The 115,343-nt window shown below is 31.8% G+C and carries 116 protein-coding genes, 3 tRNA genes and 2 pseudogenes (1 of these 121 running past the window's edge); 60 read left to right on the plus strand and 61 right to left on the minus strand.

Features of this window, described 5'->3' with window-relative positions; genetic code table 11:
• A partial coding sequence (locus B4H69_RS00195; protein WP_291092287.1) for an ABC transporter permease occupies nucleotides 1-1,054 on the minus strand: 1,054 nt, incomplete at its 3' end.
• 74 nt (nucleotides 1,055-1,128) lie between these two features.
• Here B4H69_RS00195 and B4H69_RS00200 point away from each other — a divergent pair.
• Together B4H69_RS00200 and B4H69_RS00205 are read left to right on the plus strand one after the other, a co-directional pair.
• Nucleotides 1,129-2,355 (plus strand): exo-beta-N-acetylmuramidase NamZ family protein, encoded by a 1,227-nt coding sequence (locus B4H69_RS00200; protein ID WP_244957957.1) that lies wholly within the window; start codon nucleotides 1,129-1,131, stop codon nucleotides 2,353-2,355.
• A 4-nt stretch (nucleotides 2,356-2,359) separates the two neighbouring features.
• Nucleotides 2,360-2,962 carry a hypothetical protein gene (locus B4H69_RS00205; RefSeq protein WP_180904946.1) on the plus strand — a complete coding sequence of 201 codons (603 nt, stop codon included), beginning with the start codon at nucleotides 2,360-2,362 and terminating at the stop codon, nucleotides 2,960-2,962.
• A gap of 49 nt (nucleotides 2,963-3,011) precedes the next feature.
• Here B4H69_RS00205 and B4H69_RS00210 read toward each other — a convergent pair whose 3' ends face one another.
• The 5 genes from B4H69_RS00210 to B4H69_RS00230 all read right to left on the minus strand — a co-directional run bounded on the left by B4H69_RS00210 (nucleotide 3,012) and on the right by B4H69_RS00230 (nucleotide 5,576).
• On the minus strand, nucleotides 3,012-3,395 hold the full coding sequence (locus B4H69_RS00210) for a hypothetical protein (protein ID WP_115001364.1): 384 nt from the start codon (nucleotides 3,393-3,395) through the stop codon (nucleotides 3,012-3,014).
• 107 nt (nucleotides 3,396-3,502) lie between these two features.
• On the minus strand, nucleotides 3,503-3,844 hold the full coding sequence (locus B4H69_RS00215) for a hypothetical protein (RefSeq protein WP_115001366.1): 342 nt from the start codon (nucleotides 3,842-3,844) through the stop codon (nucleotides 3,503-3,505).
• A gap of 53 nt (nucleotides 3,845-3,897) precedes the next feature.
• A complete protein-coding gene (locus B4H69_RS00220; RefSeq protein ID WP_038334512.1) occupies nucleotides 3,898-4,326 on the minus strand; it encodes a hypothetical protein in 429 nt (142 codons plus the stop codon).
• A 75-nt stretch (nucleotides 4,327-4,401) separates the two neighbouring features.
• Complete coding sequence (locus tag B4H69_RS00225) at nucleotides 4,402-4,968, minus strand: DUF4920 domain-containing protein (protein WP_115001368.1); 567 nt, start codon at nucleotides 4,966-4,968, stop codon at nucleotides 4,402-4,404.
• An 11-nt stretch (nucleotides 4,969-4,979) separates the two neighbouring features.
• A complete protein-coding gene (locus B4H69_RS00230) occupies nucleotides 4,980-5,576 on the minus strand; it encodes an NUDIX hydrolase (protein ID WP_115001370.1) in 597 nt (198 codons plus the stop codon).
• A 41-nt stretch (nucleotides 5,577-5,617) separates the two neighbouring features.
• On the opposite strand from B4H69_RS00230, the gene B4H69_RS00235 reads away from it, so the two are divergent.
• From B4H69_RS00235 to B4H69_RS00245, 3 genes are all read left to right on the plus strand, one after another.
• A complete protein-coding gene (locus B4H69_RS00235; RefSeq protein ID WP_038334509.1) occupies nucleotides 5,618-6,016 on the plus strand; it encodes a hypothetical protein in 399 nt (132 codons plus the stop codon).
• Between the two features lie 92 nt (nucleotides 6,017-6,108).
• Nucleotides 6,109-8,403, plus strand: a complete 2,295-nt coding sequence (locus B4H69_RS00240) for a choice-of-anchor L domain-containing protein (protein WP_291092291.1) — start codon at nucleotides 6,109-6,111, stop codon at nucleotides 8,401-8,403.
• Nucleotides 8,403-8,723 carry a hypothetical protein gene (locus B4H69_RS00245; protein ID WP_180904948.1) on the plus strand — a complete coding sequence of 107 codons (321 nt, stop codon included), beginning with the start codon at nucleotides 8,403-8,405 and terminating at the stop codon, nucleotides 8,721-8,723. Before B4H69_RS00240 ends, B4H69_RS00245 begins: the two co-directional genes overlap by 1 nt.
• 56 nt (nucleotides 8,724-8,779) lie before the next feature.
• On the opposite strand, the gene typA is transcribed toward B4H69_RS00245, so the two are convergent.
• The 3 genes from typA to B4H69_RS00260 form a co-directional block, all read right to left on the minus strand.
• Nucleotides 8,780-10,582: a translational GTPase TypA gene (gene typA / locus B4H69_RS00250; protein WP_180904949.1), complete on the minus strand. Its 1,803-nt coding sequence runs from the start codon at nucleotides 10,580-10,582 to the stop codon at nucleotides 8,780-8,782.
• A 93-nt stretch (nucleotides 10,583-10,675) separates the two neighbouring features.
• A complete protein-coding gene (locus B4H69_RS00255) occupies nucleotides 10,676-11,647 on the minus strand; it encodes a hypothetical protein (protein WP_038334506.1) in 972 nt (323 codons plus the stop codon).
• A gap of 6 nt (nucleotides 11,648-11,653) precedes the next feature.
• Entirely contained in the window at nucleotides 11,654-12,058 is a 405-nt protein-coding gene (locus B4H69_RS00260) for a hypothetical protein (RefSeq protein WP_038334505.1), read from the minus strand.
• A gap of 199 nt (nucleotides 12,059-12,257) precedes the next feature.
• Between B4H69_RS00260 and B4H69_RS00265 the strand changes: the two genes are divergently transcribed.
• Together B4H69_RS00265 and B4H69_RS00270 are read left to right on the plus strand one after the other, a co-directional pair.
• Nucleotides 12,258-13,337, plus strand: a complete 1,080-nt coding sequence (locus B4H69_RS00265; RefSeq protein ID WP_180904950.1) for a sensor histidine kinase — start codon at nucleotides 12,258-12,260, stop codon at nucleotides 13,335-13,337.
• Nucleotides 13,334-14,047, plus strand: coding sequence for a LytR/AlgR family response regulator transcription factor (locus B4H69_RS00270; protein WP_180904951.1), 714 nt, complete (start codon nucleotides 13,334-13,336; stop codon nucleotides 14,045-14,047). The genes B4H69_RS00265 and B4H69_RS00270 overlap by 4 nt, the downstream gene beginning before the upstream one ends.
• 53 nt (nucleotides 14,048-14,100) lie before the next feature.
• On the opposite strand, the gene B4H69_RS00275 is transcribed toward B4H69_RS00270, so the two are convergent.
• The 3 genes from B4H69_RS00275 to B4H69_RS00285 form a co-directional block, all read right to left on the minus strand.
• A tRNA-Lys gene (locus tag B4H69_RS00275) sits at nucleotides 14,101-14,173 on the minus strand.
• 51 nt (nucleotides 14,174-14,224) lie between these two features.
• A tRNA-Lys gene (locus tag B4H69_RS00280) sits at nucleotides 14,225-14,297 on the minus strand.
• Between the two features lie 51 nt (nucleotides 14,298-14,348).
• Nucleotides 14,349-14,421: transfer RNA gene (locus B4H69_RS00285), tRNA-Lys, on the minus strand.
• Between the two features lie 298 nt (nucleotides 14,422-14,719).
• Between B4H69_RS00285 and B4H69_RS00290 the strand changes: the two genes are divergently transcribed.
• Both B4H69_RS00290 and B4H69_RS00295 read left to right on the plus strand, forming a co-directional pair.
• Nucleotides 14,720-15,325, plus strand: coding sequence for a hypothetical protein (locus B4H69_RS00290; RefSeq protein ID WP_180904952.1), 606 nt, complete (start codon nucleotides 14,720-14,722; stop codon nucleotides 15,323-15,325).
• A 2-nt stretch (nucleotides 15,326-15,327) separates the two neighbouring features.
• Nucleotides 15,328-15,855: a shikimate kinase gene (locus tag B4H69_RS00295; RefSeq protein WP_180904953.1), complete on the plus strand. Its 528-nt coding sequence runs from the start codon at nucleotides 15,328-15,330 to the stop codon at nucleotides 15,853-15,855.
• Here the strand turns inward: B4H69_RS00295 and B4H69_RS00300 are convergent.
• Nucleotides 15,852-16,265 (minus strand): RNA-binding S4 domain-containing protein, encoded by a 414-nt coding sequence (locus B4H69_RS00300; RefSeq protein ID WP_115001391.1) that lies wholly within the window; start codon nucleotides 16,263-16,265, stop codon nucleotides 15,852-15,854. The two genes, B4H69_RS00295 and B4H69_RS00300, sit on opposite strands and share 4 nt — an antisense overlap.
• A gap of 67 nt (nucleotides 16,266-16,332) precedes the next feature.
• Between B4H69_RS00300 and B4H69_RS00305 the strand changes: the two genes are divergently transcribed.
• The 3 genes from B4H69_RS00305 to B4H69_RS00315 all read left to right on the plus strand — a co-directional run bounded on the left by B4H69_RS00305 (nucleotide 16,333) and on the right by B4H69_RS00315 (nucleotide 19,168).
• On the plus strand, nucleotides 16,333-17,088 hold the full coding sequence (locus B4H69_RS00305) for a hypothetical protein (protein WP_291092294.1): 756 nt from the start codon (nucleotides 16,333-16,335) through the stop codon (nucleotides 17,086-17,088).
• Between the two features lie 96 nt (nucleotides 17,089-17,184).
• On the plus strand, nucleotides 17,185-18,387 hold the full coding sequence (gene pncB, locus B4H69_RS00310; RefSeq protein ID WP_291092296.1) for a nicotinate phosphoribosyltransferase: 1,203 nt from the start codon (nucleotides 17,185-17,187) through the stop codon (nucleotides 18,385-18,387).
• A 103-nt stretch (nucleotides 18,388-18,490) separates the two neighbouring features.
• Nucleotides 18,491-19,168, plus strand: a complete 678-nt coding sequence (locus B4H69_RS00315; RefSeq protein WP_125348780.1) for a hypothetical protein — start codon at nucleotides 18,491-18,493, stop codon at nucleotides 19,166-19,168.
• A gap of 56 nt (nucleotides 19,169-19,224) precedes the next feature.
• On the opposite strand, the gene B4H69_RS00320 is transcribed toward B4H69_RS00315, so the two are convergent.
• Nucleotides 19,225-20,529 carry an aminopeptidase P family protein gene (locus B4H69_RS00320; RefSeq protein ID WP_180904959.1) on the minus strand — a complete coding sequence of 435 codons (1,305 nt, stop codon included), beginning with the start codon at nucleotides 20,527-20,529 and terminating at the stop codon, nucleotides 19,225-19,227.
• A gap of 338 nt (nucleotides 20,530-20,867) precedes the next feature.
• Here B4H69_RS00320 and rpsF point away from each other — a divergent pair, with 338 nt between their 5' ends.
• The 3 genes and pseudogenes from rpsF to rplI form a co-directional block, all read left to right on the plus strand.
• Entirely contained in the window at nucleotides 20,868-21,215 is a 348-nt protein-coding gene (gene rpsF, locus B4H69_RS00325) for a 30S ribosomal protein S6 (protein ID WP_038334492.1), read from the plus strand.
• Between the two features lie 8 nt (nucleotides 21,216-21,223).
• Nucleotides 21,224-21,526: a 30S ribosomal protein S18 gene (gene rpsR, locus B4H69_RS00330; RefSeq protein WP_019976570.1), complete on the plus strand. Its 303-nt coding sequence runs from the start codon at nucleotides 21,224-21,226 to the stop codon at nucleotides 21,524-21,526.
• Nucleotides 21,527-21,547: 21 nt separating this feature from the next.
• Nucleotides 21,548-22,045 (plus strand): annotated as a pseudogene (gene rplI / locus B4H69_RS00335) (50S ribosomal protein L9); the annotation flags it as partial.
• Between the two features lie 209 nt (nucleotides 22,046-22,254).
• Here the strand turns inward: rplI and B4H69_RS00340 are convergent.
• Nucleotides 22,255-23,079, minus strand: a complete 825-nt coding sequence (locus B4H69_RS00340; RefSeq protein WP_291092298.1) for a DUF5694 domain-containing protein — start codon at nucleotides 23,077-23,079, stop codon at nucleotides 22,255-22,257.
• Between the two features lie 142 nt (nucleotides 23,080-23,221).
• Here B4H69_RS00340 and B4H69_RS00345 point away from each other — a divergent pair, with 142 nt between their 5' ends.
• The gene (locus B4H69_RS00345) at nucleotides 23,222-24,289 is read left to right on the plus strand and encodes a sensor histidine kinase (RefSeq protein WP_286474036.1); all 1,068 of its coding nucleotides are present in this window, start codon (nucleotides 23,222-23,224) and stop codon (nucleotides 24,287-24,289) included.
• Complete coding sequence (locus B4H69_RS00350) at nucleotides 24,276-24,956, plus strand: LytR/AlgR family response regulator transcription factor (protein ID WP_280062560.1); 681 nt, start codon at nucleotides 24,276-24,278, stop codon at nucleotides 24,954-24,956. Before B4H69_RS00345 ends, B4H69_RS00350 begins: the two co-directional genes overlap by 14 nt.
• Before the next feature lie 83 nt (nucleotides 24,957-25,039).
• On the opposite strand, the gene aroC is transcribed toward B4H69_RS00350, so the two are convergent.
• Both aroC and B4H69_RS00360 read right to left on the minus strand, forming a co-directional pair.
• Nucleotides 25,040-26,098, minus strand: coding sequence for a chorismate synthase (aroC, locus tag B4H69_RS00355; protein ID WP_291092301.1), 1,059 nt, complete (start codon nucleotides 26,096-26,098; stop codon nucleotides 25,040-25,042).
• Nucleotides 26,099-26,121: 23 nt separating this feature from the next.
• Nucleotides 26,122-27,195, minus strand: coding sequence for a 3-oxoacyl-ACP synthase III family protein (locus tag B4H69_RS00360; RefSeq protein ID WP_038334667.1), 1,074 nt, complete (start codon nucleotides 27,193-27,195; stop codon nucleotides 26,122-26,124).
• 123 nt (nucleotides 27,196-27,318) lie between these two features.
• On the opposite strand from B4H69_RS00360, the gene B4H69_RS00365 reads away from it, so the two are divergent.
• From B4H69_RS00365 to B4H69_RS00410, 10 genes are all read left to right on the plus strand, one after another.
• Nucleotides 27,319-27,882 (plus strand): hypothetical protein, encoded by a 564-nt coding sequence (locus tag B4H69_RS00365; protein WP_291062602.1) that lies wholly within the window; start codon nucleotides 27,319-27,321, stop codon nucleotides 27,880-27,882.
• A 25-nt stretch (nucleotides 27,883-27,907) separates the two neighbouring features.
• Complete coding sequence (ubiE, locus tag B4H69_RS00370; protein ID WP_038334486.1) at nucleotides 27,908-28,648, plus strand: bifunctional demethylmenaquinone methyltransferase/2-methoxy-6-polyprenyl-1,4-benzoquinol methylase UbiE; 741 nt, start codon at nucleotides 27,908-27,910, stop codon at nucleotides 28,646-28,648.
• A gap of 26 nt (nucleotides 28,649-28,674) precedes the next feature.
• Nucleotides 28,675-29,463 (plus strand): porin family protein, encoded by a 789-nt coding sequence (locus tag B4H69_RS00375; RefSeq protein WP_291092303.1) that lies wholly within the window; start codon nucleotides 28,675-28,677, stop codon nucleotides 29,461-29,463.
• A 52-nt stretch (nucleotides 29,464-29,515) separates the two neighbouring features.
• A complete protein-coding gene (locus tag B4H69_RS00380; RefSeq protein ID WP_291092306.1) occupies nucleotides 29,516-30,655 on the plus strand; it encodes an acyl-CoA dehydrogenase family protein in 1,140 nt (379 codons plus the stop codon).
• 123 nt (nucleotides 30,656-30,778) lie between these two features.
• Complete coding sequence (locus B4H69_RS00385; protein WP_180904968.1) at nucleotides 30,779-31,639, plus strand: fumarylacetoacetate hydrolase family protein; 861 nt, start codon at nucleotides 30,779-30,781, stop codon at nucleotides 31,637-31,639.
• A gap of 357 nt (nucleotides 31,640-31,996) precedes the next feature.
• Nucleotides 31,997-32,452 carry a 50S ribosomal protein L13 gene (rplM, locus tag B4H69_RS00390; RefSeq protein ID WP_038334665.1) on the plus strand — a complete coding sequence of 152 codons (456 nt, stop codon included), beginning with the start codon at nucleotides 31,997-31,999 and terminating at the stop codon, nucleotides 32,450-32,452.
• Nucleotides 32,453-32,461: 9 nt separating this feature from the next.
• Nucleotides 32,462-32,848 (plus strand): 30S ribosomal protein S9, encoded by a 387-nt coding sequence (gene rpsI / locus B4H69_RS00395; RefSeq protein ID WP_038334481.1) that lies wholly within the window; start codon nucleotides 32,462-32,464, stop codon nucleotides 32,846-32,848.
• Between the two features lie 124 nt (nucleotides 32,849-32,972).
• The gene (gene rpsB / locus B4H69_RS00400; RefSeq protein WP_038334479.1) at nucleotides 32,973-33,719 is read left to right on the plus strand and encodes a 30S ribosomal protein S2; all 747 of its coding nucleotides are present in this window, start codon (nucleotides 32,973-32,975) and stop codon (nucleotides 33,717-33,719) included.
• Between the two features lie 114 nt (nucleotides 33,720-33,833).
• Entirely contained in the window at nucleotides 33,834-34,658 is an 825-nt protein-coding gene (gene tsf / locus B4H69_RS00405; protein ID WP_038334478.1) for a translation elongation factor Ts, read from the plus strand.
• A gap of 129 nt (nucleotides 34,659-34,787) precedes the next feature.
• Nucleotides 34,788-35,111, plus strand: a complete 324-nt coding sequence (locus tag B4H69_RS00410) for a T9SS type A sorting domain-containing protein (protein ID WP_115001418.1) — start codon at nucleotides 34,788-34,790, stop codon at nucleotides 35,109-35,111.
• Nucleotides 35,112-35,181: 70 nt separating this feature from the next.
• On the opposite strand, the gene B4H69_RS00415 is transcribed toward B4H69_RS00410, so the two are convergent.
• The gene (locus tag B4H69_RS00415; protein ID WP_244957958.1) at nucleotides 35,182-35,961 is read right to left on the minus strand and encodes a superoxide dismutase; all 780 of its coding nucleotides are present in this window, start codon (nucleotides 35,959-35,961) and stop codon (nucleotides 35,182-35,184) included.
• A gap of 386 nt (nucleotides 35,962-36,347) precedes the next feature.
• Here B4H69_RS00415 and B4H69_RS00420 point away from each other — a divergent pair, with 386 nt between their 5' ends.
• Both B4H69_RS00420 and B4H69_RS00425 read left to right on the plus strand, forming a co-directional pair.
• Nucleotides 36,348-36,632, plus strand: coding sequence for a hypothetical protein (locus tag B4H69_RS00420; protein ID WP_147280018.1), 285 nt, complete (start codon nucleotides 36,348-36,350; stop codon nucleotides 36,630-36,632).
• Nucleotides 36,633-36,692: 60 nt separating this feature from the next.
• Nucleotides 36,693-37,361 (plus strand): hypothetical protein, encoded by a 669-nt coding sequence (locus B4H69_RS00425; protein ID WP_115001420.1) that lies wholly within the window; start codon nucleotides 36,693-36,695, stop codon nucleotides 37,359-37,361.
• Nucleotides 37,362-37,404: 43 nt separating this feature from the next.
• Here B4H69_RS00425 and hemE read toward each other — a convergent pair whose 3' ends face one another.
• Genes hemE through hemA form a run of 4 tightly spaced genes read right to left on the minus strand, consistent with a single transcriptional unit; the run spans nucleotide 37,405 to nucleotide 41,257 of the window.
• A complete protein-coding gene (hemE, locus tag B4H69_RS00430; RefSeq protein ID WP_291092310.1) occupies nucleotides 37,405-38,433 on the minus strand; it encodes a uroporphyrinogen decarboxylase in 1,029 nt (342 codons plus the stop codon).
• The gene (locus B4H69_RS00435; RefSeq protein WP_180904969.1) at nucleotides 38,420-39,097 is read right to left on the minus strand and encodes a uroporphyrinogen-III synthase; all 678 of its coding nucleotides are present in this window, start codon (nucleotides 39,095-39,097) and stop codon (nucleotides 38,420-38,422) included. Before B4H69_RS00435 ends, hemE begins: the two co-directional genes overlap by 14 nt.
• The gene (gene hemC, locus B4H69_RS00440) at nucleotides 39,097-40,023 is read right to left on the minus strand and encodes a hydroxymethylbilane synthase (RefSeq protein WP_280045312.1); all 927 of its coding nucleotides are present in this window, start codon (nucleotides 40,021-40,023) and stop codon (nucleotides 39,097-39,099) included. The genes B4H69_RS00435 and hemC overlap by 1 nt, the downstream gene beginning before the upstream one ends.
• A 7-nt stretch (nucleotides 40,024-40,030) precedes the next feature.
• Nucleotides 40,031-41,257 carry a glutamyl-tRNA reductase gene (hemA, locus tag B4H69_RS00445; protein WP_236901641.1) on the minus strand — a complete coding sequence of 409 codons (1,227 nt, stop codon included), beginning with the start codon at nucleotides 41,255-41,257 and terminating at the stop codon, nucleotides 40,031-40,033.
• A gap of 217 nt (nucleotides 41,258-41,474) precedes the next feature.
• Between hemA and B4H69_RS00450 the strand changes: the two genes are divergently transcribed.
• Nucleotides 41,475-42,356, plus strand: coding sequence for a helix-turn-helix domain-containing protein (locus B4H69_RS00450; protein WP_291092314.1), 882 nt, complete (start codon nucleotides 41,475-41,477; stop codon nucleotides 42,354-42,356).
• Nucleotides 42,357-42,434: 78 nt separating this feature from the next.
• Nucleotides 42,435-43,484 (plus strand): endonuclease, encoded by a 1,050-nt coding sequence (locus B4H69_RS00455; protein WP_291092316.1) that lies wholly within the window; start codon nucleotides 42,435-42,437, stop codon nucleotides 43,482-43,484.
• Between the two features lie 52 nt (nucleotides 43,485-43,536).
• Here B4H69_RS00455 and B4H69_RS00460 read toward each other — a convergent pair whose 3' ends face one another.
• From B4H69_RS00460 to ruvB, 7 genes are all read right to left on the minus strand, one after another.
• Nucleotides 43,537-44,052 carry a hypothetical protein gene (locus B4H69_RS00460; RefSeq protein WP_286484768.1) on the minus strand — a complete coding sequence of 172 codons (516 nt, stop codon included), beginning with the start codon at nucleotides 44,050-44,052 and terminating at the stop codon, nucleotides 43,537-43,539.
• Between the two features lie 29 nt (nucleotides 44,053-44,081).
• The gene (locus tag B4H69_RS00465; protein ID WP_291092318.1) at nucleotides 44,082-44,576 is read right to left on the minus strand and encodes a hypothetical protein; all 495 of its coding nucleotides are present in this window, start codon (nucleotides 44,574-44,576) and stop codon (nucleotides 44,082-44,084) included.
• A complete protein-coding gene (locus B4H69_RS00470) occupies nucleotides 44,566-45,096 on the minus strand; it encodes a hypothetical protein (protein WP_291092319.1) in 531 nt (176 codons plus the stop codon). The genes B4H69_RS00465 and B4H69_RS00470 overlap by 11 nt, the downstream gene beginning before the upstream one ends.
• Nucleotides 45,089-45,769, minus strand: a complete 681-nt coding sequence (locus B4H69_RS00475) for an SH3 domain-containing protein (protein ID WP_291092321.1) — start codon at nucleotides 45,767-45,769, stop codon at nucleotides 45,089-45,091. Before B4H69_RS00475 ends, B4H69_RS00470 begins: the two co-directional genes overlap by 8 nt.
• Before the next feature lie 60 nt (nucleotides 45,770-45,829).
• Complete coding sequence (queG, locus tag B4H69_RS00480) at nucleotides 45,830-46,777, minus strand: tRNA epoxyqueuosine(34) reductase QueG (protein WP_291092323.1); 948 nt, start codon at nucleotides 46,775-46,777, stop codon at nucleotides 45,830-45,832.
• 175 nt (nucleotides 46,778-46,952) lie between these two features.
• Nucleotides 46,953-47,243 carry a DUF1272 domain-containing protein gene (locus tag B4H69_RS00485; RefSeq protein WP_291092325.1) on the minus strand — a complete coding sequence of 97 codons (291 nt, stop codon included), beginning with the start codon at nucleotides 47,241-47,243 and terminating at the stop codon, nucleotides 46,953-46,955.
• Nucleotides 47,244-47,409: 166 nt separating this feature from the next.
• Nucleotides 47,410-48,447, minus strand: coding sequence for a Holliday junction branch migration DNA helicase RuvB (gene ruvB, locus B4H69_RS00490; protein ID WP_038332085.1), 1,038 nt, complete (start codon nucleotides 48,445-48,447; stop codon nucleotides 47,410-47,412).
• A 108-nt stretch (nucleotides 48,448-48,555) separates the two neighbouring features.
• On the opposite strand from ruvB, the gene hemH reads away from it, so the two are divergent.
• From hemH to hutI, 5 genes are all read left to right on the plus strand, one after another.
• Entirely contained in the window at nucleotides 48,556-49,539 is a 984-nt protein-coding gene (gene hemH / locus B4H69_RS00495; RefSeq protein WP_291092327.1) for a ferrochelatase, read from the plus strand.
• Nucleotides 49,540-49,619: 80 nt separating this feature from the next.
• Nucleotides 49,620-50,720, plus strand: a complete 1,101-nt coding sequence (locus B4H69_RS00500) for a DUF3078 domain-containing protein (RefSeq protein WP_038332080.1) — start codon at nucleotides 49,620-49,622, stop codon at nucleotides 50,718-50,720.
• Nucleotides 50,721-50,746: 26 nt separating this feature from the next.
• A complete protein-coding gene (locus B4H69_RS00505) occupies nucleotides 50,747-51,796 on the plus strand; it encodes a DUF3078 domain-containing protein (protein WP_291092329.1) in 1,050 nt (349 codons plus the stop codon).
• Between the two features lie 70 nt (nucleotides 51,797-51,866).
• Nucleotides 51,867-52,076 (plus strand): hypothetical protein, encoded by a 210-nt coding sequence (locus B4H69_RS00510; RefSeq protein ID WP_286478764.1) that lies wholly within the window; start codon nucleotides 51,867-51,869, stop codon nucleotides 52,074-52,076.
• A gap of 85 nt (nucleotides 52,077-52,161) precedes the next feature.
• Complete coding sequence (hutI, locus tag B4H69_RS00515) at nucleotides 52,162-53,391, plus strand: imidazolonepropionase (RefSeq protein WP_180904981.1); 1,230 nt, start codon at nucleotides 52,162-52,164, stop codon at nucleotides 53,389-53,391.
• Here hutI and B4H69_RS00520 read toward each other — a convergent pair.
• Nucleotides 53,381-54,691: a DUF4026 domain-containing protein gene (locus B4H69_RS00520; RefSeq protein WP_180904982.1), complete on the minus strand. Its 1,311-nt coding sequence runs from the start codon at nucleotides 54,689-54,691 to the stop codon at nucleotides 53,381-53,383. The two genes, hutI and B4H69_RS00520, sit on opposite strands and share 11 nt — an antisense overlap.
• A gap of 149 nt (nucleotides 54,692-54,840) precedes the next feature.
• Between B4H69_RS00520 and B4H69_RS00525 the strand changes: the two genes are divergently transcribed.
• From B4H69_RS00525 to B4H69_RS00535, 3 genes are all read left to right on the plus strand, one after another.
• A complete protein-coding gene (locus tag B4H69_RS00525) occupies nucleotides 54,841-55,701 on the plus strand; it encodes a YicC/YloC family endoribonuclease (RefSeq protein WP_244957959.1) in 861 nt (286 codons plus the stop codon).
• On the plus strand, nucleotides 55,701-56,267 hold the full coding sequence (gene gmk, locus B4H69_RS00530) for a guanylate kinase (RefSeq protein WP_135834340.1): 567 nt from the start codon (nucleotides 55,701-55,703) through the stop codon (nucleotides 56,265-56,267). The genes B4H69_RS00525 and gmk overlap by 1 nt, the downstream gene beginning before the upstream one ends.
• 90 nt (nucleotides 56,268-56,357) lie before the next feature.
• Nucleotides 56,358-57,128 carry an alpha/beta fold hydrolase gene (locus tag B4H69_RS00535; RefSeq protein ID WP_280045299.1) on the plus strand — a complete coding sequence of 257 codons (771 nt, stop codon included), beginning with the start codon at nucleotides 56,358-56,360 and terminating at the stop codon, nucleotides 57,126-57,128.
• Between the two features lie 27 nt (nucleotides 57,129-57,155).
• On the opposite strand, the gene B4H69_RS00540 is transcribed toward B4H69_RS00535, so the two are convergent.
• The 6 genes from B4H69_RS00540 to mutS form a co-directional block, all read right to left on the minus strand.
• The gene (locus B4H69_RS00540; RefSeq protein WP_180904984.1) at nucleotides 57,156-59,654 is read right to left on the minus strand and encodes a cation-translocating P-type ATPase; all 2,499 of its coding nucleotides are present in this window, start codon (nucleotides 59,652-59,654) and stop codon (nucleotides 57,156-57,158) included.
• 140 nt (nucleotides 59,655-59,794) lie between these two features.
• Nucleotides 59,795-60,559 (minus strand): C40 family peptidase, encoded by a 765-nt coding sequence (locus B4H69_RS00545; RefSeq protein WP_180904985.1) that lies wholly within the window; start codon nucleotides 60,557-60,559, stop codon nucleotides 59,795-59,797.
• On the minus strand, nucleotides 60,559-61,206 hold the full coding sequence (locus B4H69_RS00550; RefSeq protein WP_291092337.1) for an O-methyltransferase: 648 nt from the start codon (nucleotides 61,204-61,206) through the stop codon (nucleotides 60,559-60,561). Before B4H69_RS00550 ends, B4H69_RS00545 begins: the two co-directional genes overlap by 1 nt.
• A 180-nt stretch (nucleotides 61,207-61,386) precedes the next feature.
• Nucleotides 61,387-63,291 carry an acetate--CoA ligase gene (acs, locus tag B4H69_RS00555; RefSeq protein ID WP_180904987.1) on the minus strand — a complete coding sequence of 635 codons (1,905 nt, stop codon included), beginning with the start codon at nucleotides 63,289-63,291 and terminating at the stop codon, nucleotides 61,387-61,389.
• A 97-nt stretch (nucleotides 63,292-63,388) separates the two neighbouring features.
• Complete coding sequence (locus tag B4H69_RS00560) at nucleotides 63,389-64,192, minus strand: M48 family metallopeptidase (RefSeq protein WP_180904988.1); 804 nt, start codon at nucleotides 64,190-64,192, stop codon at nucleotides 63,389-63,391.
• Between the two features lie 10 nt (nucleotides 64,193-64,202).
• Nucleotides 64,203-66,758 (minus strand): DNA mismatch repair protein MutS, encoded by a 2,556-nt coding sequence (gene mutS / locus B4H69_RS00565; protein ID WP_180904989.1) that lies wholly within the window; start codon nucleotides 66,756-66,758, stop codon nucleotides 64,203-64,205.
• Nucleotides 66,759-66,838: 80 nt separating this feature from the next.
• On the opposite strand from mutS, the gene B4H69_RS00570 reads away from it, so the two are divergent.
• The gene (locus tag B4H69_RS00570; RefSeq protein ID WP_180904990.1) at nucleotides 66,839-67,369 is read left to right on the plus strand and encodes an RNA methyltransferase; all 531 of its coding nucleotides are present in this window, start codon (nucleotides 66,839-66,841) and stop codon (nucleotides 67,367-67,369) included.
• Nucleotides 67,370-67,423: 54 nt separating this feature from the next.
• Here B4H69_RS00570 and B4H69_RS00575 read toward each other — a convergent pair whose 3' ends face one another.
• The 12 genes from B4H69_RS00575 to B4H69_RS00630 all read right to left on the minus strand — a co-directional run bounded on the left by B4H69_RS00575 (nucleotide 67,424) and on the right by B4H69_RS00630 (nucleotide 77,559).
• Nucleotides 67,424-67,876 carry a GNAT family N-acetyltransferase gene (locus B4H69_RS00575; protein ID WP_180904991.1) on the minus strand — a complete coding sequence of 151 codons (453 nt, stop codon included), beginning with the start codon at nucleotides 67,874-67,876 and terminating at the stop codon, nucleotides 67,424-67,426.
• A gap of 117 nt (nucleotides 67,877-67,993) precedes the next feature.
• The gene (locus B4H69_RS00580) at nucleotides 67,994-69,361 is read right to left on the minus strand and encodes a deoxyguanosinetriphosphate triphosphohydrolase (protein ID WP_180904992.1); all 1,368 of its coding nucleotides are present in this window, start codon (nucleotides 69,359-69,361) and stop codon (nucleotides 67,994-67,996) included.
• 587 nt (nucleotides 69,362-69,948) lie between these two features.
• Nucleotides 69,949-70,761: a TPM domain-containing protein gene (locus B4H69_RS00585; protein ID WP_180904993.1), complete on the minus strand. Its 813-nt coding sequence runs from the start codon at nucleotides 70,759-70,761 to the stop codon at nucleotides 69,949-69,951.
• Complete coding sequence (locus B4H69_RS00590; protein WP_180904994.1) at nucleotides 70,742-71,182, minus strand: TPM domain-containing protein; 441 nt, start codon at nucleotides 71,180-71,182, stop codon at nucleotides 70,742-70,744. The genes B4H69_RS00585 and B4H69_RS00590 overlap by 20 nt, the downstream gene beginning before the upstream one ends.
• Before the next feature lie 5 nt (nucleotides 71,183-71,187).
• Nucleotides 71,188-71,790 (minus strand): LemA family protein, encoded by a 603-nt coding sequence (locus B4H69_RS00595; protein WP_286478792.1) that lies wholly within the window; start codon nucleotides 71,788-71,790, stop codon nucleotides 71,188-71,190.
• Nucleotides 71,791-71,904: 114 nt separating this feature from the next.
• Nucleotides 71,905-72,372: an ABC transporter ATPase gene (locus tag B4H69_RS00600; protein ID WP_291058915.1), complete on the minus strand. Its 468-nt coding sequence runs from the start codon at nucleotides 72,370-72,372 to the stop codon at nucleotides 71,905-71,907.
• A 134-nt stretch (nucleotides 72,373-72,506) separates the two neighbouring features.
• Nucleotides 72,507-73,298 (minus strand): (Fe-S)-binding protein, encoded by a 792-nt coding sequence (locus B4H69_RS00605; protein WP_038332021.1) that lies wholly within the window; start codon nucleotides 73,296-73,298, stop codon nucleotides 72,507-72,509.
• 39 nt (nucleotides 73,299-73,337) lie between these two features.
• Nucleotides 73,338-73,766, minus strand: coding sequence for an LNS2 domain-containing protein (locus B4H69_RS00610; protein WP_038332019.1), 429 nt, complete (start codon nucleotides 73,764-73,766; stop codon nucleotides 73,338-73,340).
• A gap of 71 nt (nucleotides 73,767-73,837) precedes the next feature.
• Nucleotides 73,838-75,163, minus strand: a complete 1,326-nt coding sequence (locus tag B4H69_RS00615) for a (Fe-S)-binding protein (RefSeq protein ID WP_291092468.1) — start codon at nucleotides 75,161-75,163, stop codon at nucleotides 73,838-73,840.
• Between the two features lie 53 nt (nucleotides 75,164-75,216).
• Entirely contained in the window at nucleotides 75,217-76,191 is a 975-nt protein-coding gene (locus tag B4H69_RS00620) for an MlaD family protein (RefSeq protein ID WP_038332017.1), read from the minus strand.
• A 59-nt stretch (nucleotides 76,192-76,250) separates the two neighbouring features.
• Entirely contained in the window at nucleotides 76,251-77,156 is a 906-nt protein-coding gene (locus B4H69_RS00625) for an N-acetylmuramoyl-L-alanine amidase family protein (protein ID WP_291092344.1), read from the minus strand.
• Nucleotides 77,086-77,559 (minus strand): N-acetylmuramoyl-L-alanine amidase family protein, encoded by a 474-nt coding sequence (locus B4H69_RS00630; RefSeq protein ID WP_422653361.1) that lies wholly within the window; start codon nucleotides 77,557-77,559, stop codon nucleotides 77,086-77,088. The genes B4H69_RS00625 and B4H69_RS00630 overlap by 71 nt, the downstream gene beginning before the upstream one ends.
• Nucleotides 77,560-77,619: 60 nt before the next feature.
• Here B4H69_RS00630 and B4H69_RS00635 point away from each other — a divergent pair, with 60 nt between their 5' ends.
• The 14 genes and pseudogenes from B4H69_RS00635 to B4H69_RS00700 all read left to right on the plus strand — a co-directional run bounded on the left by B4H69_RS00635 (nucleotide 77,620) and on the right by B4H69_RS00700 (nucleotide 92,549).
• Nucleotides 77,620-80,232, plus strand: coding sequence for a putative LPS assembly protein LptD (locus B4H69_RS00635; RefSeq protein WP_180906859.1), 2,613 nt, complete (start codon nucleotides 77,620-77,622; stop codon nucleotides 80,230-80,232).
• A gap of 12 nt (nucleotides 80,233-80,244) precedes the next feature.
• Complete coding sequence (locus B4H69_RS00640; RefSeq protein ID WP_125348731.1) at nucleotides 80,245-80,631, plus strand: RidA family protein; 387 nt, start codon at nucleotides 80,245-80,247, stop codon at nucleotides 80,629-80,631.
• Between the two features lie 9 nt (nucleotides 80,632-80,640).
• Nucleotides 80,641-81,117 carry a hypothetical protein gene (locus B4H69_RS00645; RefSeq protein WP_180904996.1) on the plus strand — a complete coding sequence of 159 codons (477 nt, stop codon included), beginning with the start codon at nucleotides 80,641-80,643 and terminating at the stop codon, nucleotides 81,115-81,117.
• A 9-nt stretch (nucleotides 81,118-81,126) separates the two neighbouring features.
• Nucleotides 81,127-82,200 (plus strand): 4-hydroxythreonine-4-phosphate dehydrogenase PdxA, encoded by a 1,074-nt coding sequence (gene pdxA / locus B4H69_RS00650; protein ID WP_180904997.1) that lies wholly within the window; start codon nucleotides 81,127-81,129, stop codon nucleotides 82,198-82,200.
• A 72-nt stretch (nucleotides 82,201-82,272) separates the two neighbouring features.
• The gene (locus B4H69_RS00655) at nucleotides 82,273-82,854 is read left to right on the plus strand and encodes a YceD family protein (protein WP_291092350.1); all 582 of its coding nucleotides are present in this window, start codon (nucleotides 82,273-82,275) and stop codon (nucleotides 82,852-82,854) included.
• Nucleotides 82,855-82,909: 55 nt separating this feature from the next.
• Entirely contained in the window at nucleotides 82,910-83,107 is a 198-nt protein-coding gene (gene rpmF / locus B4H69_RS00660; RefSeq protein ID WP_019975824.1) for a 50S ribosomal protein L32, read from the plus strand.
• 125 nt (nucleotides 83,108-83,232) lie between these two features.
• Nucleotides 83,233-83,715: an acetyl-CoA carboxylase biotin carboxyl carrier protein gene (gene accB / locus B4H69_RS00665; protein ID WP_038332002.1), complete on the plus strand. Its 483-nt coding sequence runs from the start codon at nucleotides 83,233-83,235 to the stop codon at nucleotides 83,713-83,715.
• A gap of 20 nt (nucleotides 83,716-83,735) precedes the next feature.
• Nucleotides 83,736-85,100, plus strand: coding sequence for an acetyl-CoA carboxylase biotin carboxylase subunit (accC, locus tag B4H69_RS00670; RefSeq protein WP_291092353.1), 1,365 nt, complete (start codon nucleotides 83,736-83,738; stop codon nucleotides 85,098-85,100).
• Between the two features lie 279 nt (nucleotides 85,101-85,379).
• Complete coding sequence (locus tag B4H69_RS00675) at nucleotides 85,380-86,699, plus strand: trigger factor (protein ID WP_038331998.1); 1,320 nt, start codon at nucleotides 85,380-85,382, stop codon at nucleotides 86,697-86,699.
• Between the two features lie 50 nt (nucleotides 86,700-86,749).
• Nucleotides 86,750-87,415: an ATP-dependent Clp endopeptidase proteolytic subunit ClpP gene (clpP, locus tag B4H69_RS00680; RefSeq protein ID WP_115001487.1), complete on the plus strand. Its 666-nt coding sequence runs from the start codon at nucleotides 86,750-86,752 to the stop codon at nucleotides 87,413-87,415.
• 238 nt (nucleotides 87,416-87,653) lie between these two features.
• A pseudogene (gene clpX, locus B4H69_RS00685) lies at nucleotides 87,654-88,804 on the plus strand (ATP-dependent Clp protease ATP-binding subunit ClpX).
• Between the two features lie 63 nt (nucleotides 88,805-88,867).
• Nucleotides 88,868-90,940 carry a T9SS type A sorting domain-containing protein gene (locus B4H69_RS00690; RefSeq protein ID WP_115001491.1) on the plus strand — a complete coding sequence of 691 codons (2,073 nt, stop codon included), beginning with the start codon at nucleotides 88,868-88,870 and terminating at the stop codon, nucleotides 90,938-90,940.
• 31 nt (nucleotides 90,941-90,971) lie between these two features.
• A complete protein-coding gene (locus B4H69_RS00695; protein WP_219033630.1) occupies nucleotides 90,972-91,193 on the plus strand; it encodes a hypothetical protein in 222 nt (73 codons plus the stop codon).
• A gap of 60 nt (nucleotides 91,194-91,253) precedes the next feature.
• Nucleotides 91,254-92,549 carry a TlpA family protein disulfide reductase gene (locus B4H69_RS00700; RefSeq protein ID WP_291092356.1) on the plus strand — a complete coding sequence of 432 codons (1,296 nt, stop codon included), beginning with the start codon at nucleotides 91,254-91,256 and terminating at the stop codon, nucleotides 92,547-92,549.
• 58 nt (nucleotides 92,550-92,607) lie between these two features.
• On the opposite strand, the gene rodA is transcribed toward B4H69_RS00700, so the two are convergent.
• From rodA to sppA, 6 genes are all read right to left on the minus strand, one after another.
• Nucleotides 92,608-94,152 carry a rod shape-determining protein RodA gene (rodA, locus tag B4H69_RS00705; RefSeq protein WP_291092358.1) on the minus strand — a complete coding sequence of 515 codons (1,545 nt, stop codon included), beginning with the start codon at nucleotides 94,150-94,152 and terminating at the stop codon, nucleotides 92,608-92,610.
• Nucleotides 94,121-96,106, minus strand: a complete 1,986-nt coding sequence (locus B4H69_RS00710; RefSeq protein ID WP_291092371.1) for a peptidoglycan D,D-transpeptidase FtsI family protein — start codon at nucleotides 96,104-96,106, stop codon at nucleotides 94,121-94,123. The genes rodA and B4H69_RS00710 overlap by 32 nt, the downstream gene beginning before the upstream one ends.
• Entirely contained in the window at nucleotides 96,103-96,618 is a 516-nt protein-coding gene (gene mreD / locus B4H69_RS00715; protein WP_115001501.1) for a rod shape-determining protein MreD, read from the minus strand. Before mreD ends, B4H69_RS00710 begins: the two co-directional genes overlap by 4 nt.
• The gene (gene mreC, locus B4H69_RS00720) at nucleotides 96,608-97,459 is read right to left on the minus strand and encodes a rod shape-determining protein MreC (protein WP_115001503.1); all 852 of its coding nucleotides are present in this window, start codon (nucleotides 97,457-97,459) and stop codon (nucleotides 96,608-96,610) included. The genes mreD and mreC overlap by 11 nt, the downstream gene beginning before the upstream one ends.
• 14 nt (nucleotides 97,460-97,473) lie before the next feature.
• Complete coding sequence (locus tag B4H69_RS00725) at nucleotides 97,474-98,499, minus strand: rod shape-determining protein (RefSeq protein ID WP_019975837.1); 1,026 nt, start codon at nucleotides 98,497-98,499, stop codon at nucleotides 97,474-97,476.
• Nucleotides 98,500-98,667: 168 nt separating this feature from the next.
• Nucleotides 98,668-100,437: a signal peptide peptidase SppA gene (gene sppA, locus B4H69_RS00730; protein ID WP_291092373.1), complete on the minus strand. Its 1,770-nt coding sequence runs from the start codon at nucleotides 100,435-100,437 to the stop codon at nucleotides 98,668-98,670.
• Nucleotides 100,438-100,465: 28 nt separating this feature from the next.
• On the opposite strand from sppA, the gene folK reads away from it, so the two are divergent.
• Both folK and B4H69_RS00740 read left to right on the plus strand, forming a co-directional pair.
• Nucleotides 100,466-100,876, plus strand: coding sequence for a 2-amino-4-hydroxy-6-hydroxymethyldihydropteridine diphosphokinase (gene folK, locus B4H69_RS00735; RefSeq protein ID WP_180905010.1), 411 nt, complete (start codon nucleotides 100,466-100,468; stop codon nucleotides 100,874-100,876).
• Nucleotides 100,877-100,956: 80 nt separating this feature from the next.
• Nucleotides 100,957-102,354 carry an OmpA family protein gene (locus tag B4H69_RS00740; RefSeq protein ID WP_180905011.1) on the plus strand — a complete coding sequence of 466 codons (1,398 nt, stop codon included), beginning with the start codon at nucleotides 100,957-100,959 and terminating at the stop codon, nucleotides 102,352-102,354.
• Between the two features lie 103 nt (nucleotides 102,355-102,457).
• Here B4H69_RS00740 and B4H69_RS00745 read toward each other — a convergent pair whose 3' ends face one another.
• The 7 genes from B4H69_RS00745 to putP all read right to left on the minus strand — a co-directional run bounded on the left by B4H69_RS00745 (nucleotide 102,458) and on the right by putP (nucleotide 111,568).
• The gene (locus B4H69_RS00745; protein ID WP_180905012.1) at nucleotides 102,458-103,825 is read right to left on the minus strand and encodes an exonuclease domain-containing protein; all 1,368 of its coding nucleotides are present in this window, start codon (nucleotides 103,823-103,825) and stop codon (nucleotides 102,458-102,460) included.
• A 4-nt stretch (nucleotides 103,826-103,829) separates the two neighbouring features.
• Complete coding sequence (locus B4H69_RS00750) at nucleotides 103,830-105,359, minus strand: helicase HerA-like domain-containing protein (RefSeq protein WP_291092378.1); 1,530 nt, start codon at nucleotides 105,357-105,359, stop codon at nucleotides 103,830-103,832.
• A 33-nt stretch (nucleotides 105,360-105,392) separates the two neighbouring features.
• Nucleotides 105,393-106,433, minus strand: a complete 1,041-nt coding sequence (locus B4H69_RS00755) for an endonuclease/exonuclease/phosphatase family protein (protein ID WP_260391925.1) — start codon at nucleotides 106,431-106,433, stop codon at nucleotides 105,393-105,395.
• 1 nt (nucleotide 106,434) lies between these two features.
• Complete coding sequence (locus B4H69_RS00760) at nucleotides 106,435-107,322, minus strand: rhomboid family intramembrane serine protease (protein ID WP_291092381.1); 888 nt, start codon at nucleotides 107,320-107,322, stop codon at nucleotides 106,435-106,437.
• A gap of 3 nt (nucleotides 107,323-107,325) precedes the next feature.
• Nucleotides 107,326-108,066, minus strand: coding sequence for a rhomboid family intramembrane serine protease (locus tag B4H69_RS00765; RefSeq protein WP_291092383.1), 741 nt, complete (start codon nucleotides 108,064-108,066; stop codon nucleotides 107,326-107,328).
• Nucleotides 108,067-108,070: 4 nt separating this feature from the next.
• A complete protein-coding gene (gene mutL / locus B4H69_RS00770) occupies nucleotides 108,071-109,855 on the minus strand; it encodes a DNA mismatch repair endonuclease MutL (protein ID WP_180905017.1) in 1,785 nt (594 codons plus the stop codon).
• A gap of 213 nt (nucleotides 109,856-110,068) precedes the next feature.
• A complete protein-coding gene (gene putP / locus B4H69_RS00775; RefSeq protein ID WP_180905018.1) occupies nucleotides 110,069-111,568 on the minus strand; it encodes a sodium/proline symporter PutP in 1,500 nt (499 codons plus the stop codon).
• A gap of 76 nt (nucleotides 111,569-111,644) precedes the next feature.
• Between putP and B4H69_RS00780 the strand changes: the two genes are divergently transcribed.
• The 4 genes from B4H69_RS00780 to B4H69_RS00795 form a co-directional block, all read left to right on the plus strand.
• Nucleotides 111,645-113,648: a thioredoxin domain-containing protein gene (locus tag B4H69_RS00780; RefSeq protein WP_180905019.1), complete on the plus strand. Its 2,004-nt coding sequence runs from the start codon at nucleotides 111,645-111,647 to the stop codon at nucleotides 113,646-113,648.
• An 18-nt stretch (nucleotides 113,649-113,666) separates the two neighbouring features.
• Nucleotides 113,667-114,221 (plus strand): DNA-3-methyladenine glycosylase I, encoded by a 555-nt coding sequence (locus B4H69_RS00785; protein WP_180905020.1) that lies wholly within the window; start codon nucleotides 113,667-113,669, stop codon nucleotides 114,219-114,221.
• A gap of 50 nt (nucleotides 114,222-114,271) precedes the next feature.
• On the plus strand, nucleotides 114,272-115,159 hold the full coding sequence (locus B4H69_RS00790) for a DMT family transporter (protein ID WP_180905021.1): 888 nt from the start codon (nucleotides 114,272-114,274) through the stop codon (nucleotides 115,157-115,159).
• A gap of 81 nt (nucleotides 115,160-115,240) precedes the next feature.
• Nucleotides 115,241-115,343 carry the beginning of a family 20 glycosylhydrolase gene (locus B4H69_RS00795; RefSeq protein WP_180905022.1) on the plus strand. The gene runs 2,294 nt beyond the window's last position, so the window shows 103 of its 2,397 coding nt (coding positions 1-103); the start codon lies at nucleotides 115,241-115,243; its stop codon lies off the right edge, out of view.

Below are 115,343 nucleotides of genomic sequence, written 5' to 3' on the forward strand. Positions count from 1 at the left end.
CGAAATATTTCTGAATGAATAATAATCCAAGTCCAATTACATTTCCAGCAATTAATCCTGGTAACATGATAAATAATGCGTAATTGATGAATAATTTTCGGATTCGCCAATTTGTCGCACCAAATGCTTTTAAAATTCCGATTGAATGTGTTCGTTCTAAAATTAATATCAATAAAACCATCACCATATTAATCACCACCACAAAAAGCATGATAAAAAGAATAATGACAATATTTTTGTCGAAAATCGAAATCCAATCATTAATCTGAGCAAAAGATGCTGTTGCTGATTCTGCATACAAATTATATGGAATATTTTCTTGCACACGCTTTGCAACTGGATCAATATTTTCGACATCATTTACAAATAGTTCGAAACCACCAACAGTTGTCGAATCCCAACGATTAAGGCGTTGCACATGCTTGATATCACCAAACATAATTTGATCGTCAAAGTTTTTGATATCTGTTTTGAATAATCCAGAAATGGTAAATCGACGATAAATAGGCTTTGTATCTTCTTGAATAAAATACATCACAAACGAACTGTCAACATCCAATTTCATTTCATCCGCAATCTTTTTCGATAATAAAACCTCATCCATTATCGAATCTTTATTGATTCGCGGAAAATGTCCTTTTACCAAAAATTTATCGAAACGAACCGAATCATAATCTGTTCCAACTCCTTTGAACACAACCCCACTAAAGTTTTCATCCGTTCGGATAACACCACTTTTATTGGCAATTGCTTGTACATGTTCTATTTCTGGAATCGATTTAAACTTTGGATAAAAAGCTTGATGAAGTGATAATGAATCAGAATTTAATGACGTATTACTATTGTAGTTTCTAATCGTAATATGACCATTAAAATCGGCCAACTTTTCTTTGATTGCCTTTCTTGCACCAACACCAGTCGAAATCGTTACCAAAGAAACAATCAACCCTAATGCTACCGCAATTTGACCTACTCGAATAATAATACTCGATAAGTTATTTTTAGTATTTTTACCAAGCGCAATTTTTTTTGAAAACCACCAAGAAAAACTCAAATTATATATTTTTTATAAGATTAAAACTAACTTTAGGCTTTAAATTCGCCTAAATTCAAATGATTCAAAACGAAATGAAAAACTTTGTCAAATATACATCAATTGGTTTACTTAGTTCAGTTATTTTTTTCGGCTTTTCTACTCCAATTTTAGCTCAAAATAATACATCAAAAACAATAGATAATCATTCAACTATTCTTGTTGGAGCAGAAAATACAGCTAACTATCTTTCGAAATTAAAAGGTAAAAAAGTTGGATTAATCTCGAATCAAACAGGAATTGCAACCATTAATGGAACAACGATGCATACAGTTGATTTGTTACTAAAACATAAAATCAATGTGGTTAAACTTTATTCGCCAGAACACGGTTTTCGAGGAGATGCTGATGCTGGTACAAAAGTAAAATCTGGTGTTGATACAAAAACTAACTTACCAATTATTTCGCTTTATGGTGATAATAAAAAACCAAAAGCAAATCAGATTTCTGATGTAGATGTTTTGATTTTTGATATGCAAGATGTTGGCGCACGTTTTTACACATACATTTCTACTTTGCATTATGTTTTGGAAGCTGCGGCTGAAAATGGCAAGAAAGTAATTGTGTTGGACAGACCAAATCCTAACGGACATTATGTGGACGGACCTGTGATGAAAAACGAGTATAAATCATTTGTTGGAATGCACAATGTTCCGATTGTTTATGGAATGACGATTGGCGAATATGCGCAAATGATCAACGGTGAAGGTTGGTTAGCAAATAGTATAAAAGCAGACTTGGAAATTATTCCGCTTATCAATTATACCCATCAGTCCAAGTACAATTTACCTGTGAAACCATCGCCTAATTTACCAAATGCTCACGCGATTAATTTATATCCAAGTACATGTTTGTTTGAAGGGACAAACGTTAACGAAGGTCGTGGAACAGATATTCAGTTTCAGGTTTATGGTTCACCATTCCTAAAAAATATGTCTTTTCAATATACGCCAACTTCAAAACCTGGTGCAACAAGTCCAAAATTCAAAGATGAAGTTTGTTACGGAGAGGATTTATCGGATGTTCCGTATCAATCTGCCATCAATTTGAAATGGTTAATCAATGCATATAAAAATAATACGAAGCAACCTTTTTGGGCGATGAATGGTAAAAAATTGTGGATTGATCAACTTTCTGGAACTGATGAATTGCGCAAACAAATAGAAGCTGGTTTATCAGAAGCAGAAATAAAAGCAACTTGGCAAAAAGATTTGGAAGCTTTCAAGAAAATAAGAACAAAATATTTGATTTATAAGGATTAAATTAATGCAAGTTAAAAGAAGCGTTCTTCAGAAGCTGTCTACAAATGAATTAAATTCTTATATCAAAGATGATTCTAGATTTGTTCCTGAAGCAATAAAAATAGCTTTCGAAATTTTAAAAAATGAACGAAATGTTCAGTTTTCTGAAATTGAAACAACTCGAATTAAAAATTTAATTTCATCTAAAATTATTTATCATGAAAAAGAAAAAAAGAAAAATTCTTTCGAACCAAATTTAGTTGAAGACATTGAGGAGAATAATGAAGTTCCAAAACTTCATACTAAAACTGAAATTGTTTTTCATTCAAGCGTATTTTTTTCTTTTATTGGAGCTGTATTATTCTATAAAAATCTAAAAAAAATTAAAGACATTATGCTCTTTCATTATGTCATTTTAGTTCTTTTTAGCCTTTTAATGTTAGTTTTTGATTATTATTTGTACGAATATATAGTTAATCATCAAGAAGAATTATCACATATTAAATACAAACGTTTTGGTAATTTCGGGATATTTATAACAATTCGTGGAATAGCAAATTTCATTCTTATTAGTTTAATATGGAATTACTTTTTTGGAAAAGATTTTAAGTATAGGGAATTAAAATAATTAAAAACGGAAGCCAAATTTGACTTCCGTTTTATATGTTTTAGAATGATTATTTTTCTCCTACAACAGCAGAAATAGATTCGCCTAATTCTTTTACTTTTTCATATAATTTTGTTGAACCTTTTTCAAATTCAATTGTAATTTTTCCTTCTCTTGCTTTTATTTCTAAGGAATCTCCTTCTCTCCAAACGTAATTTTTTCCTTCAGTCACTGGTTTTCCAAATACTTTTCCGATTTCTTTGATTGCATTTGCCGACTTTGGTTTATCAAAAATTGCTGAGTATGAATATACTTCGTTGCTATCACTCACACTAACTGAAACATTAGAATGAGTTGTTGAACTTGAATTTTTGCTAACTGATTGTGATTTAGCTGTTTGTCCGTTACAAGCAAAAGCTATTAAAGTTATTGCGATAAATAATGTCTTTTTCATATTTTTATTTTTTTATAAAATTCTGAAAAAGATTAATTTGCATTGGTTAATGAACGGTTAACGAAGCGTTAACACAAAACGAGCTACAAAATAATTGTAGCTCGTTTTTAAGTATTAAATTTATTTATATTTTTTGTCGCAAGAATTTTATCTCCAAGATTTTTAATTTTATCTACAATTTCTTGATTATCTGTACTTTTTTGAATCTCCATTTTAAGTGAATTATCATTCAAAATAATTTCAAAACTTCCTCGTCCAGTCCAGATATAACCAGATTCTTCCAAAATTCCTTCACCAAATTCTTTCTCGATTGTTTTCTTTATAATCTCTTTTTTATCCGAATTAAAAGTTCCTTTCATCGAGTAATAAGACTCCGTATTATTCGCTCTCAATTGTGCAAAAACTGCAAACGTTAATAACATTAAGAACAAGCTTAAATATTTTTTCATTTAAGGTCTATTATTTAAGATAAATATATGAAATTTTTCAGCAGAAAAACATCTTATAATTTGTTTAATATTTCAATCGTTAAGAATTCTCCTGTCATCGAATCAAAAGAGAATAAACAATTTAAACGACTATAATCATTTGCTAAACGATTTGGATCATTATTAATAATTCTTTGATAATCATTACTTTTACGAACTTGAGTTTCATCAATATTTCGATTCAAATCAAAAATATTTTGACCTTCATAAACCTTACAAATTGGATTTGGAGAAAGATAAAACTTAATCGAAACAATCATTTCATCAACAATTTTCACCGAAATACCTTTTTCTTTGTACAATACAATTTTTCCTTGAGGAATATTTTGCTCTGAAATATCAGATTCAAATTCAGTTTGAAATGATTGAAATAATTCGTCATTCACCGATTTTCCTATCAAAGAAAAATACTGATTTGGATTGGCTTGAAATAAGTTTGTCATATTTTATAGAATTGATTTCATAAAAAAACCTTTCCAAAAATAGAAAGGTTTTGATTAATTATTGAGTTAAAAATCTTAGTTTTCTTTTAAATAAACTCCATCAGCCTCAAAATTATATTGCAACTGAGGTTTTGTAATTTTCGCAATTTCTTCTTTCGATTGTCCTGCATCTTCTGCATAATGGCGCAATTTCTCAACAGAAATTTCACTAACAAAAGCTTTTCCGTGCACGACAACATTCGCTTTTTCACCATCTAAAGGCATAAAAAAACCATAATCTTTGAAACGCACAAACGACTGTTCTTCGCCTTTTCCAAGATCAACTTTTATCCAACAACCTTTCTTTTTGCAAACAGATTCTATCGTCGAAACAAACTGAACATTTTCCAAAGAATCACCACTTTTCATGTTATCGTATAACTTTCCAAGTTCGTTTTTTGTTAATGTATTTTTGATATCAAACGATTCTCCATACACTTGATACGCATATAAATCGTCTATTTTTGCCGTTCCGTTATCTAAAATTTTTGATTGAGATTTAGAAGCTTTTTCAGTTTTAACCTTGGTATCTTTTTTCGTTTGAGCATTAGTTGTCAAAGCAAAAGATGTTAAGGCACAAAAAGTTAATATATATTTTTTCATATTAATTTTATTTAGTTCAAATTTAAATAATTATCCATCAATAATTTAATATTTGGATAAGAATTTTCTAATAACTCAGGAATTTCATTCTCTTTTTTCCATTCAACCGATTCAATTCCTTCCTCAGTTTGTGGCAAAGGCAATTCAACACCGTCATAAAAAACTTCGAACCAAAATGTTTCTTTGATAATATATTCTCTCAAAAAATAAATGTGAAAAGTAGGCATCAAAAATCGTTTCAACTCTAAATTTGTCAAACTACATTCTTCTTCAATTTCGCGAATTGCAGATTCTTCTCTCGATTCCCCTTTCTCCATTTTACCTTTTGGCAAATCCCATTTCCCAAGTCTGAAAATGAACAAATAATCGTCTTGCGGATTACGAACAATTCCACCCGCTGCTTGTATATGCTTGTAATATTTTAAGAATTTCGTCCAAACATCATCAATATCTTCACTAAAAATATTGACTAAAGTTGCCGTTTTTGATGATAATAAATGAAAAGATTCATCAAATTGAGCTTCATTTTGAAACAAAATATTTTTTGCTTCTGGATTAGGTTGGTTGCTGAAAGTTAACAAACTTTCATTAAAAAAAACTTTGTACATTTGAACGATTTGTTACAAATTTATAAAAAACTCACAAGGATATGAAGGTAAATACAAATAAAGTCCGTTTTGCAAAAAATCAACAAGAAGCATACACTTTTTTGTTGGATATGAAGAATTATGAGCAATTGATGCCAGAGGACACAAAATCGTTTGAAATTCACGAATCTGGAAAAGGTTTTACAGTTGGTGTTGGCGCTTTACCAAAGGTTGGAATGCGTTTGAAAGAGACAGTTGAGCCATCGAAAATTGTTTTCGAATCTCCTGCACCTGCTTTTGAATATACTTTGACAATTTCTATTGATGCAGTTGATGAAAATTCGTCTGATGTTACATTAGATTTTGATGGAAATTTCAATATGATGATCGAAATGATGGCAAAAAAACCATTGACATCTTTCATTGAAACTATTGCAGAAAATTTAGGAAAAATAGGCTAAGACTATTTTTCGATAAATAAAATTCCTAAAACTGTTAAATAAACTTTATATTTTAAAGTTATTTAGCAGTTTTTTTATCTAAATTATTTTTTATGAAACACTTTTATTCAAAAATAATTCTCCTACTCTTTTTTACTTTTACACTAAATAGTTTTTTATTTGGTCAATATATTCTGGTAGATACATCTTTATCGAAAGAAGAATTAATTGATAAATTTATTGGAACAAACACAGGTTGTATTACTATTTCTAATATTAATATTTCTGGATACAATAGATCTTATGATGAAATAAGCTATGGTTATTTTACAAAAGGAACTAGTAATTTTGATCTTTCCGAAGGAATTATTTTATCTACTGGAAAAGCAAAAGCTGCTGAAGGTCCAAATGCTACTTTACAAAGTTTTTATGGAATTAATTGGGGAGGAGATCAAGACTTAATTGATATTTTGATACAATCTAATTTACCTCATGACAAAATTTTAAATGCTACATCTCTCGAATTTGATTTTGTATCAAACCTTACAACAGATCAAATTAGTTTCGAGTACATGTTTCTTTCAGAAGAATATCGAATTGATAATTGTGATTATTCTGATGCTTTTGCCTTCTTAATCAAAAAAGCAGATAATTCTGAACCTTATCAAAACATTGCATTAATTCCAAATACAACTATTCCTGTAACAACTAAAACAATTAATGGAGCAGATAGATGTAAAAGTTTCCAAGAATATTTTGGAGGGTTTAATTCTAGGAATAGTCCAACAAATTTCAATGGACAAACAAAAGTTTTGAAAGCAAATGCACAAATTGTAGCAGGCGTAAAATACCACATAAAATTGGTAATTGCTGACCATGGAGATAGTTATGGCCTTTATGATTCTGCTGTTTTCTTGAAAGCTGGAAGTTTTATAGGATCAAAAAGTTTAGGTTCTGATGTTGTATTATGTCCTGGAAAATCTGAAACAATAGATGCGACAACTACAAATGCTACAGCTTATAAATGGTACAAAGATGGTGTGGAAATTAGTGGTGAAACAAATGCAACATTAGTGGTAAATGAAACAGGTTATTACGAAGTAGAAATCACATTGAATACTGGTTGTTCTTTGAAAGGTCATATTAATGTTTCTGTACAAGAAGAACCGCAAATTTATCAAGATCGTTTTTCTATTTGTGATGATGATTTAGATGGAAAAACACAAATAAATTTAGACGAATATACTGATCGAATTGTAGAAGATTATTATTCTGCTCATCAAGTGAAATATTTTGATACCGAACAAGATGCTAAAGATAATATTTCTGCAGGAATAACGAATTTTGAACTAAATGGAATTCAGACATCTAAAGAAGTTTGGATTCGTGTTCAAATCGGGACTTGTGATCCAGTTATAAAAAAAATTACTTTTACATTAAATAATCTAAGTATTGCAAACATAATTCCTCCAATAGAAATTTGTGACGAGGATTTAAGTAACGATGAAGAAATTGTTTTATCCTATTATATTGATGACTTGATTACGAATATATACGGATCTCCAACTTATTATTTAAGCGAAGCTGATGCAAAAAATAGTCGAAATGCAATCAGCGCGACACAAATAATAAATTCAGATCAAACATTTTGGGTAAGATTTAAACAAAATGGTTTATGCGAAAATGTTGCTCCAATTCATTTTATTTTCAAACAATCTGGAAAATCATCAACCTTAAAAGATGTTACAATTTGCAAAGGAACAACGACTACTTTGGATGCAAGTACAGGATTTGACACTTACGAATGGTTGCATAATGGTAATAAAAATCAATCTATTACAAATGTTTCTGTTGGAACTTATTATGTAAAATTAGGATTAAATGGTTGTTTTTATACCCAAGAAGTAAAAGTTATTGAAGCCGAAGATCCAACTATTCAATCTATCGAAATTCAAGGTTCTACGGTGACCATAAAAGTCACTGGATCTACGCTTCCATATCTGTATTCATTGGATAACGGCACTTTTCAATCTTCCAATATCTTCACAAACGTAACTTTAGGAACTCATACAATTTCTGTGAAATCTGCAGCTAATTGTTCGCCTATTTCGAAAGAATTTTCGCTGATTAAACTAATCAATTTTATTTCTCCAAATGGTGATGGTAAAAATGATGTGTTGGATTATTCGCAATTAAAAAGTAAAATCAATCCGAAATTTATCATTTATAATCGAAAAGGAAAATTATTATTTACTGGTTCGGAAGCAAACAATTATACATGGGATGGAAAACTGAATGGAAAAGCGCTACCTTCCGATAGTTATTGGTATATTATCGAATGGACTGAACCAAATTCAACTCAAACTCAAAAATTTGAAGATTGGATTTTATTAAAAAGTACTTATTAATGAATAATTGGATAAATTTTCCTAAAAAGGATTTGATGCTCGAAATTTATTTTTCTGAACAAAATATGGAGGACAAAACTTTATTATTTTGGAATCAAATTAAAATTTCTCCTGAAATATGGAAATGTGATGATGTTATTGAGGATAATTTTTGGGTAGTTGCTGTATACGAAAATTATTTGATTTGGTACAATGATATTGAAGAAGGTTTTAATGTTTCAAGATTCAAAATTAAAGGTGAAATAGTAGAATATAACGCTTCTAAAGATGAATTAAATTTCGCAATTGAAGCGCTTAAAAATAAAATCGAATCTATTTAAAACAAAAAACCAGAAGATTAACTTCTGGTTTTATTGTGATATATAATTTCAAATGATTAGCTCATTGATTTTTCGAAGCGTTTACGATCTACTTCTTTTAAGTGAATTTTACGTAAACGGATGAAATTTGGAGTTACCTCGATACATTCATCACCTTGGATGTATTCCATACATTCTTCTAAAGTCATTTCTATTTTTGGAGCAATAGAAGATGAATCATCTTTACCAGCTGCACGGATATTGTTTAATTTTTTAGCCTCAACTACGTTTACAACTAAATCATTATTACGAGAGTGCTCTCCAATAATCATTCCTTCGTAAACTTCTTCTCCTGGAGCAACAAAGAATTTTCCACGATCTTGTAATTTATCAATAGAGTAAGGAGTAGATGTACCTTGATCTTTAGAGATAATTACACCAGCAGAACGTCCAGCAATAGCACCTTTAAAAGGTTTGTACTCTAAGAAGTTGTGTGCCATTACAGCCTCACCTGCAGTAGAAGTTAACATTAAAGAACGTAAACCAATTAATCCACGAGATGGAATTTCAAACTCTAAGTGTTGCATACCTTCCTTAGCTTCCATAACTAATAAATCTCCTTTACGTTGTGTAACTAAGTCAATAGCTTTAGAAGAGTAATCATCAGGAACATCAATTACTAATGTTTCGTATGGCTCACATTTTACACCGTCAATTTCTTTGAAAATAACTTGTGGTTGCCCAACAGTTAACTCATATCCTTCACGACGCATTGTTTCAATTAATACAGATAAGTGCATGATACCACGTCCGTAAACTAATTGTGTATTAGAATCTTCAGTTGGTTCAACACGTAAAGCTAAGTTACGCTCTAACTCGTCTGTTAAACGATCTACTAAGTGACGAGAAGTAACAAATTTACCATCTTTACCAAAGAATGGAGAGTTGTTAATTCCGAAAGACATGTTCATAGTAGGTTCGTCGATATGCATTACAGGTAAAGCTTCTGGATTTTCAGGATCTGCGATAGTATCTCCAATTTGGAAACCGTCAATACCAACAACAGCACAAATATCACCAGCTTTTACTTCTGTAGCTCTTACTTTTCCTAAACCTGTAAAAGTATATAATTCTTTTACTTTGTGTTTTTTGAAAGAACCGTCTGGCTTTGTTAAAGCAATCCAGTCACCTTCTTTTACTTCTCCACGAGTTACTTTACCAACAGCAATACGTCCTAAGAATTTAGAATAATCTAAAGATGTAATTTGCATTTGTAAGTCACCTTCTTTAGCTTCTGGAGCAGGAACGTGCTCTAAAATACCATCCATTAAAGGTAAGATATCTTCTGTACGAACGTTCTCTGTATTAAACCATCCTTGTTTAGATGATCCGTAGAATGCAGGGAAGTCTAATTGATCTTCAGTAGCATCTAAGTTGAAGAATAATTCGAATACTTTATCGTAAACTTCGTCAGGACGACAGTTTTCTTTATCAACTTTGTTAATTACTACTAAAGGTTTTAAACCTAATTCTAATGCTTTTCCTAATACGAAACGAGTTTGAGGCATTGGTCCCTCAAAAGCATCTACTAATAAGATAACACCATCAGCCATTTTCAACACACGCTCAACTTCACCACCAAAATCGGCGTGGCCAGGAGTGTCGATAACATTGATTTTTACACCTTTATACTCTACCGAAGCATTTTTAGAGAAGATCGTAATCCCTCTTTCGCGTTCGATATCATTGTTATCCATGATTAATTCACCTGAATCTTGGTTTTCTCTGAAAACGTTTGTTGAGTGAAGAATTTTATCAACCAAAGTAGTTTTACCGTGGTCAACGTGTGCGATAATCGCAATATTTCTAATGTTTTGCATCCTTGAAATTTATGGGTGCGAATTTACGATAAATTATTTTTAATTACTATAGATTTTATTTAATTTAATGAAATCGCAACAAACGTATGTTATTTATCGTTTTTTATTACCAAATGGGTTGTATGATATACCAAAGTTGAAATAGAAAGATGATTTTGGTTTATACTCGTATATATAGTCATTAAAAGATTCATTTTTTTCAAAGATTCTTCCAGTAGGAATGCTACGTAGTCCTGTTTTTACAGTACCAATAAAATCACCAATTCTATGTTCATACATTACACCACTATTAATTTCTGTTTGTCTAAATTCAAATGTTTTATTCGATTGGTTAAAATAGAATGATGTAACATCCATTTCACTACCAAGAGAAAATCGACCATTATTAAATACATTTTTTTTCATCATTACTCTTTTTGGAAGTATGATATCGGCTATCCAACCATTTTTAAATTTATGCTCATAAGAAATAATGGGGAATGTAGGTACTTGCGAACTAGGGTCTATAATTACAGCTAAACCTAAAAGTAATTTGGTTCTTTCGTTTGCTGTAATCATTATACTACCTGTTAGTAAACCACGGAATCTTTCAAAACTATTTTCGTTACCATCAACTGATAGAGTAGCTGAATAAATTGCTGTTTTTTTCCATAGTTTAGAAATATGACTTGCAGTTACAGCTTCCGAATGATAATGAAAGTTTTGTTTCGTTTCATTCATAGTAGAACTAAGGTTATCTATATTTGCTGTCGTGTACTTATAATTAAGTGCTGTAGATATCGTCCATTTTTCTTTTTTGAAAAAATATAAATTCGCATTTGCCTTTATTTGTTGAAAGTTTTTCACTTTACTTTCGGGTAAATTAAAGTTGCTATCTTCTAACTTTTGAGAAAATTTATAAGGTGTAAGATTTGTATATTCTACATTAAGAACACGGGTAGAGGGGAATTTATCTGCAACAAAAACGACAGCTCTTTTTTGAATACTATCTTTTTTTTGAGCGAATGACAAAGTTGAAAGTAAAAGCAATAAGCTTGTAATTGCTTTTTGTTGTATTGAATGCATTAATTTTTATTTGATTTCGTGAATACTCGATTGGAAAAAATTGAAGACAAATACCTTATCATAAATCTTACTGATATTGTGTTCTTCTATTGTTTTTAAAATTGATTTTAAGGTTGTGTCTAATTTGTCATTTACAAGAACAAACCAAGATTCTTTGTTTCTATTTATAGAAATTGTTTCGTTATTTTTAAGATTAGAAATATCCATTAACTTTACTTCTTTAATATGTTCATTCTTCTCAATAATACAAAAATCATGATGTATACAATCTACAATTTCTAATGTCGGATCGTAGCATTGTATAAAACGATTTAAATCTGTTATTTGAATAATTTTATCTTCTTTTTCTGTTGCAGAAAAATTTAGAAGATTTAACTTATTTACCCAAAAATTAAAATTTTTCACACTCATAGTATTTCATGTTTTGTAAATTGAATAGCTAAGAAAAGTATAAAAAAATAGTTTTGATCGTTTTTTATACCAACACTAGATTTTTTTATACCAACCAGAAAAAAAAAGAAGAAGTATAATAAAAACGTTGGTTCGTATAAACTTTAATAATGGAATAGATTAATCAATTACCTTTGTTATAGATAAGATTTTTATAAAAATGAATTCATTGTTACCTCAATCAAAAAATCAAAAAATCATAAATTTTCTAGTAGATAAAAAGTTTAGATTTTCTCGTCATTTACTTTTTATAGTTGGATTTTTATTAGTGATATATAGTTCTACGTTTGCATCTAATTATTATGGTGTATATAGATATTATGTTATTCTTTTACTATTTGTAGTATTTGTATTAAAAACATACATCAATATTTATATATTGGTTCCAAAGTTTTTTTTTAAAGGTTACTATATTTTATATCTATTGTTATTAACAATTTTAGTTTATGTGGGGATAAATATTATTGGTCAATCATTAGATGTGTTTTTTGAAAAATATAGAATAGCTAATCCTAGACATTTTGGTGAAAACATAAGGAGAAGTTATGAAGGGCTTATAGTTGTTGTGCCAATTATTATGATGACAACTACCTTAAAACTTTTTCAGAAATGGATTGAAGATAATAGACAAATATCTGAACTGAAAAATTTGACATTTTCAATGGAGATAAATGAATTAAAAAATCAAATCAACCCACATTTTTTATTCAATATGTTGAATAATGTAAAAGCATTAATTAGAAAAGATCCTGAAGTAGCGACAGACGTTATTATGAAACTTTCAGATTTTTTAAGATATCAATTATATGAAAATAATGAAGAAAAAACACCTGTTTCTTCGGAGTTGAAATTTTTAGCTAATTTTTTAGATTTAGAGAAAATTCGTCAAGAAAATTTAAATGTAGTTATAGAGACAGAAGCGAATAAAAGTGAATTGAATTCTACATACATCCCGCCCAATTTATTTACAACATTTGTAGAAAATGCTATAAAGCATAGTGTTAATTTAAATGGAGAAGCAATTTATATAAAGGTAAAAGTTTCGATTATTGATAATCATTTACACTTTGTTTGTTTAAATTCTTTAGATCCTAATTACATCATTCCTAATAATAAATTTAAAGGTTTAGGGCTTCCAAATATTACAAGAAGATTAGAACTTTTGTACGGAAAAATGTATACTTTAAATATAGAATCTACAAAAGATGAATATGTTGTTAACTTAATAATTCCAATATGAATTGTATTATAATTGATGATGAGCCTTTGGCAAGAGAAGAAATGGAGTTATTAATAAACGAAGTTTCTGAATTAGAAATTCTAGGTAAGTTTCCGAATGCAGCTTTAGCTTTAAAGTTTTTAAGTACAATACAACCAGATGTTATATTTCTTGACATAGAAATGCCATTAATTAATGGGATAGAGTTTGCGCAAAGTGTACCTAAAAATACTTTAATAATTTTTACAACTGCTTATTCAAGATACGCAATAGATAGTTATGAATTAGATGCTATCGATTATTTGTTAAAGCCAATTGATAAAAAGCGTTTAGAAAAAGCGATAAATAAGGCAACGTTTTTTTATAATTTCCTTTCTAATAAAAAGGTTGAAGAAAATACTGTTGAAGAGAATGATGATAATTTTTTATTTATAAAAGCCGATAGAAAACAATATAAAATAAGTTTTTCTGAAATCTTGTTCATAGAAGGTTTGAAAGATTATGTAGTGCTTTATACAACGACACAGAAGTTAATTACAGCAATGAATTTAAAAACGATTCACCAGAAAATAGATTCAGAATTTTTTATACGCGTTAGTAAATCATATATCATAAATTCAAAACATATTAATTCATTTGATAATCATACCATTTATATGAACGAGTTTGAAATTCCAATAGGAGAGACCTATCGATCAGAATTCATGCTGAAATACTCAAAAGGAAATTAGATTAAAAGAAAGTAGTGTAAATAAAAAAAGCCAAACATTTCTGTTTGGCTTTGTGACCTGGCTGGGGCTCGAACCCAGGACCCCAACATTAAAAGTGTTGTGCTCTACCAACTGAGCTACCAGGTCTCCGTATTTGGAGTGTTATAGTTTTTATACTTCTTAATAACATGAAGTTTGTGACCTGGCTGGGGCTCGAACCCAGGACCCCAACATTAAAAGTGTTGTGCTCTACCAACTGAGCTACCAGGTCTCCGTTTTGGAGTTGTTACTGTTTTTAGACTTCTCAATAACTAGAAGTTAGTGACCTGGCTGGGGCTCGAACCCAGGACCCCAACATTAAAAGTGTTGTGCTCTACCAACTGAGCTACCAGGTCGGTTTCTTAAATCGAGTGCAAATATAGGGCGTTTAATACTAATTTAACAAACGTTTTGTGAAGTTTTTTACAATTTATTAATTAATCATTTCGGTTTTAAGAACTTAAATTTAGATAAATTTTTAGTTTTTTTTTGAAAGATAGAATTTCGGATAAGAAAACTGAAAAAATAAGCCATAGAAACATCATTTTATATATTTGATAAATGATTTATATACTATATTTGTCATCCAGCAAATCTAAATCTATGTGAACCGAAATTATTTTCGGAACGCTATTTAAAGATTGAAATTTTAGAATGAAGAAGAATATACTATATATTATTATTGCTTTGTTTTCGATAGTGTCGTGTAAAAAATCTGACAACCCAGAGGCAGACGTACCCGATTCTGAATATGCAAACAATTGTAATCAGGAAACAAAAGATGCACATTTGTCTAATTTTGCATTGAAAGAATTAAAGGAATTAATAAAAGATCAACCACAGATTATTCATCAAAAATTGAATGATCGTTGTTTCAAGGTTTCTAAACTTGGAAAAAATTTATACATTCAAAATTCAGATCGTTTAGATTCTTTGAAGATTAAAAACAATAATCAAGGAACGATGTTTTTGAATAAAATAACAGCAATACAGGTTTCGCAAGTGATTGTTTATAAATTAACATATTCTTTTCCTATTAAATTCTTGAATCAATATAGAGCAGAAATCAAAAAAGATGCGCCAAAATCTAAATACCATCATTCAAATTCAATCGTTACTAACGAAGATTATCAAGTAACTTATAATGTTGAACGTTATGATGCAAGACGTTTGGAGAATACGTATTCATATCAAATTGATACGTTTGATGGATATGCGAGATTAACTATTTTTTATTCAGAAGACTTACCAGTAGACTAATCATGATTATTTCTTTAGTAGGATATATGGGTAGCGGAAAATCGACTACCGGAAAAGATTTAGCCAAAGCATTGGGTTTCGAATTTATCGATCTTGATGATTTTATCGAAAATAAATATCAAACAAAAATTAGTGAGATTTTTGAAAAAGAAGGCGAATTAGGTTTTCGTAAAAAAGAAAGAGAAGCCTTAAAAGAAGTTCTGACTTCAACAAACATTGTGCTTTCTTTAGGCGGTGGAACTCCTGTTTATTACGATAATATGAATGAGATTGCCAACAATTCAATTTCATTTTTCATGCGTGTACAATTACCGCAATTGGTGAAACGATTGGAAAATAAAAAAGAAACTCGACCTTTAATTGCTCATCTTTCTAATGAAGAAATGATGGAGTTTATTGCGAAACATTTATTTGAACGCAATCAATATTATGAAAAGGCAAAATATACAATCAGCATCTCGAACCAAAGCACATTAGAGATTTTGGACGAAATTATGAAACATCTTAAAAAGGAGAAGATTTGGAATTAATCCAAATCTTCTCCTTTTATAATGATACCTTCTGCATCTTCTCCACCTTCTTCTAAATAATCATCCAAATCTCGGCGATCTTTTTTCGTTGGTCGACCTTCTCCTCTTTCACGATAATAATCTTGCGAAAGTTTACGAAGCTCTAACACCTCATATTCTTCTTTTGGCGTTGTATCCACAATATGCAAGGTTAACAATTTAGCTCCAATTCTATTATTTGGCACTTGTAATACTTTAAAAGATAAATTAATTTGATCTTTTCTAACCTCAATCGCATCACCTGGAATTATATCTCGCGACGCTTTTGCTACATCTCCATTCACTTTTACACGATTCTTTTTTACCGCATCAGCCGCTAAAGATCTCGTTTTATAATATCTAACACTCCAAAGAAATTTATCTAATCTCATTTAAAACTGAATATTTGTTAGGTTAAACTAATATTTTTTCTAAATTCGCAATATAAATCGAAATAACATGATAAAGAAATTCTTCGTTACTTTAATTGCATGTTCTGCTGTTTTAGTAGGATGTAATAATGATGATGATAACGGTGTAAGCAAAGAAACTAAAATTCCAGTTGAAGAACGTAATGCATTAGATGATGAAGCGATTCAACAATATATGGAAGATTTCTATTTCAATCCAAAGAATGGAAGACTTACAAAATTTGATACTATAAAAGGAAACGACGATGATGCTTATCCAACATTAAAATCTTTAGCAAAACAAGATAACTTAGGTATATGGTATGCCGAAAACCCAAATCATAAAGGAACAGGAGAAACTATTCTTTCTAATGACAGTACATCTATTTATATTTCTTATAATATTGGAACTTTTTTAGCGACTAATAGTACAGATTATAAAAGAAAATATGGATCTATATCTACAGGAGGAACGCCAAATTCTGGTGATGGATCGGCTGTGAAAGATCCTAGTTTTTATTATTTTATCCCAACTGAAACAGAAGCTAAAAATGGAGTAAAAAGAGAACATTTAGAATTAAAGAATTTTATAGAAGGATTAAAACATTTCAAAACAACAAACCGTTCTACAAATGATTTATACAACTTTCAAGGTGTAATTATATTACCTTCTCGTTTAGCTTACGGTAGAAACAAAGTATATTCTTCGGGCATAGGAATTTCTGACCAATTAAGCGCATATAGAGACATAAGTTATATTTTCAATTTCGAATTACCTAAAATCGAGAAAAGAACAACAAAATAATTATCTTCAAAACAAGATAATCTTACAAAAACCATCTACATTGATGGTTTTTTTTTATCTTTAAATTTCAAAATGTATTAGAATTAAACCTAAAAAATGAGTATTATAAAATCTATCGTAGATAACGATTTCTATAAATTCACCATGCAATTTGGCGTTACAAAATTGTATCCAGATGTAATGGCTCGCTATAAATTCATCAACCGTGGTGAACACCAATTTCCTGAAGGTTTTGCAGATGAATTGCAAAAAGAAATCAACGCAATGGCTTCTCTTGCTTTAACCAAAGACGAAAAAAACTTTTTCACAACGAATTGCCCTTATTTAAGTCCTGCTTATTTAGACTTTTTGCAAGGTTATCGCTATGATCCAAATGAAGTAAAAATCACCCAAAACGGAACTGATGTAGAAGTTCACGTAGAAGGATATTGGTATCGTACAATTCTGTGGGAAGTTCCAATCTTGTGTTTGATTAGTGAAATTTTCTATAAATTGACAAATGCACAACGCATTTCGAACGAAGAAATCACAAAACGTACAAGCGATAAAGTTGATTTATACAATCGTCTTGGCGTTACAGTTGCGGAATTTGGTACTCGTCGTCGTCACAGTTACGAAGTTCATGATGTAGTGATGAAAGAATTAACAAACCATAAAGGAAAAAGTTTTGTCGGAACTTCTAATGTTCACTTTGCACATAAATATGGCGTAAAACCAATTGGAACGCATGCTCACGAATGGTTTATGTTTCATGGTGCACGCTACGGATTCAAAATCGCGAATTCAATCAGCTTAGATCGTTGGGTAAAAGTTTATTATGGTGATTTAGGAATTGCTTTGACAGATACGTATACGTCGGATGTTTTCTTTGGACAATTTGATAAAAAATTATCTAAATTATTTGATGGCGTTCGTCACGATTCTGGAGATCCAATTGAATTTGGAGAAAAAACAATTGCACATTACGAAAAAATGGGCATCAATCCATTATTCAAAACGATTATTTTCTCGGATGGATTAAATTCAGAAAAAGTGGAAATGATTACAAAAGCTTTCAAAGGAAGAATTGGATTATCATTTGGAATTGGAACCAACTTAACAAACGACACTGATTTAAAACCTATGAATATCGTGATGAAATTGACCGAAATTTCTTCGATAGATATAAAATGGACAGGTGTTGTAAAACTTTCGGACGAAAAAAATAAACATACCGGAACGCCACGTATGATTGCTCTTGCAAAAGAAATGTTAGATTTAGATGACATTCCATCACATGATGCGCCAGAAAATGATTAAAATCTTACGATAATCCATATAAAAAATGTTCTGAAATGATTCTCAGAACATTTTTTTACAACAATAGCTATTTAATTTATTAACTTTAAAAAATTAAATAGCTATGAAAATAATTTTTTACTTTTTTTTATTAATTGGGTTGATATCTTGTAAACGCGAATTAACAAGAGAAAAACATGAAAAATTACACCAAGATTCTATCAATCAAATAATATTAGCGATGGGTATAAATCCAGATTCATCGTTTTCATATAATAAGTACAATAAAAAATTAAAGAACAGAAATAATACAGACTCTTTAATCCGCATAGTATCACCTTCTTTTGCAGAACATCAATTTATATTTTATAATGACACTTTAACCTATTACTATTTTAATGAATTTCCTTACGATAAAATGTGTGGAACTGGTGCAATAAATGATTTTGAAGACAAGAAAATTACCGAATTATATAAAGTTAAAAAGAAAGATCTGATTAATATTAAATCTGATACTATTGAACATTTTATTCAAAAGTTAGAAACTAAAAATTCTAATGAGGGATTTTATCCTTTTGCTTTAATTCTGGCAATTAATAAAGATTCAATAAAAAGTAAGTCGCTTAATCAACTTAGAAAATATCTAATCAATAAAAATTATAGATACAATTTTCGTCCACTTTCTACTCGAGAACGTTTAGTTGCTAATGCAAAATTCAATAATACTTCGGATGATTTTTCTAAAATAAATTGGGATAGTGTGTATTATGTAGATTTTAAGAAGTTTTATCCAAACAATTAATCATAAAAAATCCACTTCGTTTGAAGTGGATTTTTTATGATTTAAAATTTAATAAATTACTTATTCATTAAATCTTCGATTTCTTCTGCTTCTAACGGAATATTTTGCATCAAGTTGAAAGGTTTTCCTTCTTTCTGAATTACATAATCATCTTCCAAACGAATTCCAAAACCTTCTGCTGGAATATAGAATCCTGGCTCGTTTGTGAAAACCATTCCAGCCACAAAATCATCAGTCAATAAACCATAATCATGTGTATCTAATCCCATATGATGAGACGTTCCATGCATCATGTATTTTTTGTAAGCTGGCCAAGCTGGATCTTCGTTTTGTACATCTGCTTTATCCAACAAACCTAAACCTAACAATTCAGAAGTATAAACTTTTCCTAATTCTTCGTGGTATTTGTACCAATTATTCCCAGGAACTAACATCGTTTCCGCTTCTTTTTTACAACGTAAAACTGCATCATAAACTTCGCGTTGGCGTTTTGTATATTTTCCATTAACTGGAATTGTACGTGACATATCTGATGAATAATTTGCATATTCAGCTGCAACATCAAACAAAATCAAATCACCGTCTTTACATTCTTGATTATTTTGAATATAATGCAACACATTTGCATTATTTCCAGACGCAATAATTGGCGTGTATGCAAAACCTTTTGAACGATTACGAAGAAATTCGTGAACAAACTCAGCTTCGATTTCGAATTCCCAAACTCCAGGTTTTACGAAATTTAAAATACGACGAAAACCTTTTTCTGTGATATCACACGCTTGTTGAATCAATTGAATTTCTTCTGGTTCTTTTACAGAACGTAAACGTTGCAAAATAGGATTTGAACGTAAATAAGTATGTCCAGGATAATCTACTTTCAATTGTTTTACAAAACGATCTTCGCGCGTTTCTACTTGAGGTGCTTCTGTTACGCGATAATGCTCATTTTTATTTACATAAACATTATCTGCTTCTACCATCAATTTGCGCAAAACATTTGGTAAATCTTGTAACCAAAGTACAGTTTTGATTCCAGAAACTTCTGTTGCTTGAGCTTTTGATAATTTTTCTCCTTCCCAAACTGCAATATGATCGTTTGTTTCACGAACAAATAATACTTCCTTATATTTAGGATCGTAAGCGTCAGGAAAAATTAATAAGATAGATTCTTCTTGATCAACTCCAGATAAATAAAAAATATCACGATGTTGTGCAAACGGTAACGTAGAATCTGAAGAAATTGGATAAATATCGTTAGAATTGAAAATAGCAAGAGAACGAGGTTTCATTGCTTTTACAAATTTCGCTCTGTTCTTTACGAATAACTCGCTTGGAATAGGATTGTATTTTGTTGTCATAAAATTTTACATTAATTATTATGACCAAATTTAAGAAGATGTTTTTAGAAAAAAAAGGAAAACCCTCGCAGAAACGAGGGTTTTAACCTTAACCAACCTAAACCTATGAAAAAGCCATTAGCCTTTTATGTTGACAAATGTAAGCTACTTTTTTTAAACTGCAAATTTTTTTTTAAAAAAGTCAATATTTTTTTAACGTCAATATGATAAAACGATAATATTCAACAAATAAGCTATCTATAAAAATTCAATAATTATTCATTTGCGATATTCAAATAATTATTCTTATATTTGCACCTCGAATTTTAGTATAAATAATAACTTAAAAGAAGTTAAAAATGACACATTACGAAACTGTTTTCATTTTGACTCCCGTTCTATCTGATTCTCAGGTAGAGGAAGCAGTTAATAAATTCAATGACTTTGTTACTGCTAACGGTGGTGAAATCGTAGCAAAAGAGAACTGGGGCTTAAAAAAATTAGCTTACCCAATTCAAAACAAAAGAAATGGATTCTACCACTTAGTAGAATTTAAATCAGACAATAACGAGTTAGTTTCTCAATTAGAAGTTGCTTACAAACGTGATGAGCGTGTAATCCGTTTCTTAACTGTGAAATTAGACAAACACGGTATGGACTGGGCAGAAAAACGTAGAACAAAATTAAAGTCTAACTCTAACAAATAAGCAAAGCTATGGCAATTGACGATTTAGCAAAAAAAGCAGCTGGAGGTAGCGAATCAGAAATCCGTTATTTATCTCCTTTAGATATCGAAACACAATCAAACTCAAAATATTGTCGTTTCAAAAAATTTGGAATCAAATACGTTGACTATAAAGACGCTGATTTCTTAATTCAATTCGTGAATGAGCAAGGTAAAATTTTACCTCGTCGTTACACAGGAACATCTTTAAAATACCAAAGAAAAGTTTCTAAAGCGATCAAAAGAGCTCGTCACTTAGCATTAATGCCATTTATTGGTGATCAATTAAAATAATAACCTAAATATTAAAATATCATGAACGTAATTTTAAGACAAGATGTAGAAGGTTTAGGTTTTGAATTTGAAGTTGTTTCAGTAAAACCTGGATACGCACGTAACTTCTTAATCCCTCGTGGATTAGCATCAGTTGCAACTCCAAAAAATGTACAAGAATTAAATGAAGTTTTAGACGCTCGTAAAGCAGAAGAAGCTACATTAATCTCTGCAGCGAAAGAAAAAGCGGCTAAATTAGATGGTTTAGTTGTTAAAATCGACGCTAAAGTTGGTTCTGGAGACAAATTATTTGGATCTATCAACAATGCAGATTTAGCAGAGGCTTTAGTAAAAGCTGGTGTTGAAATCGAGAAGAAAAACATTAGAATCCCTGGAAATACTATTAAACGTTTAGGAAAATACGAAGCTAAAGTTCGTTTCCACAGAGATGTTGAAGTAGATTTCGGATTTGAAATTGTACCAGATGCTGCATCTATCAAAGCTGCTGAAGAAGCTGCTAAAACTAGAGCAGAATTAGCTAAATTAGATGCTCAAAAAGCAGCTAATGCTACTAAAGAAGAAGGTTCTTTCTTCAACTATGATAACCCAATTTACGCTAACGACAAGAAAGCGAAAAAAGAGGAAGTATCTGAAGAAGTTGCTACAGAAGAAACTCCATCTACAGAAGAATAATTATTATTCAACATATATAAAAAAACCTCGCAGTTTGCGAGGTTTTTTTTATGTTTTTATTTTAGATAATCTAACGTATTTACTTCTTTAAACTTTGGCGAACGTCGTAAGAAATCTTTAAAGAAAGCCGTATGTGTAGCTCCCATTAATACAAAAATACGATCGTCTTTTGTTATTGGCACATTATTCATATTTGAGAACATGGCTAAATTTCTATGATAATATTTCGCCGCTTGTTCTGCTCCTACTGGATATTTTTTGTATGAAACCGTCGTTAACATATCCGCATTAACTGCAACCGAAAAATCTAAAAATTCTGGTTGATTATAGTATTGCAATAACTCTTTTAATTTTACATCTTTTTTTGTTACTCCATTTTTTGATTCATTATTTCGGAACATTTCGATGTATTTTTTGAATGTAATCGAATCATCTTGCTCTTTCAACAAATCACCAAGCATATAAAGATAATCTTCTTGATAATTAATTCCATAAATTTTCTTCGATCCGCTTAATCGTCCAACTTCATAAGCTAATAACTCAATCTCGGTAGGTTTTTCAAATTTCATTTTTGGATTCTTTAAATAATCTGAATAAGCCGTGGCAATTTTCTTATTCTTATACGGCTCTTGTTCAACCAAAATAATTGTTGGTTTAAAAGCTGCAATTTTATTTGCTAATTCATGTACTTGTCGAATATTCTCTTTATTATGTTCGTCAAACTCTGTCGAATTAGCATCTGTCGTATAGCCCATGTGAAAAGTCCCAACATTAAGAACTGGAATCGCATCATCAAATTTTGTTTGAAAATTATATTTTGCCTGAGCAGATAAATTAACAGAACCTAAAACGGTAATGATTGTGATAAATAAGTTTTTCATTTGAATTAATTTTTAATTATGATTCAAATTTCTGTGATTCTGAAAAAATTGACTTCTATTTATCGACTAACCCATTTGATTTATCGACGAATCACTTCACTTTTATCTAGAAAAGAATCTAATTTTACAAAAAACAAAAACAATGGAGAGTGATAAAAAAAATTTAAGTTTCTCGAAACAAAAAAGTGTACTTATACTTTTAGGGTTCTGGCTTATTTACATTCTGTTTGACTACATAACAATTGGATTAGTTAATCTAACTAACGGAAATTCATTTTTTGAAGCAATTAACTTATTTGCATCAACAATGTATATTGTTCAGTTAATTACAATTTTTATTATCTATTTTTTTATTGCTCCTTATTTTCTAAAAAATATCAATTGGAAATCGATATTATTCTCTATAATATGTTCCTTTACAACATTTATTATTGTTCGTTATTTTATTGAGCAAATTATTACAGATTTTTTGTTTCACAAAGTCAATTATTTTGAAGGAACAACGATTAGTTTTTACATTTACGACAATTTACATTATGGTTCTTTCATCGTTTTTTCGTCACTTTTTTTATGGATGACATTCCATTCAATTCATACTCTAAAACAAAATAACATTATAGAAAAAGAGAAAAAAGAAGCTGAAATTAATTTTCTTAAATCTCAAATTAATCCTCATTTTTTGTTTAATACCCTTAATAATATTTATAGTTTGGTGAGTGTAAATTCTCCTCATTCGCTGAAAGCAATCGAAAATTTGAGTGCAATTATGCGTTTTACAACCTACGAAACCAATAAAGATAAAATAGAAATTGAACGAGAAATTGATTACATCAATCAATATTTAGATTTGGAGCAGATTCGTTATGGAGAAAAATTTTATGTTGAAAAAGAATTTTTGATTGAGAATTCTAAAAAATTGATTCATCCGTATATTATTTCACCTTTAATCGAAAATGCAATAAAACATGGCGTTGTAAAAAACATTAATCATCCAATTAAAATCAATTTAAAAACCAATTCTGAATACCTTGAGATTTCCGTTTCAAATAAAATTAACCAACATCAAAAAGATGAAACTTCTGGAATTGGATTAACAAATTTGAAAAAAAGATTGAATTATTATTTCGGAAATAATTATAATTTCGAGATTAAAAACGATTATGAAACCTTTCATATTTACCTAAAAATTCCTTTAAATGACGAAAATTAAGTGTATTATTTTAGACGATGAACCTTTGGCTGTTGAATTATTAAAAAAACACGCTTCTGAAAATGAAAATTTAATTGTTTCACTTGCTACAACCGAAGTTTTTGAAGCAATTGATTTTCTCAAAAATAATAAAGTTGATCTTATTTTCACAGATATTCAAATGCCCGAATTAACAGGAATTCAATTGATGAAAATCCTTGATCATTCTCAGAAATTTATTGTTACAACTGCTTATCAAGATTATGCTTTAGAAAGTTTTAATTTTCATGTGGTTGATTATTTATTGAAACCTATTACGAAAGATCGTTTTGATTCATCAGTAAAAAAGTATGTTGATTTTTTTCAAATGACATCAACTAAAAATCAGTCAACTTATTTGTTTGTAAAAGCAGATGGAAAGCAAGTGAAAATTAATTTTTCGGACTTAATATACATTGAAGGTTTGAAAGATTATATTCGAATTCATACCAAAACTGAAAAAATATTAGTCTTAGAAACCATGAAATCTTTCGAAGAAAAATTACCAAATCATTTCAAAAGAATTCATCGTTCGTATATCATCAATCTTGATTTTTTAACTTCAATAGATGGTAATTCTGTTTATCTCAATCAGAAAATTTTACCAATTGGAGAAACATACAGAAAAGAAATGAAGGATTTTGGTTAAATGCGTTATGCGTTATGCGTTNNTGCGTTATGCGTTATGCAAAACAAAAAACTCCAACTTTAAAAGTTGGAGTTTTTTGTTTTTTATATATTTCTTGTTCGTTGTATCAGCAACATATCAGCCAAAACCATCGCAGCTAAACTTTCTACAATAGGAACGGCTCTTGGAACAACACAAGGATCGTGACGACCTTTTCCATGCATTTCTACCATTTCGCCATCAGCATTCAATGTCGTTTGTTCTTGCATTAATGTCGCAACTGGCTTGAAAGCAACTTTGAAATAAATATTCATTCCATTCGAAACTCCACCTTGTATTCCTCCAGAATAATTGGTCTTTGTTGTTCCGTCTTGATTGAATTGATCATTCGTTTCTGAACCTTTCATTGATGTAGAAGCAAAACCTTCGCCGTATTCAAAACCTTTCACCGCATTTATCGACATCATTGCTTGTCCTAAACGTGCGTGTAATTTATCAAAAATTGGTTCACCTAAACCTACTGGAACATTTTGAATAACACATGTCACTTCACCTCCAATTGTATCACCTTCTTTGCGAATTTCTTTGATACGATCGATCATTTTTTCTGCCATTTCTAGATCTGGGCAACGCACTGCCGTATCTTCAATTTTAGAAAAATCTAATGTAGAATAATCATTATCCAACTTCAACTGACCCACTCCGCTTACATAAGCCGTAATAGTGATATTTGGAATCACATGTTTTGCAACAGCGCCACCTACAACCCAATTCGCCGTTTCGCGCGCAGAAGTTCTTCCTCCACCTCTATGATCGCGAACACCATATTTGGTTTCGTATGTAAAATCGGCATGAGAAGGACGAAAAACACCTTTGATATGATCGTAATCGTGAGATTTTTGATTATCATTCGGAATAATAAACCCGATAGAAGCACCCGTTGTTTTTCCTTCAAAAATACCTGAAAGAAATTGTACTGTATCTGGTTCTTTTCGTTGTGTCACAATTGCAGATTGTCCTGGCTTACGACGATCTAATTGTGCTTGTATCCAATCGAAATCTAATTCGATTCCACTTGGAACGCCATCAATTACACCTCCAATCGCTACACCATGACTTTCGCCAAAAGTTGAAATTTTAAATAGTCTTCCGAATGTATTCACAATAGTATATGAGTTTTTTGTTTTTATTTCTCGAATTGATAAATCACTGCATTAACATTCATTGTAGCTCCAACAGAAGCTAAAATAATTTTATCATTTGCGTGAAATTGATGAGGAGCTAATTCTCCTTTTTTGATTAAATCAAACATTGTAGGAACCGTTGCTACAGATGTATTTCCTAAGAATTGAACCGTCATTGGATCAATTTTTTCTGGAACAGCTACACCATATAATTTGTATAAACGCTCTATCATCGCATGATCCATTTTTGCATTTGCTTGGTGCAATAAAATTTTATCAATATCAGTGATTGATAAATTTGTTTCATCTAACAATTCTTTGATTGCTGGTGGAACATTTTTTAATACGAATTCGTAAACTTTACGACCTTTCATATTAATTGTTTTGATTGAACCTTTATAGTCTGGATTTGCAGAACGTCCATTTGTCAAGTAAGCCAATTCATCACCTGTATAACTTAAAGTTTCGTGATTGATGATTCCATATTTATAGTCAGCTTCTTTTGCTTCCAAAACCACTGCTCCTGCTCCATCTGCAAAAATCATCGCAGAACGATCATGTGGATCTACAGCACGAGATAACGTATCAGAACCAATTACCAAAACTTTCTTTGCAATATTTGCTTGAATAAATTGATGTCCTAAAATCAATGATTCTATCCAACCAGGACAACCAAATGTCATATCATAAGGCTTACATTTTAGGTTTTTGATTCCTAAATTGTGTTTCACTTTTGCAGAAATTGACGGCATAATATCAATTTGATGACCAACAGGATCAATATCTCCAAAGTTGTGCCCAACGATTATATAATCTAATTCTTCTGGATTAACGCCAGATTCTTCAATTGCTTTTTTAGCTGCAAAAGTTGCGATATCAGAATTTAATAAATCATCTTCTACATATCTTCTTTCTCTGATTTCTGTAATTTCCTCAAATTTACGCGTAATTTCTTCACCAGTTTTATCCAAACGATTTCCACTTTCGTCATAAAATTCGTGGTTAACAAAATCTTCGTTCGTAACAATTCTATTTGGTAAATAGTGTCCAGAACCTGTAATTACAGAGTTTATCATATTAATATTGTTCAATTTTAATAAAAAAATAATAGCGACAAAGTTACACATTTCATTAAAATAGTAATGAAAAATATGTAATAACTCATACCGAAATTAATAAACTATAATTAATTTAGCAGCATGAAAAAAAATCCTTCATTAATTGGTCTTTTAATCGTCTGTGGATTAGCTGCTTTGATCGTTGTTGTTTATAACACTTTTTTGAGCAAAAAAGATGGGTATGTGATTGACAATCCATCAAACAAAACCTTGACAATCAAAATTAACGATAAAGATTTTACAATTGCACCGCAACAAAATGCAAGAGTAGACCTGAAAAAAGGAAAAGCGCATATCGTTTATAGTTTTAATAACAAAAATGTAGATACAGTTGTAGATATTACAAGAGCAAATGGTTTTATAAATCCAACGCATCAAGAATATTATACATTTACACGACCTTATGGTGTTAGAAAAAACAAAGATTCTATCTTTTTATCAAACAATATTGCAATAGACAACAAGGTTTATCACGGAATTATCGAAAAATCTTCTCAATTATACATTGAAAACTTTTACTATAACATCGATCAGGATTATCCTAAGATGTTTATAAAAAGTGCAGGTAGCGAGAAAGCAACTGATTTATCGAAAATATTTAACAAAGAAGATTTTAAACAATTTTATTTTGAGAATTACGAATAAGATTTAGATTTTATAACTTTACAAAATGGCAAATCATCAACACGATGCAGTAACTCCTTACGAAGCATCAGATCTAAATAAAAAGAAACAAGTCGAGCAAATGTTCGATAATATTTCGCCAAAATACGATTTATTAAACCGTGTTTTATCAATGGGAATCGATATTCAATGGCGAAAAGATGTCATCAAAATGGTAAAAGCTTCTCAACCAAAAACGATTTTAGATATCGCGACTGGAACAGGAGATTTGGCAATTATGATGGGTAAAAATACCGATGCAAAAATTACTGGATTAGACTTATCTAACGGAATGTTGGAAGTTGGTCGCAAAAAAGTAAAAGAAGCTGGATTAGAAAATCGTATCGAAATGGTACAAGGAGATTCGGAAAATTTACCTTTTCCTGATAACACTTTTGACTGTGTAACCGTTTCTTTTGGTGTTCGTAATTTTGAAAACTTAGAGAAAGGTTTAGCAGAAATTAATCGTGTTTTAAGACCTGGAGGAACTTTTGTTATTTTAGAATTTTCGTATCCTACAGCTTTCCCTATGAAACAGTTGTACACGTTTTATTCTAAAAATATTTTACCTGCAATTGGTAAAATGGTTTCGAAAGATCAAAGTGCTTATACCTATTTACCAGATTCAGTTCGTGCTTTTCCACATGGAGAAGAAATGAAAAACATCTTGAAAAGTGTAAAATTTACACAACCTATTGATAAAAAACTTACTTTTGGTATTGCAAGCATTTATAAGAGTATAAAATAAATTTGCTTGTTATTCGTTGAAAGTCTATGAGAAAAAATCTAATCATCGCATTATCGTTAACTGTTGCTAGCATTGCAAATGCGCAGTTTCGTCCTAATAATGACAGAAGCGAAAACAGAACTGAAACTGATCAGAAAAAATTTAGTTTTGGATATTTCTTGGGAACTAATATGATGAGTTACAAGATTGTTCCTAAAGCTCAAACAAATCCGTTACCAGGAACTCCTCAAACTCCAGAAGATGATGGAGTAAATGAACACGGTTTAGTTTATTTAGATCAAGAAAGTAAAGCTGGTTTCTCTGTTGGATTAATCGCAAAAATGCGTGTGAATGATTATATAGATTTAAAATCTGAACCAGGATTGCATTTTGCTCAACGTATTTTACATTTCAATAATATAAAAGATCCAGTTACTGGAGAGCCTTTAGCTGATCCTTCTAAAGTTATGCGCGAGGTAAAATCCACTTATGTTGAAATTCCATTATTGTTAAACTTTCACGGAGATCGTTGGTTCAATACACGTCCATACATTCAAGGAGGTTTGGGTTATCTGATGAATTTACAATCAAACGAAAACAAAGAAGACGATAACGAAACTGGAGTTTTCAGAACTACAACGAATAACTTTAACTGGCAAGCTGAAATTGGAGTTGAAATTTATTTCAAACGATTTAAACTTACACCAGCGCTAAAAGGAATGTTCTTTTTTAATAATGAAATTGTTCCAGATAAAGATGCTTCACAAAAGTATTGGACAGGAAGTTTGAATTCATTATCAACTAGAGCATTTGTTTTTTCTCTAAAATTTGAATAAAAATTTAAAGTCATAATCATAAAATAATAAAAACCATAAATAATATAATCACATGAATTTTCAATTATCGGAAGAACAATTAATGATTCAAGAAGCTGCTCGCGACTTCGCTAAAGCTGAGTTATTACCAGGAGTTATCGAACGCGACGAAACATCTACTTTCCCAACTGATGCAGTAAAAAAAATGGGAGAACTTGGATTCTTAGGTATGATGGTTGACCCAAAATACGGAGGATCTGGTTTAGATAGCGTTTCTTATGTCATTGCAATGGAAGAAATCGCTAAAGTTGATGCTTCTGCTGCTGTTGTCATGTCAGTTAACAACTCTTTGGTTTGTGCTGGTATGGAAAAATATTGTAACGAAGATCAAAAACAAAAATATCTAGTACCATTAGCTTCTGGTCAAGTGATCGGAGCATTTTGTTTATCTGAGCCAGACGCTGGTTCTGATGCGACTTCTCAAAAAACTACTGCGGTAGATATGGGAGATCACTATTTATTAAATGGTACAAAAAACTGGATTACAAATGGTGGAACAGCTTCTACTTATTTAGTAATCGCTCAAACTGATCCAGAAAAAGGTCACAAAGGAGTCAATGCTTTCATCGTAGAAAAAGGATGGGCAGGTTTTGAAATTGGACCAAAAGAGCAAAAAATGGGAATCCGTGGTTCTGACACACATTCATTATTCTTTAATGATGTAAAAGTTCCAAAAGAAAACCGTATCGGTGAAGATGGATTTGGATTTGCTTTCGCAATGAATGTCTTAAACGGAGGACGTATCGGTATTGCTTCTCAAGCATTAGGTATTGCGCAAGGCGCTTATGAATTAGCATTAGATTATGCAAAAATTCGTAAAGCATTCAAAACAGAAATCATCAATCATCAAGCTGTTGCATTCAAATTAGCAGATATGGCAACTAATATTACAGCTGCTCGTATGTTATGTTTCAAAGCAGCGGTTGAGAAAGATGAAGGAAAAGATATTTCTATTTCTGGTGCAATGGCAAAACTATTTGCTTCTAAAACAGCGAATGAAGTTGCTTCGGAAGCCGTTCAAATTCACGGAGGAAATGGTTATGTTCGCGAGTATCATGTAGAGCGTATGATGCGTGATGCAAAAATTACTCAGATTTACGAAGGAACATCAGAAATTCAAAAAATTGTAATTTCGAGAGGAATTGCTAAATAATTTTAGATAAATATAATTATTTTTTATCTTTATGAGACATCTGTTAATGACAGATGTCTTTTTTTATTTATTTAATCAAAAAACAATACGTCGTATATTTGTGGCGGAAAAAATATAAAGAAGATGAAAATTTTTAGATTCGGACCAAAAGGTCAGGAGAAATCAGGTGTAATCATCGATGAGAAAAAATTCGATGTTTCAGCATCTGGAATTATTTATGATGATGATTTTTTTGGAAATACAGAAAAACAAGAAACGTTACAAAAATATATCGAGCTTAACATTAACAGCTTGCCATTAGTTGAAGATGATGTACGTATTGGTACACCTTTAACTCGTCCAGGAAAAATTGTTTGTGTAGGTCTTAACTTCGATGATCACGTAAAAGAAACAGGTTTACAACAACAAGCAGAACCGATTATGTTTATCAAAGCGAATCAATCGTTTAACGGACCAGAAGACGGAATTATGCAACCAAATGGTTCTACAAAAATGGACTGGGAAACAGAGCTTTGTATTATTATTGGGGAAAAAGCAAATAATGTAACGGAAGAAGACGCAATGAATCACGTATATGGTTATGCATTGATTAATGATATTTCTGAACGTGCTTTCCAAACAGAACGTGGTGGAACTTGGGACAAAGGAAAAGGATGTGATACATTTGCACCTGTTGGACCTTTTATTGCAACAAAAGACGAAATCGAGGATGTTAATAATTTACGTGTTTGGTTAAAATTAAACGGAGAATTAATGCAAGATGGAAACACTAGCGATTTTATTTACCGTATTCCTAAATTAATTTCTTACTTATCTCAATTCATGTCTTTCTTACCTGGAGATATTATTTCTACAGGTTCTCCAGCAGGATCAGGAATGGGAAAAACACCTCAAGTTTGGTTAAAACCAGGAGATGTTATCGAATATGGAATTGAAGGTTTAGGTTCTACAACTCAAACAATTTTACCTTTCTCAAGAGGTTAAAAATAAGATATCTTACAATAAAAAAACCGTGCAATTCAAAATTTTAATTGCACGGTTTTTAAATTTTGTTTGGCATCATACTTAATTGATTAAACGATAAAATGAATTCTTTTTATGTAATCTGTTAATCATTTTTAAACAATCAATCGCTTAAATAGAATGTCTAATTCGCAAAAAAAATATTGGATATTCAATTAATTAACGTAATTTTGCAAACGTTTTGACAACCGTCTAAATGGTACAAATCCATCAAAGTGACGAATAATTCCTAAAATCTTTTGGGAAAACAGAATCATTTTGTACATTTGCACCCCGATCGGATTGTCGGTAATTTATAAAATATTAAAAATCAAGATAGTGGACACGTTAAGTTACAAAACTTCATCAGCCAACAAAGAAACTGCTCAGAAAGAATGGGTAGTTGTGGACGCTTCTGACTTATCATTAGGTCGTTTAGCGTCAGGTGTTGCGAAGCTTATCAGAGGTAAGCACAAAACAAACTTCACTCCTCATGCAGATTGTGGAGATTATGTAATTGTTTTAAACGCTGACAAAATTCAATTAACAGGTAACAAATGGGATGACAAATTATACATTCGTCACACAGGTTACCCAGGTGGACAAAGATCTTTAACTGCGAAAGAAGTTTTTGCAAAAGATCCTGTACGCTTAATCGAAAAGTCAGTAAAAGGAATGTTACCTAAAAATAAATTAGGTAGTAAATTATTGACTAATTTACATGTATTTGTTGGTACTGAGCACAATCACGAAGCTCAACAACCAAAACAAATCGATATTAACGAATATTTATAATCTAATTCCATGGCAATAGTTCATAAAATCGGACGTAGAAAAACATCTGTTGCTCGTGTATACTTACAAGAAGGTAATGGAGAAATCTTCATTAACGGGCGCGAGTTAGCAATCTACTTCCCTACGGCAGTATTACAATACAAAGTAGAACAACCATTTTTAATCACTGGTACAAAAGAGAAATACAATGTAGATATCAAAGTATTTGGTGGTGGAATCACTGGTCAAGCTGAAGCAATTCGTTTAGCAATTTCTAGAGCTTTATGTGAAGTTGACGCAGATTTTCGTTTACAATTAAAACCAGAAGGGTTATTAACACGTGACCCACGTATGGTTGAACGTAAAAAATTCGGTCAAAAGAAAGCGCGTAAGAAATTCCAATTCTCTAAACGTTAATTTATTCAATTCATTAAAAAATCCATTTTCCGTTGGTTTAGCATCTAAACAAATAAGGCTAGAATTTTTCGACCACTTGTTTGTTGCTTGTTGAGATAACGGAACGTAAACTAAAAAAAAGAAAATGGCAAAAGTAAATGTAAAGGACTTATTAGGTGCTGGTGTGCACTTTGGTCACTTAACAAGAAAATGGAATCCGGCTATGGCTCCTTATATTTTTATGGAGAAAAACGGAATCCACATCATCGACCTTCACAAAACTGCAGTGAAATTAGATGAAGCATCTGAAGCTTTAGGAAAAATTGCTGCATCTGGACGTAAAGTTCTTTTTGTTGCAACTAAAAAACAAGCAAAAGATGTTGTAGCTAAGCATGCTGAAGAAATCAACATGCCTTATATTACAGAACGTTGGCCTGGTGGGATGTTAACTAACTTTGTTACTATCCGTAAAGCAGTAAAAAAAATGAATTCAATCGATCGTATGAAAAAAGACGGTACGTTTGAAACACTATCTAAAAAAGAAAGATTACAAGTTGATCGTCAAAGAGCATCTTTAGAGAAAAACTTAGGTTCTATCGCTGATATGACACGTTTACCATCTGCAGTATTTATTGTAGATATCGTACGTGAGCACATCGCTGTAGCTGAAGCTCAAAAATTGGGTATTCCAATCTTTGCAATGGTTGATACAAATACTGACCCACGTCAAGTAGATTTCCCAATCCCTGCAAATGATGATGCTTCTAAATCTATCGATATCATCTTATCTACAGTAGCTGATTCTATCAAAGCTGGTTTATCTACACGTAAAGCAGAAAAAGAAAAAGCAAAAGAAGGTAAAGAAGAAGGAGCTGAAACAAAAGAAGCTTAACATTAACTTGATGATCAATTCATCGATATAATATACCTTGTAGCTCCTACACCACTTTGTGGTGTACGAGCTACTTTTATTTAAAATATTAAGAAACAAAATAAAAATATTACTATGAGCTACAAAGCAACAGCCGCTGAGGTAAGTAAATTAAGAAACGCAACTGGTGCGGGAATGATGGACTCTAAAAAAGCTTTAGAAGAAGCTGGTGGAGATTTCGATAAAGCTGTAGAAGTTTTACGTAAACAAGGACAAAAAGTAGCTGCTAAAAGAGCTGACCGTGATTCTACAGAAGGTGCAGTTATCGCTAAAGTTAACGCTGACCAAACTAAAGGTATCGTTATCGCTTTGAACTGTGAGACTGACTTCGTTGCTAAAAATGAAGCTTTCGTTGCTATGGCTAATGAAATCGCTGATTTAGCTTTAACAGTTAACTCTAAAGAAGAATTATTAGCTTTACCATTCGCAGGAATTACAGTTGGTGAAAAATTAACTGAGCAAACAGGTGTTATTGGAGAAAAAATCGAAATTGGTACTTTCCAAGCTATCGAAGGTGCTATCGTTAATTCTTACATCCACGCTGGTAACAAAATTGGTGCTGTAGTTTCTTTATCTGCTAACGTAGAAGGTGCTTCTGAAGTAGCTCGTGACGTTGCTATGCAAGTTGCTGCTATGAACCCAGTAGCATTAGATGAAACTTCTGTTGCTCAATCTGTAATTGATACTGAATTATCTATCGCTAGAGAAACTTTAGTTGCAGAAGGTAAACCAGAAAACATGATTGAAAACATCGCTCAAGGTAAATTACAAAAATTCTTCAAAGAGAATACATTAGTTCACCAAGCGTCAATCAAAGACGGAAAAACTTCTGTTCAAGATGTCGTTAAAGCTGTTAACGCTGACTTGAAAGTAACTGGATTTATCCGTTACAGCTTATAATAAGTTTATAATTTTTATTATATATCTTAAAGTGATGCTAAAATTTAGCATCACTTTTTTGTTTGGTATATAATTTGAAATGTTTGTTTTATAATTATTTATTTTTATATTTGTTAGGATTACAAGCATATGAAACACTTTATACTATTTATAACTATATTTTTATTCACCATAACATCTGCATCAGCTCAGTCGAGATTTGATCAGGACAAAGGCTCTGTTAGTATTTATCCAAATCCTGCGAGTTCTACGTTTACAATAAAATTTGATAATCCATCGAAAGCAAGTTCGGTGTCGATATATTCGATTATTGGAAATGAAGTAATGAATAAAAAATTAGACGGAAGCCAAAAAGCAAACTTTAATGTACAAAGTTTGAAAAAAGGAAAATACATTGTTCGCGTTTTTAATGAAGATGGAACAACAGAAACACAATCGTTGATTAAGAATTAAAATTATTCATATAAAACAAAAAAGCTTCTCAAAAATTTGAGAAGCTTTTTTTATGTCGTTACTCGAAAGTCTATTTCGCTTTCTTGTAATTATCTTCAACTTGTTTCCAATCCAAAACATTGTTAAACGCTTTCAAATAATCATCGCGTTTGTTTTGGTATTTTAAATAATAAGCATGTTCCCAAACATCAATTCCTAAAATTGGCGTTCCTGCAACCTCTGCTCCTGGCATCAATGGATTATCTTGATTTGCTGTACTTGTAACTGCCAAACTTCCGTCTTCTTTCACAACTAACCAAGCCCAACCAGAACCAAAACGTTTAGAACCTGCTTCGTCCAATTGTTTCATCAATTCTTCTGTAGAACCAAATGTTGCATCAATCTTCGCTTTAAGATCTCCTGTAGGCGCTTTCTGCGGCGTTGGAGACATAATATCGAAATATAACATGTGATTGTAATATCCACCAGCATTGTTGCGTAAAGCAGCATTATTCATATCCATTTTTTTCAAAATGTCTACAATATCATTCGATTTGATATTTGCTTCTTTCAGCGCTGTATTCAATTTGTTGATGTATCCTAAATAATGTTTAGAGAAATGAACTTCCATTGTTTTTGCATCAATGTATTCGTTCAATTCATCGTAACCATATTTCAAAGGTTTAATTTGGAAAGTTCCTGGGTCAGCTTTAACATCTGTAGGATTTCCAACAGGCTCTGCAGCAGCTTGCACTGTATCTTGTTTTACAACTTCTTTAGTTGTTGAGTCAGCATTTTCTTTCTTCGTTTCGCATGACTGAACAAAGAAAAGAACACCCAAAACTGACATCAAAAATATACCCTTTTTCATCTTATTCTTTTATGTAGTTTACTTATGATATTAATATTTCTACTAAAATATACTAAAACTATCGAATATAAAATTGATTTCTTTTAATTTTCTGTTAAAATGGAGATTAGAATGTATTTTTATTACATTTATAATAATTAACACGAAACAAAATGACGATTAAAAATCTATTTGCAATCATAATCAAATTGATTGGTTTTTTCTTTATTATAGAAACTTTTATAACATTTTTTCCCGAGCAAATCAATCTGTTAATGAACTTTGATGTAATATTTCCTGAAGAAATAAAAAGTCAAAATATCGTTTTATTTCCTTACATCACGCTTATAATTCTATTCATTGTACTGTTTTTGATTTATTATACTTTCATTTATAAAACAGAAATTATGATTAGATTTCTTAGAATCGAAAAATATTTTGAAGATACAAGAATTGAAAATCTTACAATTCCTATTCAAAAATATGCGCAGATTTCGATAATAATCGTTTCGATTATTTTATTGATTTTTCAATTACCTATTTTTATCAATACAACAATTAAGTATTTTAGTGTAAAAGATTCTTTTCAAGATGGACTAACTTCTGATTTAATTTCGAGTTCAATTATTATTCTACTTTCATTTATTGGAATTATTTTCAGCGATAAACTCTCAAAAAATTTTGCAAAATAAACACTATTTTATTTCAGATATTTTAATTATTCTTATTTTATTAATTATAAAAAACCAAAAATGAAATATTACCTAACTTATATTCTATTTATAATTTGTTCAATTTCTTTTTCACAAAATATTGATGAAAAAAGAGATATACTAATTCATAATCTTTGTAATATCCTTTCCGAAAATAAAAATCTTAATGATTTAGATAGAATTAATTTAGTTAATCAAGATGTTAGTTTAATTAAATATTTTAAAGATTTTTCAAAAGATGAAATTCAAGCTGAAGAAGAAGCTATTTTTTATAGATTTCAAAAAAAATGTAAAGAATACACTGATATAATAAAGAAATTCTCTGAAAAAAATAATGAAAACTGGATTACTTTAGAAAATTTGCCTAAATCAACAATCAATGATAAAGATTATAATTTAGTAAAGTCAGCTTCTGAATTATATTATTTTGACTACGAAGGAAATAAAACAATTGTAAAAATTGAAGATAATAATTGGATTGAATATTTTATTGATGAATCTTTTTCTAAACTAAAATTATATTGGATAAAAAATAATGATTTTAATCTAGAGTTTTTAGAAAGCAATAATTCAATGAAAAAATCATTTAGTAGAAAAGGAGAAATATATCAATATAGAATTTTAAGTAAAGAGAATAATTATTATTGGATCGCTTATTATACAAAAGATCTAAATAATATCGTAAAATTTAAATTATATATTCAATAAAAAAACCTTCCATTACGGAAGGTTTCTTGTTATATCGAGTTTCTTAATCTCTCTTATAATTTACAACAGCTTCTATAAAAGCTTGTGCATTTTCAACTGGAATATTTGGTAAAATTCCGTGACCTAGATTGGCAATGTATTTATAAGGACCAAAATCGTCAATCATTTCTTTTACCATTTGCTGAATACTTTCTGGTGGCGATAACAAACGAGAAGGATCAAAATTACCTTGTAACGTCTTTTTGAAACCTGTAAACTCACGCGCTAATTGCGGCGTAATTGTCCAATCAACACCCAAAGCAGAAGCTTTAGAATCGGCCATTTTCTCTAAAGCAAACCAACAACCTTTTGCAAAAACTGTTACAGGAACTACTTTAGAAACTTCATTTACAATTTGCTCGATGTATTTCCAAGAAAATTCGTCATAATCTTTTGGCGATAACATTCCACCCCAAGAATCAAAAATCTGAATCACATTTGCACCATGTTCCACTTTTTTCAACAAATATTGAATCGTAGTTTGAGTGATTTTTTCTAACAATTGATGCGCAGCAACTGGATTTTGAAAACAAAAACCTTTCGCTTGATCAAAAGATTTAGAACCACGACCTTCCACTGCATAACACAACAATGTCCAAGGCGATCCTGCAAAACCAATCAACGGAATATTATTATCCAATTCTTTCTTTGTGATATCCATCGCTGCATAAACGTAACCTAACTCTTCTTCAACATCAGGAATATAAACTTTTTCTACATCTTGAGCTGTACGAATAGGATTCTCTAACCACGGACCAACACCAGGTTTCATCTCGAAATTCATTCCCATTGCTTGTGGTACAACCAAAATATCCGAAAAGATAATGGCTGCATCCAACGGAAAACGACGAATTGGTTGAACTGTAATTTCAGCCGCTAATTCTGGCGTTTGACAACGTGTAAAGAAATCATATTTATCTCTCAATTCGATAAATTCTGGTAAATAACGTCCTGCTTGACGCATCATCCACACTGGCGGACGCTCTACCTCCTCACCTCTCAATGCTTTTAAAAGCAAATCATTTTTTATCATTGATGTATTTTTTTATATTTTCGATAACCACTTCCACCAATGGTGTTTGCGCAGTTATAATTTCATGATTTGGATAAACTTCTTGTATCGCAGAAGTTGTTGTATTTCCGATTGTAAAAATACGCGAACTTTCCGAAATTTCATTTTGTTGATGAAATGCTTTGAATGATAACGGACTAAAAAAAGCATACGCATCAAAAGTTTCATTTAATTGATAAACAACCTGTTCTGATTGATATGTAATGATTTGATTGACTTCTTGATTTGCTTTTGACAATTCATTCACCAACAAATCTCGGCGCGAAGAACCGCACAAGAAATTCCATTTCGGAGAATAATTTCCTGAAATCAATTTCGGAGCTAAATCTTCTGCATAATCTTCAATCAACACAACCTTTCTGTTTTGCGCTTTTAGTTTTTCTGCCGTTTTTTTTCCAACAACAAAAAAATGACCATTCAATTCCAATCCTTGAATGGCATTTACTGTATTTTGACTCGTCACAATAAATTGATGAACGGATTCATCAATCTGTGCAGAAATTTCATTTTTCGAAGTCAATTCGATTTGTAAAGTTGGTTTACAAACCACCTCAACATCAGTTCCAAATTCTTTTTCAAGTAATTCAGGAGAAATTAACTTCGTGAATAAAATCTTCGTTCGCACTATTTCGTTCCGATTTCTTTTTTAATTTCTTCAATCATTTTTGCAGCACCTTGCGCAATACATTCTTCAGCAAATTCGCGACCTTTTGTCAAATATTCATCTGCTTTGAATTGTCTTTCGATTGAAATCATTTCTTGTCCATCAATTGATAAAATTGCTCCTTTGAATGAGTAATTTTCTTCATCAATTTTCTCAACTAACGCACCAATTGGCGCTGTACAACCTCCTTCTAAAACATTCAAGAATTGGCGTTCTACTGTTGCAAAAAGTTCACATTGTGGATTATTAATATCACTCAAATCCAAACCTTCTTTTGCAACAATTCCTAAAATCCCTTGAGATGGCGCAGCAATCATCCAATCAATCACTTTATAATGAAGACCTTTTTCTGCCAATTCATCTAAAATTTCTGAACGATCCAAACCTGCAAAAGCAAAAACAGCTCCGTCCCAATCTGCATTATCTTGCAACTTTTTCAGACGTAATTGCACATTTCCACGTAAATCTACAATCGTATCATTTGGATATTTATGATTCCAAAATGCTTTACGGCGTAAAGATCCTGTTGCAATAATTCGGTGTTCTTTCTCGAAAATATCTTCCGATTTGTACACCAAAATATCCGCAGAACTTGCGCGCTCTGGATACGCAATCAACTCTAATGTTTCTGGTAAAACAGTTGGTACATCTTTCAACGAATGAACCGCAATATCTACTTGATCATTCAACAAAGCAATGTCTAATGAACGCGTAAAAACACCTGTTAAACCTAATGAATAAATGGGTTGTTTTAGATTTGCATCACCTTCAGAAGTAATCGGAACGATTTCTGTTGGATGACCTTTTGCTTCAAGAATAGAAGCAACTTTATTGGCTTGCCAAAGTGCTAACGGACTTTGACGTGTACCAATTTTTATTGTTTTCATGATTGTATTAAGCTTGTTTTAAATGAAACATTTTTTCAATTAACTGAATTGTTTCGTCTGCATTTTCTTTATTTTCAATCAAATAAGAAGCAAACTGATTTGTAATTTTCTGAATTACTTTTTCAGTTAAAATCGTTTCATTTTCATCAATGTTTACATTATCTTTTTTCAAATTATTTAAAGCAAAACTTTGAAAAAAGTCTAATCTATCTTTGAAAGATTGAATCGCCGGAACCAATTCTCTGGTTTCCAACCATTCGTAAAATTCTGCAGAATGTTCTTCTATAATTGCTAAAGCTTCCGGAATAGAATTGCGGCGTTGAGCAATTGTATCATCTACCATTTTTGATAATCCATCTACATTTACCAACTGAATAGATTCGCGCGAGGCCAATGTATGGATCACATTTTCAGGAACCGACATGTCAATAATTGTCATTTCTTTATCAAACTGAATCATTTCTTCCGTAATAGTATACGTATTTGCTCCAGTGGCAACAATCAGAATATCTGTTTTTTGTAATTCTTCTTTTAATTCACTGTGATCTTTGACTGTAATATCATATTTCAATCCAAGAACTTCTGCCTTTTCTTTTGTACGGTTGATTAAAGTAATCGTGGTATTCGGGTAATGTTTGACTAAATTGGCACAGGTATTACGTCCAATTTTACCTATCCCGTACAACAAAATATTTTTGTCTGTTAAATCTCCTTGCGTTGCCTGAATGAAATTAACAGCGGAATAAGCTACTGATGCTGAACCGTTGCTTAAGAATGTTTCATTCTTTACTTTTTTACTAATTTGGATAGCTGTATTGACCAATCGCTCTAAAAAAGCATTTGAAGCACCTTGTTTTTTGAAACGCGAAAACCAAATTTTGATTTGACCTATAATATCAAAATCGCCTAAAATCTGACTTTCTAAACCTGACGATACTCGAAATAAATGATTAATCGCTTCCTCACCTTCCTTTACCATCATAAACTGACGAAAATCCTCTGCATTACCTTCTGTATATTTACAATATTGCTCAACGATTTGATCCTCATTTTCTGCAAAACCATAAAACTCAGTACGATTACAAGTTGAAACAATAAAAAAGTTTTCTAAACCAATTGATTTAGAATCTTCTGTAAACGTTTCGACTTGTTCTGGAAAAAATGTAAATTTACCTCTTGTTACGGCATCAGCTTTTTCGTAACTAATTCCAATAACATAAAATTTTTCTTCCATTTTATTACCTCTAATTGCCATTTCTTCAAATACTGATACAAAAGTACTTTCAAAACCATTCCGAAAATAACTTTAAAAAGAAAAAATAACGCTAAAAATTAAAGTTTGCTTTTTTAGAATAATTATAAATTAAAGGTTTATATTTGTATGTAAACCATTATAAAAAGCGCACTTGACAAATGTCACGTTTTTTATATGACAAACCTCATCATTCGAAATGGAATTAAAAAATACCCATAAAAGTAAAATCAATGAATATAAATTGTCAACAGACGTATTTATTGCTCAGATAGATAACTTTACAGCGTCTACAGATACTATTTTGAAAGGTATTGACAAGCGGTATATACAATTTTATTTTTGTACAAAAGGCTCACTGACATTTAATTTTAATAATGGTATTTATAAAATCAATTTGCATGAAGGGAAAAGTTTTTTATTCTATTACCCAACTTTAGATATTCCTTTATCCTTGAATATAAATGCTGAAAGTAAAGTCTATATTGTTGTCTTGTCAATTCAAAAACTGCATCAATTATTTGCTGAATATCAAATTCAGAATAATCTGATTTCAAGTATGACACAAGAAAAATTTTACATTGAGCGAGAAATCGGTTCTTCAATTAAACTGGTTTTGAATCAGATTGAACAAATGAAGCTTTCCCCTCAATTTCAAAATCTATTTCTAATTGGAAAAATGTACGAATTGTTTACGCTTTACTTTTCTGAGATTGAAAATCAAACCGAGCATTGTCCTTTCCTGAATGATGAAAATGAAGGAAAACGCATCAAGGAAATCAAAGATTTTCTATTGTCTGATTTTAAAAATCCTCCAACCATAAAAGAACTTTGTGAAAAATTCTCAATCTCTGAATATCATCTTAAAGAAGGATTTAAAGAGCTTTATGGGACTACTGTTTATGGCTACTTATTGGATAAAAAATTAGAATTTGCACTGCATAGATTAGAAGAGAATCAACAAATGGTAAAAGATATTTCATTTGAAATTGGCTATGAAAATCCCTCACATTTTATCTCTGCATTTAAGAAAAAATATGGTTTAACTCCAAAACAATATATCAAACAGTTTCAAAATTAATTTCTTTATAATTTAAACTGATTATCATTCCTTAACTATTTATAAATACTTATTTTTGTCAAATATTTATAAATAATTATGAGAAAACTTTTACTCCTTTTACTTCCTTTCATCTCATTTGCCCAACAGCCAGATTATTATGAAGGGATAGATTTTAAACAAAATGGTAAAGCTATAAAAGAAGAATTGCATAATTTAATTAATGCAACTCATCATGCTGTAAGCTATACGCCGGGTGTTTGGAATATTTTAGATCAATCGGACTTGGATTTAGATTCTCAAGGCCGAGTTTTGTTAATCTATGGTTTTACAGATAACTCTACCATTTATTCAGAACAACGTACGCGCGATGTCAATAATAAAAACAATACAGGCGGAAATGCAAATGGAAAATGGGAACGTGAACATGTTTTTCCTAAATCATTGGCAAATCCTGTTTTAGACACGAGATATCCGGGAACAGGTACAGATGCACATAACTTACGCGCAGTCGACAGACAAATCAATTCTACAAGAAGTAACAATGCTTACCGCGAAAAGTGGACACAAGACGTAACTGGTCAGGCTAAATTAATAAATGGTGGTTTTTATCCGGGTGACGAATGGACTGGTGACGTTGCACGTATTATTATGTATATGTATGTTCATTACGGAATGGAAACAGATCCTCAATTAGTTGCGTATAACAATACAACCAGTAATGATGACAGAATGCCGGATATGTTCTTGAAATGGAATGCGCTGGATAAAGTTTCTGAATTTGAGAAAGTAAGAAATGAAATCATTTATGAAACACAAGGAAGTAGAAATCCTTTTATTGATAATCCCTATTTAGCCACATTAATTTGGGGTGGCGATAAAGCTGAAAATACTTGGGCTGAATTATCTGCGAACGATTACAATTATCAACAAACACTCGTAGAAATTTTTCCTAATCCAACAACAGATAAGGTAAAAATTAATGCGAAGAATTTTGATTATGTCAATTTATATGATTTTAATGGTCGTTTACTTGGAATTGAATTAGGTTCGGAAGTTAATTTGAAGAATTATCCAGCTGGAATGTATATTTTATCTATTCACCTAAAAGATGGAAACATCATCACAAAAAAAGTGATTAAGAAATAATTTTAAACAAAAAATTCCAACTCTAAGAGTTGGAATTTTTTGTTTATTCATTTTAACAACCTTCGTTATACATCACGTCAAAAGAAGCTACTTTATCATTTACCAATTTGAATTGTAATATTGAACCTGTATCTTGATCTTCTACATTAAAATAACGAAAAGCCTTTGTTCTTTTATCCGTTTTATCATCATAACCATCATAAATCGAAATATTTAAGTTTTTGTATTTCGATAACAGTTCATCTAATGAAGAACCAACTTTAATTCCAGACAATGTTTTAAGGCTCGAATCTGTCGATTTCACGCTATAAACAGTCAAATTATTAGAACCATTTCCTTCTCCGTTCGATGTTAAGCCAACTTTATAGGTTACGCCTTTCGAAACAATTGTCAAATCATCTTCTGGATAACCATATTCGTTTAATTTCAACTTGAATTTTTGTCCAGTTAATTTCTCTAATTCAGACAATTTCATTCCAAGTTTTACGTCATTAATACGAGTTGTAGAAACTTGCGCTTGCAAAGCTATTCCAGCTACAAAAGCAGCTATAAAAAATATTTTTTTCATTTTTATGTATTTAGGTTTTAATCATTATTCTAAAGTGTACATTCTTCTGGATTATAGGAACTCAATCCTATTGTTGTTACAATTTCATTTTTCAAAGAAAAAGTCAATATTACACCATTTTCTTTATCATCAATTCTAAATTCTCTGTAATTATTATTCGATTTATCCAACAACACATTGTATTTCGACGAATAAGCTTTCCATAAATCCTCCAACGTACTACCAATACCAATTCCAGATAAGGTTTTGATGTTTTTACTTGTTGTCGAAATAGAACTTAAATAGGTGTCATTTTCTGTTTTACTCAAATAACCACTTCTTATTTCGATTGTGTAATCAATTCCTTTTAAAGTTATTTTCGTTTCGTTTTCATCTGCAATCGCTACAGGTTTATTGCCTAATAATTTCATCACTTCGGACGGACGCATACCAATTTTCAACTCATTCATTCGTGTTGTAGAAATCTGACCAAATCCAACTATCGAAAGCAAGAAAAATCCTACTAAAGCTATTTTAGTTTTCATAAATATTGTTATTTAAAAAACCCGATTCATTTGACAAAACTATTTTTACGACTTTATTATTTTTCAAATAAAAATCTAATGTACATCCATTATCAAGATCATTTATTGCAAAAGCTCTGAACGATTTTGTCTCATCATCTTCAAAAATATCTTGCACAGAAATATCATATTTTTTGTACGCTTTCCATAAATCATCCAACGAACTTCCAATTTTTATTCCTGATAAAGTCGAAAGTTGAGCGCTAACAGACGAAACTGTATACACTTCAAACTGTTTTGTTTTCAAATTTTTATAATACGAAATATGATATTTAATTCCATTCAACTCAATGTCCTGTTCAGGCATTTCAGGATTATTTACATCATAAAGCGCTAATTTATTTGCTGTTAAAGCTGCAACTTGTTTTTGCGTCATTTCGTACGAAATATCTCCAAACTTTGAAGTCGTTACTTTTTGAGCAAATATTATCGAAGTAAATAGCAAAAAGCATCCTAAAATTGAAAAAAATCGACTAAGCATAAGCATTAATTTGAGCAATATGTTTTACAATTTCCCCATTATCCAACACCCAAAGCGTATCATAAACTCCAGCTCCATCGCTATATGTCCCAAACAAATAATATTGATTTAACTCTTTATTGTAAGTAAGTTTTGTAGCGGATAAATTTGCGTTATATAAATTGGTAAAATATTCTTTTGGAATGATAATCTCTTTTCCTTTGAATGATATTTTAAACGATTTGAATTCTGTTTGAGGAATCATTCCATCCGAACCAAGAAAATCTTTTTCATCAATCGCATAAACAAAATCACCTTCCTTGAAAATTTTATGCTTTTTTGAATTAAATGTTTGCGTTTCGAGCTGAATAATATAATCCGCAATCGAAAATTCTATTTTAGAATCATTGACTGAAGTTGGTGAAATTGTTTCAAAATCTTCTAGCTTTTTGATTCGATCATGGTAAACATAACCAGCTTTTTCAAGTTGATATTCGACCAAATACCATTTCGAATTTTCTTCATCAGAATCAATTGGATAAATTGAATTTGAATTGACTTTAGCAACAATTTTAGACGAAGTATTTTTCTCATCTCTCACATTTGCAAAACCATCTTTATCTTGTACAATCCCAAATTGAGCTTGCGCAAAATAGCTTAAAAAAGTAGTAAGAATGAATAAACTTTTTTTCATTTTTTGATTCGATTTTCTTGAAGTAAAGCTAACAAAATCTAAACCAAAAATTTTCACGAATTATAGTGATTTTACAAAATCTATATTTCTTTTCAAACCATCAAATTTTGTACGTTTGACAGGTGATTTCTTAAAAATTTCTCGAAAAACATCTTCCGTAATTTCTTCCCAATCTTTTTTCGAGAATTGATTAATTTTCTCATGACCTATAAATCGAGTTTCTTTCGTGGGCAATGAAAAACGATTCCACGGACAAACTTCTTGGCAAACATCACAACCAAAAATCCAATCGTCAAATTTCCCTTTCATTTCGGTCGGAATTTGATCTTTCAATTCAATTGTAAAATACGAAATACATTGACTTCCGTTCACAGTTTTATTGGGTAAAATTGCTTCAGTTGGACAAGCATCAATGCAACGCGTGCAATTTCCGCAATGATCCGTTTCGATTGGAGAATCATATGCTAAATCCAAATCAATAATTAATTCGGACAAAAAGAAAAACGACCCTTTTTGTTTAGATAATGTCAACGAATTTTTTCCAACCCAACCAATTCCAGCTTTTTTCGCCCAAGCATGTTCCAAAATTGGTGCAGAATCGGTAAAAGCTCTACCGCTCACCTCTCCTATTTCTTCTTGAATAAAATCTAATAATTCTCGTACTTTTTCCTTCACAACAAAATGATAATCTTCGCCTTGCGCATACATCGCAACTTTGTAAGAATTAGGATTTCGATCTAAATCTTGGTAATAATTATACGCCAACGAAATCACAGATTTTGCTCCTTCTACCAAAATTCGAGGATCCAATCGCATATCGAAATGATTTTCCATATACTGCATTTCGCCATGAAAATCATTCTTCAACCAAGCTTCTAAATGAGGTGCTTCTTCTTCCAAAAAATCAGCCTTTGCTATACCACAAGAAATAAATCCCAACGCTTCAGCTTTTTCTTTGATGCATTGGGACCATTTTATTTTGATATGTTCTTCTGTTTGAAGGAGCATTAGTTAATTCGTAATTATGAATTTATAATTATTATATCGACGAAATTAAATTTTGTCATTCTGAATGAAACGTTAGTGAAATGAAGAATCTGAGATTCCTCCTAACATCGGAATGATATTGTCATGTTGAACTCGTTTCAACATCACATCTTATTTAATTTTTCCTAAATTGAGATTAACGATTTTCAGGTAAAATATCTTTAAATTCTTCCTTTGAATTCTCAAATTCTGTTAGATTAACTTTTTTCAACACAATTTGGGTAGAAGCAGGATATTTAGATAAATATTTATTTGGTCGAATAGGTCTTGGTGTAAAATTACCGCCACAATTTGGGCAAACATTTTCCAAAACATTATCAACGCAATCTTTGCAAAATGTATATTCAAATGTACAAATCATTGTTTCTGTTGAATTTGGCAATAAATTCTTTCCGCAGTTCTCGCAATTCGGTCTTAATTCTAACATAAAATATTTTTTAATTCAGCTACACTCAAACTTAAATCATACGATTCTGAAACACGTTCAGAATGACTTTTTAATTGTCATATTGAGTAATTTTTGATTCGTTAAAATAAAAAAATCGTATTGAAACATCTAAATATTCTTCGACAAGCTCAGAATGAGAACAAACTTACAAATCAAACAAATCGGTTTGAGGAGAATTTTCTCCACGATATTTTACGCCAATATGTTTGAAAGCTTTTTCAGTTGCAACACGTCCACGAGCTGTACGCATCAAATAACCTTCTTGAATCAAATATGGTTCGTAAACTTCTTCCAATGTTCCACCATTTTCTCCAACTGCTGTTGCTAAAGTTGTAATTCCGACTGGTCCACCTTTAAATTTTTCGATAATCGTTGATAAAATTCTGTTATCCATTTCATCTAAACCATTATCATCAACTTTCAAGGCTTTTAGAGAAAATTCGGCAATTGATAAATCAATTTTTCCATTTCCTTTTATTTGAGCAAAATCTCGTGTTCTTCTCAATAATGCATTTGCAATACGAGGAGTTCCACGACTACGACCAGCAATTTCTATCGCCGCTCTTTCGTCAATTGGTGTGTCTAAAATACGAGAAGATCGCTCAACAATCGTACTTAATAATTCGACATTATAATATTCGAAACGGAAATTAATTCCAAAACGAGCACGAAGCGGTGCAGTTAATAAACCAGAACGTGTTGTTGCGCCAATTAATGTAAAAGGATTCAGACCAATTTGAACCGAACGTGCATTTGGTCCAGATTCGATCATAATATCAATCTTAAAATCTTCCATTGCCGAATACAAATATTCTTCGATAACGGGAGACATACGATGGATTTCATCAATAAAAAGCACATCATTTTCTTCCAAATTCGTTAACAAACCTGCTAAATCACTTGGTTTATCGAGAACTGGTCCAGAGGTAATTTTGATTCCAACACCTAATTCATTCGCAATAATATTCGCCAATGTAGTTTTTCCCAAACCTGGAGGTCCATGCAGCAAAACGTGATCCAACGCTTCGCCACGAAGTTTAGACGCTTTTACGAAAACTTCTAAATTCTCGAGAATATGCGCTTGTCCAGCAAAATCATCAAAACTTTGCGGACGAACAGTATTTTCGTGATTTAGATCGTCGTCTGGATAAAATTCTTTATCAGGATTTAATAAATCTGACATAAAATGATGATATAAATTATAATGATGATATTACGAAGGACAAATTAAATTATCCTCCGTACTTTTACACCTACAAAGAACGCAATATTTTTTTAGATAAAAAGAATTATGAGCAAAGGAATATTATTAGTGAATTTAGGTTCGCCCGATTCTACCAATGTTGAAGACGTAAGAACTTATTTACGCGAATTTTTAATGGATAAGAAAGTTTTGGATTCTCCTTGGATTATTCGTAAAACTATTGTTGAATTATTTATTTTACCAAAAAGACCCGAAAAATCTGCTGAAGCTTACCGAAAAATTTGGACAAAAGAAGGTTCTCCTTTAATTGTTTACTCTAAAATTTTGAGAGATATGGTACAAAAACAAATGGATATTCCAGTTGTTTTGGCAATGCGTTACAAAAACCCTTCGATAGAAGCTGGTTTACAAGAGCTTTATGACAAAGGAGTTCGCGACATTTTGGTTGTTCCTTTATACCCTCAATACACGATGTCTTCTACAGAAACTGTTGCGGATAAAGTGCTTGAAATTCAGAAAAAAAGTTACAAAGACACTAAGATTAATTTCTTGAAAGCTTTTTACAAACATCCAGATTATATCAAAGTTTTAGGAGATTCTATCAAAGAAAATTTACCTGAAGAATACGATAAAATATTATTCACTTATCATGGAATTCCAGAGCGTCATGATAATAAAGCACTTCGTGCTGCGAAAATTAGTAAATTACCAATTGAAACTTATCGTAATCAATGTTTTGAAACAACAAGGTTATTAACTGAATATCTGCAATTACCAGAAGATAAATACACTACATCTTTCCAATCTCGTTTGGGACGTGATCCTTGGATAAAACCATATACAGACTATGTATTGGAAGAGTTTCCTGAGCAAGGCGTGAAAAATTTAGTTGTTTGTTCACCTGCCTTTGTTGCAGATTGTTTGGAGACTTTGGAAGAAATTTCGATGGAAGGACAAGAAGAATTCTTAAAAGCTGGTGGAGAACAATTTACATACATTCCATGTTTGAATGATCGTCAAGAATGGGTGGATACATTAGTGAAATGGTTGAAAGGTTGGCAAAATAATTAAGAAAGGTTTTTAGCCTTACAAAATAAATTAGATATCTTTGTTTGGAATTTTTCAATTTTAAACAAAGATATTTTTTTAAAATGAGACTAATTTTCTCAATTATTTTTTTAGTCCTATCACTTTTTAGTTCGGCTCAATTTTTAGATACCAGTGGAAATCTAATTATTGATGGTCGAAAATATCTGAAATCTAAAGTGGATACTACAGGACGAAAATCGGGTTGGGAAATTTATGGTGCAAATACTTTAACCGTTAATCAGAACACCTTTTCCAATTGGATGGCAGGAGGTGAAAATTCGGTTTCACTGAATGCAAAAACTGATTACGAATTCAATTTCCGAAAAAAGAAACACTTTTGGGACAATCGTTTTATTTTTGAATATGGTTTTTTAGATAATAAAACCAATGGAACACGTAAAACTGCTGACAATCTAAATATCACAACTTCTTATGGTTATTTAATTAAAGAAAAATGGTACCTAACCTCATCACTTAATATTCGTTCACAGTTTTCTGCGGGTTTCAATTATGGAACAACTCCAAAAACAAAACTATCAAATTTGTTTGCGCCTGCATATGTAACAATTGGGGTCGGTGCGAATTATACGCCAAATTCTAATTTTTCTGTCAGTTTTCAACCTTTAACATCAAGAACAACAATTGTTGCGGACAAAGATTTGCAAAAGAAAGGAACCTATGGTTTGCGGAATGATGGCGATACATTTCTTTTCGAAGTTGGTGCATATTTAGGTGGACGTTATAAGGTAAAACTTTTTGATAATGTCACTTACGATAATAATATTGGAATTTTCTCCAATTATTCCAACAAATTTTATAACCTCGATATTGTGTATGCAGGATTGTTAGATATGAAAATTAATAATTTTATGTCCACGCAATTAACCATTAATTTGATTTATGATGAAGATCAAGTTGCGCAAACACAGTTTAAACAAGCTCTTGGGATTGGCTTAACGTATAAAATAGACAGTACTAAGAAAAAAGATAAGAAGAAACGTCGAAAGAAGGAAATTCTCCCATATTTCGATACATCTGGCATTTCCCCAGTCAAATTACCTAGAATAAAACTGGAGAAGCAAAACTATGATCAAGTTTTTGATAAAAATACAATTGACGAAAAATCAACGTATATTAAATCAGAATCCATATTTTTGGAATAAAATAACTATTAAATCAACCAATCTATATGAAAAAAATTTTATTTACATTAGCAATTTTAGGAAGTGCTACAACTTTTGCGCAAACAGTAAAAGATGGTAAAGTAGCTACTGATAGCAAGCGTTATTTAAAAGATCAGAAATTTGATGGTCGTCAACCTGGCTGGTTTGTTTCAGGAAATAATTCACTTTTATTTTCTCAAAGTGCATTCAGTAATTGGGTTGCGGGAGGTGTAAATTCATTTGCGCTTAATGGATCATTAGACTATGAATTCAATTTTACTCGTGATAAACATATTTGGGATAATAGAGTTGTAATGGCATATGGTATACAAGCCAATAAAGATGATACTCGCAAAACTAATGATATGTTAGAATTTTATTCTTCTTATGGTTACAAAATTAAAAATAATTGGTTTTTAGCATCTGCAATGATTTTTCGTACTCAATTCTCTGCTGGTTACAACTATGTTCCAGATCCGAGAGTTAAAATATCAAATATTTTAGCTCCTGGATATTTGAGTTTAGGATTGGGTGTTGATTACAAACCAAACGAAAATTTCCAAATTAATATTCATCCATTCACGCCTAGAATGACTTTTGTAATGGATAAAGACCTACAGAAAAAAGGAAACTTTGGTCTTAAAAACGATGGAGATAACACATTACTTGAATTTGGTGCTTATTTAGGTGCTCGATACAAAATCCAAATTATGGATGGAATCACATACGATAACCGTTTAGGAATTTATGCAGATTATTTAAACAAATTTGGGAATATGGATTTAGCCTATGATGGTATTCTAGATTTAAAAGTTAACAAATTTATCTCTGCTCAGGTTACAATAAACTTATTGTATGACGAAGATCAAATAAAAAAAACGCAAGCAAAACAAACACTTGGAATCGGATTTAATTACAAATTTGATAACACGCCACCAAAAGTAGAAGAAGCGCCAGCAACTGCATTTATGCAAGAAGCTCCAATTTTCGAAGAAAAAGAAGAAACTATAGAAGTGGCAACTTACATTCTGAAAAGAGAACCAATTCTTAATGAAACAAAATTAGTATCTCAATAATATTTTCAACCTGCTTATAATAAGCAGGTTTTTTATTTTTCTTATTTTTACAGCTCAATAGAAGAATAAAATGACAAAAAATATTTTCGGCGCACTATTACCACAAATTTTAATGATTGTTTGGGCAGCTTTCGAGCTTTACCTTGGGTTCAACAACGAACAAAATAACCGCATCATTCTTAGCGCAATCGTGATATTAATCTTCGTTATTTTTACAATTATTACATTAGTCAAAGTAATTAAATACCCAAACGACCCAACTTATTTGAAGAAAAAGTAAAAACTTCGAAATTCGGTAATCGAGTTTCGAAATTCGAACACAATCTCCCTTAAATTTCGTAAACTTGTGTTATAAAACAACAAAAATGAAATTAATCGGTCCTTTCAGACAAATTATAACACTTGCCAATCTACCTTTAAAAGGAGCACTTCACGAAAACCAAATCGAAGTTCTCGAAGATGGAGGAATTATTATTGATGATGAAACAATTGTAGAAATTGGAAATTTCGAAACACTTTCTCAACAACATCCAACCATCGAAATTGAACAAATTAAAACGGAACAAATTCTTCTTCCTGGACTTGTTGATTCGCATACGCACGTTTGTTTTGGAGGAAATCGCGCCAAAGATTTTGCTATGCGTTTGGACGGAAAAACTTATTTAGAAATTGCCGAAAGTGGTGGTGGAATTTGGTCTACTGTAACAGAAACACGTAAGAAAACAGTTGACGAACTGAAAGATATTACGCTAAAACATATTGCGCAATTAGCCAAACAAGGAATCACAACTGCTGAGGTTAAATCGGGTTATGCACTTTCTGTTGAAGGCGAAATTAAAATGTTGGAAGCGATAAATATGGCGAATCAAGAAAGTGAAATTGATTTAATTCCAACTTTTTTAGGTGCGCATATGAAACCAAAAGATTTTGAAGGTTCGAACAAAGAATATTTAGAACTTTTGGTGAAAGAAGTCTTTCCAAAATTGAAAGCTGATAATTTAGCAAATCGTGTGGATATTTTTGTGGAACAATCTGCTTTTTCTGTTGAAGAAGGCGATTATTTCTTGAATGAAGCAAAAAATCAAGGATTTGAAATTACCATTCACGCCGATCAATTTACAGCTGGAGGAAGTTATTTAGCAACAAAATATAACGCATTGAGTGCAGATCATTTAGAATTTTCAGGAGAAGAAGAAGTGAAAAATCTTGCCAATTCTGATGTTGTGGCAACAGTTTTACCTGGTGCTTCTATCGGTTTGGGAATGCAATATGCACCTGCTCGAAAATTGTTAGATGCTGGTTGTTGCGTTTCGATTGCTTCAGATTGGAATCCTGGTTCGGCTCCGATGGGAAATCTTTTGACACAAGCTTCTATTTTGGCTACTTTCGAGAAATTATCAATGGCAGAAGTTTTAGCAGCAATTACTTTTCGTGCAGCAAAAGCATTGAATTTAGCTGATCGTGGCACAATAGAAAAAGGTAAAAAAGCCGATTTTATAAGCTTCTCTACCTTCGATTATCGTAATATTATCTATTATCAAGGGCAATTACAACCAACGTATGTTTGGAAAAATGGCGCGTTGATTAATCAATAGTGTAAATATTATCAGGAGTGATGGTGTTTGTCGGCGTGTAAATTAACCAATCGGTAATCATTTCTTGCGGATAAAGACCTTCATCTCCTTCATTCAAACCTTCTACAGCATAAGGACGATTCAAGCAAACACCAAAAATTTCGTTGTTTTCATTGATTCCGTACACATCAAACCAAATATGTTCCTTATTCATTTCATGATCAACATCAAATCCTAATTTGATTAAAAATCGATAATAATTTTCTTCATCTGCTTCTGGATTAAAATACGTGTTAAATGCTTTTTTATAAGATTCAAAACGTTGATAAGCCAAGGCTGACATTCGTTCCGTTTCCTGATCGCTGATAAAGAAAATCGGATTATCTGCAATTGTTGCCGCATAAACTTCTGGCGTTAATGTATGTCCTTCTTGAACCCCTAACAAAACGCCACAAGGTTCGTAATTTTCGTTTTCTGGCTGACGCTCATTGTAACCTCCCGGAATTGTTGCAGGATAATCTTTCACCACATCTTCCCAACGTTTCCAACAAAATGTAATATCCAAACCATCATAACCAATATTAAATTCTTCATTTTCTGGCGAACGAAAATCTGGTTTAATAAACGCATTTACAATCATATCCAAAGCCGAATTCATCTGCTCTACTCCATCTTTGATGTTCAACATTTCCAATTCCACAGAACCGCAACGATGCAAACCATGCGTATGCATCCAATACACGCGATCGCCATCTTCGTCCTCATCATAAACGCCATGAATCACATATAAATACGAAGGCGCAGGCGGAATTTCTGACTCTGCTGTCACTTTCGCCCATTTACCAGAAAGCAAACGATAAGGCATAAAATCGACAACAATAGACGGATTCTCGACAATGGCTTGCATAATTTTTAGTTGCAAATGAAAACTATCCAACGCGTCATTTCCGAAATACATCACAGATTCCAAATAAAAATCTTGTTGCGTTGCAATTTCCATTTCTTCATCCGAAATCATATTTCCAAAACCAAATTCAGAATAATCGTTACTTCTCGCATCCACAACATACAAATTCACATCAAATTCTTCCTCCAAATAAGACACTACAAGTTGATATTCTTGCTTCACCGCTCCATTTTCGTCTTTATCAATTTCGATAAGATCAAAATTAATTAATTGAAAATAATTAGTTAATTTCAAACTTTTCTCGATTGATTCTCTCGAGAATACAAAATCTTTCGACGAAGGAAAAATTCCCATTGTAGAAGGTAAACTCAATCCATCTTCTGCAATTCCTTTGTACAATTCTTGATTTGTCATAGTTATTTTTAGTTTGTTTTTTGTTAAAGATAAATGTTTTAAGTTCATCAAAATTTTAGCAAAATGTTAAACTTTAAAATGATTAAAGATGATAATTCAGTTCGCATTACGTTAATTTATTGTAATTTTGTTCGCATAATTTTACAATTATGATAGCATCTATGACAGGTTACGGTAAAGCCGTATTGGAATTACCTGAGAAAAAAGTAACGATAGAAATCCGTTCTTTAAACAGTAAAACACTGGATTTAAACACGAGAATTCCTTCTTTTTATCGTGAAAAAGAATTAGAAATCAGAAACCTTATTTCAGAAAAAGTTCAACGTGGAAAAGTTGATTTTTCGATGTTGGTAGAGTTAAATCCTGCTGCAAGAAATCAAAATATAAATGCTGAATTAATCAAAAGTTATATGGCAGAATTCAAATCAATCACGCCAAATGTGACTGATGGTGAATTGTTACCTGTAGTAATGCGCCTTCCAGACGTTATTTCGTACACGCAAGACGATTTGGGTGAAGACGAATGGAATCAAATTCGTGCAACAATTATTAACGCTATTGACGCTTTAAATCAATTTAGATTAGACGAAGGAAAAGTTTTAGAGAAATATTTGACTTTAAACTTGAATAATATTTTGGAGCTTTTAACACAAGTTGTGCCTTTTGAAAAAGAACGAATTGAGACAATCAAAGAACGTTTCAATAAACGTTTAGAAGAAGTAAAAGTTGATATTGATCAAAATCGTTTTGAGCAAGAATTAATTTTCTATTTGGAAAAATTGGACATTACTGAAGAAAAAGTTCGTCTAAAAAACCATTGCGAATATTTCTTGAAAGAATTAGCTGGAACTGAATCAAATGGTAAAAAACTAGGGTTTATTTCGCAAGAAATTGGTCGTGAAATTAATACATTAGGTTCAAAGTCAAATCATTCTGAAATGCAAAAAATTGTCGTTCAAATGAAAGATGAATTAGAAAAAATTAAAGAACAATCGTTAAACATTTTATAATGAAAAAAGGAAAATTAATCGTCTTTTCAGCTCCATCAGGCGCAGGAAAAACAACTTTAGTTCGTTACGCTTTAGAACAATTGGAAAATATCAAATTTTCTATTTCTTGTACAACTAGAGATAAACGCGAAGGTGAGGCTCACGGAGAAGACTATTATTTCTTAACACCAGAAGAATTTAAGGCAAAAATTGCAAACGACGAATTCGTAGAACACGAAGAAGTTTACCGCGATAATTTTTACGGAACTTTAAAATCGGAAGTTGATCGCATTACATCAGAAGGAAATTCTGTTATTTTTGACATTGATGTTATTGGTGCATTGAATATCAAAAAGTTGTACGGAGATCAATGTTTAACAGTGTTTGTAAATCCTCCATCTTTAGAAATTTTGAAAGAACGTTTGATTTCTCGCAACACAGAAAGCGAAGACAAATTGAAACAACGTTTGGACAAAGCGGGAATTGAAATGGAAAAAGCAAAAGACTTTGATATCATTTTATTGAATGACGATTTGGAAACTGCAAAAGCGAAAACCTTAGAAATTATTACAGATTTCATCAAATAATAATTCTAAAACCAAAATAAACAAATGCCTCGAATAAATAAAATCGAGGCATTTTTGTTATCTTTAGCTTTCGAAAAAATCACAACAAAAATGGAGAGCCAAAACAGTTTAGAAATCAACAACGCCAATATTCATTATTATCACCACGAAATAAATCCAGAAAGACCAACTCTTATTTTCTTACACGATTCTTTAGGTTCTACGCAACTTTGGAGAGATTTCCCGAAAGAAGTTGCCGAAAAAACGAATTGTAATTTATTTATCTACGATAGAAAAGGTTATGGAAAATCGTCGCCTTTTACAATTAATCATCGCGAATTAACCTATATGCATGATGAAGCAGATTTTCTAAATGATTTGGTTCAACATTTCAACTTCAAAGACATTATTTTATTTGGACATAGCGATGGTGGCTCGATAACGTTGCTTTACGCTTCAAAATATCATCAAAATTTAAAAGGAATCATTGTCGTTGGTTCGCACATTATTGTGGAAGAAATTTCATTGCAAGGAATCAGAGATGCTAAAATTGCATATGCAGAAACTAATTTGAAAGAACGTTTGACAAAATATCATGGCGATAAAACGCAGAAAGTTTTTGAGATGTGGACAGAAACTTGGTTACGCCCAGATTTTATTGATTTTGATATTCGAGAAGAATTAAAAAATATCGAATGTCCAACTTTGGTTATTCAAGGAATTGATGATGAATATGGTTCGATTGAGCAAGTAAATGGAATTATCAACAATGTAAAAGGAAGAAAAGAAAGTTATCTTGTTCCTGATGCAAAACATACACCTTACAAAGAAAATAAAACGCCAACTTTGGCTAAAACAGTTGAGTTTATTGATTCGTTATAACGAATCAATAAACCTAAATATCACTATTTATTCAATTTTTCTTCTACGTTTTATACATTTATACACTTCGAACCAAAGTACAGAAAGCATTGCTACAAGCATCGCGATTCCTAATTCATTTAGATTTAATGAAGTTACTTTAAAAAACAATGAAATTGGCTGTATATACAATATGGCAAAAAGTATTACTAATGTCAAAACTGTGACATAGACCATTAAATTATTTTTGTTTCGGAAACTTGACCACAAACTATAATAAAATGAGCGATTAGTTAAACTCAACCAAACATTCGAGAAAATTAACGTTGTAAAAACCATTGCACGTGTTTTCTCTTCATTTCCTCCAAGTTGATAAGTATATTGATATACAAACAACAATCCTAATGTAATTATAATTCCTTGAATAATACTTGTTGAAAGCTCTTTCCAATTCAAGAAAGTTTCGGTCATCGGACGAGGTTTTCTTTTCATCGAATCTTTTTCCAATGGTTCATTTTCATACACAATAGAACATGTTGGTCCCATTACCAATTCTAAGAAAATAACGTGAACTGGCGTAAAAATTTGTGGAAAAGCCCAACCTAAAAATAATGGCAACGAAACAATTAAAATAATCGGAATATGAATAGAAATAATATATTGAACAGCTTTTTTGAGATTCGTATAAATACGTCTTCCAGCAGCGATTCCGACTACTAATTTACCTAAATCATCATTCGTCAAAATCAATTGAGCAGCTTGTTTCGCTATTTCTGTTCCCTTTTCACCCATCGCCACTCCAATATGAGCCGCTTTCAAGGCTGGTCCATCATTAACCCCATCACCCAACATTGCCACTACTTCTCCATCTTCTTTCAACGCTTTTACAACAGCCAATTTCGCTTCAGGAAACATACGAGCAAACAACACTTTATCATGAGCCGTTTGTAACAGATCTTTCTCCGAAAGTTGAGCAATTTCACTTCCTGTAATACTATTTTCTGCATGTAAAATTCCAGCCTGTTCTGCAATACTTTTTGTTGTTTCAGCATTATCACCCGTAATCACTTTTACTTTTATTCCCGCATCATAAATCTGTTGAAACACAGTATTAATTCCTTTTTTTGGAGGATCATAAAAAACGACGAATCCTAAAAATTCGAAGGGTAAATCTTGTTGATGTTTTGGAAAATTATCCTCTTCAAAATTAGATTTCGCAACACCTAAAAGTCGAAAACCTTTTAATCCAAAATCATCAATTACTTTTTTTAATTGATTTATTACTTCTTCAGATAAGTTTGAAACATTCAGAATTGCTTCTGGAGCACCTTTTGCCGCAATTATTCGTTGATTATCTTTATTTTTAAAACAATGTGTCATCATGGGAGGCTTCCCAGATAAAGGATATTCGAAAAACATTTGATATTGATTACGTTCATCAAGCTGCGTTTGTTCGTAAACTCGGTGCAACGTTTTTTCCATAGGATCGAACGGAACAGGTTCACTACTCCACATCGCATATTGTATAATCTCATAAATTTCGACATTTTTGAATTGATTTTCATCAAAAACAGAAGACGTTTTTGCATCATAAATAGCTTTCAATTTCATCGAATTTTCTGTAATTGTTCCTGTTTTATCACTACAAATAACAGTTGTACTTCCTAAAGTTTCGACAACGCTACTCTTTTTTACAATAATTCCTTCGCGTAATAATTTCCATGAACCCAATGCCATAAATGTGGTAAATGCAACTGGAATTTCTTCAGGTAAAATAGACATTGCCAAAGTCAAACCGTTTAATAAACTGCTTACAATGTCTCTTGTTTGAAAATAATTGAATCCGCAAACCATTACAAAAACAATGATTCCAATGATTGCCATTCCTTTCACAAATTTTTCTATCTGCAATTGCAAAGGCGACTTCTCTTCTTTTATAGATAAAATTGAGGTTCCTATTTTCCCTAATTTTGTTTCTGCTCCAATAGCCGTCACTTCAAAAATAGCCAATCCAGAAACCGTCAAGGTTCCACTGTAAATTTCTGGATGATCTGTATCTTTAAAAACCGACATACTTTCGCCTGTTAAAGCAGATTCGTTCACCGAAAAATCATTACTATGAACAATATTCCCATCCGCATTGATCATTTTTCCTTCTTCCGTCACACACAAATCACCAATTGTAATTTCGTGTGTTGGAATCTCAACTAATCGTCCATTACGGATAACAGAACTCAAAGGTTCGTTCAACTTTTCCAACTCTTGCAGAGCTTTTTGATTACGAGAATCTTGGTAAAAAGAAATTCCTGTCACCGCAACAATCGCCACAAACATAAATGCAGCTTCGCCCAAATCACCAACCAACACATAAATAATTGATACAGCAATCAAAATTAACGTCATTGGTTCTTTTAGAATATCAAACAATAAGCTGTACCAAGCAGAATTTTGATCACTTTTTATCGCATTATTTCCGTATTGTTCTTGAGCTTTTTTAACTTCAGAATCAGATAACCCTTTTAAATTTTCAGGAATTTTTATAGACATTATTTCAATCGATTAGTGTTTAATAAAGTTACAGCTAAATCCAATTAAAAAATAGTTTAATCACTGATTATGTCCTATTTAGATTTGATTTCAATTAAAACAAAAAAATCATTTCGAATGAAATGATTTTTACTCTATTATTAAGGAATTAATTTTCGAATGCATCGCAATTTATGCGAATATTTTTGAGAATCGGTATTGAAAATTCCATTTGTATCAATTGGATCAATGCGAACTTTTCCGTGTGCATGTAAAATCTTTCCATTTCCACACATAATTCCGACATGAATAATTCGACCTTCTGCATTATCAAAAAAAGCTAAATCTCCAGGTTCTGCTTCTTCTACAAAACTCAAAACTTCGCCCATTTCCGCTTGTTGATAAGCATCTCTCGGAATTTTGTAACCTCCTATTTTGTACACTTGTTGCGTTAAACCAGAACAATCAATTCCAAAAGAAGATTTTCCGCCCCATAAATAAGGCACATTTAGATAGGCTTTTGCTATTTCGACCAATTGATCTTTTGATTTTTTACCAGAAGTATATACCCCAAAATATTCAAAACATTTTGGACCAATTTTGATTTTACTTTCATTCAAAGCACGAACCTCAGCTCCAATTGTCAAAGTCATTGGCAAGCCACTTTCCATCGCATGATTGTACGGATTGATAGCAAATTTCTCGATTGAATCTTTATTATATTCTTCTTCCGAAATTTCTACAATTTGTTTTGGATCAAGCCAACCTTCATAACCATCAAAAGCTAACTGAACTTTCGTCCATTTTTCTAATTCTTCTAAAATAATCAACTTTTCTCCAAACAAAACCTGACTCACCATTTCTGATGAATCTCTTGCTTCGGAGCGCAATGGCGCAACACTTACTTGACAAATGGCGTACTTCATTATTTTTTTCGAATTAATGTAATTCCATCACGAATTGGTAAAATGATCGATTCGACACGTTCATCTTTCGTTACCATCTCATTAAATTCTTTCAAGATTTTTGTCGAAGGATCTTTCTTATCTTCCTCCTCCATCATCACTTTTCCGTACCACAACACATTGTCAACCAACATTGCTCCTCCGGGACGAAGAAGTTCCAATACCTTCTCGAAATAATAAGGATAACTCTCTTTATCGGCATCAATAAAAGCTAAATCTACAGAATATTTTTCAATTGTATTCAATTCTTTGCGCGCATCATTGATTCTGAAATCAATTTTTGAAGCAAATTCTGATTCATCAAAATACTTTCTGCAAAGATATTCTAACTCATCATTTTTATCCATCGTAATGATTTTTCCATCAGCAGTCAAACCTTCTGCCAAACACAATGTTGCGTAACCTGTGAAAGTTCCTAACTCTAAAATAGTTTTAGGCGCTAAAATCTTCGACAAAATGCTTAACAAACGACCTTGATATTCGCCCGAAATCATGTGTGGCTGCGTTGTACATTGATAAGTTTCAACACGTAAACGGCTCAAGATTTCAGGTTCTTGATCCACATGATGATCTAAATACGATTCTAAAACTGGTGAAATTTTTATCATACCTTTAAAAAGTCTACAAAATTACAAAAAATGCATTGAATCTCGGCTATATAAAGGAAATTTAGATAAGAAAATTTATCCAAAATAATCAAACCAAAAAAGCATTACTTTTTGGGTAATGCTTTTTGTTTTGAAAATTATTTTGATAAACTTAGGCTAAATCTTAACCTCAGCCTTACTTTAAACTTTTCCTTTCTGAATAACAGTTACAACATCTGGATCTAATAATGTTGAAGTATCGCCAAAATCAGTTTCGTTACTTGCAATTTTTCTCAAAATACGGCGCATAATTTTTCCACTTCGCGTTTTTGGTAAACCTGAAACAAACTGTATTTTATCTGGTTTTGCAATTGCTCCAATTAATTTAGAAACTCCATTTTTTATTTCTGCTTCAAGTTCTGGTGAACCTTGTACTCCATCTTGTAAAATCACGAAAGCATATAATGCATTTCCTTTGATATCATGAGGATAACCAACAACTGCGCTTTCTGCTACAGCTTCGTGTTCATTTATTGCATTTTCTATTGGTGCAGTTCCTAAATTATGTCCAGAAACAATCACCACATCATCTACACGTCCTGTAATTCGATAATTTTCCATTACATCGCGATAAGCTCCATCTCCTGTAAAATAATATCCTGGAAATGTTGAAAAATAAGTTTCTACATAACGTTTATGATCACCATAAATAGTACGAGCCATAGATGGCCAAGGAAATTTAATTGCTAAACGTCCTTCTGCTTTCTCATTTACTGCTTCTACTTCTTTTCCTTGTTCATCCATTAAAACTGGCTGAATTCCAGGAAGTGGCAATGTTGCAAACGTTGGACGAAGCGGCGTAATTCCTGCTAATGGCGAAATCAAAATCGAACCTGTTTCGGTTTGCCACCATGTATCTACAATTGGACAATTTCCTTTTCCAATATAATCATTAAACCAGTGCCAAGCTTCTTCGTTAATTGGTTCACCAACTGATCCTAAAACTTTAAGACTTGATAAATCATATTTCTCGACATAATCTAACGATTCACGAGCTAACGAACGAATTGCTGTTGGAGCTGTATAGAAATGTGTCACTTTTAATTTTTCGACAATTTCCCAAAAACGTCCAAAATCAGGAAAACTTGGAATTCCTTCGAACATTACCGAAGTTGCTCCACAAGCCAAAGGTCCATAAATAATGTAACTATGTCCCGTAATCCAACCGATATCTGCTGTACACCAATAAATATCGTTGTGCTCCATTTGAAAAATATTATCGAACGAATAAGCCGTTTCTACCATATATCCACCGCATGTATGCACCATTCCTTTTGGTTTTCCCGTAGAACCAGAAGTATACAAAATAAACAAAGGATCTTCGGCATCCATAATTTCCGCAGGACAATTATCGTCTACCTTATGCATTTCATCAATCCAAAATTTATCTCGTCCACCAACCATAGAAGTAGGCTCTATAGCACGACGATAAACAATACACGACTGAATAGAAGCACAATCTTTTAAGGCTTCATCACAAATTGATTTTAAGTTAATTGATTTCGTTCCACGAAAAACTTCGTTTGCTGTCACCAAAACCTTACATTGCGCATCGTTGATACGAGAGGCTATAGCAGCAGAAGAAAATCCTGCAAAAACAATAGAATGCACCGCACCAATACGCGCGCAAGCTAACATTGCAATGGCTAATTCTGGAATCATTGGCATATAAATACACACACGATCTCCTTTTTGTACACCATTATTTTTTAAGACATTCGCAAATTGACAAACTTTTGAATGCAATTGACGATATGTAATAATTCGAGATTCTTCTAAAGGATTATTTGGTTCCCAAATTAAAGCGGTTTTGTTTCCATTTTTTTCTAAATGACGATCCAAAACATTTTCGGTAATATTTAGTTGTCCACCTTGAAACCATTTAAAATCTGCTTGTTCAAAATTATATTCAAGTGTTTTGTCCCATTTCTTTTGCCAAACGAAGTTTCCAGCAATTTTATCCCAAAATTTTTCAGGCTCCTCGACACTTTTTTTATACGCTTTCTTATATTCAGAAAACGAATTGATTCTAAAATTGTTAATCATTTTAATTTTAATTGTGGTTTTGAATACTAAATATAAAAAAAGCGAATCAATTTATCAAATTAACTCGCTTATATTTTATAAATGAATAAAAACTATTCTATTTTCCTTTATACGGACTTGCATTGTAATATGCTAAAGCAGTTGGTAAGGCTTCCTTTATTTTAGCCATACGCGTAGCATCAGAAGGGTGAGTACTCAAAAATTCTGAAACTCCAGCATTTCCACTTTTCGCAGCCATACGTTCCCAAAAAGGAATTGCTTGAGAAGGGTCATAACCAGCCATCGCCATTAAATACAATCCTGTAACATCAGCATCTAATTCCATTTTACGAGAATAGTTTAGTAAACCAACTTGTGCACCTACAGGATATAATTGTTCAAAAACTTTTGCATATTCTGCATTTCCAATAGATCCACCTACAATTTGTCCTAAACCTTGTGCTGCCATTTGCTGAGAAGCTTGCTCCGCACTATGACCAGCCAAAGCGTGACCAATTTCGTGACCTAAAACAACAGCCAATCCCGTTGCATCTTTGGTAACAGGCAAAATACCTGAATAAACTGCAACTTTACCTCCAGGCATACACCACGCATTTACTTCGTTTGCATTCAACAACGTAAATTGCCATTGATAACCTTGTAATTGAGAAGATATTCCTTTTTCTTGATAATATTTTTCAGCGGCATATTTTAGACGTTCCCCTACTGTTTGCACCATTTTTGCATCAGCAGTACCAGTAATCACTTTACCTTGTTTAAGAACTTGAGAATACTGATTATAAGCTGTCGGAAATAAATCAGCGTTCGATACTAATGACAACGATTTACGTCCTGTAACTGGATTTGTAGCACAAGAAGCTAAGACTAAAGCTCCTGCAGCTGTTAAAATTATTTTCTTCATATTTTTAAGTTTATTTACCGAGTTTCTTTTTGATTTCATTCAATTTCATCAATGCTTCAACAGGTGTTAAAGTATTAATATCTGTGTTCATAATTTCTTCTCGAATCGATTCTAAAATTGGATCATCTAACTGAAAGAAACTTAATTGCATATTATCTTGCGTTATTTTCTCCGTTTTATTCGAGATTCCTTCATCTGTTTTCGTCGCTTCCAAAACTTTCAACACATCATTCGCTCTGTCCACCACTCGTTTCGGCATCCCAGCCATTTTAGCAACATGTATACCAAAACTGTGCTCACTTCCTCCTGGAACTAATTTTCTCAAAAATAATATTGTATCTTTTGTTTCTTTGATACTGACATTAAAGTTTTTGATACGTTCCATCGATTTTGACATTTCATTCAATTCATGATAATGTGTAGCAAACAATGTTTTTGGTTTCAAAGCACTTTGATGTAGGAATTCTGCAATTGCCCAAGCAATTGAAATACCATCGTACGTAGAAGTCCCTCGACCAATTTCATCCAACAAAATCAAACTTCGTTCCGAAATGTTATTTAAAATACTTGCCGTTTCATTCATTTCGACCATAAACGTCGATTCGCCTGACGAAATATTATCTGAAGCACCAACTCGAGTAAAAACTTTGTCAATAATTCCTAAATCTGCTGCTTGTGCTGGAACAAAACTTCCTATTTGCGCCATCAAAACAATCAAAGCAGTTTGACGTAAAAGTGCCGATTTACCAGACATATTTGGTCCAGTAATCATAATAATTTGTTGATGATCTGAATTTAACTCAACATTATTCGACACATATTGTTCACCAATTGGTAATTGTTGCTCAATCACAGCATGACGACCTTCTTTTATATTTAGTTCAAAACCATCATTAAGAGACGGTTTAGTATAATTATTTTTCTCTGCTATTTCTGCAAAAGTTGACAAAACATCCAAAAAAGCAATTGCTTTTGCCGTTTGTTGAATCGGTAAAAGTTTAGTGATAATTTCTTGTAACAATTCAATAAATAATTGATTTTCTATTGCAAGAATTTTTTCTTCTGCACCAAGAATTTGTGTTTCGTACTCTTTTAATTCTTCGGTAATATAACGCTCTGCATTCACCAAAGTTTGCTTACGAATCCATTCTTCTGGCACTTTATCTTTGTGCGTATTTCGAACTTCAATATAATAACCAAACACATTATTGAACGCAATTTTCAAGGACGAAATTCCAGTTCGTTCTGTTTCACGTTGACACATTTGATCCAAATAATCTTTCCCAGAAAACTGAATTTTTCGTAATCGATCCAACTCTTCTGAAACACCTTCTCTAATCACATTTCCTTTTACAATTTGATGCGGAGGTTCGTCAGAAAGTGTATCAAAAATCTTTTGCGTTAAATGATCAATTGGTTCGATTCGAGAAAATAAATCCGAAACTTGTTTGATATTTGATTGTTCAGCAACTTCTTTTATTTCTTCCGAAATTTTAAGACTTTGTGCTAATTGTTGTAATTGACGAGGTGTAATTTTTCCTGTCGAAACTTTTCCAGCCAAACGTTCTAAATCGGTTAATTGACCTAATTTTTCGCGTAGATCGTAACGTAAATCTCCAAATTTGTAGAAATATTCGACAATATTTTGACGACGTTGAATTGATTTCAAATCTTTCAATACCATCACCATCCAACGATTCAATAAACGAGCACCCATCGGAGTTTTGGTATCATCTAAAACATTTAATAACGTAACACCTTTTGGGTGTGGAGAATAAACCAATTCGAGATTGCGAATCGTAAATGGATCCATCCAAACAAAACTATCTTGATTAAGACGCTGAATAGATGTTAAGTGCTGAATTTCGAAATGATGCGTATCGTCCAAGTAAGCTAAAATAGCACCAGCAGAAATAATTCCATCTTTTAAATCCTCGATTCCAAAACCTTTAAGATTCTTAGTTTTGAAAAGATTGGTTAATTTATCAATTGCAAAATCATATTGAAAAGCCCAATCATCCAACAAAAATTTACTTTTGACATCAGAAAAATTATATTTGACACGTTTCTGGTAAATCACTTCACTTGGACGAAACGATTGAATAATTTTTGCCACTTGATCTTCTTGTCCTTCAGAAACTAAAAATTCTCCAGTCGAAACATCTAACAAAGCTATTCCAAAAGCTTTATCACCTTGATGAACAGCCATCAAAAAGTTATTCGATTTTGACGACAAAACCTCATCTTGCAATGCAACACCAGGCGTAACCAATTCTGTAACACCTCGTTTTACGATACCTTTTACCATCTTTGGATCTTCGAGCTGATCGCAAATTGCAACACGCAAACCAGCTTTCACCAATTTTGGCAAATAAGTATTCAAACTATGATGAGGAAAACCTGCCAAAGCACTATTATCAGAGCCGTTGGCGCGTTTCGTTAAAACTATATCTAAAATGCGAGAAGCTCGCACAGCATCTTCTCCAAATGTTTCGTAAAAATCTCCCACACGGAACAACAACATCGCATCAGGATATTTCGCCTTAATCGTGTTATATTGTTTCATTAGAGGAGTTTCCTTATTCTTTACTACTTTTGTCAAATTATTATAAATTTTGAACAGCTAAGTTAGTTAAAAACGAAGTGATGAGAAAACTAAAATTAGACGAATTAGGTCGCGTTTCTGCGGAAGAATATAAAGCTATTGAAAAACATCCGATTGTTGTGGTGTTGGATAATGTAAGAAGTATGCACAATGTTGGTGCGGTTTTTAGAACTTCGGATGCATTTTTAATTGATAAAATTTATTTGTGTGGAATTACAGCAACTCCGCCACATAAAGAAATTCATAAAACGGCAATTGGTGCAGAAAATTCTGTTGATTGGGAATATGTAAAAGATTCGAATGAATTGGTTACAAAACTAAAAGAAGATGGTTACCAAATTGTAACGATTGAACAAACAGAAGGTTCTGTTTTGTTGAATGAATTTGAAGTTGACCAATCTCAGAAATATGCAATTGTGATGGGAAATGAGGTTGATGGTGTACAACAATCAATCATTGATCAATGTGATACGTGTATCGAAATTCCACAATCTGGAACAAAACACTCTTTAAATGTTTCTGTTTGTACAGGTATTATTTTGTGGAAATGGTATGAAGGATTTATGAAATAGCGGTAAGCAAAATAAAAAAGACTCAAATCATATGATTTGAGTCTTTTTTATTGGTTAAAAATTCACTGAAACATTAATCCATTCTGGATCAAAATCAGCATTGTATTTTTTGTAGAAATTAATTGCAGGCTCATTCCAATCCAACACTTGCCAAACCATTCCGTGGTAATTATTTGCTTTTCCGTAAACAATTAATTCATCTAACAATAATTTTCCAATTCCAGAACCGCGCATTTTTTCGGTTACAATTAAATCTTCCAAATATAATCTTCGTCCTTTCCAAGTTGAATAACGGTCGTAATGCAACGCAATTCCTTCTACATTTCCGTCCACTTCTGCGACCAAAGAGCCCCAAACTGGTTTATCTCCAAAACCACATTCTTCCATTTCTTCTAAGGTTACCGTTACTTCTTCTGGCGCTTTTTCGTATAAAGCTAATTCGTGAATTAACTCTAAAATTCGAGGGCAATCTTCTTTTCTTGCTTCTCGTATTGTTACATTTTTCATTATCGTGTGATGTTATTTAGTTATTCGTTATTCGAAATTAGAAGTTCGTTTTACGAAACTTGAAATTAGTTATTTAAAATATAACAAAATTCCCACCTCGTATTTCTAATTTCGTAACTAGATCGTCATTCCAATTTCAATTCCTTTGATACGGCGATACAATTCTGTTGCGTAATTATCAGTCATTCCCGAAACATAATCCAAAATTCCCATAACTTTTTGATACTTTGTTCCTTTTTCATACAAAAACTGAGCAGGAACTAAACGCAACGCTTTTTTCTCAAACGTTTTGCGTTCTTTTTCATCTTTCAAAATTGGTGGAATAAATTGCGAAAGTAATTCAGACATTACATTATAACCTGCATTTTCTATTTCGAGAACAGAACGATGGTTGTAAATGTTTTCAATAGAGAAACGTTGAATTTCGTCCAAAACTCGTTTCGTTACTTGTTCCGTTTCATTTTTAATGACATCTAATAGCGCCGTTTTAAATTCACCTTTTACAATCTGATCAAAATTATTTTGGTAAACTTCAACCGATTTTTGCGTCAATAAATTAATTGATTTGGCACGTAAATACGCTATTCGATCATTTTTATCTGAAATAGATTTTAATGTATTTTTTGTTTTATCAATTTGTGAAGGATCTAAAGATTCTACTAAATTCAAAAATAATTTTCGGCATTTATCATGGTCAATAATTCCTAAACGTTGCGAATCTTCAACGTCTATAATCGAATAACAAATATCGTCAGCCGCTTCTACCAACCATACAAACGGATGTCGCTTGTAAATAATTGGCGAATCTTGTTCCAAAATCATATTCGTTTTTTCAGCAATTGTTCGGAACGCATCTTTTTGTGCCTGAAAAAATCCAAACTTCTTTCGATGCAATTGACTTTTATCTTTTGCAACCGATTCGCACGGATATTTTGCTATCGCAGCCAACGTAGAATATGTCAAACGCAAACCTCCTTCCGATTTTCCATTTTGTTGTTGTGTTAAAATTCGGATTGCATTCGCATTTCCTTCAAAATTGATTAAATCAGCCCATTCGGCTTCAGTAAAATATTGTTTCAAATCTGTTTCGTGACGATCAAAATAAGAGGCAATTGCATCTTCGCCCGAATGTCCAAAAGCTGGATTTCCAATATCGTGACACAAACACGCCGCCGAAATCACATCGTGAATGCTATATTTATAAAATTCTTGCGACTCTTTTGTTAATTTATAATTTTCGGAAATAAACTTTCCAACCAAATTTCCCATCGAACGCCCAACAGACGAAACTTCCAACGAATGCGTCAATCGATTATGAACAAAAACACTTCCTGGCAAAGGAAAAACTTGCGTTTTGTTCTGTAAACGACGAAAGGCAGACGAAAAAATAATACGATCATAATCGCGCTGATATTCTGATCTCGCATCCGACGTATCGTTTGTATTACTGCGTTGATTGGTGTAAATATGATTTAGAAGTTCCATAAACTGATTTAGAAAACGAATTTAACGAATAATGTTCAGTCCTAAAAAAATCCGAACGGTTTCGTTCGGATTTTTGGTTTTATTTAATATAATAGTATAATACTTCAGAATCAAAAATACTTTTTTTAAGTCTTATATTTTCAACTTCATTATTCGGTATCTCAATATCTCCTAACGAAGTTTTTTGAAAATAATAATAAATCTTACCATTATTAGCTTCTAATTTTATTATCGGATCATTGTGATCATAATATTTACTCGCATTCTTAATTGGATAATTTATTGCCAAAGCTTTATCTACATTAATATAAAAGTCCTTGAAAAATATAATCGAGACAGAATAAATAAAACAAAAACATAATATAAAAATTAAAAACCTAAATGCAATAGGTATCTTTCTATAGACAAATGCTAAAACAATACTTGTTAATATAGAAAAAAACACAATTATACTAGAACTAAAACTACTATTACCATACAATGGATACTTTAAATTAAAATATAATTTCCCGAAATAAAAAAAGATATTTAAGAACGCTATAATTACAACTAAAAGAATAAGTATTTTTTTATTCATATAAAAACTATTACCAACTACCAGAAGCGCCACCGCCTCCGAAGCTTCCGCCTCCGAAGCCACCAAAGCCGCCACCTCCACCAGATGATCCACCCCAAGAACTTCCTCCTGAGCCGAAACCTCCGCCACCGAAAACAGAACTTCCTGTGTTCATGATGATAATATCGTCTAACAAGCTTCTTCGTCTACCTCCATTTCCGCCATTATTACCTCCTCTACCTTTCGAAATAATAATGAAGATAAAAATGAAAAATCCTATGGCAAAAATCAATGCAAACCAATCCATTTCTGGTTCTTGAGATTTAGGTTTGTCTTGTTTGTATTTCCCTGCAAAAGCTTGAAAAATAGAATTGACTCCAGCATTTATTCCGCCAGCGTAATCGCCTTGTTTGAAATACGGAATAATAACATTGTCAATAATAGATTTGTTGACACTTGGTGGTAGATAAATCTGAGCCGAATAACCTGTTCTAATCGTAATCTTACGATCTTGTTCACTCAAAACAATTACCACTCCATTATCTTTTCCTTGTGTACCAACTTTCCATTTTTCACCAATATCATTTGCAAACATTTCTAACGGATAACCATCCAAAGATTCAACTGTTAACACCAAAATTTGCGTAGAAGTTGAATCATCATAGGCTACCAATTTTCGTTCTAATTCATCCAATTGCATTGCATCAAAAACATGTGCATAATCTTGCACAAGCTTTTTAGGCGGATGTTTCATATTAACCAATTCATCAGGTGTTTGCCCAAAAACAGTTAAAATGGAAAGAAAAAAAGTTAGAAAAAAGTATTTAACTGTAGCTAATTTCATCTGGTAATTCGTTTGTATCATCCTCTTGATGAGGAAAATATTTCTTAAGTGCTTTGCCGGTTTTCTTAATTCCTTTGCAAAGCCCTTTTACATAATGTTCTTTTTTGAAATGCTTGACAACATCTGCTTTTATATCGTCCCAAAAATCGTCTGGCGTTACATTGTCAATTCCTTCGTCTCCAACAATTGTAAAATTGTGATCAGTTGGCGAAACATGAAACAATACACCATTTCTATCTTTGGTTTTATGCATTTCCAATTGCTCGAAAACTTCTAAAGCTTTGTCAAAATGATTGAGAGAAGATTCGAATTCAATATGAATTCGAATTTCCCCACTTGTATTTTTCTCGGCTTTCTGAATAGCTTCGATTATTTTTTTTTCATCTTTTGAAGAAAGAAATTTATGTTTCTTTTTTCCCATAATGATTAGAATTCTACTTTAGGAGCATTTTCAGATCCTGCAGCAGCTTTGAAATAACCTTTTTTCGTAGCACCTGTAAAACCAGCGATTAAGCTGTTAGGGAAAGTTACAATCATGTTGTTAAATTTCTCTGCAGCATCGTTGTATTTTTTTCTTTCAAATAAAACTTCTTGTTCGATAGAAGATAATTCTGCTTGTAAAGAAGTAAAATTTTGATTGAATTTAATATCTGGATATTTTTCAACAGAAACCAATAAACGGCTTAATGTAGATCCTAATTGATCTTGCGCTTGTTGAAATTTCGCAATATTTGCATCTGTTAATTGACTTGGATCATCAATTTTAATTTGATTAGAAGTCGCTTTTGCACGTGCATCAATTACAGCTGTTAACGTTTCTTTTTCCATATTCGCTGCACCTTTTACCGTGTTCACTAAATTTGGAACTAAATCTGAACGTTTTTGATATGTATTTTCTACATTCGACCATTGTTTTTGCACACCTTGGTCTGTTGTTTTGATCGTATTCGAAACTCCAATTCCCCAGAAAGCTATTCCTGCAAGAAGTAAAAGAATCACTCCACCAATAAGACATCCTTTGTTTTTCATAGTATTTTTAATTTATTATTACGTAAAAATAGTGTTTTTTCAACAATATTTTATCAAAAATAAAGCCGAGCTTATTTCTAAACTCGGCTTTACTATTTTTTGGATTTTAAACGTTTAATTTAATAATGTTTTTGCCCAACTTTCTTCGATTGGTAACAACCAATTTTTATTAAAATCATTCAAAGAAGAAATTCCATTATTGAAAACTTTTACATTTTTGATTTCTCCTTCTTTTACTTTTTGTTTGAATGTTGGTAATTTTTCAATAAAAACTTCCTCCTCATTTTCATACGAAACTAACATTCTGTTTAATAAATCAAACGAATAATCTGCATCAATTTCACGTACGATTTTCGTTAATTTATCGATAGAACAACCACTTGCTGTCGCTTGATTTTCGTCTACACCAACTACAATAAATTGATCGTAAGGTAAATCAAAATCAGCTAAAAGTTCAGCGCCATGCGCATTCCAATCTGCTATAAAAGTATTTAGTTTAGCTGTAATAGCTTGCTTTTCTTCTGTTGAGAATTTACGATTGGCTTGAAAAATCCAAATTCTTGAATCGTCTGCTAAATTCATTTTCTCTTTATTTAAAATTTGTGTTTCAAAGATACGGAAATTTTAGATGTTAGATGTTAGAAAGTTAAAATTTTTGTACAAAAAAAAAGCCATCTCAAAGAGATGGCTTTTTTATATTATTTTTATAAATTCGATTATAAATCTTTCGCTTCCATAATCAATTCAGCTAAGTCTTTTACCATAACCGTTGATTCTTTTTCGAAGTGTTTTACACCGTCTGTCATCATTGTATTACAAAATGGACAACCTGTTGCGATAATGTGCGGCTCTTTCTCTAAAGCCTCTTCTGTACGTTCTACATTGATGTCTTTGTTTCCTTTTTCTGGTTCTTTGAACATCTGCGCTCCACCAGCACCACAACATAATCCACGTGTTTTGCAACGTTTCATTTCGACTAACTCGGCATCTAATTTTTCGATTAATTCGCGAGGCGCTTCATACACATCGTTACCGCGTCCTAAATAACAAGGATCGTGGAAAGTGATTCGTCTTCCTTTGAACGTTTCAGAGCCTTCTAATTTCAATTTACCTTCGTTGATTAACTGTTGTAAATATTGAGAATGATGCAAAACTTCATACTCTCCACCTAAACTCGGGTATTCATTTTTTAAGGTATTGAAACAATGTGGACAAGTTGTAACGATTTTTTTCACTTCGTAAGCATTCAGAACTTCGATGTTCATCATGGCTTGCATTTGGAAAACAAATTCGTTTCCGGCACGTTTCGCAGGATCACCTGTACACGATTCTTCTGTTCCTAAAACGGCGAATTCTACGCCAATATTATTTAAAATCTTAACGAATGCACGTGTTATTTTTTTAGCTCTATCATCAAAACTTCCAGCACATCCAACCCAAAACAAAACTTCTGGTTGTTTGCCTTCGGCCATATATTGAGCCATTGTTTTAACTGTAATATTTGACATATTTTTTTGTAGTCTTTGTGTTATTTGAATGGATTTGGTTTAATGTTTTCCATCATCAAAAACTTGAATCGAAACATTTTTTTCTACCAAATCTGTAAATTTACCATTGTATCGTGTCGCTTTTACTAAATGGTTGTCTACCCAATGATAATTTCCTCCACGAGGTTTTCCCATTAAAAGTCCATGATATTTGAAACCATGTTTGTTCAACCAAATTTCTGTGTACTCACGATGTTCTTCTGTACGTGATGTAAAAAATGTGATAATATGTCCTTCGTCGTACCATTTGTTTAATGTTTCTAAAGCATCTGGATATAACTCCGCAGTTAGCATACGTTCTGGTTCTTCGTTTGGAATATCATCGCAAATTGTTCCATCAATGTCAATTAAATAATTCTTGACATTTTCTGGTAAAATAGGACTTACTCTTTCTCCGTTTTCAATTTTTTCCTCTAAGAAATTTTCCATGTGTGTTGTGTTTGTGTGTTATGTATAAAAATTAATAGTTCTTTGAGAATGAGTAATTGTATTTTACAATTTTAATCGTTTGCCCAATTCAATCTATCCGCATTGTTAAATTGCCAAGGAGCTCCATTGTTTTCGACATTTGTCATCATCATGTTCAACTCGTTTGGTGCAGCAGATTGTTCCATTACCAAATAACGACGTAAATCAACAATAATTGATAACGGATCGATATTTACTGGACAAGCCTGTGTACATGCATTACAAGATGTACATGCCCATAATTCTTCTGGCGAAATGTAATCGTTGACAAGCATTTTACCATCATCTACAAAACTTCCGTTTATATCGATGTTTTTACTTACTTCTTCTAAACGATCGCGCGTATCCATCATAATTTTTCGAGGAGATAATTTTTTCCCTGTCAAATTTGCTGGACATTCAGATGTACAACGCCCACACTCCGTACATGTGTAGGCATTCAATAATTGTACTCTGTTTAAATCAAAAATATCTTTTGCTCCAAATGTTTCTGGCTCTCCCTGTGGTTCGGCAGGTGCTGCGTAAGGATCTGCATTTGGATCCATCATCATTTTTACCTCATCTGTTACAGATTGTAAATTATTGAATTCTCCTTTTGGTTCTAACTTAGAAAACCATGTATTTGGAAAAGCCAAAATGATGTGTAAATGTTTTGAATAATACAAATAATTTAAGAAAAAGAAAATTCCGATGATATGAAACCACCAAGCTGCTCTTTCTATAATTGTAATAAATGTAATGTCATTAAATTGACTAATAATTGGCGCTGTTAACCAAGATGAAATTGGAAAAGATCCTGTTTCGATATAATGAGTTGCACCCATTTTTTGTAACACTTGATCTGCACCGTTCATTGTAAACAAAGCCAACATAAATGCAACCTCCATAATTAGGATATAATTAGCATCGTCTTTTGCCCAGCCTTTCATTTCTGGTTTCCAGAAACGCCCAACTTTCACAAAGTTTCTTCTACAGAAGAAAATGATACACGAAACCATCACCAAAAAGGCTAAAATTTCGAAAAATCCAATCATTCCGTTATAGAAACCTCCTAAGAAACTTAGAATACGGTGTGTTCCGAATACACCATCGATGATAATTTCTAATACTTCGATATTGATTAAAACAAATCCTACATAAACAAAGATATGTAGAATACCAGCAAGAGGACGAACAGTCATTTTACCTTGTCCTAAAGCTACACGAGCCATCGTTTTCCACCTTTCCGCAGGATGATCGAAACGATCGATTTCTTTTCCTAATTTGATGTTACGTATAAGCTTCTTTACGTTTTGTGCAAAGAACCAAATACTTCCTATCATAATTAGAAGAAAGATTACATTTGGAATGTACTTCATCATTTTTTATTAGTCTTTTTGTGAGTTTTGAGTATTTAATTTTAGTTTTGATCTTATGGCTGAACTGGTTGCTTTTTACCAAAAACAGAAATATTAACATAACGACTTGGGTTTTTCTTTAAGTCAGTTACCAATTCATTCATATTTTTGATTGTTGCTTCAAGCTCGTTAGCAAGTGTTTCGTCTTTTGCTAATTTTCCTAAAGAACCTTTTCCATTGTTCATATCTTCTAACAATGTATTTAAGTTTTTAGATGCATTTTCGAAATTCTTAATCACTTGATCTAATTCTAACGCATTTAATTTATCCGCAGTTTTTCCAAATTTGTCAACCGTAGCTTTTGCAGAAGCCATTGTAGCACTTGCATTATTAAGCGTAGTGTTCAATGTTTTCTCGTTTGTTTTGATCAAATTATTTGCACTATTTGATGTTGCAGTCAACGATTGCGCTGTTTTGTCGAACGAATCAATTGTATGATTCAAGTTTCTCAACATTGCTTTAATATCTTGTTGAGTTGACGGATCTAATACGTTATTTACGCTTCCTAATGTTTGATTAAAACTTAATAAAACACTATCTAATTTTGCTTGAGTTGGTGTTAATTGTTTCGTCAAACCATCTAACATTCCGCCTGCAATACGACCTTGTAAATAATCACCATCTTTTGCTACATCTGGTCCATAGTCTAATAAAAGTCTAACTTCTGGTCCAGACATAATTCCTGGTTCGTAAATTTCTGCAATTGTTTTTTTCGAAAATTGAATATCTTTTTCGACAGAAATCACGACTTCAAAATAGATAGGTTTTGCAGTATCTATAATTTTAATTTCTTTCACCTGACCAACTCTCAAACCGTTTACAGAAACAGGTTTAGAAGGAGCTAATCCGCTTACATTTTCGTATTTTACTGTAAACAAACGTCCTGATGAAAAAATATTTTGACCTTTTAAGAAATTGAATAGCATGAAAAAACCTACTAAGGTTAAGATGGTAACAACTCCTATTTTTAATTCTTTAGATAACTTCACTTGTTATGATTTTATGCAAAAATAAAATTTAATTTGTAAAGAAACATTTTATATTACGTTTACATTGGTTCTTCGCCATTAAATGTAACGATAAAGGCGTTTCTAAAACCTTTGTCTTGTACTTGTTTCAATGTTTTTTGAGCAGATTCCATTGTTTTATCAGAACCATAATAATATTTCTGAAGTCCACCTTCTTTTACTCGCAACACATTTGTCAATCCATTAAACTTTTCGTCTTTGTCTTTATATTTTTTATTTGATGTCATAAACTGAACACGATAATTTTTACCGCCTTCTAATTTTTTATTCGTTTCAAATTCCACAATTTTAGCACCAGAAAATCCTTTACGTTTTACCGTTTGCAACAAATCATCTGCACGAGATTGCAAATCTGTTTCCCCGTAATAATAGACGTAATTATCACCTTCCTGAATCACATCTAAATCTGTTAAACCTCTTAATTGAGGTGAAGTTGAAGAGAATTTCATTTTAGATTCCATTACCCTTACCTTCAATTTTTTTCCTTCTACAGGTTTTTCAACTTTTTTAACTGGTTTAGGTTTTTCGTCCTCGTCCTCTACTCCACTTCTACGATCATATTCTTTTTTGAATTGTTTAAAAGCTTCATAAATTGTAGTCGTCGTTTTATCTTTTCCTTCGTCTGATGCTAAAAAAGTTCCTTCATCATAATTCGAAATAAAACCTAACTCAACCAAAACTGAAGGCGAAGCATTTCCTCTCAATACGTGAAAATTTGCTTGTTTAACACCTCTACTTTTTCTGAAATCACGATTCACGAAACCTTTTTCTACCAAATCTGCAAAACGAATAGATTGCTCTTTGTAAGCTGCATTCATAATCTCGAAAGCGATAACTGCTTCTGGATCATTTGGATTAAATTTTTCGTAACGTTCTTGATCTTTCTCTAAAAACACAACCGAGTTTNNCACGTTTAGAAACCTCATCTGTTTCGTTAGATCTTTTCAATCCCATTACAAATGTTTCTGTTCCTGTTGCGCTTTTGTTATCAGCCGAATTACAGTGAATCGAGACAAATAAATTCGCATGATTATCATTTGAAATTCGTGTACGTTCCCATAATTCTAAAAAAATATCTGTGTCACGTGTTAAAACAACTTTAACATCTTTGTGATTTTTCTTAATTAATTCCGCCAATCTTTTCGAAACATCTAACGTGATATTCTTTTCATAATCAGCGACTCCCCTTGCTCCAGCATCATGTCCACCATGACCAGCATCAATAACAATTACAAAATTTTGCTTTTTTTGTGCAAATGAAAATGTAGAAAATACCATCATCATCGCAAAAAATAAATACTTTTGTATGTTAATCATTTTTAAACTCATACTATAGGTTTGTTTTTTTGATTAATTTTGACGCAATTTATAAAAAATAAGTTTTTCAATTTGTTTACAAAGGCAATTAAATCGATTTTATTTTTTAGTCCAGTTATGGTTTGCACCGTTTCTTTTGGACAAGTTAAGCAAAATAATAACGATAAAGATCACTCTAAGATAGTTTCTGATTCAGTAAAATTAGATACTATTATCCCTGTAAAAGAGAAATTAGAGTTTGTGGTAGAGCACAATTCCGAGGACGAAATACATAATCGTAAAAAACGTATGACTTACCTTTTGCGTAAGGCACATGTAGTTTACGGCGATATGACTATTGATGCAGATTATATCGAACTAAATTGGGATACAGGTGATGTATATGCCGAAGGTAAGCGCGATTCTATTGGGAATATTATTGAAAAAACTAAGTTTACACAAGGTCAACAAGAAATTTTGCAAGATGCTTTCAAAGTAAATTTCAAAACGAAAGTTGGAATTGCGTATAACATTCGCATGACGCAAGAAGATGGAATCATCATTGCTGATAAAGCGAAACGTGTCAATGATTCGGTAATGTTATTAAAACGTGCCGATTTTACAACGGATACTTATTTTAAAGAAGGAAAAGATACTCGACCAGATTATTTTCTTCGTGCCAAAGAAGGAAAAATGATTGATAAAAATGGTAAGAAAACATTGATTACCGGACCTATCAATATGTGGATTTATGACGTACCGACACCCTTAGCATTACCATTTGGTTACATACCAGCGATGGGTGCAAAACGTGCCGCAGGTATTTTGATGCCTCGCCCAGGTGAACGTACAAATCTTGGTTTCTTTATCGAAGATTTAGGATTTTATGTTCCATTTGGAGATAATTTTGATTTAAAACTTTCGGGGGATGTTTATACAAAAGGTAGTTGGGCTGCTAGAGCCGAGTCTACCTATAAAAAACGTTATAAATACAATGGACGACTTGCAGCCAATGTAGAAAATCGCTTAACTGGTATCAAAGGTCTTACAGAAGGTTCTAATGCGTTTTCTAAACAAAATATGTTTGGTGTAATGTGGTCGCATAGCCAAGACCCAAAAGCAAATCCATATTGGTTATTCAATGCCAATGTTAACTTTTCGAGTTCGAAATATTACCGTGAATCTGTACGAAATCAATACATCAATACTGGACAAGTTTTTACAAACAACGTCAACTCGTCTATCAACTTAACAAAAAACTTTGAGAATGCACCTCTAACAGCTCAATTGAGTATGTCGCACTCTCAAAACTATAATACTGGAGATATTAACATTGCATTTCCTCGTTTCAATTTGACAATGTCTCGTATTTTCCCTTTTGCAAAGAAAAATATGCCAAAAGAAGGTTTAATTCAAAATCTTGGTTTAACGTATAGTATGCAAGCAGGAAATGAAGTTAACACCAACGACAAAGATATTTTTACAGACAAAATGTGGAAAGATCAAATGCGAATGGGAGCCAATCACAAAATTGGTTTGCAAACAGGTATTACACTTGCTAATTATTTCCCATTAACACTTTCTTCTGACTATAATGAAGTTTGGGGTGATAATCGTTTGATTAAAAATTACAATTCTGTTAACGGAAAAGTAGAAGACACAACATTGAAAGGATTCAATTCTTATCGAACATTTAATTTCAATGCTTCTGTTTCAACAAATATTTATGGATTATATCTTAATCCAAATAAAGATGCTAAGATTTTAGGAATTCAGCACGTAATTACACCATCTATTGGTTATAGTTATACACCAGATTTCCAAAGTCAATCTTGGGGATATTATAAAGCGTATCAAAACCAAAATCAAGAAGAAGTTTGGTACAACCAATATCAAAACATGTTATATGGTGTATCAATTCCTGGTTTAACAAATTCATTAAACTTTGGGCTTTCGAATAACTTGGAGATGAAAATCAAAGATTCAAATGATCCGAAAGGTTTCAAAAAAGTGAAGATTTTTGAATATTTACGTTTGAGTTCATCTTATAATTTCTCTGCGGATGAATTTAAACTTTCTCCAATTAGTATTAATGGAATGACATCTTTGTTTGATAGAAAAGTTAATGTACAATTCTCATCAACTGTTAATCCATATAAAATTCAACGTTACATTAATGCTGAAGGAAGTGAAGTTGCTCAATACATTGATGAACTTGGCTTAGGAAATCTTCGTATTTCGAATATGACATTAGGAACTGGTTATACTTTTGACAATAGTACATTTGGTGGAAAACGTTTCGATGCCAAGAACTATAAAAAGCGTGGAACAGTTCGTGATGAAAATTTCTATTATGACAGCGACAATTATGCTCAATTTGCTATTCCTTGGAGTTTAACAGCTAATTTAAGTTATAATTATAGCAAAGGAACAGAACGAAAAGGAAGTAGCACAGGCTCTATTGCAATGAATGGTAAAATTTCGCCAACACCATATTGGGCAATTTCAGCAAATGCAACTTACGATTTCATCAAAAGTGAAATTACTTATGTACGTTTTGGTTTTGAAAGAGATTTACGAAGCTTTACCTTATCATTCAACTGGACACCAATGGGAACATATAAAAGTTATGATTTCTTTATCGGAATCAAAGCATCAATCTTACAAGATTTAAAATACAACGATAGATCAAGACTTAATTACTAAAAAAATATTAATATGAAAAAACAAATCGTTCATACAGAAAAAGCACCTCAAGCAATTGGACCTTATTCACAAGGTGTAAAATACAACGGATTTATTTACACATCAGGACAAATTCCTTTTAATGTAGAAAAAAATGAATTGGTTACAACAGGTATTCAAGATGAAGTTCATCAAGTGATGAAAAATGTAATTGCAATTTTAGAAGCGGGCGGAACAACAATTGACCAAGTTGTAAAAACAACAATTTTCGTTAAGGATTTAAATGATTTCAATGCAGTTAACGAAGTTTATGCTTCTTATTTTAATGATGAAAATTATCCTGCACGCGAATGTGTAGAAGTTGCTCGTTTACCACGCGACGTAAATGTTGAAATTTCTGTAATCGCCATTGCAGACTAATAAAATATTATGCTAAAAGACAAAACTGTATTAAGAAACACAATTGCTGTAATAGTAGGATTAGCTGTTATCTATGCTATCATACAATTTGGTCTTATATACAACGCGGATAGATTAGGATGGGACGACAAAGTTTTTCCGGAATGGAGACACATCATCAAATATTTTTCGCACCAAGAAGGGAAAAAATTCGAAGTTCAATTTTTTGGATCAATGCTAGCAATTAGTGGAATTGCAGCTTTAGTTGGAGGTGTCATAACAGCACTTATCGTAAGAAGAGCTAAACAAGCTTACACGATGTTTGTAGGTTTTATTGTGTTAATCGTTGCTTTAGGCGACGTTCTTATCACGCCTTATCACCCAACTTGGTACGAAATTGCGATCTGTCCAGTTTTATTCTTTTCATCATGGATTGGAGGTTTAATTGTAGATTTGATTTACAAGAAGTTTTTCAAAAAATACAAACCGTCCAGCCAATCATATTAAACTAAAATTATGTCTGAAAAAGATAGAAAAATTAGAGTTGCCATTTCGATTGGTGATTATAACGGAATCGGAATTGAGGTTATCTTAAAAACCTTACAAGAAAAAGAAATAACTGAGTTTTTTACACCTGTTATTTTCGGTTCAACCAAATTATTATCGTATCAAAAAGATCGTTTAAAATTTGACCGAATCAATTTTCAAGGTATTCAAGATGCAAATCAAATTGTAGACGGAAAGATCAATGTGGTTAATCTTTGGAAAGATCAAATTGATGTACACTATGGTAAAGTAACCAAAGAAGCTGGTGAACACGCTTATCAATCATTAAAAGCGGCTGCAAAATCTGTTTCAGATGGTTTTACAGATGTTTTGGTAACGGCTCCAATTAATAAAGATAACATTCAGTCCGAAGAATTTCATTTCCCAGGTCATACCGAATATTTAGGAGAAGTTTGGGGAGGAAAACCTTTGATGTTCTTAGTTTCAGAGAAATTGAGAGTTGGTTTAGTCACGCAACATATCCCGATTAGCGAAGTTGCAAAACAAATTAATTCAAAATCTGTTTATGCAAAAATTCAACAAATTCATAAAAGTTTGATTGAAGATTACGCTATCAGCAAGCCTAAAATTGCTGTTCTTGGGCTTAATCCTCATGCAGGCGATAATGGTCTGTTAGGATCAGAAGAAAAAGAAATTATTTCGCCTGTTATCGAGCGTTGCATTAACGAAAATCAATTAGTTTTTGGACCTTATTCGGCAGATAGTTTTTTCAATCCAAGTAATTTAGACGCTTTTGATGCTGTTTTGGCCATGTATCACGATCAAGGATTGGTTGCTTTCAAAACAATTAGTTTTGATGAAGGAGTTAATTATACAGCTGGATTAAAATTTGTACGAACTTCGCCAGATCATGGTGTGGCTTACGACATTGCAGGAAAAGGAATTGCAAACGAAGAATCATTTAAGGAAGCTATTTTTTCAGCGATCGAATTATATAAAAATCGAAACGAATACCAAGAGCTAACAAAAAATGTATTGCAACATATTCCTCTAAAATTAGAAAAAGGCGATAATAAAGAATAAAAATTTAAAATAAGTTGCAAAGAGCTATTAATTTTAAATAAATTAGATTATCTTTGCACACCTTTTTGTGGTATGAACAAGTTAAAAAATTATAATATTGTATTTACAAGCTTGCCTTTTGGTAAGAGTGATTTTACATTCGAATTATCACAATCGTTCTTTGATTTATTTGAAATTGAGCAAGATTTTGACAATCCTAATTTAATTGCAACAATTATTTTAGATAAAAAATCGACAATGCTTGAGTTAGAAATCAGCTTAAAAGGAGACATTACAGTTCCTTGTGATTTGACTGGAGAATTGTTTCAGCAAGAAATTTCGAATAATGCAGAATTAATTGTTAAATTTGGCGACGAGTTTGACGATACTGATTTTGAGATGTGGGTAATTCCAAGAGAAGAATACCAAATCAATGTTGCACAAGTTCTTTATGAATTGGCAATGCTATCAGTACCAACAAAACGAATTCATCCCGATGTCTTGAATGGCAAAAGCGATTCTGAAATGATTGAATTGTTAGACCAATACAGCATTTACGAATTAGACGAAGATGCAGAAGACGAGCATTACGATGAAGACAACAACAATGATGACGATGACGATAATAACGACATTGATCCTCGTTGGGCAAAATTGAAAGATTTGAAACCTTAATTGGTTTTTATTATTAAAATAAATTATAGAAATAAAGAAAAAAAAGTAGTTAGATATGGCACATCCTAAGAGAAGACAGTCGTCAACAAGAAGAGATAAACGTAGAACACACTACAAAATCGAAGCTCCACAATTAGCAATCGATAAGACAACAGGTGAAGCACACTTATACCACAGAGCTCACTGGTCTGACGGAAAATTATACTACAAAGGAAAAGTAGTATTAGAAAAAGTACAAGAAGTTACTGAATAATATAATCTTCGAAAGATTTTGAAGCTGTTTCTAAAAAGAAACAGCTTTTTTTATTTTTTTTTCAATACCTTTGAAATCGTTTTATAGAAAACAAACATAAAAGGTCAAATAAAAAACCGCATTATATGGACATTAAAGACATTCAAAATTTAATTAGATTCGTATCAAAAGCAGAAGTTGCTGAAGTGAGCATCAAACAAGATGACATCGAAATCAAAATCAAAACTTTAGCAAGCGTACCTGCACAAGTTGCATCTCAACAAATTTATGTACCACAAGCTCCTGTAGCTCCAGTTGCCGCTCCTCAAGCGTCTGCAGCTGCACCAGCAAATAACTCTACAACATCAGCAGAAGAAGAAAACAGTAATTTAATTACAGTTAAATCTCCTATGATTGGTACTTTCTACCGTTCTGCAGGACCAGGTAAAGAACCTTTTATTAATGTAGGTGATGCTATTGCTCCAGGTAAAGTTTTATGTATTGTTGAAGCAATGAAATTATTCAACGAAATCGAATCAGAAGTTTCTGGAAAAATTGTAAAAATCTTAGTGGACGACGCTAGTCCAGTTGAGTACGATCAACCATTATTCTTAGTTGATCCAGCTTAATCAATTACATCTAAAAAATTATGTTTAAAAAGATATTAATCGCTAATAGAGGTGAAATTGCAATGCGTATTATACGTACTGCAAAAGAAATGGGAATCAAAACGGTTGCCGTTTACTCTAAAGCAGACGAGACTTCATTACACGTACGTTTCGCTGACGAAGCTGTGTGTATTGGTCCTGCTCCAAGTAAAGATTCGTACCTAAAAATGGCTAACATCATCGCGGCTGCAGAAATTACTGACGCGGATGCTATTCACCCAGGTTATGGGTTTTTATCTGAAAACTCTACTTTTTCTAAAATCTGTGCTTCTAACGGAATCAAATTCATCGGTGCTTCTGCAGATAATATCGACCGTATGGGAGATAAAGCCAATGCGAAAGCTACTATGAAAGAAGCTGGTGTTCCTGTAGTACCAGGTTCTGATGGTTTATTAGAAAGCTATGAGCAAGCTTTAGAGGTTGCGCGCGAAATTAAATACCCAGTTATGATGAAAGCTACTGCCGGTGGTGGTGGTAAAGGTATGCGTGCAATTTGGAAAGAAGAAGATTTATTACACGCATGGGAATCTGCTCGTACAGAAGCTGCTGCAGCTTTTGGTAACGACGGAATGTATATGGAAAAATTAATCGAAGAACCACGTCATATCGAGATTCAAGTTGCAAGTGACCAAAACGGTAAAGCTTGTCACTTATCAGAACGTGACTGTTCTATTCAACGTCGTAATCAAAAATTAGCAGAAGAAACCCCTTCTCCAATCATGACAGACGAATTACGTCAACGTATGGGAGATGCAGCAGTTAAAGCTTGTGAATATATAGGTTATGAAGGTGTTGGCACAATTGAATTCTTAGTTGACAAACACGGAGATTTCTACTTTATGGAAATGAATACTCGTATCCAAGTAGAGCATCCAATTACTGAGCAAGTAACAGGTTTCGATTTAATTCGTGAACAAATTATGTTAGCGGATGGTGAGCCAATCTCTGGTCAAAACTATTATCCAAACGGACATTCTATCGAGTGTCGTATCAATGCAGAAGATCCTTATAACGACTTCCGCCCTTCTCCAGGAAAAATTACAAATATTAATATTCCTGGTGGTAACGGTGTTCGTGTTGATACACACGTTTATGCTGGATATACAATTCCACCAAATTACGATTCTATGATTGCAAAAATCATTGTTACTGCACAAACGCGTGAAGAAGCAATAGCAAAAATGAAACGTGCGTTAGGGGAATTTTATATCGAAGGTATCAAAACAACGATTCCTTTCCACTTACAGTTGATGGATAATCCAGATTTTATCGCGGGTAATTACACAACTAAATTTATGGAGGATTTTGTTTTTGACGAATCTTACGCAAATTACGGAGAATTATAAGAAATTAAATTTTCGAAATATTGAAAATCCAGAACGTATATTCTGGATTTTTTTATGTCATTGTGTCAGCAAAAATCAAATGGCTTAATTGTTGAAAATATCACCTAAGAAAAGTAGTAAATAATCAATTCAATCATCACATCTAAAATCAAAATCTAAACTATTTGATAAGATTCAATCCGAATTGTTAATTTATAGTGAATGAATTGATTGTAATATTACTTTTTACTATTAAAAATCATTAATAATTTATACATTTGCACTCCAAATTTAAGGTAGATGAATATTACTAAAAATACAACAGACAAATTAAACGCAGTATTAACTGTAACTGTTGATAAGGCAGATTATCAAGAAAAAGTAGTTGACGTATTAAACCAATACAGAAAAACAGCTAACATCAAAGGTTTCCGTAAAGGACAAGTTCCAATGAGTTTTGTAAAAAAACAATACGAACAAGCTGTTATTTTTGATACAGTTAACGAAATTTTACAAAAAAGTGTATCTGAATACATCAACACAGAAAAATTATCAATCTTAGGAAATCCAGTTCCAGTAATGAAAGACGTTGATTGGGATGCTGATCAATTATCATTTGATTTCGAATTAGGATTAGCTCCAGAATTTGATGTTGATTTATCTAAAGTAGAAGTTGAAAGCTACAAAGTAAAAGTTGCTGACGACGAAATCCAAAAATATGTAGATAATTTCGCTGCTCGTTTTGGATCATTAAAATCTTTAACTGAAGCTGAAGCTGAAGCTGTTTTGAAAGTAGAAGCTGCTGTAGAAGGACAAGAAGCTAAACCAACATTTATCCGTTTAGAAGAATTGAAAGATGCTTCTGCATTTATCGGTAAAAAAGCTGGTGATGTTGTAGAAGTAAATTCTAACGATATTTTTGACACTGCTGAAGAAGCTGCACAACAATTGAACACAGAAGTTTCTGAAGAAGGAACTAACGTTACGTATACAATCAAAGAAATTAACAAAGCTGAAAAAGCTGAAGTTAACCAAGAATTATTTGATAAAGTTTATGGAGAAGGAGCTGTAGATTCAGAAGAAGCTTTCCGTAACAAAATCAAAGAAGAGTCAGAAAACATGTACAACAAAGAATCTGACAAACAAATTATCAATGATGTTGTAGCTAAATTATTAGATACAGTTCAATTTGATTTACCAACAGAATTTTTAACAAAATGGTTAATCACTTCTAACGAAAATGTAACTTCTGAAGAGCAAGCGAAAGAAGAATTGGTAAAAATGGACAAAGGTTTACGTTACCAATTAATCGAAGCTAAAATTGCTGAAGTTAACAATGTAGAAGTAAATGCTGAGGAAGTAAAAGAAGCTGCTTTTGCTGCAATCAAAGATCAATTAAAAATGTACGGTCAAACTTCTATTCCAGAAGAAACATTACAACAAATTGCAATGTCTGCTTTACAAAATCAAGAAGAATACAACCGTTTATCATACCAAGTGTTTACAGACAAAATGTTAGACATCTTCAAAAACAATGTAAAATTGAACGAGAAAGAAGTAACATTTGACGAGTTTGTTGACATTATTACAGAAAAAAATAAAGAATTAGCAGAAGCTTAATCACTTCTAAAAAATTCTTTATACCTTTCATTTAAAATCTAAATTTAATAATGAAAAACGTAGGAGAAGAATTTAAAAAATATGCGCTGTTAGACAAAGGAATTAGCTCTTTACATATGGAGAGTTACATCCAAAATACAACGCCTTACATCGTTGAAGAAAGAAAATTGAACGTTGCACAAATGGACGTTTTCTCTCGTTTGATGATGGACAGAATCATCTTTTTAGGAACAGGAATCGATGATCAAATTGCGAATATTATTCAAGCGCAATTATTGTTCTTAGAAAGTGTGGATGCAACAAAAGACATTCAGATTTATGTTAACTCACCAGGTGGTGGTGTTTATGCAGGATTAGGAATTTACGACACAATGCAGTTAGTAAAACCTGACGTTGCAACAATTTGTACAGGAATGGCAGCTTCTATGGGAGCAGTTTTATTGTGTGCAGGTGCAGCAGGAAAACGTTCGGCACTTAAACATTCTCGCGTGATGATTCACCAACCTTTAGGAGGAGCTCAAGGACAAGCAACTGATATGGAAATTACATTGAAGGAAATCTTGAAATTGAAAAAAGAATTATATGATATTCTTGCAACTCATTCTGGTCAAACTTTCGAGCAAATCGAAAAAGATGGTGAACGTGATTACTGGATGACGTCTACAGAAGCAAAAGAATATGGAATGATTGACGAAGTTTTATTGCCTCGTAAATAATTTTAAATTCAATAAAACACAAAAAAAGGATACTCAAAATTTTGAGTATCCTTTTTTTCGTTTACAAATACTTAAAATTTTGTAAAACAATAAGAATGAAATAAAAAAAAACAATAATCTAAATAAGGACAAAAATATCCACTTTTTTGATTTAATTTACATTTATAGAAATTAACAAATAATTTATTTTCTATCTAGAAGAAAATAAATACCTTTGCATCTTAATTAGTATAAAAAATTGGAAGAAAATAAGTGCTCTTTTTGCGGAAAAAGCAGAAACGAAGTAAATATTTTAGTGTCTGGAATCGACGGTAATATTTGTGATAATTGCATAGAACAAGCTCATGGTATAGTTTTAGAAGAATCGAAATTTAACGAAAATAACGATTTGATAAAACCATTAACGCTAAAATCTCCGAAAGAAATTAAAGAGTTTTTAGATGATTATGTGATTGGTCAAGACCAGGCAAAAAAAATATTGTCGGTTGCCGTATACAATCATTACAAAAGAATATTATTAGACAAAGAAANNATGATGTAGAGATTGATAAATCGAACGTTATTTTAGTTGGAGAAACAGGAAGTGGAAAAACATTATTAGCAAAAACAATTGCTAAGTTATTAAATGTTCCATTTGCAATCGTTGATGCAACTGTACTTACAGAAGCTGGATATGTAGGAGAAGATGTAGAAAGTATTTTGACGCGTCTTTTACAATCTGCTGATTACAATGTAGAGCTTGCCGAAAAAGGAATCGTATTTATTGATGAAGTAGATAAAATTGCACGTAAAAGTGACAATCCATCTATTACACGTGACGTTTCTGGAGAAGGTGTACAACAAGCTTTGCTTAAAATTTTGGAAGGAACTATTGTTAACGTGCCACCAAAAGGAGGACGTAAGCATCCTGATCAAAAATTTATAGAAGTTAATACAAAAGATATTTTGTTTGTGGCTGGTGGAGCTTTTTCTGGAATAGAAAAACACATTGCAGATCGTTTGAAGAAACACGTAATTGGTTTCAAGAATGAGGATCACAAAGAAATCGAAAATCTTTTGGATGAAGTAAATGCACAAGATTTGAAAAACTTTGGTATCATTCCAGAATTAATTGGACGTTTACCAATTATTACGTATCTTAAAGCATTAGATAAAGAAGCGATGAGAGCTATTTTGACAGAACCAAAAAACTCTCTAATGAAACAATATACAAAACTTTTTGCCCTAGACGGAAAAGAGCTTGTAGTGACGGACGAAACCCTAAATAGAATTGTAGACCGTGCCAATGAACTGGGTTTAGGAGCTCGAGGATTGCGAGCAGTTACGGAAGAAATCTTTACTGATTTAATGTATAACATTAAAGATTTACCAGAAAAAGTTATAATATAATCTATTGTATAGTAACTTATTAATAAATATTTTTATAGAAACCTACCAAAAATAACATAATTTATGAAAAAGAATCTACTTGCTTTAGTCGCACTTGGTGCGATGTATAGTGCTTCTGCACAAGATACGTATATAAAAGATGCTGTAATAGTCAAAGTTAATCCTAATACTTTATTCTATAACGGAGGCAATGTTAGTGTTGCTACAGATGCTACTGGAGGTACTACTGAAAAAATAATCAACGAAGGAAATATTCAAATTAAAGGAGGCTTTACAAACGTAAATGAAACTGGAAAAAACTTTGTAAACAAGTACACTAGCTCAACATCTTATGGTCAATTAATCATTAAAGATGCTAGTAGTGTTACAGGAAAAGTAGCTATTGAAAGATCTGTTCCTGATTTAACAAATGATGAATATATTATCTCTTTACCATACAAAAACACATTAGCAAAAGATGTTATAAATTCTATGACTGGAGGTAATTTCTTTTCAGGAAATTGTGCTATTAATGTAGATTGTGGTTTAGACAAAAGGTATACTCAGTCTCTTTTTGTATGGGATGTAGAAGAAACAGAATATGATGCTGTTGATAACAATCATACTATTACTCCAGAACGTAGATATTTATTAAATTTAAGAAATGGAACTAATGTAAAGTCTACAATTAATTCTTTAGGAGCTGTTAATTCGTTAGTATTTGCTGGTATTCCTAATAACAATCAAACAAATTATACTCTAAAAAGTGGATTAAAAGGAAAATCATCTGATTTTGCAAATCTTGCTTGGAAAGATTGGAAAAATAGAATCAATAATTATGCAGAGTCTTATGATTCTTATTTAGGAAATCAAACAGGAACTAAATATGATACTGATGTACTTTTTGGAAAAAACTTACATAGACTAGCAAATCCATTTACATCAAATTTAGATTTATCAAATGTAAATACTAATTCTTCATGGATTACATTTGCTACAACTGCTGGCTCAAATCAATCACCAGCAAATGCTTGGGGAGCATTAAGATTTAGAGTATTCAAGGTAGCTAATGATTACATAATTAAATGGAATAGTAATTCAGGAAATACTAGTACAGGAAATACAACTGCACTTAGTGCTTACTTATCAAAAAATGGATCAAATAATAATTATTTTTGGATAGGAAGTCCTGAGGCTTTATTAGTAAAACCATATGAATCATTCTATGTAGACTATTACGCTATTAATTCATCTGTTAATGGAGGACGTATTGTTAGTGCTAATGTAAACCTTAAAGATAGTAATAAAACATTTAATAGTAATTTTATCACAACAGGAACTTCTAGTCCTGTTTATAGTAGAAGTTCACAAAATCAAACAAATCAAGACACCACATTACTTGATAATCAAGAATTAAAAGAAAATGGTTTAGTAACAGATTTTGATTTTACACAATTGGAATTGTATTTGAGTAAAGATAACCAATTACAAGGAAATGCGGCCTATTTGTTAAATGCTAACTTTATGGCTACAGGCTCTTCTAATCCTGCTAAAATTACTAATCCTATTTTTTTCTATGAAGAAGACAAAGAAGGAAATGTATTGTTAGATTCTCAAACATTAACTAATCAATTCAATAATGAAGATTATGTTGGTAAACCTTTAAGAATAGGTTTTTATAATTTAGAAAATGGTAAAAACTATCGACTAAACCTAAATCTTTATGAATATTCTATCTTAAACAAAGTACAAAACCTAAGCTTAGGTAAGTATTATTTATATGATAATGTTACAAAAAAAGCCATAGATGTTAGTGAGGCTACTGAATTAAGTTTTGTTGCTGATGATAAAATTAACGAACGTTTTGAGTTTTATTGGAATGAACTCCCAACTACGTTAGGAACAAGTGATTTAACTAGAACTGACGCTACTTTTCTTTATACAAATAATGGAAGTCAGTATGTTAGATTTGAAGATAAAAATACAACAGCAGATATTTCAATTTTTGATTTAACTGGACGTCAAATATTTTATAAAACAAATATTATGACAAATACTGATTATAAACTTAATCTAGCAAATATACCTACTATGTATGTTGTTAAAATAACATATAAAGATGGTAAAGTAGTAACGAAGAAAACCATTAACAAATAACCTAACTATGAAATTTTTTTTAAAACACATATTGATTATAACAATATTTTTTAGTTTTACTACATTAGAAGCTGCTAATTTACCTGAGCCTTGTGAACCAGGTTTTGAATGCTCTGGTGGTGGTGAAGAAGAAGGAGGGGGAACTGGAGGAAGAAAAGTTCCGATTCATGATTATGCGCCTATTTTAATCGTTACAGCTGTAACAATTGCAGGCTATTTTTCCTACAGACAAAGACAAATTATTAAAAAATAAATTCATACTTTTAAACCTCAATCTATTCGATTGAGGTTTTTTTATTATATCAAACAAACTATGAAAAATAAATTTATACTACCGCTTGTTGTTTTAGGAAGTTCTGTTTTTGGACAGTTTAACGTTTCTGGACAAATAGAAAATTATGCTAACAAACCTGTTTTGGTTAAGATTTTCGAGAATGCCGAAATGAAATTAATCAACAATGCGATTACTGACAACAATGGAAATTTCTCTGTAAAAGTTCCGAAAGCATACAATGGTTTTGTACGTATTGATTTACCAACTGGAGAAAATCTTTCGTTATTAACAGATAACAAAAATCTAAAATTCAAAACGGTAAGTGGACAAGAAATGTCTTCTAAGCTTGAAATTTTAGAGGGAAATACACAAAAAGAATACAATAAAGTTTTAGCTCTTCAACCATTAAATGAAATTCAGAACCAAGTTTTTCCTTATTTAATGCAAATGTATAAACCGACTGACGAGTTTTATACAGCAATGGTAAAAGAAGATAAACGAATAAAAGAGTTGAAACGTAACGAAAATTTCTCACCATTAATTACCTATATTAATGAGTTGAATGATTTGAAACAAAAAGCTCAAACAAATAAAGATACTGAAACCCTAAATGAAATTGTAAATCATTTTGTAAAAGATGATGTACGATTGGAGCAATCTGGAATGTTTAATGATTTAGTTTTTGCTTATATTAATGGAAAATTAGCTGCTGCAAACAATCAAGACATAGAAGGAAATTTAATTGCTGCTACAGACGAAATTTTGGCTAAAACAGATATCAAAACGACAAGAGGTCAAAATGTATTGACAACTATCTTAAACTTTGTTCCTGAAAAAGAATATGCAAATTTTCATAAAAAATATGTAGATAAAGTAAAAAGTTTGACTTCTAATGTAACAGATCAATTGAAAAAGAAAGTGGAAAAAAGCGCTTCTATGCAAGTGGGAAGTAAAGTTCCTAATATCACTTTTCCTCAACCTGTTAATGGGAAAAAATCATTGTATGATATCAAAGCAGATCAAAAATTAATTGTTTTCTGGGCTTCTTGGTGTCCTGCTTGTCAACAAGAAATCCCGCATATTAAAGAGTTTTATAAGAACTTTAAATCAAAAGGCGGAGAAATTGTTGCCATTTCTTTAGACTACGATCAAACAGCGTTTAATAACGCTACAAAAGATTTACCTTGGTACAATTATACTGATCTTTTGAGATGGGATTCACCAATCGCAGCTGAGTTTGGAATAGAGTCTACTCCTACTCTAATTTTGGTTGATAAAGACAATAAATTAATTAAGAAAGTTCATCATATTTCTGAGTTAGAAGTATCGAAATAATAACGAAAAAGCTACATTGAAAATCAATGTAGCTTTTTTATTTTATTGAATTATTATTCTAAATAAATCCTTGACTGTTCTTGTAATGAATGATTAGGAAAATTCCGATCAGAATAGTGAATCCCCACAACGAACTTCCTCCATAACTAAAGAATGGTAGCGGAATACCAACTGTTGGGAAAAGCCCAATTACCATTGCAATATTGATAAAGAAATGGAAAAATAAAATAGAGGCGACTGCATATCCATAAAATCGTGCAAATCTATTTTTTTGATGTTCGGCTAAGAAAAATAATCGTCCAACAAAAATTGCGTAGACAATTACCAAAGCTGTACTTCCTATGAAACCCCACTCCTCTCCAACTGCTGTAAAAATGTAATCGGTTTGTTGTTCTGGTACAAATCTTCCTTTTTTAATAGTTCCTTGATTGTAACCTTTTCCATATAATTCGCCCGAACCAATCGCTGTTTTCGCATACAATAAATTATATCCCGAAGTATCACGATACTTTGCTTCTCCTTCGTACAAAACCATCACACGCTCTTTTTGGTGTTTGGGTAATTTCTCAAAAATGATCGGAGAAATAAAACTAACCGTACTTGCAAATAATAACAACACAACAGACACAATAATACTAAAATTCAGAACATTTGCAGCTAATCCAGATTGTGTTTTGAATGGTGAATCATTAATTTCTTTTTGTTCGGTTAATTTTAAAATTAAAACTGGAATAATTGATATAAAGAATCCAATCAATCCAAAGAAAGTTGTATTAAAAAATATCGGTTCTGAGAAAAATAAGGAACGCATTGGGAATAAATGTCCAAAAGATTCTCTTGTTGTTTCTGATAAATCTTCTACTAAATAACAGATTCCAATCAATAATAAAAAGAAAATTGACAATCCAATCAAAACGCCATGCATTGCATCAACCATATTTTGATTATAATTAAATGCCAAAATTAGTAGCGCAATTGTTAGAATTATAAAACCTAAAATCAGTAAGACATAAAAAGGAATTTGTACAATCGAAATCAAGAAAATGATTAATAATATGATTGGCGCTAAAATTATCCACGGATTAAGTCCTTCTCTGTACAAGGCAATACTTAATGAACAGAAAATAATTACTGAACCTAAATCGGGTTGTAAAAGAATTAAAACTACTGGTATTGCTATAATCAACAATATTTTTCCTATAAAACCTAAGTCTTTTAGATTTGCGTTTGAATGATTGATAAAATTAGCAATCAACAAAGCTGTACCAATCTTAGCAAATTCGGCTGGTTGCAAACTCAGAGGACCAAAACGATACCACGCTTTTGCACCATTAATTTCCTTTCCAACAATCAAAACTCCGACGAGTAAAACGAGGGAAATGATATAAAAGACAGGACTATAAATTTCGAAAAAATTACGGTTGTTTCCACTCGCAATTATCAAAATCAATATCATCACCACCCCAAGTCCAAACCAAATTAGCTGTTTTACACCTAAATCTGGATTGACACTATACACATTCATAATCCCGAAAGTTACTATCAGAAACCCTAGGATCAGTACGGCCCAATCAATTCCTTTTAGTAATCTGCTTTGGCTCATGTTTTAGTTTTGTTGAATCTTTTTTTAATTTTAAACTATCTATTTTATTTCCGATAGAATCCTTTTTTACAGGTTCTACGTATAATCCTTTTCTTTTTAGATAATCTATCCATTGACGACGATATTCGCCTTGTAGATTACCATTTTTCATACGTTGCACTAACGCAGGACGTTTTATTGTATCTGTTACATACAATTCAGCAATCAAACTCGCCATTGGTCCAGCATAAGTTGTACCCCAAGAACCATTTTCTACAATTGCAGCAATCGCAATTTTTGGTTTATCTGCTGGAGCAAACAATACAAATAATGAGTGATCTTGTCCATGAGAGTTCTGAGAAGTTCCAGTTTTACCAAATTGTACAAAAGAACTTGTATCAAAACTACGAGCTGTACCCATTGTAAATACATTACGCATTCCGCGTTGAATGATGTCAAAATGTTTTGGATCAACCAATGTATTTTTTTTCACCATATAAGTAGAATCCGTCAATGGTTTTCCATCAATACTATGTACAATATGCGGTGTATAGAAAAATCCTTTGTTGGCAATAATTGCTGTATAATTTGCCATTTGCAGCGGAGTTGTATTGATATCTCCTTGTCCCATACCATTAAAAATAATACGATAAGGATTCCAAACACCTTCTCCAAAACGATTATCGTAAAACTCAGCTGTCGGAATAAGACCTTTGCTACCAACAGGTAAATCTGTTCCCATAAATTTTCCTAATCCGAAACTATTCAAAATGGAAGCCCATTCGTTAATTCCGACACTATAATCATTTGGGTCTTTACGAACAATATCACGATAAGCTTCAGAAAAATAATTATTACATGATTTTCCAATTGCATGTTCTAAACCTTGCGGCGTATAATACATTCCACAGTGACAACCAATATGCATACGTCCATAACGGAAACCATGTTTACAAACATATGTTGTTTTTTCTGTCATCGTTCCCATTTGTAAACCAGCCAAAGCCGTAACCATTTTGAATGTAGAACCAGGAGGATAAGTTCCTTGTAAAGCTCTATCATAAGTTGGACGAGCAATAGAATCGTTGATTAATGCACTTCTCAACTTTGTATTCAAATAATCGTTTGGATTAATTGTAGGTGCGGATGCTAAAGCCAAAATTTCACCATTATTAGGATCAAGCGCGACAATTGCCCCACGTTTATTTTGAAGCATTTGTTCCGCCAATTCTTGCAAACGATAATCAATTGTCAAATGAACAGTTTTCCCACTTTTTACAGGTCGATCATAATCTCCGTTTTTATATGGACCAACAACATTCATTGTTCGGTCTACAATCCAGTTTTTTACACCTTTTATTCCTCGCAAATCTTTTTCATACGATTTCTCAACACCAGCAATACCAACCAAATCTCCAGGTTGATAATAGGTTGAATCTGTTTTGATATATGCTTGATTGGCTTCGTTTATATAGCCCAGTATATTTCCGGCAGAATTTACCATGTATTTACGTTCAGGACGTTTGATGATACTAAACGCTGGATACAAATATAATTGCTCTTGCATACGAGCAAAATTTTCGCGCGAAATATTCTTTAAAAAAGGGTATGGAGATAATTTTTTGTAATCTTTTGCGGTAACAATTTTTTCTAAAATAGAATCAAATTGTTGTGTAGAAATTCCAATCATTTTAGAGAATTTAGGTTTATCAAAACCATTCATATATTCTCCATAACTGTCAATTAATTTTCCTGGAATAACGTCTAATTCATACGAATAGGTATTACTCACCAACAATTTTCCGTTTCGATCAAGAATATCACCACGATTGGGATAAATGATTTCTTGTTTGATCGAAGTATTAAATGCATTTAACGTATAACGATCTGTAAATAATTGCAAATACGCCAAACGTCCTATAAATAGAAACACTATAAACAGGATGAGTGCATAAACAACCATCAACTTTTTCATACTCCAACTTTATTTTTAAATAAAATTTTATAAATAAAGACAAACACAAAAGTTATTCCCGAACTGATTAATGCTTTTAGCATCAAAGGTCCAATTCCTGATGGTTTAAAATTCTCAAGAAGTAATAAAATAATATGATGTGCAAGAATTAGAATAATCAAATAAAACAACCATTGCGCAAAACTGAACGAATTGAAAGAGAAAAATTCCATTTCGTAATCTTGTTTTCCTGCCAAAAGTTTGATGATTGGATTTCTAAGAAATGCGATAAGTGTTAATGCAAAAGCATGAATTCCTCCTGTGTATTCGAAAATATCTATCATTAATCCTAACATAAATGATAAGATTAGTAAGGCATATTTATTTTGATAAGGCGCATAAAATAATACAAATACAATATAGATATATGGTTGATAACTTCCTAAAAAGTTGATGTGATTAAACACAAAAACTTGTAACAAAGCTAAAACGATAATCTTGATAATATTGATTAAAAAATCTTTATTGAACATTCTGTGGACTTGTTATTGTATCTGATTTTTCTACTTGTTGAATTTCAACTTTATTAAGGTTTGTGACCACATAAGCTTGTGCTAAATTGGCGAAATCTTGTTTCAATCTTACTTGAACTTTCATTTCTCCCGTTTCATCAATTCCTTTGCTTACAACTTTACCTATAATAATTCCTTCTGGGAAAACTGGCGATTTACCATCTGTTTCGATAATATCTCCTTTTTTCACTTCGATGTATTTCGGAATTTCATATAATTGGACAAAACGAGGATCTTTTCCATCCCATTTCACTGTCCCAAAATATTGATTTCCTTTGATACGTGCATTGATATTGATATCCTTGTTTAACAACGAAATTGCACGAGAATAATTTTTCCCAGCAAAAGTTACAATACCAATTACACCATTATTTGTAATGATTCCGTCACCTTTTTCTATTCCATCATTTGTTCCTTTATCAATCGTCAAAAGGTTTTGCGTTTTGATAATCGAGTTATTTACAATCTCTGTAGGTACAAAAGAATACGTTTGATGATAACCTAAGGTATCCGATTTGTAAAACTGTTTAGTTTTCGCATCTTTAATACCTAAATGCACCAATTGCTCACGCAAAAAGGCATTTTCGTCCATCAAATCTTTATTGGCACTCGGTAAATGAATAAAGTTTGTCACCTTCGCAATTTTATCATCCACATAACCTGTAAACGACGTGCTTGCAGAAGCAAGAATAGTTTCGTGATAAATATTTTTCTTAAAGACAAGAAACAACGCAATTAACTCTAAAAAGACAAAAATTAATAGCATTCCATTTCTTCTAATCGCATTCAGAATATATTGCATTGCTCTTTACTCTTCTATTTCATTAAGAAAGTGAATTTATCAATATTTTTAAGTGCAATACCTGTTCCACGAACAACAGCACGTAAAGGATCATCAGCCAAGAAAACTGGTAAACCTGTTTTTTTAGAAATACGTTGATCTAAACCTCTCAACATAGCTCCACCACCAGCCATATAGATACCAGTGTTGTAAATATCTGCAGCTAATTCTGGAGGAGTTTGAGATAACGTTTCCATTACACCATCTTCGATGCGTAAAATTGATTTGTCCAATGCGCGTGCAATTTCGCGGTAATTTACAGTAATTTCTTTTGGTTTTCCTGTAATCAAATCACGTCCTTGTACTGGCATATCCTCTGGTGCATGCTCTAGTTCTTCTACAGCAGCTCCAACTTCAATTTTAACACGTTCAGCAGTTCTTTCTCCGATATATAAATTATGATGGGTTCTTAAGTAATATGCAATATCATTTGTAAAAACATCACCTGCAATTTTCACAGATTTGTCACAAACAATACCACCTAATGCAACAACGGCAATTTCTGTAGTACCACCACCTATATCAATAATCATGTTACCTTTAGGTTGAGTGATATCAATTCCAACACCTATCGCAGCAGCCATTGGTTCGTAAATAAGACGAACATCTTTTGCATTAACGCGTGCACAAGAATCTTTTACAGCACGTTTCTCAACTTCTGTAATTCCAGAAGGAATACAAATCACCATTCGTAATGAAGGTGAAAATAATTTTCCTTGAATTCCAGGAATTTTCTTGATGAACTCTGTCAACATGAATTCTGAAGCTTCAAAATCTGCAATTACTCCGTCTTTTAAAGGACGAATTGTTTTTATATCATCATGCGTTTTACCTTGCATGTGTTTTGCTTGTTCTCCAACAGCAATAACTTTATTTGTTCTTCTATGTATAGCGACGATAGATGGACTATCTACTACAACTTTATTATTATGAATAATTAAAGTGTTAGCAGTCCCTAGGTCAATCGCAATTTCTTGCGTGAAAAAATCAAATAATCCCATCGTTGATTATGTCTCAGTATTATTAAAAATGAATGTACAAAAGTATAATAAATTTAGATGATTATAAAAGAGAATTTAATTTTTTAATCATCTAAATATTTTTACTAAAATAGTAAGATTTTAACAATAAAAAAGGGTTAAAAATATTTTAACCCTTTTTTATGATTTTTATTGAATTTGAATATCGTAAGGTAGCCTAACTTGAACACCTTTTTGTTCATTCATCATCTTTATTTCTTTGTAAATTCGGATTCCGTCCGAACCTAATTCTTTTGCAATTGCTGCTTCGGTATTTTTTCCTTGAAGATTATCCATAAATTCTTCAAAAGAATCTTTTCTTTTTGGGTAATTCTCTGTCGAATATTTTTCAATTTTAGCCAATTTAGCGGCTTCTTTTATCGCTGTATCTAAACTTCCAAAATCATCTACTAGACCAATTTGTTTTGCACGAGTTCCAGACCAAACACGTCCTTCTCCTATTTTATCAACTTGCTCGTATGTTAATTTTCTATTTGTTGCAACGTGATTTACGAATTTCCCATAAATCAATACGATTGATTTTTGCATCGTATTTTTTGCTGTTGGTGATAATGGTGTTGTCAAAGATTTTAACTGATCTGCATTTGCATTCGTTTTTACTTCATCAAAATCTAATCCGAAATTATTGAATAATTTTTGCGCATTTGGGATCATTCCGAAAACTCCAATCGAACCAGTAATTGTATTTGGTTGAGCATAAATTTTGTCAGAAGCTTGTGCAATGTAATATCCACCAGATGCTGCAACATCACCAAAAGAAACTACGATTGGCATTTTTGTTTTCAATTGCATCAATTCATATAAAATTTCTTCTGATGCATTTGCGCTACCTCCAGGAGAATTTACACGTAAAACTAAAGCTTTGATTTTATCGTTTTGACTGATTTTGCGAATCGCATCCACATAAGTCTTCGATTGAATACCATCAAAACCATCCCCTTCAGTAATTGTTCCAGATGCATATAAGACTGCAATTTTATCTTTTTCAGATTTATCTGATAAGGTTTCAAAATAATCTTCTACTTTTATGGTATGTTTTTCAAGAACTTCAAAATCAGTTTTTGATTTTTCTTCTTTCAGACCAAGTTTTGTGAATAACATTTTTTGATATTCATTTTCTTGCGCCAATACATCATAAATCTTATTTTCTTTTCCTGTTTCTGGGATGAAAGCATACAAACTATCTGTTACTGTAGTGAATTGTTCAGGAGAAATTTTACGCGATTTTGTAATCGAGTTTGAAACATTACCCCACACATCATTCAATAATTCTGACAATTGTAATCGATTCTCATCAGACATATGTGTTCTCATATAAGGCTCTACAGCACTCTTAAATTGTCCGTGACGAATCACCTGAAAATCTACACCATATTTATCTCCTGCATTCTTGAAGAACATAATATTAGAACTTAAACCCTGTAATAAAGTTCCTCCCAAAGGATTTTGATAAATTTTATCAGACACACTACTTATATAATATGACAGCTGACTTCCTGAATTAGAATATGAATACACAAATTTTCCAGATTTCTTAAAATCTTCTAGTGCATTACGAATTTCAGTCGCTTGCGTAGCTCCACCAGAAAATTTATCCAATTTCAGACTAATTCCTTTTATTTTATCATCATTCTTCGCTTCTTCAATTGAATGAATAATATCTTGTAAAAAAACATTTGGACTTTCTGACATATCAAAAATAGAAACCGAACGATCCATATCACTTTCCATAATTGGATCTTCTAACGAAATTTCTAAAACAGAACCGTCTTTTACACTTTTTGTTGGAGCAGATAATGCTGAAACAAATATCAAAACGAAAAGCAGTATGACAAATACACTAATCGTTAATAGATTTCCTATGATTGTTGAGAATACTCTCCCGAAAAAGTTTTTCATTTTTAATTTATTATTACTTTTGCTCTATATGTCGCAAAATATAGTCATTTTGTTACTCGGTACAAACTTAGGTGACAAAAAAAATAATTTAGAAATCGCTAAAAACCTTATAAACAAAGAGGTAGGTGAAATAAAAAAAGAATCAAATATTCTTGAAAATAAAGCTGAAGGATTTACTACAGAGCATTTATTCTTAAATCAGAAAATAGAAATCAATACAAGTTATTCTCCATTTGAGGTTTTGAAAAAAATTAAAGATATCGAACAAAAAATGGGTAGAATCTATTCTAAACCAAAAGAAAATGAGAATTACGTTGACCGTTTAATAGATATTGATATATTATTCTATAATAAACTTTTAATCAATTGTAATTATTTAAAAATTCCTCATCCTCAGAACTATTCTAGAGATTTTATCAAAAGTTTATATTTTTATTAAGATATTAACTATTAATTCATTAGTTTTGTAAAATTATATTAAGATATGCTTTATATTAGTTATAAAAATAATTCTAACCTATGAAAAAACTTTTATCTTTATTAATCTTAGGTGCTGTGGCATGTGCTAGTGCACAGACCAAGTACGATGAAAAACCATTCAACAACAGTAAAAAAGAATTTAACGATTGGTCATTATCTGTTTTCGCTGGTACTAATGCTATGCAAAATTCTGATTTAGTATCATTTATGGGAGGATACTTTACTCCTGGATATGATTTACAATTTCAAGTCAATAAACAAATTTCTCATGCTTTCGGCTTAAGTTTACAATACCAATTGGGACAATCAAGGCAAAAAGGAACTATATACGACAATACCCCTTGGGGAAATGCTTATCAAGGAAAAGCGCATGGAAAAACAAAATATAATGGAATCTCTGTTTTAGCTGATATTAACGCATCTAATCTATTAAGAAGAGTAGATAATAGAACTGAATTTAAATGGGCTATGCATTTATATGGAGGTTTTGGTATATTAGGCTACAAAGCTTATAGACAACATTATTATGGATCAGGTAATGATTACGGTTTAGTTACTGATCAAAAATTATCTGACAAATCAGTATACGCTCAAGTAGGAGCTGGTTTACGTTATAAATTAAGTGACAAATTAGATCTTGAATTACGTGGGATGTACGTAATGTCTGGTGACGAAGAGTTTGATGGATCAGGAAAACCAGTAATTGGGTATTGGACAGCAGCAGATGTTGAAGAAGGTCGTGATGATAATATGATTACTCTTTCTTTGGGATTACATTATAAAATTGGTAAACATAAAGATGCATTACAATGGGTTTCTCCTATAGCATACAAAGCTCCTGTAGAACAAACTCCTTTCGAATGCATTGACGAAGATCGTGATGGTGTTTGTGATCAATGGGATAAATGTCTTGGGACTCCAGAAGGAATTCGTGTCGATGGATCAGGATGTTCTTTAGATTCTGACGGAGACGGTATTCCTGATAGTGAAGATAAATGTCCTACAATTCCTGGACCTCCAACAAATGGTGGTTGTCCTGAAAAAGTAATTAGAATTTCTGGTGAAGATGTTGCAACGACAATTAATGCATACTTAGAGGGTATCGAATTCGATTACAACTCTGATCGCATTAGAGAACAATCTTATGAAAAATTAAATCATGCTTCTGAGGTACTATTAGCAAATCCAGATTTCAAATTCGTAGTGGAAGGTCATACAGATGCTGCTGGTGGTGTTGATTATAACCAAAAATTATCTGAAAGACGTGCTGCTTCTGTTGTTCGTTACTTAGCTAACAAAGGTGTTGACACAACTAAATTGTCGTCTGTAGGAAAAGGTAAATCTGATTTAAAATGGCCAGAATGTAATCCTGTTACAAACTGTCCTGCTTGGAAAAACTTAGAAAACAGACGTGTAATTTTCAAAGAAATTAAATAGTCTAAAATTTAATCATACAAAAAAAGCTCAGTTAATATTAACTGAGCTTTTTTATTATTTTATATTTATATTTTCTTCTTTTAAAGAATATTAATCGAATTAATTATTCAATAATAACGATTTGATTAGAATTAGAAGAAACTTTATACAAAAAGTATTTGAGCATATTTTTTATTTCTTCCGTTTCTTTAATCGGAATTAAGATATTATGAATCTTCTCTAGCGTTTTTATTTGATGATGATATTCGTAATAACCATATCCTTTAAATTCTCCATTCTCAACTAAATAAAATGATTTTTCAATTCCTTTTCGTCCTTTATCAATAATCAAAAAAGTTTCGGAAGGATATTCAGTTGTTTTAATAAAACTTTGAATTCGCTCATTATAAACTTCTTTAGATTCCTCTTTCACACAAGCTCCATTGCATTTATTTACTTTATATTGAAAACAAGATTCATCAGATTTAATTCCCGCATTTACTTGCTGACAAAGATTATAATCATGAACAATTTTCTCTAAAACCTCTTTTGCACGTTCTTTAGTTTTAAATTTCAAAACAGGTTGTGTCTTTCTAACTTTCCCTATTTCTAATCTCGAATAACCACGTTTAGACTCCAAATAATACAATCCAAAAGGATAAACTTTATTCTCAACCAACTTTACGTTATACATTGGTTGATTATTCAAAATCTCATTATTTTCTTTAATTGCTGCAAGAAAACCACTTCCGGTTTCTTCGAATTTTATAGAACGAGTATAACGCTTAAGTTTATTTGCTTTTAGAGTTTTTGATGTAAAAATTTGATTAATAGATCGCGCAATATTATTGCTTCGACTAATATAAATAAGTTGTTTTCGACTATTATATAAATAATAAACCCCGATAGAATTAGGTAAACCTTCAAGAAGTTTCTGATATTTAGAATGTGCTTTTTTAGGTTGTTTCAAACCTGTTTTCTTCGTAATTATTTTCTCCGAATCTTTATCTAACAATAATTTGAATAAAGAAATTGTCGCTCTTGCATCTCCAGAAGCTCTATGTCTATCTGTGACTACAATTCCAAGCGATTCGCATAATTTCCCCAAAGAATATGAAGGTAATCCTGGAATTAATTTTTCGCTATATTCGAACGTATCAATCCATTCTTTTTCGTAATTATATCCCAAACGATCGAATTCTTGTTTTAACATTCTATAATCAAACATTACATTATGTCCAACTAAAATACAATCGTCTGTAATCTCAACTATACGTTTTGCTACTTCGTGAAATTTAGGCGCTGTCAGCACCATCTTATCCGAAATATGCGTTAATCTTTGTACATATTGGTCAATCTTTTTTTCAGGATTGACTAATGATATAAACTGATCGACAATTTCTTTTCCATCATATTTATACACTGCAATCTCTATGATTGACTCTTCCCCCACTTTTCCGCCAGTCGCTTCTATATCTAAAATCGCGTACACGTGCTTATTTTTTTCCTTTTAAAAAATTAGTTAACATTTTCATTCCAAAATCCATCAATTTTCGAGTTGCAGTACGACTTACATCACGCACAACAGGATTATCTGTCCAATTTTTTTCTTTAGGAATACTTCTTGTTGAAGTTGCTTTTGGAACAGGTTTCTCTATATTTTTTTGTTGTTCTAATTTTTGTGATAAAATTTCATTTGCAGATTCACGATCAATATCTGTCGCATATTTTGTCACTAAATCTGAGTTTGAGGTAATCGTATCGATTTCATTTGAAGTCAAGATATCCATTCTCGAATTTGGCGCTCGCATATATGTATAAGCCAAAGGAGTTGGAATACCTTTTTCGTCTAAAGCAGTCACAAAAGCCTCTCCAATCCCTAATTGAGTGATTACTTCACTTGCTTTATAATAGGTAGTTGTCGGATAATTCTCAATTGCTTTTGTTATTTCTTTACGATCTTTCGCAGTAAAACCTCTTAACGCATGTTGAACTTTAAGACCTAATTGACTCAAAACTGCATCAGGAACATCTCCAGGAACTTGCGTTACAAAATATAATCCCACACCTTTTGATCGAATTAATTTTACCATTGTTTCAATTTGATTCAACAAAGCTTTCGTAGCTTCCTTAAAAATCAAATGTGCTTCATCAATAAAAATCACCAATTTCGGTTTATCAGAATCTCCAGATTCAGGGAATTGAGAATAAATTTTATTCAATAAACTCAACATAAAAGTTGAAAATAAATTAGGTTGATTTTGAATATCAATCAAACGAATAATATTTACAATTCCTTTTCCGTCTTTCGTTTTCAATAAATCCTGAACATCAAAACTTGGTTCTCCAAAAAACTTTGTTGCACCTTGCTGTTCTAATGCAACAATTTTGCGCAAAATAGCTCCCAAAGAAGCTGGCGCAATTGTTCCATAATTCGAATTTAATTCAGATTTTCCTTCATCAGAATCTGTCACATATTGCAAAACACGTCGAATATCCTCCAAATCAATCAAAGGTAAATTACGATCTTGACAATATTTGAATATAATTGAAATAATGCTTTCTTGTGTTTCATTCAGTTCTAAAATTTTACTGAATAAAATTGGTCCAAAATCACTTACAGTCGCACGAAGTCTTGCTCCTGGCTCATCAGAAATAGACAAAAATTCGACAGGAGAACCTTGTGGCTCAAAAGGTAAATTAAGTGACTCCATTCTTTCTTGCGCATTTTTATCTTCCGAATTTGCAGCAGCTCCAATTCCAGATAAGTCTCCTTTGATATCCATCAACAAAGTTGGAACACCTTTCAGAGAAAGTTGCTCGGCGATAATCTGCAAAGATTTTGTTTTCCCTGTTCCAGTTGCTCCACCAATCAATCCGTGACGATTCATTGTTTTTAATGCTACTGAAATTTCAACTTCTTCTACAATTTCGCCATCTAATTTGGCTTTGCCTAAAATTATTTTATCGTTTTTAAAAGAATAACGACTTTGTATCTCTTGAATAAAGCTTTCTTTCTGGTTCATTTTGATTGATTATTGAATAAATATAGAAAAAATTTATTCTGAAATTTTATATTTTACAGCTACTGGATAATGATCCGAGAATTTTTTTCGAATAACATGTGCCTCAATAGGTTTAAATAATTTAGAATGAAATAAATAATCAATTCTAATTGGAAATTTAAATCCATGAAAAGTTGTCGCATTTCCTTTTCCAACTTCTATATAAGAATCGTGAAGATATTTTTTTAACTTCTCATATTCGTACGAAACTGGAGTCGAATTAAGATCCGTTCCCAAAATAACTGGATAACGTGAAGATGTGATATATGGAATAATCGCTTCTAACTGTTTTTGATGTTTTTGCATTCCTTGCACCAATTTTAACTCAACTTTTCGACTCGAAATTTCGGCATTTCTCGAATCATCTGATTGAATAATTTCTTTTACCATCGCTTTATCAATGTACATTGGTTCAAGATAAACATTAATTACACGAATCGTATCATTCCCTAAATCGATATCTGCATATGCGGCAAGACCATTCAATTCATCATTATCATCAGGCGTTATTTTTTTGGTTTGAATAATAGGATATTTACTATAAATTGTCAATAAACCATAAAATTCTGAATAGTAATTTTTGAATTCTTTATTTTTTAGACTTTTCTGTTGACCTTCATACGCTTCTTGAAGCAGCATAATATCTGCCTTATTCTTAATCAAAAGTTCTTTTGTTCCTTCTTCTTTAAAACCATGTACATTATATGTCAATACAGATAAATCAGCTTTTTTATCTTTAACTTTATTGAATTGTACAATTGGATATGAAAGATAAATTGGGTAAAATAATCCGGCTGAAAGAACTAAAATTAACAAAAAGTGTCGCCAGCTAAACAGTAACCAATACAGTAAAAACATTGCTCCAAATGCAAATAATATTGGAAAACCAATCGAAATAAAGTTAAAATATGGAATTTCTGTAGGCGTAAAAATTTTATTTAAATAGACACAATAAGCCACTAACAAAAAAACGATATTAATTGTTAGTACTAAACGATTGAAATAATTTAGTTTAAACTTACTGATTATACTCATTTTACCTACCTTCTCTAAACAGAAAGTCTTTTTCTTCTTTGGACAAACTCTCGTAACCTGAACGAGAAATCTTATCTAAAATTACATCAATTTTCTTTTGTTTTTCAACTTTTTGATGATTAAAATCGTAATCATCTTTCGGAACATTTGATCGCGAAGAAGTTGAAGAAATATTTTTATATGTTTTGAAAGTTGATTTCTCTTTTTTCTTAAATAACTCCTCTATTTTGAAAATAAAATTGCCTAAAAAATCATTTCCTCTCTCAAATTGTTTCATATAAAGATAACCAAAAATAGCACCTCCCAAATGTGAAATACTACCACCCGCGTTTTGATTAGCTATAATATTATACACATCAAAAGCGATAAATACATAACCAACATACAATAATGGAAATGAAGTAGGAATCAACAACAAACGAACAGGCATTTTCGGATTATACGAAATCATAGCAAAAAAAACTGCGTAAACCGCTGCCGAAGCACCAACTAATAAATGTGAATAATTGAAAACGTTCTGAAACAATAAAAAGAAAATTCCGCCAGCGATCCCTCCAAAAATATAGAATGTAACTAAATTTCGGTTTTGAAATTGTTGCAAAAACATTTGTCCAACAAAATACAACAAAACCATATTCATTATCAAATGAAAAAGATTGCCATGTAACCAAGAATATGTTAGGATTTGCCAAGGTCTCACAATTAAATCATTGAAAGATGACAAAGCAAACAAACCTGTTGTTGTAATCGTAGAATTTACTATCGTTCGAAGAACAAAATCAATAATTAACAATGTAAAAAACACCACAACGTTAATGTAAATCAACTTTGTTGCACTATTTCCTGATGAATATTTTAATTTTAAATCGTCTAAGATATTATTTGCCATTTTTTAATTCCATCTATATAAATTCTTTTTCCAATGTCTTGTTAACAAGAAGCCAATCAATCCACCTCCTAAATGTGCAAAGTGAGCTACATTTCCAATGTTTTGATATCCCATATAAAACTCAATTAATACCATAATTGGAATAAAATATTTTGCTTTTACAGGAACTGGGAAAAAGATTAACATTAATTTTTCGTCTGGATATAAAACCGCGAAAGCCAATAACAAACCATAAATAGCACCAGAAGCACCAACCATATTACTCAAGTAATAACCTTGTAATTCTTTAGCATTAATATTACTATCAATTAAACCATTACTAAAATAAGATCCGTCTAAACCTCTAACAGAATATTGAAGTATTTTTGATATAGGAAACGATTGTGAATTTAATACATCTTTTAAGTGCTCTATTTGAAAATAATTAACCGCATTAAACAATATAAAACCTCCTAAACCAGCTAACAAATAAAGTATCAAGAATTTTTTTGGTCCAAAAGTTTGTTCAACCACAGAACCAAACATCCACAATGCAAACATATTAAACAAAATATGCGAAAAATCGGCATGCATAAACATATGCGTCAAAATTTGCCAAAATTTGAAGTTGGGAGATTCTGGATAAAAAGCACCTAAAATCACTCTCAAATCGATTCCTTTTGTACTAAAAACAAAAGTCGCTAAAAAGAACAAACCGTTTATAATAAGTAAATTCTTTGTAATCGGTGGTATAGATTGTCTCATTCGTTTATTGTAATGTTTTTTTGATATCAGCCGTATTCATCTGCACAAAAATTGGGCGTCCGTATGGCGTATAATTCGGATTTGGTAGTCTTAGCAATTCTTCGACCAAAGTTTGCATTTGTTCAGATTTTAATGAAACTCCTTTTTTAACAGCCGCATTTTTTGCTAAAATTTTTGCAAACGTATTTTCTAATTCAATTGATTCTTGGTATTCTAATTCCTCGATAAAATCCATAAAAACAGACACAACATCCTCTTGTTGCACATCAACAGGAATCGCATTAATCTGTATGGCTTCTTCGTCCAACGAAATATCAAAACCAAAACTCAACAATTGATGCTCTACATTGATTAATTTCTGACGATCATTTGGCGAAAGTTCCAACTCTATCGGGAAAAGCATTTGTTGTACCAAAGCACTTCCATTATTTGAATGTATAAATTTTTCGAATAATATTTTTTGATGAGCACGATGTTGATCTATGATTAACAATTCGCCACGATATTCCACTACCAAATATTGATTCATCCATTGAATGACTTCAAAACTATCATGAAAATCTTCAGATTCAAATAATTGATGCGCATGATTATTTTCGATTTCTAACTCAACAGCATCTTTATAAAAATCCATATTCGCACGAATATCAGACGGTTTTGGCGCTCTTGTTTGTTGATGCTCAAAAGGATTAAAGCTAGAATCTACCGTAATTTCAGGCATTTTAATTTCTGTATCTTCTGTCGCAGACGGAATAAAAGCCCAGTTTGGATCTTGTTCAAAATCTAACGAAGGAATTACATTAAATTGTCCCAAAGCGTGTTTTACAGCAGCTCTAAGAATCGTAAAAATCAATGCTTCATCCTCAAATTTTATCTCCGTTTTGGTCGGATGAATGTTTATATCAATTTTTGAAGGATCAATTTCTAAATATAAAAAATAAGAAGGACTATAACCCGTTGGCAACAAACTCTCGAAAGCGTCTACGATTGCATTGTGCAAATATCCACTACGAATAAAGCGATTATTCACAAAGAAAAATTGCTCTCCACGCGATTTTTTTGCAGCATCTGGTTTTCCTACAAAACCTTTTACTTTTACAATTTCTGTATCTTCTTCAACCGAAATAATTTGCGAACTTAATTTCTTCCCAAAAATTTGAGCAATTCGTTGCTTCAAATTCCCAGATTTCAGATGATAAACCTCTGCATCATTGTGATGTAAAAAGAAACTAATGTTTTCGTGCGCCATCGAAACACGTTGAAACTCATCTTGAATATGACGAAATTCAACCTGATTTGATTTTAAAAAATTACGACGAGCAGGCACATTATAGAAAAGATTTTTGACCGAAATAGACGTTCCGACTGGACAAACAACAGGATCTTGGTTGCGAACTTCTCCGCCTTCAATCACCAATTGCGAACCAACCTCATCATCTTCTCGACGCGTTTTCGTTTCTACTTGCGCAACTGCAGCAATCGATGCCAAAGCCTCTCCACGAAAACCTTTTGTATGAATATTATAAATATCCTCTGTCTTTCTGATTTTTGAAGTCGCGTGACGTTCAAAAGCCATTCGAACATCTGTCACACTCATTCCCGAACCATTGTCAATCACTTGAATCAAGCTTCTTCCAGCATCTTTTACAATCACCTGAATAGAAGTTGCACCAGAATCCACCGCATTTTCAATCAATTCTTTTATGACAGAAGCTGGTCGTTGTACAACTTCTCCTGCGGCAATTTGATTGGCTACATGATCTGGCAGTAATTGAATAATATCGTTCATCTTTTCGTATAAATTGATTTAATTTTGACTAATTTTTTAATCAAACTTTACAAATATACAAACAAATCTCTCTTTTGACCTTATTCTCTATAAGTGAAACTTATCAACAATTGTTGAAGTCTTGAGATTAAAATTCTGAATAATAAATTCATAATTTTCAGCAATAAAAAAGGTAGACAAATGCCTACCTATTTTTTATTATTATTGGATTAATTAATTCTCTTTCATAACAGCTTTCATTTCATCAAATTCTTTATCAATCTCTTGATTCGGTTTTTGAGTCAATAAAGAAACGACATAAATTGCGATAACCGAAGAAATAAATCCTGGAATCATTTCATACCAATCTTTGTAATCATGATTTGCATAAACCCATGATAAGACAACAATTCCACCTGTTAACATTCCCGCTAAAGCTCCTTGCCAAGAAGTTTTTTTCCAAAAAAGTGAAAAAACAATAACTGGTCCAAATGCCGATCCAAATCCTGCCCAAGCGTTTCCAACTAGATTTAGAATAGAATCTTTTGGCGTTAAGGATAATAAAACTGCAATAACTGCCACAATCAAAACCGATAAACGACTTGCTGTTAATAACTGTTTTGATGTTGCTTTTTTGTTCAAAAATGCTTTGTAAATATCTTCTGTTAACGAACTTGATGTCACTAATAATTGTGAAGAAATAGTACTCATTACTGCTGCTAAAATTGCTGATAATAAGAAACCTCCAACCAATGGATGAAACAAAACACGTGAAAAGTAAATGAAAATGGTCTCAGCTTCTGTTTTAGAATTATCGAATGTCAACATTGTTGTTTGGTCATATTTCATTAAATATGCGATTCCAACTAAACCAACTAAAAGAGCTCCACCAACTGTAAAAATCATCCAAGTAATCCCAATATTTCTTGCTTTCGCTAAATCTTTCGGATTACCAATCGCCATAAAACGTACTAAAATATGCGGTTGTCCACAATACCCCAAGCCCCAAGCCATCAACGACAAAATACTAACCGTTGTAGTTCCTTTGAATAAATCTAAATACTTATCACCTTTATCATTAATCAATGAAAATGTTTCTCCTACTCCACCAATTTCAGAAATTGCTACTATTGGAACAATAACCAAAGCCAAAACCATAATCGTTCCTTGTACGAAATCAGTTAAACTTACCGCTAAAAAACCTCCTAAAAAAGTGTATAATACAACTACAAAACTTGTCATCCAAAGTCCTGTCATATAATCTAATCCAAAAGCTGATTCAAATAATTTACCTCCAGAAACCATTCCTGCAGAAGTGTATAATGTAAAAAATACTAAGATTAATATTGAAGAAACAATTCGCAATAAACGTGATTTATCTTTGAAACGATTTTCAAAAAATACGGGTAAAGTAATCGAATTTTGAGCGATTTCTGTATAAATTCGTAATCGCGGTGCGACAAAAATATAGTTCAAAAAACATCCTGTTGTCAATCCAATTGCAATCCAAGCACTCGACAAACCTGTAAAATACATTGCTCCTGGAACGCCCATCAACAACCAACCACTCATATCAGCAGCACCAGCAGAAAGCGCCGTTACAGCCGCTCCCATCTTCCTTCCTCCAATCAAAAAATCTTCGGAATTACTTGTTGATTTTTGGTAGGAATAAATCCCGATTCCAATCATCAGAGCCATATATGCGCCAATAGAAATGTATTCGTAAATGTTCATGTGTTTTAATTTTTATCGAAAATATAATTTTTCATCCACAAAAATTGTACGAACTTTAAATTTCTAAACAAGAATCATGAATTTTCAACAAAATAATCTAAAATCAGCGACAAGTCCGTATTTGAAACAACACGAAAACAATCCTGTTTGGTGGCAAAGTTGGAGTGACGAAGTTTTGAATCATGCAAAAAAAGTCAACAAACCTTTGCTTATTTCAATTGGATATTCTGCTTGTCACTGGTGTCATGTGATGGAACATCAGTCTTTTGAAGACGATGAAGTTGCAAAAGTGATGAATGAGAATTTTGTTTGCATTAAAATTGATCGTGAAGAACGTCCTGATTTAGACGCTTTGTACATGAATGTCTCGCAATTAATTCATCAATCTGGTGGTTGGCCGCTGAATGTTTTTGCCTTACCTGATGGTCGTCCTTTTTATGGCGGAACATATTTCCCGAAAGTTCAATGGATTGAATTATTAGAAAACATCAATCATTTATACCATCACAATCAAACTAAAACAATGGAATATGTCAACTCTATTGCGGATGGTCTGAATAAAATGGAAACAATCGAATTGAAATCTTCTTCAACTTTTTCAACACATAAAATTGATGAAACATTTGAATTTTGGCAACAACAATTTGATGATGAATGGGGCGGATTTAATCGTGCACCGAAATTTATGTTACCAAATGCTTGGGAAGCTATTTTACGATATGGCGTACAAACGAAGAATGAAAATTGTTTAATTCAAACCAAAATTACATTAGATAGAATGGCTTTTGGTGGAATTTACGATCAACTAAAAGGTGGTTTTTCTCGCTATTCTGTTGATCCGTATTGGAAAGTTCCACATTTCGAAAAAATGCTTTACGATAACGGACAATTGCTTTCGCTTTATTCGAATGCATATAAAATTTATGAAGAAAAGGAATATAAAACAGTTGTCGAAGAAACGATTAATTGGTTGAAAGATGAAATGCTTTCGACTGAAAATGTTTTTTATTCTGCTATTGATGCCGACTCTGAAGGCGAAGAAGGAAAATATTATGTTTGGAAATCGGATGAATTGAAAACAATATTGAAAGATGATTTCAACTTATTTCAACACTATTATAATGTTGATGAATTTGGAGAATGGGAACATGGTAATAATATTTTGATGCGATTGACAGATGACGAAGATTTTGCATCGAAACAGAATATCACAACAACAGAACTTCAAACCAAAGTTAATGAATGGAAAAAAATTCTTAATCCAATTCGTAAACAACGTATAAAACCTCATCGCGACGAAAAAGTTTTAACTTCTTGGAATGCTTTAACCATAAAAGGTTTGTGCGACGCATTTATTACGTTTGAAAATGATGAATATCTTGATTTAGCAAAAAATGCAACCAATTTTATTTTAGAAAATCAATGGAATGGTGAAATCTTGTTCAGAAATTATAAGGATAATCAAACAACAATTCCAGGATTTTTGGATGATTATGCGTTAATAATTGAAGCATTAATCAAGCTTTATGAAATTACTTCAGAAATGCATTATTTAGAAACTGCTCAAACCTTAACAGAAGAAGTTTTCAATCAATTTTATAATCACAAGAATAAAATGTTTGCGTACAAATCACATTATGACACGCCTTTGGTTAATGAAACATTTGAGATTTATGACAATGTTATTTCATCTTCAAATTCTGTTATGGCAAATAATTTATTCAAACTAGGGAAGATTCTCAATCAAGAAAAATACATTGAACAAGCGAAACAAATGTTAACCAATATCGAAGAAAAAATTCACGATTATCCAACTGGTTTTGCAAATTGGATTCAGTTGTATCTAAATTTCGCTTATCCATTCAAAGAAATTGTAATCGTTGGCGAAAATGCATTAAAATTTTCGAAGCAAATTCAACAATGTTATGTTCCGAATGCAATTTTTGTTGCTTCAAAAACTGAAAATTTAGAAATCACTCAAAATCGATTCATCCAAAATAAAACATCCATTCATATTTGCGAAAATTATACATGTCAATTACCCGTTTATTCGGTTGAAGAGGCTTATAAAAATATTTAGAAATTACAATAAAAAACCATGGAAAAAACACGTTGCGCTTGGGTAAATAAAGACCAAGATTATATCGATTATCACGATAATGAATGGGGAAAACCTGTGAAAGATGATAAAATTTTATTCGAATTTTTGATTCTCGAATCTTTTCAAGCAGGATTAAGTTGGTTTACAATTCTTAAAAAGCGAGAAAATTTCAGAAAAGCCTTTGCTGATTTTGATGTAGAAAAAGTAGCCAAATTTAATGAAACTAAAATTGATGAATTGGTACAAAATGAAGGAATTATTCGTCATCGAGGAAAAATTTCGGCAGCAATTAATAATGCAAAATTATTTATAGAAATTCAGAAAGAATTCGGTTCTTTCTCCGATTTCATCTGGAAATACGTTGATAACAAACCAATTATCAACAATTGGAATTCGATAAAAGAAGTTCCTGCCACAACCGAAATTTCAGATCAAATTGCAAAAGATTTGAAAAAACGTGGCTTCAAATTCTTTGGTTCAACCACTATTTATGCACATATGCAGGCGACCGGAATGGTAAATGACCATACAACAGATTGTTTTTGTAAATAACAGCTCAATAAAATCATCTGAAATGTGCATCTTTGCGCAAACTTAGAAAAATGAAAATCGAACTAAAACATTGGATCATCCTTGGCGTTTTGGCGCTAACTTGGGGAAGCTCGTTTATTCTCATCAAGCAAGGATTGGTTGCATACACGCCGTATCAAGTTGGAGCATTACGACTAACAATTGCTGGAGGAATTTTGGCTATTTGGGGAATTCCAAGTCTATTTAAAATTCCGAAAAACAAATTAAAATATGTCGCATTGGCTGGTTTCTGCGGAAATTTCATTCCAATGTTTTTATTCCCAATGGCGCAAACACATGTTTCAAGTTCAATGGCTGGGATTTTAGATTCTTTAGTCCCATTATTTATTTTACTTTTTGGTGCTTTATTTTTCAATATTAAAGGAACTAAAAATCAAGTTTTAGGAGCAATAATCGGATTTATCGGAGCTGTTTTATTAATTGGTGGCGATGGTTTTTCTGGGGAAAATAGTCTTTTACATTGTTTATTAATTGTATTAGCAACTGCTCTTTACGGTCTAAACAGTTTAATCTTAACACGCTATTTAAACGACGTTCCTTCATTTCAATTATCATCAGCTTTGTTTACAATTTGGTTATTACCTTCAGTTCTAATTTTAATTATTTCAGGATTTTTTGATGTATTTGAAGGAACAGAACAACAATTAAAAAGTTTAGGTTTTGTCGCTATTTTAGGACTTTTAGGAACTGCCTTAGCGATGATATTATTCTACCGATTGATACAATCTACAGGTTCGATGTTCGCCTCAATGGTGACTTATTTAATGCCCGTAGTTTCTGTTTTTTGGGGATTTTTAGTCGGTGAAAAAATCTCATGGATCCATTTATTTGGATTCGGAATGATTTTATCAGGCGTTTATTTAACACAAAAAAAAGAGAAAGAACTGCAAAAGATTTAAGCTATATTCAAAATAGATTCCTATTTTTATTAAATAATTAACACAATAATGGTCTATCGTAGATTATTTAATAAATTAAAAATGAATCATTTTACCACAATTTCAAAAAAACTCTCCCTTACTCTCCTACTTTTTTCCTCTCATCAAACCATCTTCGCACAAACAAAAATTGATAGCATAGAAG

Source organism: Empedobacter sp. UBA6745 (assembly GCF_002453775.1).
Lineage (GTDB): Bacteria > Bacteroidota > Bacteroidia > Flavobacteriales > Weeksellaceae > Empedobacter > Empedobacter falsenii_C.

What these genes read in the sequence shown, in the direction of transcription:
- B4H69_RS00200 (WP_244957957.1), top strand. Translation starts at nt 1,129, where the DNA reads ATGAAAAACTTTGTCAAATATACATCAATTGGTTTACTTAGTTCAGTT.
- B4H69_RS00205 (WP_180904946.1), top strand. Translation starts at nt 2,360, where the DNA reads ATGCAAGTTAAAAGAAGCGTTCTTCAGAAGCTGTCTACAAATGAATTA.
- B4H69_RS00210 (WP_115001364.1), bottom strand. Translation starts at nt 3,395, where the DNA reads ATGAAAAAGACATTATTTATCGCAATAACTTTAATAGCTTTTGCTTGT.
- B4H69_RS00215 (WP_115001366.1), bottom strand. Translation starts at nt 3,844, where the DNA reads ATGAAAAAATATTTAAGCTTGTTCTTAATGTTATTAACGTTTGCAGTT.
- B4H69_RS00220 (WP_038334512.1), bottom strand. Translation starts at nt 4,326, where the DNA reads ATGACAAACTTATTTCAAGCCAATCCAAATCAGTATTTTTCTTTGATA.
- B4H69_RS00225 (WP_115001368.1), bottom strand. Translation starts at nt 4,968, where the DNA reads ATGAAAAAATATATATTAACTTTTTGTGCCTTAACATCTTTTGCTTTG.
- B4H69_RS00230 (WP_115001370.1), bottom strand. Translation starts at nt 5,576, where the DNA reads ATGTACAAAGTTTTTTTTAATGAAAGTTTGTTAACTTTCAGCAACCAA.
- B4H69_RS00235 (WP_038334509.1), top strand. Translation starts at nt 5,618, where the DNA reads ATGAAGGTAAATACAAATAAAGTCCGTTTTGCAAAAAATCAACAAGAA.
- B4H69_RS00240 (WP_291092291.1), top strand. Translation starts at nt 6,109, where the DNA reads ATGAAACACTTTTATTCAAAAATAATTCTCCTACTCTTTTTTACTTTT.
- B4H69_RS00245 (WP_180904948.1), top strand. Translation starts at nt 8,403, where the DNA reads ATGAATAATTGGATAAATTTTCCTAAAAAGGATTTGATGCTCGAAATT.
- typA (WP_180904949.1), bottom strand. Translation starts at nt 10,582, where the DNA reads ATGCAAAACATTAGAAATATTGCGATTATCGCACACGTTGACCACGGT.
- B4H69_RS00255 (WP_038334506.1), bottom strand. Translation starts at nt 11,647, where the DNA reads ATGCATTCAATACAACAAAAAGCAATTACAAGCTTATTGCTTTTACTT.
- B4H69_RS00260 (WP_038334505.1), bottom strand. Translation starts at nt 12,058, where the DNA reads ATGAGTGTGAAAAATTTTAATTTTTGGGTAAATAAGTTAAATCTTCTA.
- B4H69_RS00265 (WP_180904950.1), top strand. Translation starts at nt 12,258, where the DNA reads ATGAATTCATTGTTACCTCAATCAAAAAATCAAAAAATCATAAATTTT.
- B4H69_RS00270 (WP_180904951.1), top strand. Translation starts at nt 13,334, where the DNA reads ATGAATTGTATTATAATTGATGATGAGCCTTTGGCAAGAGAAGAAATG.
- B4H69_RS00290 (WP_180904952.1), top strand. Translation starts at nt 14,720, where the DNA reads ATGAAGAAGAATATACTATATATTATTATTGCTTTGTTTTCGATAGTG.
- B4H69_RS00295 (WP_180904953.1), top strand. Translation starts at nt 15,328, where the DNA reads ATGATTATTTCTTTAGTAGGATATATGGGTAGCGGAAAATCGACTACC.
- B4H69_RS00300 (WP_115001391.1), bottom strand. Translation starts at nt 16,265, where the DNA reads ATGAGATTAGATAAATTTCTTTGGAGTGTTAGATATTATAAAACGAGA.
- B4H69_RS00305 (WP_291092294.1), top strand. Translation starts at nt 16,333, where the DNA reads ATGATAAAGAAATTCTTCGTTACTTTAATTGCATGTTCTGCTGTTTTA.
- pncB (WP_291092296.1), top strand. Translation starts at nt 17,185, where the DNA reads ATGAGTATTATAAAATCTATCGTAGATAACGATTTCTATAAATTCACC.
- B4H69_RS00315 (WP_125348780.1), top strand. Translation starts at nt 18,491, where the DNA reads ATGAAAATAATTTTTTACTTTTTTTTATTAATTGGGTTGATATCTTGT.
- B4H69_RS00320 (WP_180904959.1), bottom strand. Translation starts at nt 20,529, where the DNA reads ATGACAACAAAATACAATCCTATTCCAAGCGAGTTATTCGTAAAGAAC.
- rpsF (WP_038334492.1), top strand. Translation starts at nt 20,868, where the DNA reads ATGACACATTACGAAACTGTTTTCATTTTGACTCCCGTTCTATCTGAT.
- rpsR (WP_019976570.1), top strand. Translation starts at nt 21,224, where the DNA reads ATGGCAATTGACGATTTAGCAAAAAAAGCAGCTGGAGGTAGCGAATCA.
- B4H69_RS00340 (WP_291092298.1), bottom strand. Translation starts at nt 23,079, where the DNA reads ATGAAAAACTTATTTATCACAATCATTACCGTTTTAGGTTCTGTTAAT.
- B4H69_RS00345 (WP_286474036.1), top strand. Translation starts at nt 23,222, where the DNA reads ATGGAGAGTGATAAAAAAAATTTAAGTTTCTCGAAACAAAAAAGTGTA.
- B4H69_RS00350 (WP_280062560.1), top strand. Translation starts at nt 24,276, where the DNA reads ATGACGAAAATTAAGTGTATTATTTTAGACGATGAACCTTTGGCTGTT.
- B4H69_RS00360 (WP_038334667.1), bottom strand. Translation starts at nt 27,195, where the DNA reads ATGATAAACTCTGTAATTACAGGTTCTGGACACTATTTACCAAATAGA.
- B4H69_RS00365 (WP_291062602.1), top strand. Translation starts at nt 27,319, where the DNA reads ATGAAAAAAAATCCTTCATTAATTGGTCTTTTAATCGTCTGTGGATTA.
- ubiE (WP_038334486.1), top strand. Translation starts at nt 27,908, where the DNA reads ATGGCAAATCATCAACACGATGCAGTAACTCCTTACGAAGCATCAGAT.
- B4H69_RS00375 (WP_291092303.1), top strand. Translation starts at nt 28,675, where the DNA reads ATGAGAAAAAATCTAATCATCGCATTATCGTTAACTGTTGCTAGCATT.
- B4H69_RS00380 (WP_291092306.1), top strand. Translation starts at nt 29,516, where the DNA reads ATGAATTTTCAATTATCGGAAGAACAATTAATGATTCAAGAAGCTGCT.
- B4H69_RS00385 (WP_180904968.1), top strand. Translation starts at nt 30,779, where the DNA reads ATGAAAATTTTTAGATTCGGACCAAAAGGTCAGGAGAAATCAGGTGTA.
- rpsI (WP_038334481.1), top strand. Translation starts at nt 32,462, where the DNA reads ATGGCAATAGTTCATAAAATCGGACGTAGAAAAACATCTGTTGCTCGT.
- rpsB (WP_038334479.1), top strand. Translation starts at nt 32,973, where the DNA reads ATGGCAAAAGTAAATGTAAAGGACTTATTAGGTGCTGGTGTGCACTTT.
- tsf (WP_038334478.1), top strand. Translation starts at nt 33,834, where the DNA reads ATGAGCTACAAAGCAACAGCCGCTGAGGTAAGTAAATTAAGAAACGCA.
- B4H69_RS00410 (WP_115001418.1), top strand. Translation starts at nt 34,788, where the DNA reads ATGAAACACTTTATACTATTTATAACTATATTTTTATTCACCATAACA.
- B4H69_RS00415 (WP_244957958.1), bottom strand. Translation starts at nt 35,961, where the DNA reads ATGAAAAAGGGTATATTTTTGATGTCAGTTTTGGGTGTTCTTTTCTTT.
- B4H69_RS00420 (WP_147280018.1), top strand. Translation starts at nt 36,348, where the DNA reads ATGATTAGATTTCTTAGAATCGAAAAATATTTTGAAGATACAAGAATT.
- B4H69_RS00425 (WP_115001420.1), top strand. Translation starts at nt 36,693, where the DNA reads ATGAAATATTACCTAACTTATATTCTATTTATAATTTGTTCAATTTCT.
- hemE (WP_291092310.1), bottom strand. Translation starts at nt 38,433, where the DNA reads ATGATAAAAAATGATTTGCTTTTAAAAGCATTGAGAGGTGAGGAGGTA.
- hemC (WP_280045312.1), bottom strand. Translation starts at nt 40,023, where the DNA reads ATGAAAACAATAAAAATTGGTACACGTCAAAGTCCGTTAGCACTTTGG.
- hemA (WP_236901641.1), bottom strand. Translation starts at nt 41,257, where the DNA reads ATGGAAGAAAAATTTTATGTTATTGGAATTAGTTACGAAAAAGCTGAT.
- B4H69_RS00450 (WP_291092314.1), top strand. Translation starts at nt 41,475, where the DNA reads ATGGAATTAAAAAATACCCATAAAAGTAAAATCAATGAATATAAATTG.
- B4H69_RS00455 (WP_291092316.1), top strand. Translation starts at nt 42,435, where the DNA reads ATGAGAAAACTTTTACTCCTTTTACTTCCTTTCATCTCATTTGCCCAA.
- B4H69_RS00460 (WP_286484768.1), bottom strand. Translation starts at nt 44,052, where the DNA reads ATGAAAAAAATATTTTTTATAGCTGCTTTTGTAGCTGGAATAGCTTTG.
- B4H69_RS00465 (WP_291092318.1), bottom strand. Translation starts at nt 44,576, where the DNA reads ATGAAAACTAAAATAGCTTTAGTAGGATTTTTCTTGCTTTCGATAGTT.
- B4H69_RS00470 (WP_291092319.1), bottom strand. Translation starts at nt 45,096, where the DNA reads ATGCTTAGTCGATTTTTTTCAATTTTAGGATGCTTTTTGCTATTTACT.
- B4H69_RS00475 (WP_291092321.1), bottom strand. Translation starts at nt 45,769, where the DNA reads ATGAAAAAAAGTTTATTCATTCTTACTACTTTTTTAAGCTATTTTGCG.
- queG (WP_291092323.1), bottom strand. Translation starts at nt 46,777, where the DNA reads ATGCTCCTTCAAACAGAAGAACATATCAAAATAAAATGGTCCCAATGC.
- B4H69_RS00485 (WP_291092325.1), bottom strand. Translation starts at nt 47,243, where the DNA reads ATGTTAGAATTAAGACCGAATTGCGAGAACTGCGGAAAGAATTTATTG.
- ruvB (WP_038332085.1), bottom strand. Translation starts at nt 48,447, where the DNA reads ATGTCAGATTTATTAAATCCTGATAAAGAATTTTATCCAGACGACGAT.
- hemH (WP_291092327.1), top strand. Translation starts at nt 48,556, where the DNA reads ATGAGCAAAGGAATATTATTAGTGAATTTAGGTTCGCCCGATTCTACC.
- B4H69_RS00500 (WP_038332080.1), top strand. Translation starts at nt 49,620, where the DNA reads ATGAGACTAATTTTCTCAATTATTTTTTTAGTCCTATCACTTTTTAGT.
- B4H69_RS00505 (WP_291092329.1), top strand. Translation starts at nt 50,747, where the DNA reads ATGAAAAAAATTTTATTTACATTAGCAATTTTAGGAAGTGCTACAACT.
- B4H69_RS00510 (WP_286478764.1), top strand. Translation starts at nt 51,867, where the DNA reads ATGACAAAAAATATTTTCGGCGCACTATTACCACAAATTTTAATGATT.
- hutI (WP_180904981.1), top strand. Translation starts at nt 52,162, where the DNA reads ATGAAATTAATCGGTCCTTTCAGACAAATTATAACACTTGCCAATCTA.
- B4H69_RS00520 (WP_180904982.1), bottom strand. Translation starts at nt 54,691, where the DNA reads ATGACAAATCAAGAATTGTACAAAGGAATTGCAGAAGATGGATTGAGT.
- B4H69_RS00525 (WP_244957959.1), top strand. Translation starts at nt 54,841, where the DNA reads ATGATAGCATCTATGACAGGTTACGGTAAAGCCGTATTGGAATTACCT.
- gmk (WP_135834340.1), top strand. Translation starts at nt 55,701, where the DNA reads ATGAAAAAAGGAAAATTAATCGTCTTTTCAGCTCCATCAGGCGCAGGA.
- B4H69_RS00535 (WP_280045299.1), top strand. Translation starts at nt 56,358, where the DNA reads ATGGAGAGCCAAAACAGTTTAGAAATCAACAACGCCAATATTCATTAT.
- B4H69_RS00540 (WP_180904984.1), bottom strand. Translation starts at nt 59,654, where the DNA reads ATGTCTATAAAAATTCCTGAAAATTTAAAAGGGTTATCTGATTCTGAA.
- B4H69_RS00545 (WP_180904985.1), bottom strand. Translation starts at nt 60,559, where the DNA reads ATGAAGTACGCCATTTGTCAAGTAAGTGTTGCGCCATTGCGCTCCGAA.
- B4H69_RS00550 (WP_291092337.1), bottom strand. Translation starts at nt 61,206, where the DNA reads ATGATAAAAATTTCACCAGTTTTAGAATCGTATTTAGATCATCATGTG.
- acs (WP_180904987.1), bottom strand. Translation starts at nt 63,291, where the DNA reads ATGATTAACAATTTTAGAATCAATTCGTTTTCTGAATATAAGAAAGCG.
- B4H69_RS00560 (WP_180904988.1), bottom strand. Translation starts at nt 64,192, where the DNA reads ATGAAGAAAATAATTTTAACAGCTGCAGGAGCTTTAGTCTTAGCTTCT.
- mutS (WP_180904989.1), bottom strand. Translation starts at nt 66,758, where the DNA reads ATGAAACAATATAACACGATTAAGGCGAAATATCCTGATGCGATGTTG.
- B4H69_RS00570 (WP_180904990.1), top strand. Translation starts at nt 66,839, where the DNA reads ATGAGAAAACTAAAATTAGACGAATTAGGTCGCGTTTCTGCGGAAGAA.
- B4H69_RS00575 (WP_180904991.1), bottom strand. Translation starts at nt 67,876, where the DNA reads ATGAAAAATGTAACAATACGAGAAGCAAGAAAAGAAGATTGCCCTCGA.
- B4H69_RS00580 (WP_180904992.1), bottom strand. Translation starts at nt 69,361, where the DNA reads ATGGAACTTCTAAATCATATTTACACCAATCAACGCAGTAATACAAAC.
- B4H69_RS00585 (WP_180904993.1), bottom strand. Translation starts at nt 70,761, where the DNA reads ATGAAATTAGCTACAGTTAAATACTTTTTTCTAACTTTTTTTCTTTCC.
- B4H69_RS00590 (WP_180904994.1), bottom strand. Translation starts at nt 71,182, where the DNA reads ATGGGAAAAAAGAAACATAAATTTCTTTCTTCAAAAGATGAAAAAAAA.
- B4H69_RS00595 (WP_286478792.1), bottom strand. Translation starts at nt 71,790, where the DNA reads ATGAAAAACAAAGGATGTCTTATTGGTGGAGTGATTCTTTTACTTCTT.
- B4H69_RS00600 (WP_291058915.1), bottom strand. Translation starts at nt 72,372, where the DNA reads ATGAATTTAGCAGACGATTCAAGAATTTGGATTTTTCAAGCCAATCGT.
- B4H69_RS00605 (WP_038332021.1), bottom strand. Translation starts at nt 73,298, where the DNA reads ATGTCAAATATTACAGTTAAAACAATGGCTCAATATATGGCCGAAGGC.
- B4H69_RS00610 (WP_038332019.1), bottom strand. Translation starts at nt 73,766, where the DNA reads ATGGAAAATTTCTTAGAGGAAAAAATTGAAAACGGAGAAAGAGTAAGT.
- B4H69_RS00615 (WP_291092468.1), bottom strand. Translation starts at nt 75,163, where the DNA reads ATGAAGTACATTCCAAATGTAATCTTTCTTCTAATTATGATAGGAAGT.
- B4H69_RS00640 (WP_125348731.1), top strand. Translation starts at nt 80,245, where the DNA reads ATGAAAAAACAAATCGTTCATACAGAAAAAGCACCTCAAGCAATTGGA.
- B4H69_RS00645 (WP_180904996.1), top strand. Translation starts at nt 80,641, where the DNA reads ATGCTAAAAGACAAAACTGTATTAAGAAACACAATTGCTGTAATAGTA.
- pdxA (WP_180904997.1), top strand. Translation starts at nt 81,127, where the DNA reads ATGTCTGAAAAAGATAGAAAAATTAGAGTTGCCATTTCGATTGGTGAT.
- B4H69_RS00655 (WP_291092350.1), top strand. Translation starts at nt 82,273, where the DNA reads ATGAACAAGTTAAAAAATTATAATATTGTATTTACAAGCTTGCCTTTT.
- rpmF (WP_019975824.1), top strand. Translation starts at nt 82,910, where the DNA reads ATGGCACATCCTAAGAGAAGACAGTCGTCAACAAGAAGAGATAAACGT.
- accB (WP_038332002.1), top strand. Translation starts at nt 83,233, where the DNA reads ATGGACATTAAAGACATTCAAAATTTAATTAGATTCGTATCAAAAGCA.
- accC (WP_291092353.1), top strand. Translation starts at nt 83,736, where the DNA reads ATGTTTAAAAAGATATTAATCGCTAATAGAGGTGAAATTGCAATGCGT.
- B4H69_RS00675 (WP_038331998.1), top strand. Translation starts at nt 85,380, where the DNA reads ATGAATATTACTAAAAATACAACAGACAAATTAAACGCAGTATTAACT.
- clpP (WP_115001487.1), top strand. Translation starts at nt 86,750, where the DNA reads ATGAAAAACGTAGGAGAAGAATTTAAAAAATATGCGCTGTTAGACAAA.
- B4H69_RS00690 (WP_115001491.1), top strand. Translation starts at nt 88,868, where the DNA reads ATGAAAAAGAATCTACTTGCTTTAGTCGCACTTGGTGCGATGTATAGT.
- B4H69_RS00700 (WP_291092356.1), top strand. Translation starts at nt 91,254, where the DNA reads ATGAAAAATAAATTTATACTACCGCTTGTTGTTTTAGGAAGTTCTGTT.
- rodA (WP_291092358.1), bottom strand. Translation starts at nt 94,152, where the DNA reads ATGAGCCAAAGCAGATTACTAAAAGGAATTGATTGGGCCGTACTGATC.
- B4H69_RS00710 (WP_291092371.1), bottom strand. Translation starts at nt 96,106, where the DNA reads ATGAAAAAGTTGATGGTTGTTTATGCACTCATCCTGTTTATAGTGTTT.
- mreD (WP_115001501.1), bottom strand. Translation starts at nt 96,618, where the DNA reads ATGTTCAATAAAGATTTTTTAATCAATATTATCAAGATTATCGTTTTA.
- mreC (WP_115001503.1), bottom strand. Translation starts at nt 97,459, where the DNA reads ATGCAATATATTCTGAATGCGATTAGAAGAAATGGAATGCTATTAATT.
- B4H69_RS00725 (WP_019975837.1), bottom strand. Translation starts at nt 98,499, where the DNA reads ATGGGATTATTTGATTTTTTCACGCAAGAAATTGCGATTGACCTAGGG.
- sppA (WP_291092373.1), bottom strand. Translation starts at nt 100,437, where the DNA reads ATGAAAAACTTTTTCGGGAGAGTATTCTCAACAATCATAGGAAATCTA.
- folK (WP_180905010.1), top strand. Translation starts at nt 100,466, where the DNA reads ATGTCGCAAAATATAGTCATTTTGTTACTCGGTACAAACTTAGGTGAC.
- B4H69_RS00740 (WP_180905011.1), top strand. Translation starts at nt 100,957, where the DNA reads ATGAAAAAACTTTTATCTTTATTAATCTTAGGTGCTGTGGCATGTGCT.
- B4H69_RS00750 (WP_291092378.1), bottom strand. Translation starts at nt 105,359, where the DNA reads ATGAACCAGAAAGAAAGCTTTATTCAAGAGATACAAAGTCGTTATTCT.
- B4H69_RS00755 (WP_260391925.1), bottom strand. Translation starts at nt 106,433, where the DNA reads ATGAGTATAATCAGTAAGTTTAAACTAAATTATTTCAATCGTTTAGTA.
- B4H69_RS00760 (WP_291092381.1), bottom strand. Translation starts at nt 107,322, where the DNA reads ATGGCAAATAATATCTTAGACGATTTAAAATTAAAATATTCATCAGGA.
- B4H69_RS00765 (WP_291092383.1), bottom strand. Translation starts at nt 108,066, where the DNA reads ATGAGACAATCTATACCACCGATTACAAAGAATTTACTTATTATAAAC.
- mutL (WP_180905017.1), bottom strand. Translation starts at nt 109,855, where the DNA reads ATGAACGATATTATTCAATTACTGCCAGATCATGTAGCCAATCAAATT.
- putP (WP_180905018.1), bottom strand. Translation starts at nt 111,568, where the DNA reads ATGAACATTTACGAATACATTTCTATTGGCGCATATATGGCTCTGATG.
- B4H69_RS00780 (WP_180905019.1), top strand. Translation starts at nt 111,645, where the DNA reads ATGAATTTTCAACAAAATAATCTAAAATCAGCGACAAGTCCGTATTTG.
- B4H69_RS00785 (WP_180905020.1), top strand. Translation starts at nt 113,667, where the DNA reads ATGGAAAAAACACGTTGCGCTTGGGTAAATAAAGACCAAGATTATATC.
- B4H69_RS00790 (WP_180905021.1), top strand. Translation starts at nt 114,272, where the DNA reads ATGAAAATCGAACTAAAACATTGGATCATCCTTGGCGTTTTGGCGCTA.